We start from the raw sequence: 107,625 nt of genomic DNA on the forward strand, positions 1-107,625 counted from the left end.
AGTGTTTGTTTTTCATTGTCGGTTACCAACTTGTCCCATAGTAAGTTCTACCTTATTTCTTTGTCTCATTCTAGTTTCCAGTTTTTAAGACAGACTAGAACTTACTTTGGGAATTTACTCCTTTTTCATTTTCTATGAAAATTTGAAAAAAATGGAGCAAAACTCTTGATTTTCAGCCTCCTTTAAGCTACAATAGTATCACGATTTCATTGATTTAACTCAAACCTGTTGTGAGTTAAGTGAATGAATCATCATTCACCATGCTGTTTGCTGAGCTTGACTCCGGGCAGTGTGGCTATTTTTTTGTCTTTCTTGCCATAGGAGACAATCGAGTCTTTTTACTCAATGAAAATCAAAAAAAGAAACTAGAAAACAAGCATGGTATACGGCAAAATGAAGCTGACATGGTTTGGATTTGATTTTCGAAGGGTATTCGTATTTAGTGAAATGTCACCAGAGAGGTCCTTATGAATATTGAAACATTAGAGTATATAGAAGAAACAGCCAAAAACCACATTGTCTTATTTGAACCACAGATTCCACAGAATACAGGCAATATTGCTCGAACTTGTGCTGCAACCAATAGTCCTCTCCATATCATTAAGCCTATGGGATTTCCAATTGATGACCGTAAGATGAAACGTGCAGGACTAGATTATTGGGATAAGTTAGATGTTCGCTTTTATGACAATTTAGCAGAATTTATGGATTATGCCAGCAAACAAGGACGTGTTCACTTAGTATCTAAATTTGCTGATAAAACCTATTCGGATGAAGACTATAGTGATGGGAACATTCATTATTTCTTATTTGGCCGTGAAGATAAGGGCTTGCCAGAAGATTTTATGCGTGAACATCCAGAGAAAGCTATCCGTATTCCAATGAATGATGAGCATGTGCGTAGTCTTAATGTCTCTAATACAGCATGTATGATTGTATATGAGGCTCTTCGGCAGCAACAGTTTGCTGGTCTAGATTTGGTTCACACCTATGATGGGGACAAGTTAAAATAGTGAAAACTTACCAAGCTCTTGCAAATGCAAGGCTTTTTTGGTATGATGAAATAGTCTTCAGGGCAGGGTGAAATTCCCGACCGGCAGTGTAAAACGTGGCTATTTTGTTTTAAGACTAGGCAGCGAATCGAAGGCTATACTGAATGTATGTCGAGATGAGCTAACGCAGTATTAGAACAAAATAGTCCGTTGGTAGTCTGCGAGCGAAAGCTGATGTGGTGCAATTCCACAACCGACAGTAAAGTCTGGATGGGAGAAGACGAAGTGGAGGCTTTTTGCCTACTCTTCCACGCTTCTTCAATTTTCAAAAATTGGAGGAACCTTATGACAAACACACGCAAAATGACGATTATCGCCATTCTCTCAGCAGTATCCTTTCTGCTCATGTATTTGAAATTTCCGCTGATTCCAACAGCCAGTTTCCTGGAAGTGGATTTTTCTCTCGTACCGATTTTATTTGGTCTGCTTATTCTAGATCTGAAGTCTAGTTTTGCTATCCTTTTGGTACGAACTTTTCTCAAACTGATTTTAAATAATCAGGGACCATCGACAATTATTGGCTTACCGATGAATATTGCAGCTATGTCAGTTTTCATTTTAGCAGTAGCTTATTTCTGGAAAAATGACCAAGCGATAAAAAATTATTTAAAAGCAGCCTCTGTTGCAACAATTGGTTCGACAGCAGTGATGCTGGTATTAAATTACGTTTATGCGGTGCCTGTCTATGCAGCCTTTGCAAACTTTGATATTAAAGAAATCTTGGGTCTGACTAACTATCTTTTGATGATGGTACTTCCTTTTAATCTTTTACAAGGGATTGTGCTTTCAGCAATATTTTATATCTGTTACAAAGCAGCCCAACCTATTTTAAAGAAAGTTTAACCTTTATAAGGTAAACTATATTGTATGAAGAATAAACAAATCCATTTACGAAACGCATCTTTTTTTGCTCTGGCCTTTGTGATATTGGGCTATGTAGTAAAATTTTATCCTACTACCCTAGCAGGTTTTGACTCGACTGTCCAGTCTGCCATTCGTGGAAATTTACCAAGTGGAGCCAGTCAATTTTGGACCTCTATTACTGTTTTAGGAAATACGGTTATTATTTTAGCTATTACCTTGATTCTAGCTGCTATCTTTTACTACTATAAAAAATGGAAGATAGAAGCTTATTTCCTACTTGCTAGTTTTGCGGCGATGGGTGTGGCATCCACAGCCCTGAAATATGTCTACCAACGTCCGCGTCCAAGTATTGAATGGTTGATTGATACCATCGGTTATTCATTTCCTAGCTGGCATACTGCATCAACTATGATGATTGCAGGAGCAGTTGTTATTATTGTTCACCAGAGGATGAAGAAAAGCATAGCTAGACTTGTGCTACAAGCCGTGTTGATTCTACTTGCTGTCCTGGTAGCTGTATCCCGTATCTATATTGGGGTTCACTATCCGACAGATATTATCGGCGGTTGGCTACTTGCCGTCACTCTTTTACAAATGATGTATCCATTTTACGATCAGAAACGCTTTGAATGGCGTTTCCAAAGTAAGCAAAAATAGTCAATTTGACACCAACTCCTACTATAAAGGTAGGAGTTTTAATTTGTCATCTTTACTATTATCGTTACTTCGCTCTGCCGTCCTTTGTAGAAGTGGCTTATTTCGCAAGATTTATTGAGATTGAGCTTAGGCACAGCGCTATCGCTTAGAGTTCTCGCTGGACTTATCGGAAAATAGTGCAAAAATCCTCCGAGAGATTCTCAGAGGATAATGATGTATAAATCTAGTTTTTGATTGGACCATCAGCAACGGCTTCAACAGCATTTTTTATCGTTTGGGCGAAGACTTCGCCTCCATTACTTTCAAGATTGAAATGAACAAGGTCGGTATTGTACCAAATTGGTGGATTATCCTTTGCAACTTGATACCAGTCTGCAATGGAAATGTAATCATATTTTTCAGCCAATTCTTTTTCGTATTGACCTGTTTGATAGGAAATGGATTCGCTTGGAGTGAAGTTTCCATCGTAAGGAGTGACAAAAATAAGGCGACGTCCTTTAGGAAAATCTTTGACTAGTTGGTCTAGTAGTTCCTGATAATTATCCGTAGTATTTGTACCTAGGGCTACAACTACAGTCTCTTTCAAACTATTATTTTGCTTATAAAGATTTATCAATTTAGCAATTTCAGAGAGATTTCGACTGACAGTTCCATCAATCTGTGCATCTGGTAGCGCGGTCTGTATGGCAGAACTTGCGCGAACAGTAACAGAATCGCCAAAGATGATAACTCCTTTTTGAATTTCAAAACTAGTAGCTTTAGCGTTTTCAGCAGCAGATCGTGTTGTATTTAGTTGGGTCTGAGCTTGATAAAGATTGCTAACCATGCTCTCTTGTTCAAAACTTCCTAATTTTGGTGCAAACAGACAGATACCTAAGCTAATTGCAGTCAAGCAAGCAAAGCTGCTAAGAAGCCATTTTTTATAGGGCTTTAAGTCCATTGGTAATCCAAACAAACTTCCTACTTTACCAGCAATATATGGTTCTAGAATATAGAAGGAAATAGTTGATAGGATAGTAGAAAAAACAAAGGATAATCCCGCAGCGATAGAGGCATTTGTCAATTGTGTAAAGATAATGAGCAAGGGCCAATGGAAGAGGTAGATGCCATAAGAAATACTTGCAAAGAAGAGGATAATTGCAGGTTCTTTGACATCTTCGGTTTTCTCGTGAAGTACCCGAGCAGCAAAAATCATAGTTACTGTAGCTAAACTGGATAGAAGAAAACCAATTAGATAGGTCCAGATGGAACTGAATTGAAGAGTAAAGAGAAGAAGAAGTTCTACTCCTAGTCCTCCAAGAAACAGACCTATAGCTTGTTTGATACTCAATGTACTCACTTGTTGCTGGAAGGCAGTTGTTGTATTTCCGATACCAGCGATGGTTGCGAGAATGCTTCCGAGGAAGAATGGGAAGGTATGTGTGAAGCTCGAGTAGTAAATGGTTGAGAAATTATCCACAAAGAAACTTGAGATAGACATTGCTAAAAAACTTAGCGAGAAGAGGCTTATAGATGTTAGAAAAATTGATCCACGTAGTTGGCCCACACTTTTTGAGATGCGAGTCAGATACCAAACTAAACCAGCCCAGACAAGGTAATACTGAACTTCTATAGCCAGGGTCCAAGTATGCACAAATAGATGGGGTGAAAATTGATTCTCGTAACTACCACCAGATAGAATTTCAAAGAAGTTTGTCATGAATCCGAGCGCAGCGGCTATCTGATTGCCGATATTGGCAATGAAATCATTGCGGACAAGCAGAGCAAGTGGAAGAACCAAAAGAATCGTTAAAACCAGAGGGGGGAGAATCCGATAGAACCTTCTTCTGAAAAAGCTGACAATATCTATTTTTTTATGTTTTGCAAACTCATCAATTAAAAGGGCGGTTGTCAAATATCCAGACAGGGTAAAGAAGAGGTCAACCCCCACAAAGCCACCTGGGAAATATTTGATAAAGAAATGATAGAGTAGGACAAAGACTAGTCCAATCACACGTATAACGGATAACCATTTAATTTTCATATTGATAAATCCCCTGTTTAAAAGTTCCTTCGTAGGTAGCTTGTCCTTCGGTGGTCAATTTTCCTTTTCCATCGGCATAGCCGTTTTTAAATTGCCCGGTATAAACCCACCCACTTGCAGATGTGTAGGTTCCTTGACCGTGGAAAATTCCATTTGTAAATTGTCCTTCGTAGACATCTCCATTATCAAAGGTCAATTTTCCTTGACCATTCATTTTATTTGCAACCACATAACCGTTGTACTGCAGGGCGCCATTATTGAAAGTCATGGCTTGCTTGCTGGCAATTCGCCCTGTAAATACAGAGAAGGCACAGATGAGGATGATAATAAGGGAGAGGATTTCAAGTTTTGGACGGGTGAAATGACTTGTTATATCATGCCATTTTATACTAGGTAATTTGAACTCTTTCATCGTTTTACTCTTTCATAGGATTTGACCGACGCTAATCAGTTCTTTCTAGGATACAGTAAGAAATTATCAGTTCAGTCAGAAATAGTTTACCATTTTTTTACAAATATTACAAAAATATTACATAAAAAATCTTATTCTTGGTCAAATGCCTGTAACCTGTCCAACCAGTCTTGGCAACCTTTCTTTGCCATGTCGTAGGTTTCGTCAAAATCTCCAGTATACCAAGGGTCTGGTACGGATTTTTCTGCGAATTGAAAAATCTTATTTTGAGCATGTGCTGGTGCCATTTTCTGTAAATCTCGGATATTATTGCTGTCCATACCAATGATGACATCAAATTCCTCAAAGTCTGCTTGAGAGATTTGTTGAGAGGTTTTGGTCTGGTCATAGGGAATATTGTGCTTTTGGAAAATTTTCTGAGTTCCAGGGTAGATAGGATTACCATGTTCCCAGTTTGAAGTAGCACGGCTTTCAATATGAAATTGATTTGTCAAATCTTTCATGACAAATTCAGCCATAGGGCTACGACAAATATTTCCAAGACAGACAAAAACGATTTTTTTCATAGATTCTCCTTTCGTGGCATACGAAAAGAGAGGGCAGACTCGACAGGTAAATGCCTGAGTTCCCCTCTCTTGCATATTTTTGTTCGGGCTACAGGTAAAAGACCAAATTGAGTGTAATGTTATTATCAAACAGTGCACGAGAATCCTACCTATATTGAACTCTTTGCTTATTTCTCTTCTTTGTCAAAAGCATTTTTGATGCCGTTAATGGCACCTTCAAGCCCATCTTTTGCATCTTCGACTAGCTCTTTTGCTTTGCCAATTCCTTTCTCAACAAGTCCTTCAACTTCGATTTCCTTGTTGCCGGTCAGCTTACCAATTACCTCTTTTGCAGAGCCAGATAGCTGTTCTAGTTTTGCGTCAAATTTTTCTTCTGACATAAAATCCCTCCTTATATATACAGATGGGGCGATGACTTTCTAAAAAGAAAATCACATACTATTCTTACTTACTAGTCTAACGTATATAAGTTAATATAGCAAGGAATTTGTCTGTCAATAGGTCAGAGGAGGATGAGGGATAATTCTTGCAATTTTTTCTTCTTTTATTTATAATTATTATAAATAAAAGAAAGGGTGATATATGATGAAACAAAAATATTATCAATCTCCAGCAGAAATTGCGTCTTTCAGCCCGCGTCCATCACTGGCTGATTCTAAGGCTGTTTTGAATCAAGCGGTGGCCGATTTATCAGTAGCCCATTCTATCCTCCATCAAGTTCATTGGTATATGCGTGGTCGTGGCTTTATGATTTGGCATCCAAAGATGGATGAATATATGGAAGAAATTGATGGCTATTTGGATGAGATGAGTGAGCGTTTAATTACCTTAGGTGGGGCACCATTTTCTACCCTTAAAGAGTTTAGTGAAAATAGTCAGCTCAAGGAAGTTCCTGGTGATTACACTGTAACGATTGAAGAGCAATTGGCGCGTGTGGTAGAGGTGTTCCGCTATCTGGCTGCTCTTTTCCAAAAGGGATTTGATGTCAGTGATGAAGAAGGTGACAGCGTAACCAACGACATTTTCAATGTGGCTAAGGCTAGTATTGAAAAACATATTTGGATGCTGCAGGCAGAACTTGGTCAAGCGCCTAAGTTGTAAATAGATGAAGGGTCCACAGTAGGACTCTTTTTTGCTGCATTATTTAATACTCTTCGAAAATCAACATTATCCGTTGTCAAGAGCCTTGATGAGTGAAAAGCTCCGGTGGAGCTTTTCAGCCTGTTACCTTGAAACAAGATAGTAACAGAGTTCTATCTTCGACTTCGTTTCCTAGGTACTTTTGATTTTCTTTGAGTATAATATGACATTTGTCACATGAGTCCATGACAAAGGCTTCTAGCGGGGGCTCCTTTTTCGAGATATACTGTCTATGTAGCGTCATTTAGTTTTTCTTTTATTACTTCGTTAACTCGCCTTGCCTAACTCCAGTTATGCCTGCGGCTCGTTGCCTAGTACTAAAAGTAAACTAAAAGACTATAAGATGCTCAAGAAATAGGAGGTAGAAAGATGCTAGAAGTACGGGCACTAGACAAGGTTATCAAAGGACGGTCCATTTTGTCTGATATTTCCTTTGAGATTAAGTCAGGGGAATGTGTGGCCTTGATTGGTCCCAACGGGGCTGGGAAGACAACACTCATGTCCTGTTTGTTAGGCGATAGAAAGGCGACGAAAGGGCAGGTCTTGTTGGACGGTCTGGCTCCACAGGCTCGGTCGAATAAAGAAACAGTAGCAGTCTTACCTCAAGAAAATGCTATTCCAACGGACTTGAAGGTAAAGGAATTGCTCCGCTTTTTCCAAGCTATCTACAAGGACAGTCTGACAGATGTGGAAATTGACAGCCTGCTCCGCTTTTCCCCAGAGCAAAAAAATCAGCTGGCGGGCAAGCTATCAGGTGGTCAGAAGCGGCTCTTGGCCTTTGTCATTTGCCTGATTGGTAAGCCCAAGTTGCTCTTTTTGGACGAGCCGACGGCGGGCATGGATACGTCGACCCGTCAGCGTTTTTGGGAGATTGTCCATGATTTGAAGGAAAAGGGTGTGACAATTTTTTATACCAGCCATTATATCGAGGAAGTGGAGCATACGGCGGAGCGGATTTTGGTCTTGCACCAGGGTAGGCTCTTGCGGGATACGACGCCGTTTGCCATGCGGAGTGAGGAGCAGGAAAAAGAAGTAGCACTGCCAATCGGCTTTGCGACAGTGGTGGAGGGCTTGGACGCAATTGATAACATCAGCTATAAACAGGACACGGTCAGCTTCAAGACCCGAGCTATTGAGCAGGTTTGGGCGAATTTACAGGAAGCAGGCTGTCGGATTTCAGACTTAGAGGTGCAGAACAAAACCCTGCTCAACAGCCTATTTGACAAGACAAGGGAGGGAGAATCATGAAAGCATTGGTGCAAGTAGAAGCGGTCAAATTATCTAGAAGTTTGGGAGTTTTTCTCCTGTCAATCGGGATGCCTGTTATCTTTTTCCTGATTTTCTCATCAACGGTCCAGTTTGATGATACAGCCATGCAAAAGGCCTTTATCCAGTCCTATATGCTGACCATGACAGGCTTTTCCATGTCGGGCTTTGCCCTTTTTACCTTTCCCATGATGCTGGCAGAGGACCGGAAAAACAGCTGGTTGACCTTTATCCAGCATTCGCCTCTGCCAATCTGGCAATACTATCTTTCCAAACTCGTGCGGGTCTTGCTCTGCTTTGTGTCTTCCATTGCCATTGTCTTTGCGGTGGGTAGCTTAGTCAAGGGAGTTGAGATGACAGCTCAAGAATGGGGAATTTCGGCTCTCTTACTTTTAGTGACCTCTATCGTATTTCTAGCCATTGGCTTGCTTTTGGTGCAAATCCAGTCGGAACAGACCATGTCGGTGGTGGCCAACTTGCTCTACTTTGTTCTGGCTATCATGGGTGGCTCTTGGATGCCTGTCTCCCTCTTTCCTGACTGGGTACAGCGAATTTGCAAACTTATGCCCAGCTACCATGTCAATCAGCTGGTGACCACCTATGCCCAAGAGGGAGTTTTTCTCTGGAAATCCTTGCTAATTGTCCTAGGATATGCCATAATTTTCTTAGGAATTGCTCTGGCTATTCATAGAAAATCTGAGCAACAGTGAGGTGACCCATGATTTTTGAAAAAAGAAAGATACCACTCATGTTCTTCGTGGGCATGGTCTTTCTCTATTTTCCACTTTATTACGCCCAGTATAGTCCAAATCCGACGGCGGTTATTCTAGCAACCATTCTCTTTGCCCTAGTCTATTGTTCTCTCTTTTACACCGACCACAAGCTCTATTCCATGCTGGGCTGGTTTTACCTGATTGGCTATATAGCCGTCATGAGTTTTTGGGGCAATCTGCAATTTTCACTCTTCATCTTCAACCTGTCCAATATGCTGAGCTGGTATTATAAAGAAACTCGGCCGACCTATCGGACGGTGTCCTATGGGATCTTGTTGCTGGCTATTACCCTCTGGGCTCTTTTTGGACCTGTTCCCTTTGAGATGCGTGCCTTCACACTCATCATTCACTTTTTCGGCTTGGCCTTGCTAATTTTTAGCTGGATTGAAACCAAGCGGGAAGCTCTTCAGCAACGGATTCAGGAGCAAAATGCTTCCATTAACCTCCTGCTTGCTGAGAACGAACGCAACCGCATCGGTCAGGACTTGCACGATACCCTTGGGCATGTCTTTGCTATGCTGTCCATCAAGGCAGAGCTGGTCAAGACCCTTTTGGACCACGACCAGATAGACCAGGCCAAGAAGGAAGTGCAGGAGCTCCAGACCCTAGCCAAGGACTCCATGCAGGATGTCCGCCAGATTGTCCAGTCCCTCAAGCAGCACACCGTGGCAGAGGAACTCCAGATTTTGCAGCAGATGTTGGACCTGGCAGGAGTGGATTTGGTTGTTTTGGGTGGGGAAATAGCAGAGCAGCTCAGCTTGCCTGTCCAGAACAAACTGGCTATGGTGCTGAGAGAGTTGGCTAATAACTTGCTCAAACATAGCCAGGCTAACAAGTGCCGTTTGATATTTGAAGAAGACCAGCAAGAATTAGTCTTGCACTACGAAGACAATGGTGTGGGCTTTGCCCAGTTAACCGGTCAAGAATTGCATACCATAAAGGATAGACTGGTGACAGTGCAGGGGAGTTTGGAATTTCTTTCTCTGGCACAACCTACCCGCCTGTTCATACGAATTCCGCTTGAGGAGGTGGTAGAATGAGAATCTTAGTCGCAGAAGACCAGGCTATGCTGCGGGACGCCCTCTGTCAGCTCTTGGCCTTTCAAGATGCGGTTGAGGCTGTTTTACAGGCAGAAAACGGCAGTCAGGCCATTGTTCTTTTGGAAAAAGAGCAAGTAGATGTGTTACTCTTAGATATTGAAATGCCTGAGAAGACGGGGCTGGATGTCCTGGAATGGGTGCGTGAGAAATCCCTGCCCGTCAAGGTTGTCATCATGACTACCTTCAAGCGACCAGGCTATTTTGAGCGGGCGGTCAAGGCAGATGTGGATGCCTATGTGCTCAAGGAACGCTCCATCTCAGACCTCATGCGGACCATTGAAACGGTCTTGGCAGGGCGAAAGGAGTACTCGCCAGAGCTAATGGATATTCTCCTGACCCAACGCAGTCCCTTGACGGACCAGGAAAGCCAGCTGCTCAAGCTGGTTGCTGACGGCTTGTCCAATAAGGAAATCGCCAGCCAGCTCTATCTGTCTGACGGGACGGTCCGCAACTACATGACCTCTATCTTGGCCAAGCTGGGAGCTGAAAACCGCACGGCTGCTGTTAAGGTGGCACAGGAAAAGGGTTGGTTATGATATAGACACTCAGTTTATCTTTTATTACTTCGGCGAATGGGGAAACTTCGTTTCCTTATTTCCAACTTCAAATAATTTTATCATTATTTGAACTCACTTTGCCTAACTTCAGTTATGCCTGCAGCTTTTGACGTGAACATCGTTCACTTTATCCCCAGTCTCCAACTATCTCCCAGATAGTTGGAGCGAGTACTAAAAGTAAACTGAATGCCTATATTAGAATTGGATTATATTGGTGATTTATCCAATCCTTTTTAAGCATTTCATAAATTTCAACTGATTTTTTATATTGAAAAACACCTAAAATTCTGCTACAATTTTTTTATGAAAAGACTTTATGATGTGCAACAATTACTCAAACGGTTTGGTATAATTGTCTATATGGGTAACCGTCTCTACGATATTGAAATGATGCAGATAGAATTAAATAGAATCTATCAGGCAGGTGTCTTAGATCGGTTGGAATATATGGAAGCAGAGCTTGTTTTGAGGCGTGAACATCGTTTGGAATTAGAGTATCAGAAATCAAGGGAGAATGAGTGATGGAAACATTTTGGGTATTTTTAGTATTTTTGGCAGTATTGGGAGCCTGGATGGGTTTTAATTACTGGAGATTGCGCCGTGCGGCGACGGTGATTGATAATGCAGAATTTGCAGAAAAGATACACGGAGGTCAGTTGATTGACCTGCGAGACCCGAGTGAGTTTAATCGTAAGCATATCTTAGGTGCGAGAAATATTCCTTACCAGCAATTACGCCAGTCTACAGCTGCTTTGCGTAAGGACAGACCTGTCTTAATCTATGAGAATGATCGTGGTCAGTTGGTAACGCCTGCAGCCCTTCATCTGAAGAAACAGGGCTTTAACGAAATCTATATTTTAAGCTATGGTCTAAATGGATGGAATGGTAAGGTAAAAACGACTAAGTAACATTGTCAGTAGGCTAGAGTATTTTCTTATGCAATAAGACGGATAAGGGCAAAAATATGGAAAAGAAATTTGAAAAGTTGTCATTGGCAGAAATTGGCATTATTTCTTTTATGGGACTTATTTTATTGATTAGCTTAGGCGCTAGTTGGTATAAAAATGCTCAAAGCGAAACAAGTGATACAAAGACAGTACAGCAAGTGCCCAATCAGAAAAAAACGGTTGATACAGTATTTCAGGATGCTGAGAATGCTGTCATTGTATTAGAAGGAACACATACTGAAGAGAAACTTGCAGAGGCACAATCTGCAGTAAACAAGGTTACGGATGCGACTAAAAAAGCAGCATTACAGAAACGGATTGACCAAGTAAAAGAGCTAGTGGGACAGCAGATAGATGCTCAAACACAGGCTAAGCTAAAAGCGGAGTTGGTCAGGGCGGAAGCAGCTCAAAAAGTAGCTGATGAGAAAAAAATATCTGAAACAGGGACCAGTCAGTCAACGGACCTTGCTGAAGCTAGTGAGACCTTACAAGAATCTTATGTAGTACCTAATCAAAATATATATGGAAAACAAAGTGTGAGTTCAACAAGCCAGTATACAAGCAGCGTGGCGTCAACTAGTACAAGTACTTCAGTCCCTCCGACTAGTGAAGGAGCACCTGTGGTAGAAACTCCAACAGTTTCTGAAACACCGGCGGAAACGACAGATTCAACAACTAGCCTGGTTGAGTCAGTGGAAACAGTTCCAACAGCTGACGAGAGTTCACCAGATAATCCGTAGACTTTTTTGCTACTGGTTCTTTATGGCGTATTAGCATACTGGAAAAAATAGCTATTTGTATTTCAAGACTAATTTTTTCTTGTAACGATCTAGTTTAAATACATACGATAAGAGTGAGGAATTTCGCGTAAAACAGAATTTCCTTGCTTTTTATTTTTATCATTTTGTTGAATAGCGCGAGAATGATTTCCTGCTATAGCGGTTGAGAGTGTATTTGGCAGAAGGATGAAAAGTTGGTGCAAAAAGGAAAGCAGGAAGTGCACTTGGTTTCAGCAACGAGCTTCATTTTTTGCTATAATATACCTTATGAGAATTGTATCGGGAAGCTATGGTGGAAGACCACTGAAAACGTTAGATGGAAAAACAACCAGACCGACATCGGATAAGGTCCGTGGAGCCATGTTCAATATGATTGGTCCCTATTTTGAGGGTGGTAGAGTTCTTGACTTGTACGCCGGCAGTGGTGGTTTATCTATCGAGGCTATATCTCGTGGCATGGAGTCAGCAGTTCTGGTTGAGCGAGATCGACGAGCACAAGCCATTATCCGTGAAAATATTGCAATGACTAAGGAAGCAGATAAATTTCAGCTTCTAGCAATGGAAGCTAGACAGGCTTTGAACAGTGTGGAAGGTCCTTTCGACCTGGTATTCTTGGACCCTCCTTATGCAGAGCAGGAAATTGAAGAAGTGATAACAGAACTTTGTCGCCGTGACTTACTAGCAGATGATGTTATGGTAGTCTGCGAAACGGATAAGGCGGTCTCTCTTCCTGAGGAAATAGCAGAGCTGGGGATATGGAAAGAGAAACTCTACGGAATTAGTAAGGTAACAGTATATGTCAGATAAGATTGGATTATTTACGGGCTCATTTGACCCCATTACCAATGGACACTTGGACTTAATTGAACGAGCGAGTGGACTATTTGATAAATTATATGTGGGAGTTTTTACCAATCCTAAAAAGGCAGGACTCTTGACGGGTTTGGAGAGAAAAGCCATTTTGGAGAAGCTTTTTGTAGGAATGGAGAATATCGAGGTCGTTCTGTCTGAAAATGAATTGGTAGTCGATGTAGCTAAGCGCTATGGAGTAACACATTTGGTCCGAGGATTGCGTAATGCGACCGATTTGGAATACGAGTCAAGTTTTGATTTTTACAATCGTCAGTTGGCGCCAGATTTGGAAACTATTTATTTAATCGCCAAGCCAGAGCTTAAGTTCGTATCATCCAGCCAGGTTCGAGAATTGCTGTATTTCAAACAGGACATAGGCCCTTATGTTCCAGAAATTGTTAGTGAGGAGATTAGAAAGAATGAAGAAAAATAGGAAGTTAACCTTAATTGCATCTATTGTTTTAGGAACTCTTTTGATTTGGTTTGCCGTTTTTGTTCGTCTGCCTTATTATCTGGAAAGTCCAGGTGGAGCTGCCGATATTCGTCAGGTACTAACGGTGAACAATCAAATAGACCAAGAGGATGGCTCTTACAACTTCACCTATGTATCAGTCCAACAAGCTACAGCTTTACAACTATTCGCTGCTCAGTTTGATCCCTATACGACAGTTCGTTCCTCTGAAGAGATGACAGGAGGGGCCGACAATGAAGAGTATTTCCGTATAGCACAGTTTTACATGGAGACATCGCAAAATATGGCGAAGTACCAAGGTTTGACCTTGGCAGGAAAAGAAGTCAATCTTGATTTCTTTGGTGTCTATGTACTTGCCTTGGCGGATGATTCGACCTTTAAAAAAGTTCTTAATATTGCCGACACTGTTGTGAGTATCAATGGAAAAACATTTGAGTCTTCTCCTGATTTGATTAAATATGTGAGTGGCTTGGAACTTGGAAGTGATGTAACAGTTGGTTATATTAGCGCTGGTCAGGAGAAATCTGCGGACGGTAAGATTATCAAATTGTCTAATGGCAAAAACGGAATCGGCATCACTCTCGTAGATCATACAGAGGTTCAAAGTTCGATTCCGATTGATTTCCAAACGGGAGATATTGGTGGTCCAAGTGCTGGTCTGATGTTTACACTTGCCATCTATACTCAACTCGCAGAGCCTGACTTACGTGATGGTCGGATTATTGCTGGTACGGGGACAATCGAGCAGGATGGAAAAGTAGGTGACATTGGTGGGGCTGATAAGAAGGTTATTTCGGCAGCTAAGTCAGGTGCAAGTATCTTTTTCGTACCAAACAATCCAGTTGATGTGGAAGTTTTGAAGGAAGATCCAAAGGCTAAAACCAACTATGAAGAAGCTAAGGAAGCTGCGGAGAAAGCAGGATTGGATATTGAGGTAGTTCCTGTGAAAACGGTTCAAGAGGCTATTGATTATTTGAAGAAAACAAAGGGCGAGTAAATCGTCCTTTTTTGTTAGAGAATAATATTATAATTGTCAGAAATTTCTCCTAAATGGTAAAGTAGAAGAATTTCCAGATAAATCGTGTTATAATGATAAGGTTAAGTGTGAGAATTTAGATTCTGACTAGATAGATTATTAATCAAATGATTTTTACGTATGAAGATTTTATAAGATAGGAGGACAAATGAAAAAAGAAATTTCACCTGAAATGTATAACTATAATAAATACCCTGGTCCGAGTTTTGCTCGTGTCGGAGATAAGGTTGTATCTGAAAATATTGAATTGGACCTTTTGGAAGATTACAAGAATGCTTTTGACCAGACGATTTTTGGTCAACGTTTTTCACAACTCATGCTCAAGTTTGATTATATCGTGGGAGATTGGGGCAATGAGCAGCTGAGATTAAGGGGATTCTATACAGACGATAAAAATGTTAAATCAGACTTAAAAATCAGCCGCTTGGACGATTATTTGACGGAGTATTGTAATTTTGGTTGTGCTTATTTCGTCTTAGCCAATCCGAATCCACAAGACTTGCCTGCTGAGGAGGAGGATAGACCTCGTCGCAAGCGGAGTCGTTCTCGCAATCGCAACAGAAATCAGCAGCGGACGGAGCCTATTGCGCCAAAAGAAAACAAAAATAATCGCAATGACCGTCAGAAAAAAGGGAAGCAGCAGAACAAACAGTCGGAACAACGTCATTTTACTATGAAGAATGCTGGTGTTAAGGCGAGTCAAACGGAGCGTTCTCAAAAACGTGAGCGTAAGCAGAGCAAGCGTGAGATGAACGAAGTGAAGCGTAACTTTGTTATCCGCCAGAAATAGGGAGAAATATGAAACCATCAATTTATGCATTTAGTCAAGCCAATCTGGTTGATTGGATTTTAGAAAACGGAGAGAAGAAGTTCCGTGCTACTCAAATTTGGGAATGGCTTTACCGTTCTCGTGTCCAATCCTTTGCGGAAATGACCAACTTGCCAAAATCTTTGATTGAAAAGTTGGAAGAGAATTTTGTAGTTAACCCGCTCAAACAACGGATTGTACAGGAGTCTAAGGACGGCACTATCAAATACCTCTTTGAACTGCCAGATGGCATGTTGATTGAGACAGTTCTTATGCACCAGCACTATGGTCTTTCTGTCTGTGTAACGACACAAGTTGGCTGTAATATCGGCTGTACATTCTGTGCATCTGGATTGATTCCTAAGCAACGTGACTTGACTAGCGGTGAGATTGTGGCTCAGATTATGTTGGTACAAAAGTACTTGGATGAGCGCAATCAGAATGAGCGTGTTAGCCATATCGTTGTGATGGGGATTGGTGAGCCGCTTGATAACTACGATAATGTTATGACCTTCTTGCGAGTGGTTAATGACGACAAGGGCTTGGCAATTGGTGCCCGTCACATCACTGTTTCGACGTCAGGTTTAGCACCAAAAATTCGTGAGTTTGCACGTGAAGGAGTCCAAGTTAACTTGGCAGTATCTCTACATGCGCCAAATAATGACCTTCGTTCGAGCATTATGCGGATTAACCGCAAATTCCCTATAGAAGTTCTTTTTGAAGCAATCGAAGATTATATCAAAGTGACCAACCGCCGTGTGACTTTTGAGTATATTATGCTCAATGAGGTCAACGATGGAGTGGAACAGGCACAGGAATTGGCTGACTTGACTAAGAACATCCGTAAATTGTCTTATATCAACTTGATTCCTTATAATCCAGTTAGTGAACATGACCAGTACAGTCGTTCAACCAAGGAACGTACTCTTGCTTTCTTTGATGTTTTGAAGAAAAATGGTGTTAACTGTGTCGTTCGTCAGGAACATGGTACAGATATTGATGCTGCCTGTGGTCAATTGCGCTCCAATACGCTCAAGAAAGACCGTGAAAAAGCACGTGCTCGTATTGCAGCCGCAAAAGCAAAGGCAGGTATTCGAGCATGAGAAAATTCTTCCAAGCAGATGGAAACTTGACCAAGCTAGGAAGACAGATTTGTAAGATCTTAGCTGGAGCCTATGCTCTGGCTATTGTTTTACTTTGTTTTCTGCCTCAGACTTGGTACCCTCAGTATAAGGATTTCTCGACCCCAGGAATTATTCAAATCGGCCGTCTCTATCTTTTACCAACGCCTTTCAACAGTATCGTAAACGGGGACAAGGTAGATAGTTTGGCGGACCTAGGATGGATTTTCTTGCAAAACATCACTAATATTTTTCTACTTTTCCTTCTGATTTTTCTTCTTTTGTTTCTTAGGGAAGAATGGCGGAGCCTTCGAGCGGTGATTCGTTATAGTTTTTGTATCAGTCTTTTTATTGAATGCACACAATTACTACTGGATTTGCTGATTGATGCCCAACGCGTCTTTGAAATCGATGATTTATGGACCAATACAATGGGGGGAATACTAGCCTATTTTACCTATTCATTGATAAAGAGAGGGATAATCCTTTCCAAACAGGAGTCTTAGAACCTACCGTCACAGGTTCAGAATGTCCATCTAAGGCTATTGTTTAAGCTACATATCGTTATTTTTTTGAAATACAGTCAGTATTCCCTTAAAAATAACCTTGACTAGTTAAAACTATCTTTGATATAAGCGCTTCGCTCGTGAGTACAGTTTTTTAGAAGGTCACTTAAGCAGAGTGGCTTTTTGTTAGTTTTTAATGGATTCAGGCAATGGAAACTGAATTTTCAAATTGTTTAGAAAATTTCTAAAAATTACTTGACCATTTTGATTTTGTAACGTATAATTACAAGTAATCAGAAAAAGTAATAAACACTTTGTCTTTAGAGAGTCTATGGTTGGTGTGAATAGATGATAGAGGTTTATGAAATGGGCTGATGCCAAACAAGCATTCGTATCCGTTTTATGGATTGTCTGGTTTAGTAAAGCGAGTTTGGTTCGATGAATTCGAAACAATGAGAATTCGGTCCGCACCCCTTATCGTGCGCCTCCTTGTTAGAGGAGAAAAAGTTATGGACTTTTCTAGTCGAGTCCATAAGTGAGGTGGCACCGTGTCCATTGACGCCCTCGCAGGATGTTTTTTCCTGCGTGGGCTTTTTCATTGTCTGTGTAAATTGCTTTTATATTTTGTCACGATTGGCTTGCCTACTTCAAACAGTCCAGTGGACTGTTTGAGGTCAATGCTTGAAAATGAGGAAGCATTGAGTTGTATTTGTGTCTCTGTTCCTTATCTAAAAGCAATCTACTTTGACAATGATAGAAATTACGAGGTAATCAAGATGAAACGATGGCGTAGCAATTAAGGATAAGTAAAGAAGTATTAAACTCTTGACCTTATTGGTCTCTTGTAGCGAATGTTGAAAGAGGGAATTATATGACAGAAAAAGGTTATTTCGGACAGTTTGGTGGTAGTTTTGTACCAGAGCAAATTCAGGTTTTGTTGGATCAGTTGGAGGAAACGTTTGAACAGTACCGCAATGATCCAGAATTTTTGGCGGAATACCAAGCTTATCTGAAAGATTATGCAGGTCGTGAAACGCCATTGTATTTTGCGGAATCATTGACCAAGGAGCTTGGTGGAGCGAAAATCTATCTCAAACGGGAAGATTTGAATCACTTAGGTTCTCATAAGTTAAACAATGTGCTGGGGCAAATTTTGTTGGCAAAAAGAATGGGGAAAACTCGAGTGATTGCAGAAACTGGTGCTGGTCAACATGGGGTTGCGACGGCTGCTGTAGCTGCCCGCTTTGGTTTGGGTTGTGATGTCTATATGGGAGCTGAAGATGTCAAACGCCAACGCCTCAATGTTTTTCGAATGGAGATGATGGGGGCGCGTGTTCATGCTGTCACAGATGGAACGCAAACCTTGAAAGAGGCAGTTGATGCGGCATTCGGTGCTTGGATGGCAGATTTAGATGCCTTCTATGTTTTGGGATCAGCAGTCGGTCCTCATCCTTATCCGACGATTGTCCATGAGTTTCAAAAGATTATTAGTCTAGAATCTCGCCGTCAGATTTTAGAAAAAGAAGGTCGTTTGCCAGACTACGTTATTGCCTGTGTGGGTGGCGGTTCCAATGCCATCGGTGCATTTTCTCAATATTTACCAGATGAGTCAGTCAAGCTTATCGGTGTAGAAGCTGCTGGTAAAGGTGTTGATACAGAACTACATGCGGCGACTATGACTAAGGGAACAGTTGGTGTGGTTGATGGTATGAAGACGATCTCCCTCTTTGATGAAAATGGTGGAGTTGCACCTGTTTATTCCATTTCAGCAGGCTTGGACTATCCAGGCGTTGGACCAGAACATGCCCACTATAAGGAAACTGGTCGTGTTAATTATGTCGCAGCAACAGATGATGAGGCTGTTAATGCCCTTCTGACCTTAAGTCGTACAGAAGGAATTCTTCCAGCCATTGAATCGTCTCATGCGATTGCAGAAGCTATTCGATTAGCACCACAACTAGATAAAGATAAAATCATTATTATCAATGTTTCTGGTCGAGGAGACAAGGATGTCGCAGCGATTGCGGATTATTTGGAGAGTAGATAAAAGAAATCCCCTGACGGTTGTGCCTATCGTCAGGGGATAATTTTTATACTCAATGAAAATCAAAATCAGACTTGCTCCAAAGGTTTGGGGAACCTTTGGAGGTTGGCGATAGAGCGAACCTGTTCGCTACAAAAAGGTTTGGGGAACCTTTGGAGGTTGGAGATAGAGCGAACCTGTTCGCTACAAAAAGGTTTGGGGAACCTTTGGAGGTTGGAGATAGAGCGAACCTAGTTCGTATCGATATGATGTAGATAGAACACTGTTCCTTTTATATTTCAAGGGAACAGGCTGAAAACCTCCACAGGAGCTTTTCAGTCATCAAATCAAGTCAACAACGTCTGATTTTGATTTTCGAAGAGTATTATTTCCAAAAGTCATCAAAAATCGTGATTGGCAGGTGGCGTTTGTGGGCTGTTTTGTTCCACCATCCTTCGATAATGGTTTGGGCTTGAGGGTCGATGGTTTTGCCTTCGAGATAGTCGTCGATTTGGTTATAGGTAACACCGAGAGCGACTTCGTCAGCAAGGCCAGGTTTGTCTTCTTCCAAGTCTGCAGTAGGGACTTTGAGGTAGAGTTTTTCATCTGCCCCCAGTTCAGCTAGAAGCTGTTTTCCTTGGCGTTTATTGAGGCGGAAGAGGGGGAGAATGTCTGCACCGCCGTCACCGTGCTTGGTAAAGAAGCCAGTGATATTTTCAGCGGCATGGTCGGTTCCAATGACAGCTCCTTTGCGTTCTCCAGCGATAGCGTATTGGGCAATCATGCGCATGCGGGCTTTAGCATTTCCCTTATTAAAATCAGACATAGTAAGCCCATTTGCATTGACTGCAGCCACCATGGCATCTGTTGATTCCTTGATGTTGATGGTTAAGCTGACATCTGGTTGAATAAAGGCTAGGGCTGCTTGGGCGTCAGACTCGTCAGCTTGCACACCGTAAGGGAGGCGGATAGCGATAAATTGATAAGAATCGTCACCTGTTTCCGTCCGCATTTCTTCCATAGTCAGCTGAGCCAAGCGACCAGCCAAGGTCGAATCTTGTCCACCAGAAATCCCCAAGACATAGGTTTTCAAAAATGGGTGTTTTTTTAGGTAGTCTTTGAGAAAGTCGATGGAGCGACGGATTTCTTCTTTGGGGTCAATATGTGACTTGACACCTAATTCTTTGATGATTGTTTCCTGTAGGGTCATAACATACCTTTCTTAGATGGATTTGGTCTGAGTTTGTTTGCGAATACGATTGATGAGGTTCATCTTATTATCCCAAACATCTTGTGCCAAGTCGACTGGATAGAGCTGTGGGTTGAGCACACGTTTGTATTCATCCCAGAGCTTATCAAATTCTTGATTGGCATAGGTTTGAATTTCCGCTAGGCTTGGAAGTTCGTAGACCTGTTTTCCTTTTTCGAAAATAGGAACTAGGAGTGGACGTGCATCAAAGTTCTCGATGGTTTTATTGATGTAGGTGTAAGTTGGATGGAACATATAGATATTATCCATTTGTGTGACGTCAGTGTCCGCAAAGGTGATGTAGTCCCCTTCTGATTTTCCTTTTTCTTTGGAGGTGATGCGCCAAACCTGTTTCTTACCAGGAGTGGAGACTTTTTCCGCATTAGAAGACAGCTTGATTGTGTCACGCATATTTCCATCTTCATCTTCGATGGATACAATCTTGTAGACAGCGCCCAAGGCAGGTTGGTCGTAGGCGGTGATGAGTTTGGTACCAACTCCCCAGACATCAATTTTTGCCTTTTGCATTTTGAGGTTGAGGATGGTATTTTCATCCAGGTCATTAGATGCGTAAATCTTCGCATCTGTAAAACCTGCATCATCTAATTGCTGACGAACTTTCTTGGAAATATAGGCCATGTCGCCAGAGTCAATCCGAACCCCTTTGAAGTTAATCTTATCTCCCATTTCCTTGGCAACCTTGATGGCTGCAGGGACACCGATTCGTAGGGTGTCATAGGTATCCACTAGGAAGACACAATCATGATGGGTTTCAGCGTAGGCCTTGAAAGCCTTGTAATCATCGCCGTAGGTTTGGACTAGGGCATGAGCATGGGTACCAGCAACAGGAATGCCGAAGATTTTTCCTGCTCGAACATTGGAAGTGGCAGAAGCGCCGCCGATAAAGGCTGCGCGGGTGCCCCAAATGGCAGCATCCATTTCTTGGGCACGACGGGTACCGAATTCCATTAGAGGTTCGTCTTCAATGACTGCCTTGATACGACGGGCCTTGGTAGCAATCAGGGTTTGGTAGTTGACGATATTGAGTATGGCTGTTTCAATCAACTGGCACTGGGCAAGTGGGCCTTCAATCTGCATAATGGGCTCGTTGGCATAGACTAGGTCGCCTTCCTTGGCAGAACGCACTGTCAGGTTCATTTCTAGATTTGCCAAATAATCTAGGAAATCCTGAGGATAGCCCAATTCAGTCAAATAGTCAATATCTGTCTGGCTGAAACTGAGATTGTTGAGGTAGTCCACTACACGCTCCAAACCAGCAAAGACGGCATAGCCATTTTTAAAGGGCTGAGAACGGAAATAGACTTCAAACACGGCATGTTTGTTGTGGATGTTTTGATTAAAATAGACCTGCATCATATTGATCTGGTAAAGGTCGGTATGCAGGGTTAAACTGTCATCTGTAAAAACTGTCATAGCTTTCTCCTTTATTCTTCCTATTATACCAAAAAAATCGAGCTAGGCTCGATTTAGAGAGTGATATTGATAATGAGACTGGCCAAAAATAGAAAAGGTACATAAGGAAGGGATTTTGGTTTGAAGATGAAAAAGATAGCCAGACCCAAGATGGAACTAATTTGGATAATCCAGAGAATTTCGGTAAAACCAAATAAAAGAGAGAGACTTGCCAGATAGAGAAAATCGCCAGAACCAATATTGAGTTGCCATTTTTCAGTCAGATAGGCCAGGACCAAAAGGCCGCAGAAGAGCCAGTTGAGCTGGGAGAGTAGCAGAGCTATAAAAGTAAAAACGAGCCAGACAGCAAAAGGATATTCCTGATGCTTGATGTCATAAATGGTCAAAACAAGCCCTGCCAAGATAAGAATGGTTTCGGTTAGGTTTAGGACTTGAAAATGGCAGAGCAGGACCAATAGACCAGCTAAAAATTCTAGTCCCAGATACCAATAAGGGATCTTCGCCTTGCAGTAACGGCATTTGGATTTTGTTGAAAGCTGGGAAAGGATTGGAACTAGGTCCCAGGCTTTGAGCCGTCGCTTGCAGGCATTGCAGTGACTAGAGGGTGCGATAATGGACTGTTCAGGGAAACGGTCGATGACCAATCCCAAGAAGGAGCCGATAGAAGCTCCAAGGAAAAATAGGATAATTGTCTTCATACCTATTTATTCGCAAATGGGTGAGGAAAATGTGATATTTTTTTATTTTTTTTTACAAAATTTCGATGGTACTCTGGACAATACCAAAGGTGATAAGAGAATTTCGTATTTTTGCTTTGGTCTTGTCTGCTACAGCAGGATTTGTTAGTGTCACCGTCACCGTCGCGCAATGTTCATATCCATCCATGGTCCAGACATTTAGCTGAGTGATTTCGTGAACATTTTCAAGAGTCAGGAGGACTCCTTTCACTTCTTCAAGATTTACTCCTTGCGGACTGGTTTCAAGTAGAATCTTGACATTGTTCCAGGCTTTTGGCAGGGCTTTGGCGAGGATGAAGATAGCAATACCCAGTGAGAGTAATGGGTCTAGAAAGTACCAATCAGTGAATTGAAGAATGATGGAAACAAGGATGACCGCCAGCCATCCCAAAATATCCTCTAAAAAGTGCAAACTGAGAATGGATTCATTATGGCTATGGCCATTTTTTACAATACGGGAAGCAAAGAAATTGATGATGATAGCGATAATGCCGAGGACCAACATCCCATCTTGATTGACAGGGTTGGGATGGAAAAGATTGGGAATGTTTTCTACAAGGATCAAGCTGGAGCCGATAATCAGAATACTAGAAGTCAATAGAGCGGCCAAAATATTCCATCTCTTGTAGCCAAAAGGATAGTTCTTGTCAGCAGGTTTATTGGCATAGGTTTGCATGATGGCAGAGCTTCCGATGGCGAGGGCGTCACCCAAATCATGAACAGCATCTGCTAAGATAGCGCTGGAACCAAAGAGCCAGCCAAAGATAAACTCGATGATAGAAAAGCTGAGATTGAGGAGAAAAGCGATAAATGTATTTTTAGAAGATGACATGAGATTCCCTTTCTGTGTTATACTGTTTATAGGTTTATTATATACTGTAATGGGCCGAAAAACTAGAAACAAGAGAAACGGTTTGTCTTTTTCTGAACAAATTGTTTGAAATGTACGAAAAATGGATAGACGAATTGCAAAAACAAAAAGAGCTATTTTTCAGGCTTTTTTGACCTTATTAAATGATAAAGGTTATGATGACATGCGCGTGCAGGATGTTATTGACCTGGCAGATGTGGGGCGTTCCACTTTCTATGCCCACTATGCCAGTAAAGAGGCTCTTTTGGAAGAACTTTGTCATGACCTCTTTCACCACTTATTTACAGGTCGTGAAGATGCGGATGTGAAGACTTTGTTGGCTCATATTTTCAAACACTTTCGGACCAATCAAGATCGTGTTGCCAGCCTTTTGTTGTCCCGCAATGCCTATTTTCTAAGAGAACTGGAAGCGGAGTTGAAACACGACATTTTTCCAAAAGTGGCTGAAGATTACATGCAGGATAAGAGAAATCTTCCAGAGGATTTGCTGGTGCATTTTGTCGTGACGACTTTTGTGGAGACGGTCAGCTGGTGGTTGCAGCAACGTAAAAAGGTGGACGAAGCCACCTTGACCGATTATTATATAAGATTATTAGCATAAGGAGAGAAAATGCTTAGACCTTTACACATGGCTCATGCCTTTTTAGATGAGATATTAACAGATCAGGACCTAGCGGTCGATGCGACTATGGGAAATGGCCATGACACGCTATTTTTAGCCCAGAGAGCAGGAAAAGTTGTGGCCTTTGATATTCAGGAACAAGCCCTGACCACAACGGCTGAAAAACTAGAAAAAGCTGGCTTGACCAATGCCCAATTGGTTTTGACAGGACACGAAAACCTAGACCAGTATGTGGATGAATGCAAGGCAGCGATTTTCAATCTGGGTTATCTACCTTCGGCGGACAAGTCAGTCATTACCCTGCCTGCAACCACCCTTCAAGCCATTGAGAAAGTCCTGAATAGATTGGTGGTTGGAGGTCGCTTGGCTATCATGATTTACTATGGTCACGAGGGTGGAGCTCTTGAGAAGGATGCAGTTTTAGACTTTATCAGCCAGCTAGACCAAACCGTCTTTACAGCCATGCTTTACAAACCGCTCAACCAAGTCAATACCCCACCGTTTTTGGTGATGGTGGAACGATTAAAATCCAGCTCAAACTAGGGCTGGATTTGTTTTTTATAATATCGGCTTAATGAACAATCTTCCCTCACCCAAGTCAATCAATTCTACCTGATTACCATAAAAATCGCTGAGGAGCTCAGGTGTCAGGATGTCTTCTTTGGGTCCCTGTGCCAATACCATGCCATCTTTGAGCAGGAGGACATGGGTGAAATTATCAGTGATTTCCTCGGCATGATGGGTGACGTAGATAATGGCAGGAGCCGTTGGGAGTTGGCAGATATGGTCGATGTGGTGGAGCAGGCGTTCGCGAGCCAAAAGGTCTAAGCCCACAGTAGCCTCGTCCAAAATCAAAATAGCCGGCTCTTCCATCAAACTTCGGGCGATGAGCAGGAGTTGGCGTTCACCTTGTGACAAACTAGCATAGGCTCGACCAATCAAGTGCTCAGCCTTAATGGTTTTGAGCATGTCTATGGCTTCATCCAATTCAGCTTGACCGTATTCACGGTAGAGGATGGAGGATTTGTACTTTCCAGTCAGAACAATCTGCTCAGCTGTCAAATCAATAGGAAAGCGTTCTGCAAGGAAAGAACCAACGACCCCAATCTTAGTGCGAAGGCTAGGAATATCTCCCTTGCCAAACTCCACTCCAAGAACCGTCAAGTCACCAGAGGTCTTCCAAAACTCAGCCATTAGAATACGAAGGAGGGTTGACTTTCCAGCCCCATTTAGCCCTAAAATAGCCCAACGCTCGCCTTTTCTAAATTCCCAGTTGATGTCTTCTAAAATAGTTTTACCTTGTCGTTTATAGTGGACATTCTTCATCGAAATAATCATAGTTGTTCTCCTATTCCTTTTGATTATTGTAACATAAACAGACATGAGGGACTATTTATAACAAGAAATATGTTAATTTTTAGAATTTGTGGTATAATGGAAATGTTATAAATTTTATTATAGGAGAACATCATGGAAGACCCTGGTAGTCAGACCATCTATTTACAACTGTTAATTTTATTCTTATTGACCCTGTTCAATGCCTTCTTTTCAGCCTCTGAAATGGCGCTTGTTTCTCTAAATCGTTCAAGAGTAGAACAAAAGGCCGCAGACGGTGAGAAGAAATATATTCGCTTGCTTCAAGTTTTAGAGAATCCTAACAATTTTCTATCAACCATTCAGGTCGGTATTACCTTCATCTCTATCCTTTCAGGTGCCAGCTTGGCTAATGATTTGGGAGCTGTATTTGCCAAATGGATGGGGAATTCAACAACAGCGCAAACCGCAGGATACTGGCTTGCACTGGCTATGTTGACTTTCGTTTCAATCGTTCTTGGTGAATTGTACCCTAAGCGGATTGCCATGAATATGAAGGAAAATCTGGCAGTAGTCACTGCACCTGTGATTATTTTCCTTGGAAAAATTGTGAGTCCGTTCGTGTGGTTATTATCAGCTGCAACGAATCTTATCAGCCGTATTACTCCTATGAATTTTGATGATGCGGATGAGCAGATGACACGGGATGAAATTGAATATATTTTGACAAAGAGTGAGAAAACCTTAGATGCCGAAGAAATTGAAATGCTTCAAGGTGTGTTCTCTTTAGATGAGCTGATGGCACGTGAAGTAATGGTTCCCCGTACGGATGCTTTCATGGTGGATATTGAGGATGATACAGCAACCATCATGGCAGCCATCCTCAAGCAGAATTTTTCACGTATCCCTGTTTATGATGGCGATAAGGACAATATCATTGGTTTGATTCATACCAAGAAAATCTTGTCAGAAGCTTTCAGTAATGGCTTTGACAATCTCAACATCCGCCGCATTATGCAGGAGCCTCTCTTCGTTCCAGAAACGATTTTCGTGGATGATTTGTTGACATCATTGAGAAATACCCAAAATCAAATGGCCATCTTGTTAGATGAGTATGGTGGAGTTGCGGGTCTCGTTACCTTGGAAGATTTGCTGGAAGAAATTGTCGGGGAAATCGATGATGAGACCGATAAGACAGAAATTTTTGTCCGAGAAATTGCTGACAACACCTATATCGTCCAAGGAAATATGACCTTAAATGACTTCAATGAGCATTTTGAGATGGAGTTGGAAAGTGATAACGTTGATACGATTGCTGGTTATTATCTGACAGGGGTCGGTACCATTCCGAGTCAAGACGAGAAGGTTTCCTTTGAAGTAGATAGTAAAGATCACCATCTAGTTCTTATTAACGATAAGGTAAAAAATGGTCGTGTAACAAAATTAAAACTCTTGATTACACCACTGGAGAAAGAAGAAACCGATAAGGACTAGGGCAACCTAGTCTTTTAGCTTTCTTCTTAAGGAAGGTGATAGTTATGAAAGAAAGAAAGTAAATGATAGAAGCGTTTTCATTTTTGTGATATACTAGTCTTATAAAATGATGAGGATGAGATGATGACAGAAATTGATTATCGTAAAGTGACAGGTTTGGTTCATTCAACAGAGAGTTTTGGTTCGGTTGATGGTCCAGGGGTACGTTTTGTAGTCTTTATGCAGGGCTGTCACATGCGTTGCCAGTATTGCCATAACCCAGATACTTGGGATCTGGTCAATCCAGCAGCGACTGAGAGAACGGCAGAAGATGTCTTGAATGAAGCCCTGCGTTTTCGTATGTTTTGGGGAAAAGAAGGGGGGATTACAGTTTCAGGTGGTGAAGCAACCATCCAGATTGATTTTTTAATTGCTCTGTTTACCCTTGCAAAAGAAAAAGGGATTCACACTACTTTGGATACCTGTGCGTTGACTTTCCGTAAGACAGAGCGCTACTTGGAAAAATATAGTCAGCTTATGGAAGTAACAGACTTGGTGCTCCTTGATATTAAGGAAATGAATCCTGAGCAACATCGCATTGTGACAGGTCATAGTAACAAGACTATTTTAGAATGTGCTCAATATCTATCAGACATTGGTAAGCCTGTTTGGATCCGTCATGTCCTGGTACCAAATTTGACTGACCGAGATGAGGATTTGATTGAACTTGGTAAGTTTGTTAAAACATTAAAAAATGTCGAACGTTTTGAGGTGTTACCTTATCACAATCTTGGTGAATTTAAGTGGCGTGAGTTGGGCAGACCCTATCCACTAGAGGGGACTAAGCCCCCAACGAAGGCTCGAGTGGAAAATGCAAAGGCATTGATGGAGACAGAAACCTATCAGGAGTACTTGAATAGAATTAAGGGATAAGAGTGAAGAGGTCGGAGATTGATGCGGAAAAGATTTAATGTGTTAGGGACAAGTATCACTTGTCTCTTGTTTATTGGGCTTATGTTAGGTTTGTTCTTTTTGGGAAATCGAACACAAAAGGAGCAAACCAAAATTGCAACGACATCATCTAGCCAAGAAATATCTGCTAGGGACAAAGTGATTGCAAATTATCTAGATCAGATGACCTTAGAAGAAAAGGTCGGACAGATGATTTTTGCTCGGATGCCATCTGCAGGACAAACTGAGGCATTGGAAACCTATCATTTTGGAGGCTATATCTTATTTGCAAGTGATTTTGAAGGTAAGACACTGGAGCAGGTTAAAGAAGAGATTGCTTCTTATCAATCACTTTCAAAAGTACCGCTATTAATGGCTTCAGATGAGGAAGGTGGGATGGTAACGCGGATTAGTCAACTTCTGGAAACACCTTTTCCATCACCTTTGGCATTGTACCAAGCTGGCGGCATTGAGGCGATTTTGTCGGATGCCAAGCAGAAGACCAGTCTTTTAAAGGAAGAGGGAATCTATACAGGCTTCTTCCCAGTTGCGGATTTATCCACCGATCCATCATCTTTTATCTATGATAGGACTATTGGACAGGATGCGAAAACCACTGCAGACTATATTGGTCAATTGGTTACATTGTTGAAAGAGGAACAATTTGCTTCGACCCTGAAGCATTTCCCAGGTTATGGGGACAATGCTGATTCGCATACGGATTTGGTCTATGACAACCGAAGTTTAGAAGATTTGCGTGCCAATGATTTTCTCCCCTTTAAAGCTGGGATTGAAGCAGGTGCAGACTCTATCATGGTTAGCCACAATATCGTACCTGCCATTGATAATGTCCCATCATCAATTTCACCTGAAATCAATAAAATCCTTCGGAATGAGCTTGGTTTTGAGGGGGTCATTATGACGGATGATTTTGATATGCAGGGCTTGGTCCAATTTGTAGATCAAGATACAGGTGCCTTGCAGACCATTCAAGCTGGGACAGATATGATTTTGTCTTCAAGTTATGCCAGTCAAATTCCTTATATTATCGAACAAGTAAAGGCTGGAACTATTACAGAGGAGCGAATTGACCAATCCGTCAAACGGATTTTGGGAATGAAATATGATCTTGGCTTAATCAAATAAACAAAGAAAAGGAAGTGCTAGATACTTCCTTTTTCGTATTATTCTAAAACAAGCTTAGTTTTTATGCCATCCACATCAACAAAGGCTGCGCTATTGTCTAGTCTTTGAAGGTTTAGGTTTGCAGCAATGGCACGATTCAAGGTTGCTTCAAATACTTCTGGATTGGAATAGATGACTGTATAGTAGGCAAGACCTGGCATGCCTTCTTGTCTGGTTTTCAGATTTTTTCCTCCCCATTCATTGACAGCTAGGTGGTGATGGTAGTCGCCAGAAGCTAACCAGGATGCAGATGGGACGGAGAATTTATCCTCGATAGCTAGGACCTCTTGGTAAAATCGGCTAGAAGCTGCGCTTTCTCGGACAGATAGATGGATATGGCCCATGCGACTGCCAGCTGGCATCTGATAGGCAGCGTCAGCTTTTTTTCCTAAAGCATAGATAGCCTCTGCATCCATAGGCTCAGTAATGCCGACGATGTGGCCGTCTGGGCGGACATCCCAAGCGTCTTGAGGCAGGTCGCGATAAATCTCGATGCCGTTACCTTCGGTGTCGGCTAGGTAAATGGCTTCGCTGTAACCGTGGTCGCTGGCACCTTGGAGGGGAATCTTATTGTTGATAAAGTGGCGGAAAATGCTACCAAGGTCTTCACGGCTTGGTAGGACAATGGCCAAGTGGTAGAGTCCGTAGCTGTGGCTGACTTCGCCGTTCTGCTCTGTTTGAATCAGGCGGACAAGGGTGGTTTTTCCAACACCAAGGTCAATCTGGTTAGGGTGTTGGGAGAGGACTTGGAGCCCCAAGACTTGTTGGTAAAACAGGCTTTGGAGTTCTAAATCGCGGACGTTGAGGGCAACATGGCCCAGTTCAAATTGGGAATTGTACATAGGCATTAAGCTTCCAACAATGCTTGAGCTTGGGTCTGCAAACCGGCAATGGCTTCCTCTGACAAGACCAATTCTCCAGTTCCCCATGCTTCTGGGTTGACAGTTGTACCTGTAAATTCACCTACGACTTGCATACGAACAAATGGTAATAGAGCTTGGTAGCTAGCAAACATTTGGTCATGACCAGCGTTGGCAACAGATGATACTGTAACGACTTTGTCTTGAAGGGCAGATGGACCACGAGTATCTGACAAGTCAAGGGCACGGCTGAGCCAGTCAATCAAGTTTTTCACAGTACCTGGGATAGCAAAGTTGTAAACGGGTGAGAAAATCCAGATGGCATCTGCTGCCATAATGGCATCGCGTGCAGCTTGGACTGTTGGCAAGACAGGTGTCTCAAGGTCTTGGTTCATCAATGGGACATCTTTGTAATCAAGGTAGCTTACAGTAGCTTGACCTTCTAAAATGCTTTCTGCTTGTTTAGCCATTTGGTGGTTAAATGAACCTTCACGCAATGAACCGACGATAAATAAGATGTTCTTCATTTGTTTTTCTTCCTTCTTTGTAAAGATTTTTTTGAATAGTCACTATCTTTTTCTAAAGTAATGTGGCGATTCAAGGAAAAAAGGAGGAGTTTGATGCCTGATTATCATACAAAAAATGTTTATGCCTGTCCTTACTTGGCAACGCAGACAGTCTTGTCAGGGAAATGGAATATTTTGCTATTGCATCATATTGAGGACGGACCGATTCGATTTAATGAATTGCATCGGCGGTTAGAAGGGATTTCCCAAGCAACCTTGACTAAGCAGTTGCGTCAATTAGAAGAAGACGGCTTGATTATGCGTAAGGTTTACGCCCAAGTTCCACCAAAAGTGGAGTATGAATTAAGCGAGATTGGTCAAGAATTTAAATTGGTTCTGGAGCAAATCGAAACCTTTGGGGAAAAATACATCAACTTTGTCAAATCAAAAAAATCTGAATGAGTTGTTCATTCAGATTTTTGTGTTTTATAGTTCGTCATCCTTAACTGCATTTAACCATTCGGCCGCAGCTTTGGCGGTGCTTTCGAGGGCACCTTCTTTGAACGGTGATTGGAGGTTTGCGGCTTCAACCACTTGCAAGAAGGACTTGGTACCACCCAAATCACAGATGCGGATGTAGTCTTCCCAAGCCTTTTCATCGTGATCTACCTGCGTACGTTTCCAGAATTGAAGGGCACAAACTTGGGCCAAGGTGTAGTCAATGTAGTAGAATGGGCTAGCAAAGATATGACCTTGACGGTACCAGAAGATACCGCGGTTGAGGGCTTCTGACTCGGAATAGTCACGGTCTGGCAAGTAGAGATCTTGGAGTTTTTTCCAAGTTGCCTTGCGTTCTGCTGGTGTCATTTCTGGATGTTCATAGACTTCGTGCTGGAAGTGGTCCACCAAGACACCGTAAGGCAAGAAGAGTAGGGCGCTTGCCAAGTGGGTGAATTTATACTTATCTACTTGTTCCTTGAAGAAACGGTCCATCCACGGCCAAGTCATAAATTCCATAGACATGGAGTGGATTTCACAGGTTTCATAGGTTGGCCAGACAACTTCCGGACTTTGAATCCAACGGGAACGATAGACTTGGAAGGCGTGACCTGCTTCGTGGGTCAAAACATCAATATCACCGCTGGTTCCGTTGAAGTTAGAGAAGATAAATGGGCTCTTGAAGTCAGGGATATAGGTACAGTAGCCACCGCTGTTTTTTCCTGGTTTTGCGACCAAATCCAAGAGTTCATGCTCAATCATGAAATCAAAGAACTCGCCCGTTTCAGCGGATAATTCGCGGTACATGTCTTGGGCTTGGCTGACGATAAAGTCAGGGTCACCTTGAGGAATAGCATTTCCATCCAAGTACTCAAGGTTGAGGTCGTAGTGCTTGAGGCTTGGAACTTGCAAGCGTTTGGCTTGGCGTTGACGCAAATCTTGCACAATCGGTACGATGTGCTTGAGGATTTCTTCACGGTAGACCTTGACCATGTCACGATTGTAGTCGAAACGGTTCATCTTGAGGTAGCCGTATTCCACATAGTCCTTGAAGCCAAGTTTGTGGGCGATTTCTGTGCGGACTTTTACTAATTCATCATAAACACGGTCAAAATCAGCTTCCTTGCTTTCAAAGAAGGCAGTTGTGGCAGCAGATGCAGCCTTGCGGACCTCGCGGTCAGTTGATTGACCGAATGGCCCCATTTGTGCCAGGTTGTAAGTCTGACCTTGGAAATCAATCTCTGCACCAGCAATCAGTTTACTGTACTCATCGGTCAATTCATTTTCCTTTTGGAACAAGGGAATCACATCAGATGAGAAGGTCTTGAGCTTGTTTTCTGCCTGCATGAAGAAGGTTTGAGGCAAGATGTCTGACAGTTCTTCCTTGTACGGCGTCTGGACAATGACACGGTAGTAGTTGGTGGTCAATTCTTCAAAAAGTGGCGAGTATTCATTCCAAAACTTGGTTTCTTCATTGTAGAACTCATCGTTCATGTCGATAGTATGACGGATCATCCAGAGGTTGTACTGGGTATCGACCAGGTTGAGTAATTTGGTAACGGCTGCCACAAGTGTACGAGTTGTTTCCAAGTCACTTGCCTGAGCCAACTGGTCTGTCAGGTCAGAAAATTGAGCCTTGATAGCTTCATAATCTGGACGAACATAGGTATAGTCTGAAAATTTCATATGTTTCTCCTTTTGTATTGCTACCTTCTATCTTACTCTTTTTGAAAACGTTTGGCAAATCCCGACCCGTCCATGTTCACAAGTCTTTCTATTTATGGTAAAATGTAGGAGATTATTAGAAAAATGAGGTTGTAGACATGTCTAAATTTTTAGTTTTTGGTCACCAAAATCCTGATACAGATGCCATTGCATCATCATACGGTTGGGCTCACTTGGAGCGTGAAGTGTTTGGTCGTGATGCGGAAGCAGTTGCACTTGGAACACCAAATGAAGAAACAGCTTTTGCGCTTGACTATTTTGGTGTTACTGCACCGCGCGTGGTTGAGTCTGCTAAGGCAGAAGGCGTTAGCCAAGTCATCTTGACAGACCACAATGAATTCCAACAATCGATCGCAGACATCAAGGATGTAGAAGTGGCAGCTGTTATTGACCACCACCGTGTCGCAAACTTTGAAACTGCAAATCCATTATACATGCGTTTGGAGCCAGTAGGTTCAGCATCTTCAATCGTTTATCGTGCCTTCAAAGAAAATGGAGTAACACCTCCAAAAGAAGTGGCTGGTCTCCTCTTGTCTGGTTTGATTTCAGATACACTCTTACTCAAATCGCCAACTACTCATGCAACAGATCCACAAGTAGCAGCTGAATTGGTTGAAATTGCTGGTGTGAACTTGGAAGAATACGGCTTGGCACTCTTGAAAGCAGGAACCAACCTTGCCAGCAAGTCAGCAGAAGAATTGATTGACATCGATGCAAAAACCTTTGGTTTGAATGGAAATGACGTGCGTGTAGCCCAAGTCAACACTGTGGATATTGCAGAGGTCTTGGAACGCCAAGCAGAAATCGAAGCAGCTATGACAGCAGCATCAGCAGCAAATGGCTACTCTGACTTTGTCCTCATGATTACAGACATCGTTAACTCAAACTCTGAAATCCTTGCGCTCGGTAGCAACATGGACAAGGTAGAAGCAGCCTTCAACTTCAAGTTGGAAAACAACCACGCTTTCCTTGCAGGTGCCGTTTCACGTAAGAAACAAGTGGTGCCACAATTGACTGACGCTTTCAACGCCTAATGAATTTTTCTACCTACTCCAACGTGAAGTCGGTAGGGAGGCATTACCTAGCACCTTCGGGTGCTTTTTTTCATTATCGTCATTTAGTTTATCTTTTATTACGTCGTTAACTCACCTTGCCTAACTCCAGTTATGCCTGCGGTTCGTTGCCTAGTACTAAAAGCAAACTAAAAGACTATAAAAGGAAAATCATGTCTTATACAGTAAATTTCAAAGAAGTCGAAACGACAGGCTTGGAAACTAGTCCAGTCGCAGAAGTCTTGGCCGGTCTGCGTGCTAATGAAGCCCGCTATTTCTGGAACAAATACAAGCAGGAGTTTGTGGTCTATACCCCAGAGGAGAAGCCTGAAATCCTACCCTTCATCGAGAAGGTCTTGGCAGACTCCTTTTGCTTTGATAGTCACTCCCCTGACTATCAAACTCCCCTACACTCCGCTCAATGTCGCTCAGCTTGAGGTAGATGGCATTCTCTGGTCTTTTGTTTTTTATGACAATGGCCTGGCTGTCAATGTCCTCTATACGCTAGAAGAAGGAGGAAAACGAGCGGTCGGTTTCAAATTATCAGACGGCATTGAGATTCCCAAAGAATTTGAAGGTAAATTCAAGTTTGCCCGCCAACGCTCCAAACTAGCAGGGGAAATTCGTGGCACCTTCTTCGTTGTCAAGGGAGAATATTTGTAAGCAAGAATCTGGGATTTCCCAGATTTTTTAAAAATAGCTTGACTTGGAGTGGACTTCAAGGTGTATAATAAGCGAAATATCGTCATTTAGTTTATCTTTTATTACGTCGTTAACTCACCTTGCCTAACTCCAGTTATGCCTGTGGCTCGTTGCCTAGTACTAAAAGTAAACTAAAAGACTATAAAGAAAGGAGCCTGGAATGAATATCAAAGAAGTTAGTCAAGTAACAGGTCTATCGGCAGATACCATTCGTTACTATGAGCGGATTGGGCTTGTTCCCAAAATTGCAAGAAAATCTTCTGGAGTAAGAGACTTTTCGGAAAATGATGTAGCCATTTTGGAATTTATTCGCTGTTTTAGGAGTGCGGGTATGTCTATTGAGCGCTTGATTGAGTATATGGGCTTGGTGCAGGCTGGAGATAGTACTGTGGAAGCCCGGATTGATTTACTAAAAGAGGAACAGGAAGAACTGCGGTCCCGTTTGTCGGAAATTCAGCAAGCTCTAGATCGTTTAGATTATAAAATAGAAAACTACCAGACTATATTAAGAGGTGCAGAGAATCAATTGTTTGCAGACGGCAGTAGTTCATTCAAAAAAGGCAGAGGATAACTTCTCTGCCTTTATAATTCATTATTCATTTTTTCCTATAACTTGTTTGGGTTTAAATTTCTTCTTTAGCCCAATTTGAACCAAACGTAGTCCAAGAAAACCCGTCGCACTTGCCAATATGATGGCAATAAAAACAGGAATGCCTACGGATAGATAGACATAACTAGCGATGACTGTTATCAAACTAAAAAATGCGATATTAACAAAAAACAACAATTCCTTTAGACGTTCTTTATTGGTATTTTTTGCCTGATAGGTTTGAAAATTAGCCTTTTTCTCTTTCGGGATATACTCTTCGTACTGGTACTCATGGGACTGATAGTGTCTTAATGCCATATCGTCTCCTTTTCTGCTCCTTAAAGAATACCATAACATTGCTGAATTTTTATGTCATTTATATTACAATAATGTTACAAGAGAAAGATTAGAAAAGTCTGAACATTAAAATACAAGTAGTCACTTATCAGATATTTCTCTTTTTGATATAATTGTCTTTATGGAAAAAATTATCATTACAGCAACAGCTGAAAGTATTGAGCAGGTCAAAGAACTGCTTGCAGCAGGAGTTGACCGTATTTATGTTGGGGAAGAGGACCATGCCCTTCGCATCCCAACAAATTTTACCTATGATGAACTCAGGGAAATAGCAGAGCTAGTTCATAGCGCTGGGAAGGAATTGACGGTCGCTGCTAATGCCCTCATGCACCAAGATATGATGGACAATATCAAACCGTTTATGGAGCTAATGAGGGAAATCAAGGTTGATTATCTGGTTGTCGGAGACACTGGAATTTTCTATATCAATAAACGTGATGGCTACAATTTCAAGCTAATCTATGATACATCTGTCTTTGTGACTTCCAGCCGTCAGATTAACTTTTGGAAAGATCATGGAGCAGTAGAGGCTGTTTTGGCAAGAGAGATTCCATCAGAAGAACTCTTTGATATTGCTAAGAACTTGGAAATGCCAGCGGAAATATTGGTCTACGGCGCCTCTGTTATTCACCATTCTAAACGAACCTTGTTACAGAATTACTACAATTTTACAAAGGCTGATGAGACAGATTTGTCACGTGGACGCGGACTTTTCTTAGCTGAGCCGAGTGACCCAGATAGCCACTATTCTATCTTTGAGGACAAGCATGGTACCCATATCTTTATCAACAATGACATTGATATGATGACCAAGCTGTCAGAATTAGGTGAACATGGTTATCATAATTGGAAACTTGATGGTATCTATTGCCCTGGTCAGAACTTTGTTGAAATTGTTAAGCTTTTTGTTCAAGCAAGAGATTTGATTGAAAAAGGCGAATTCACTTATGATCAGGCCTTCCTTTTGGATGAACAAGTGCGCAAGCTCCATCCAGCTGAACGTGGCTTGGATACAGGCTTCTACGAATTTGATCGTAATAAGGTTAAATAACAATATTTATAGCACAATTTATTTACTTTAACCTGGCAGAGTTAGCTCTGCCCTAAGTTTCCGAATGAAACAACATCGTTATTCTATCCTGCAAATAGAAAGAAGTTTATTATGTCAAAAACATTAAAGCGTCCCGAGGTCTTGTCACCTGCTGGGACTTTGGAGAAATTGAAGGTAGCCATTGATTATGGTGCTGATGCTGTCTTTGTCGGTGGCCAGGCCTACGGTCTGCGTAGCCGTGCAGGGAACTTTACCATGGATGAGATGCGGGAAGGGATCGAATATGCCCATGCCCGTGGTGCCAAGGTCTATGTAGCTGCCAACATGGTCACCCACGAAGGCAATGAAGAAGGAGCGGGAGCCTGGTTCCGTGAACTACGAGACATGGGCTTGGATGCGGTTATCGTTTCCGACCCAGCCCTTATCGTTATCTGTGCAACCGAAGCACCAGGTCTTGAAATCCACCTGTCAACCCAGGCATCATCTACCAACTACGAAACCTTTGAGTTTTGGAAGGAATTGGGCTTGACCCGTGTCGTTTTAGCCCGTGAAGTGACCATGGAAGAGGTGGCTGAAATCCGCAAACGCACAGACGTGGAGATTGAAGCCTTTGTTCACGGAGCCATGTGTATCTCCTACTCAGGCCGCTGCGTCCTCTCCAACCACATGAGCAAACGCGATGCCAACCGCGGCGGCTGCTCTCAGTCTTGTCGTTGGAAGTACAACCTCTACGACCTACCTTTTGGCGAAGAACGCCGTTCGATTAAGGGGGAAATACCAGAGGAGTTCTCCATGTCTGCGGTGGATATGTGTATGATCGACCATATTCCAGACATGATTGAAAATGGGGTCGATAGCCTGAAAATTGAAGGCCGTATGAAATCCGTCCACTACGTATCAACCGTAACAAACTGCTACAAGGCTGCGGTAGATGCTTATCTTGAAAGCCCAGAAAAGTTTGAAGCGATCAAACAAGACCTGATTGATGAGATGTGGAAGGTTGCCCAACGCGAATTGGCAACAGGTTTCTACTACAGCCCACCGAGCGAAAACGAACAGCTCTTCGGTGCCCGCCGTAAAATTCCAGAATACAAATTCATCGCCGAAGTAGTGGCCTTTGACAAGGAAACCATGACTGCAACCATTCGTCAGCGTAATGTTATCAACGAAGGCGACCAAGTAGAGTTTTACGGACCAGGTTTCCGTCATTTTGAAACGACTATTCAGGACTTGCATGATTCAAATGGAGAAAAGATTGACCGTGCCAACAAGCCGATGGAACTCTTAACTATTAAGCTGGACCGTGAAATCTATCCTGGCGACATGATCCGTGCCTGCAAATCAGGCCTCATCAACCTCTACCAAGAAGATGGGCAATCCCTAACTATTCGTGCATAAACAAACAAAAGGCTGAAATTTCAGCCTTTTGTTTGTTGTTGAGAAGTCTTGATGCTATCTGGAACCAAGGTAACTTTTTTGATGTCCTCGATTTTTATAATGCTGGTAACCTGACGTTTGAAATTTTTCATGATAATCCGTTGGCGATTGGTATCATATTTCACAATGTCACCTGTGAAACTACGATCACCATAGATGACATGGACTGCAGCTTTTTTATATAAAGCCAGCTCCAAGTTATTCTTGATTTCTTCCTTGCTATCTGGCTCAATAGACTTAGGAGCTTTGCCATGTTCTAAAAAGACGGTGATCTGCTCGAAAATAACTTCTAAAAACCTCTTCATGGCATAATCCTTTCAAACTTGATATAATTATATTATCTAATTTTTATAAAAATGACAAGCTTTTTCGAATAGATAAGCGAGGAGGTAACAAATGGCAGAATTTACATTTGAAATTGAAGAAAAATTATTGGTCTTATCTGAAAATGATAAAGGATGGACCAAGGAGCTTAATCGAGTATCTTTTAATGGCGCACCAGCCAAGTATGACATCCGTACCTGGAGTCCTGACCATACCAAGATGGGGAAAGGGATCACTCTTAGCAATGAGGAATTTCAAGTTTTACTCGATGCGTTTGCTAATAAATAAATGAAAGAAGCCTAAGCAAAATAGGCTTCTTTTTTGATAACAGGTTGCAATAAGCGATGACAAATCATGACTAGTGTAATTTTAGCTAAATCAGGAAGAATGAAAGGTAGAACAGTCCATCCGATAGTGTCAGTCCAACTGGCACCTGAAACTAGCTTAAATACAAAACAGCCGAGAAGGAAACAGATACTTGTTCCAAGTAGGCAGGCTAGAAAAATTGTAACTGGTGAGGAGTCTGATTTAGTGAGGGCAGAAGTGATGATAGTGTAGAGTAGAAACCCCCATAGAAAGCCAGATGTCGGTCCTGTGAGTGCAGCAAAACCACCAGAAAAACCAGCAAAAACAGGTAAACCGATAGCGCCAAGAACTAGATATAAGCTGACACTTGTAATTGCCTCCTTGGGTTTGTATAGACAAGCTACTAAGCCGATAGCCAGGGTTTGTAATGTAAATGGTACAGGTCCAATAGACAGACTGATTTGTGAAAGGGTGGAAATTAAGGCTGTTCCAATAGCGATATAAACAAGTGATTTGATAGAAGTTGTTTTCATTTGTTATCCTTTTAAAATTTTATGGTTAACAAAAATTATAGTGAGATTGGATAAGAAAGTCAATGCTCTTTCATCGGCTGTAACAACTCTATAGGTGATTTTTATAACAGCTAATAAGAAACTTATATAGTAAAAAACAACAAATTATATGTAAAACAACCTATACCTATGCTAGAATAATAAAAAAAGAAAGTGAGGATTTCTATGACAGAATTACTTGATATTTACCGTACTCTTAAATCTAAAACTTGGGTAGACTTGACTCACCAAATCAATGAAAAGAGCCCGCATTTCCCTGCGCTACCAGCTCTCGAAAAGAAAGCCCTATTTACTCATAAGGATGGCTTCTTTGTCGAACAATTTACGGTTGTGGGGCAGTATGGAACCCATATTGATCCTCCGATTCATTTTGTAGAAGGAGCTCGTTATCTTGATGAGATTGATTTGAAAGATTTACTCCTGCCACTCTACGTTATTGATAAATCTGCTGCTGTTATAGAAAATAATGACTATGAGATAACTAAGCAGGATATTTTAGACTTTGAGGCTGAATATGGCCCGATTGCGCCAGAATCTTTTGTTGCTTTTCGTTCGGATTGGTCAAAGCGCTGGCCTAGTCAAGATGCCATTCGTAATCTAGACGAAGATGGAGTTCAACGTACACCAGGATGGAGTCATGAAGCTCTAGAATATTTGATTGAAGAACGTCAGGTGAAAGCAGTTGGTCATGAAACATTGGATACCGACTCAGGAGTATCTGCAGCCAAACACGGAGGAAGTCTACCAGAAGAATACTATCTCCTATCAAAAGATATTTATCAGTTGGAAGTATTGGCAAACTTGGATCAGGTACCACCAACAGGCGCATTGATTTCAATCGCTTTTCCTCATTGGGAGAAGGCTTCGGGTTCACCAGTGCGAGCAATTGCTATATTACCATAAGAAAAAGTCCAGACAGTGCTGACCTTCATGTCTGGACTTTTTCAATTGAGTTAACGCATAGTAACAAATTCTTCAGAACCTGTCGGATGGATGGCGACAACGGCATCAAATTCTTCTTTTGTAGCTCCCATTTTGATAGCAACTGAGAATCCTTGAATCATTTCATCGACACCATAGCCAATGCCGTGCAGACCAACGACTTTTTCATTTTCTCCTACGGTTACTAATTTAAACTTGGCCATTTGGCGGTTGTTTTCTAGGGCAGTGTACATAGAAGTAAAGGCTGAAGTATAGACTTTTACATTGTCCTGGCCGTATTGGGCAATCGCTTCGTCCTCAGTTAGACCAACTGTTCCGATAGCGGGGTGAGAAAAGACGACAGTTGGGATGGTTGTGTAATCCATTTTTGCGGTTGGTTTATTGTTAAATAAACGTTCTGCCAAAAGGCGACCTGCCTTGATTGCAACGGGTGTTAATTCTTTTTCACCAGTTACATCACCGAGGGCATAGATGCCTGGTACAGCTGTTTCTTGGTATTCATTGACAGAAATATGTCCTGAAGAAGTAAGTTGAACACTAGTTGCTTCCAGGTTGAGTTTGTCAATATTTGGTTTACGTCCAATTGCCCAAAGGACCTTCTGAGCAATATGGCTACTACCGTCAGCAAAGTTAATCTGGATTTGTCCATCATCAGTTTTTTCAAGACTGACAGGAGTTTTCCCGGTATGGAGTGGAAGGTTGGTACGTTGCATTTCTTCCATCAAGGCATCAACAATGTAAGTATCAAAGCTACGAAGAGGGCGATTTCCACGAACAAATAGGTCAGTTTGGACACCGAGTCCATGTAGGAGACCGGCCATTTCCACAGCGATATAACCAGCACCAATCACAGCCACAGAAGAAGGTAATTCTTCCCATGCAAAGACATCGTCAGATACAATCCCTAGCTCACTACCAGGAATAGCAGGGACTGCCGGTTTGGCGCCAGTTGTGATGACAATGTGTTTTGCACGAATCAGCTCACCATTGACTTCAACCGTTTGATTGTCCACAAAACGTGCGAAACCCTGGATAACTTCTACTCCGTTATTGTTAAAAGTATTACCGTAGGATGCGCGTGAACGCTCAATATAGGCTTCGCGATTTTTACGCAAGGTGGCAAAATCAAAGGTCACTTCTTGGCTAGTAAATCCATATTCAGGTCCATAATGCTGGATGGCTTCTGCTACCTGAGAACCGTACCACATAATTTTTTTTGGTACACAGCCAAGGTTAACACAGGTCCCTCCTAGATAGCTTCCCTCAATAACTGCTGCCTTGGCACCGTACATAGCGGCTCGGTTCATGGTAGCAATGCCTCCGCTTCCGCCTCCGATAGCGATAATATCAAACACTTTCATAAATTTCCTCCAATAAAATCAGTAACTATATTCATTGTAACGTTTTTTTGTGTGTCAATCAAAAATCCGCTACGTTACCTTACAAAAATGTAAGTGGGAAAATTGCCGAACTTTTTATAAAATAGTTAGGAAAAAACTTGCATTTGTTCCTGTATTTGTGTATTATATAGACAACACAAAATAAGTATGTTTTATAAAGAAAAGGAGTTTGTTATGTTAAAGACAAAGAAAGCGAAAATTGCTTTGTTTGGCGGCCTTGGAGTAATCGCAGTTGCCCTAGTAGGTGGGGCCTTGATTTTTAGCAATATGCTAACGTCGTCACCGTCTTCAGAAGAAGTAGCCATGAGTATGACATATACTGTTGCTAAAGAGGGCTCGATTGCTTCCTCAACGCTACTTACAGGAACGATTACAGCAGCAGATGAGCAGTATGTTTACTATGATCCTTCTAAGGGAGATTTGAGTGAGGTTCTAGTTGCTCCAGGTACTCAGGTCGAAGTAGGCACCCCTTTGATTCGCTATGATGCTACAGAGTTGCAGTCTGCTTTGGATACTGCTGTTCGTGGTCGTGATAAGATTGGTCGCCAAATTGAAGACTTAAGAACCAATGGTCAAACTGTTCAAACAACTGGTGATGCAGAAACAGATGCTGCAGCAACTGCTACTGCACAACGTTCAGTAGATATGCAGTTGGCAGACTTGAATGATTCGTACGCAGATGCTCAAGCTGCAGTCGATAAAGCCTATACAGCCTTAACTGAAGCGACAGTAACTAGTACCGTTGCTGGTACAGTTGTTGAAGTGAATAAGGCTGTTTCTAAGAACTCTACATCTAGCCAGACAGTTGTACATATTGTAAACCAAGGTAGTTTGCAAGTAACAGGTAGTTTGACAGAATACGATTTGGCTAATATTGCAGTGGATCAAGAGGTTAAGCTGACTAGCAAGGTGTATCCTGATAAGACTTGGACAGGGAAAATTACCTATATTTCAAACTACCCATCTAGTGATCAAGCTGGTGCCGCAGCTACAACAGGAACTGGTGGTTCAGGTGCTAAATATCCATTTAAGGCAGCTCTAACCAGTGAATTAGGTGAGTTGAAGCAAGGATTTTCTGTAAATATTGAGGTTGTCAATACAAGTAAAAACATTTTAATTCCGGTGTCCGCAGTTGTGCCAGAAGAAGATAAAAACTATGTGTGGACCCTGGTTGATGGAAAAGCTAAGAAAGTGGAAGTCACTCTCGGAAACGCAGATGCTTTGAACCAGGAAGTGACTGCTGGCATAGCAGTAGGTGATAAGGTTATTACCATTCCGACTCCGGATCTCGAAGATGGCAAAGAGGTTGAAGCCAATGAAGAACCAGCTTATTAGATTAACGAATATCAATAAATCCTACAAAAATGGTGATCAAGAGCTCCGAGTTCTAAAGGATATTGATTTAGAGGTCGAAGAGGGAGAATTTCTTGCCATTATGGGACCTTCTGGTTCAGGTAAATCAACCCTTATGAACATCATCGGGCTTTTAGATCGTTCCAGTTCAGGAAACTATTGGTTAGAAGGTGAGGAAGTCAGTCAACTTTCTGAGAAAAAATTAGCTCAGGTTCGGAATGACCAAATCGGTTTCGTTTTCCAACAATTTTTCCTCTTATCGAAACTCAACGCCCTTCAAAATGTAGAATTACCCTTGATTTATGCTGGAGTTCCATCAAGCAAACGTAAGGAACTAGCTCAACAATATCTTGAAAAAGTTGAGTTGGCAGAGCGGATGATGCATTTACCATCGGAATTGTCTGGTGGTCAAAAACAACGGGTGGCTATTGCGCGTGCACTAGTCAATACTCCGGCTATTATTTTAGCGGATGAACCTACAGGTGCCCTAGATACTAAGACAGGCGAGCAGATTATGCAGCTTCTGACGGAGTTGAATAATGAAGGAAAGACCATTATCATGGTTACACATGAGCCTGAGATTGCTGCTTACGCAAAACGAAAAATCGTCCTACGTGATGGAGTGATTACCGAAGATAGTCGAAGGGAGGGAGTTTAGATGGAAAATTGGAAATTCGCCCTCAAATCTATTATGGCTCATAAAATGAGGTCTCTTCTTACGATGTTAGGTATCATCATCGGTGTGGCTGCAGTTGTCATTATTGTCGCCATGGGTACAGGGATGTCCAAGAGCATAGAAAAGTCTCTAGCTGGCGATCAAAATAATGTTCAAGTTTACTTTACTGCCTTCTCCAGCTCAAGCACAGCCTTCGGTCCATTTGGAACAGTATCGACGGAAGAACCAATCTTAGAAGAAGAGCCAGATTTGACGGATTCTACTTTAAAAGGATTGCTAGAGATTGATGGTGTATCGAGCTATTATTCCAGTATCAGTAACATGGCTGAAGTCAGCTCAGGCAATAAAAAAGCAGAGAATGTCACCATTACTGGTGTCAGTCAGAATTACTTTGCTGTGAAAGAATATGAAATTTTAGCTGGTCGTCAATTTACAGCTAACGATTATAGTCGTTTTTCACGTATGATTATGCTAGATACGGCACTAGCTGAGAAGTTGTTTGGTTCTATAGAGGACTCTCTCAATCAGACGATTAGTGTCAATAGCAATGCTTATCTCGTAATAGGGGTTTACAAAGATCCAAAAGCAGGGACAGCTATTTATGGAATGAATTCAGGTGGAAATGCCGTCATGACTAATACGCAGCTGGCTGCTGAAACAGGCATGAAAGAGAATTCTCAAATCTATGTCCATGTTGAAGATGTTACTCGGGCAACAGAAGTTGGTCAGGCCGCTGCAGATTACTTGACTAAAGCGACTGGATTGAAAGAAGCGAGATATGAGATTTATGATATGTCAGCTATGTTGGAGGAGTTTAAATCTCAAATGTCTGGTGTTACCTTGTTTATCGGTGCTGTTGCAGGTATCTCCTTGCTAGTTGGTGGTATCGGTGTCATGAATATCATGCTGGTATCAGTAACTGAGCGGACTCGTGAAATTGGTCTTCGAAAAGCGCTTGGAGCAACCCGAGGCAATATCTTGATGCAATTCTTGATAGAAGCCATGGTCTTGACCACTCTTGGTGGAGCAATCGGTCTCGCAATCGCCCAAACAATAGTCTTCTTGCTCAATGTGAGCAAGGCGATGGGAGAAAGAATAACTGCTGAAGTTTCAATTCCAGTGGTTCTGGGAAGTCTGGCTTTCTCAGCGGTAGTTGGTATTGTATTTGGTGTACTACCTGCTAACAAAGCATCTAAGCTTGATCCAATTGAAGCTTTGCGCTATGAATAATCTATTGAAACGATTAGGTTTTCCTAGTCGTTTTATTTTTTGAGCAAATCAATTGACTATATCACTAATTAGAGATAAAATAAACGCATCAATTAAGAAATAGTGATTTCAAAGGAGAACACATCATGGTAGAATTAGGTATTTCAACATTTGGCGAAACAACTCCACTAGAAAAAACGGGGGAAACTTATAGCCACGACGAGCGGATTCGCCAGCTAGTCAAAGAAATCGAACTAGCTGATGCGGTGGGGCTTGATGTTTATGGGATTGGGGAGCATCACCGAGAAGATTTTGCGGTTTCTGCACCTGAGATTGTGCTGGCAGCTGGTGCCGTCAATACCAAGCATATCAAGCTAACATCAGCAGTTTCAATCCTTTCCTCCATGGACCCTGTAAGGCTCTATCAGCAGTACACCACCATTGATGCTTTGTCAAATGGCAGAGCGGAAATCATGGCGGGTCGTGGTTCCTTTACGGAATCATTCCCTTTGTTTGGCTATGATCTCCATGACTATGAAGAACTCTTTGATGAGAAGCTAGATATGCTTCTGGAAATCGACAAGGAAACCAATCTTAAGTGGGATGGGCATTTCACTCAGTCTGTCGATAATAAACCCGTATATCCGCGTCCTGTTCAGGAAGATTTTCCCATTTGGGTGGCAACTGGGGGCAATGTAGAATCCACTATCAAGATTGCTAAGAAAGGCTTGCCTATCGTGTATGCAGTCATTGGTGCGGGTGCCCATCGCTTTAAACCTTTAGTCGATGCTTATCGCAAGGTTGCTCGCAACTCAGGTCATGATCCAGAGAAAACGAAAGTTGCAGCCCATTCTTGGGGTTGGATTGCAGACGACCATGATAAGGCTGTGGAAGAATACTATCATCCAACCAAAGTAATTACGGACAATATTGCCAAAGACCGCCCACATTGGAGCGAGATGACCAAGGCGCAATATCTCTACTCTCTGACAGACGAAGGGGCAACTATCGTCGGAGATCCAAAACGAGTCGCTGAAAAAATTATCAAGACTATTGAAACACTTGACTTGGACCGTTTCTTCCTCCATCTCCCAATCGGCTCTATGCCACATGAAGATGTCCTCCGTGCTATCGAACTCTACGGAACAGAAGTCGCACCAATTGTCCGAGATTATTTTGCTAAGAAAGAAGAGAATCAGTCCCAAGACTGATGAGATAAAAAGGAGGGACGTTATAATAGCCTCACTTCTCTAAAGTGGAGTCAACATCTCAGCGCAGTGGTTGATTGGCTTTAACAGTCCAGTGGACTGTTAAAGGTTGGAGATAAGATTTGCGAAGCAAATTTCAACAATTCGTGTTTTACACTCCACATCTTCCTCTACGGCTGAAGCGAACGGTGTTCGCTTTATTTTCAACCTCCAACAGTCACTACTCTGACTTAACGACTGATGCGAACTTTGTTCGCTATATCTCCAACCTCTAAAGGTTCCCCGAACCTTTAGAGCTATGTGGGGGTGGGCCTAAAATAGTCCAGTGGAGTGAAACAGTTCGGGGAACTGTTTCAGCTGGTCACCTGAAAATAAGAAAGTGACCATAGAGGCTCGAACTACTGTTAGGAAGTGAGGGGAACTCTCTATGATTATTTGAGTTCTGTCCCACTCCCAATCCTAAATATTTTTCATAATCTCCTGAAAATCCTGACCATGTGGTTGGGATTTTTTGCATGCAAAAACACTCTTGGAATTTCCAAGAGTGTTTTAAGTAACGGTGTTAAACAGTTTGTAGTTTTTATTTCATTATCGGGAGTGACAAGGTCTAGCAGACCTTGTCAGCCAATCGCCAAGAAACTGGAGAGCGATTGGAATATCCTAGTGAAGACAATACTAAAAGGTTACTGTTTCTTACTTCATTGTAGGGAACAACAACACATCCCGAATAGTAGTGGTGTCTGTCAAGAGCATGCAGAGGCGGTCGATACCGATTCCAAGGCCGCCTGTTGGTGGCATACCGTATTCAAGGGCTTCGATATAGTCGTAGTCAACGCCTGTCGCTTCGTCGTCACCGAGTTCTTTAGCTTTGGCTTGGGCTTCAAAGCGTTCCAATTGGTCGATTGGATCGTTTAACTCAGAGTATGCATTACCGTATTCCTTGGTCATGATGAAGAGCTCGAAACGGTCTGTAAAGCGTGGGTCTTCATCGTTTTTCTTAGCTAGTGGAGATACGGCTACTGGGTGACCATAGACAAAGGTTGGTTGGATAAGAGTTGCTTCAACGTATTCTTCAAAGAAGCTGTTGATGATTTGACCAACTTCTGTATGGTGTTTTTCCACAGGGACCTTATGCTCAGCTGCAAGGGCTTTGGCTTGCTCGAAGCTCATCTCTTGCCAGAAGTCCACGCCAGTTTGTTCCTTAACGGCATCAACCATGTGGATACGCTTGAATGGCTTGTGGATAGCAATTTCTGTACCTTGGTAAGTTATAGGGCCGTCGCCGACAACTGCCTTAGCAGTATGTTGGATAATGCCTTCTGTCAAGTCCATGATGTCTCGATAGTCCGCGTAGGCTTGGTAAACTTCAATCATAGTAAATTCTGGATTATGAGTAGCATCCATACCTTCGTTACGGAAGATACGGCCGATTTCATAAACGCGTTCCATACCGCCGACAATCAGGCGCTTGAGGTGGAGTTCTAAAGCGATACGAAGGACCATGTCAATGTTTTGGGCATTGTGGTGGGTAATGAATGGACGAGCCGCAGCACCACCAGCTTCGTTGTGAAGAACTGGTGTTTCCACTTCCAAGAAACCAAGTCCATCAAGGTAACGGCGGATTTCTGAGATAATTTTTGAGCGGGTCACAAAGCGATCAAAGCTCTCACGGTTGGTAATCAAGTCCAAATAACGCTTGCGGTAGCGGGTCTCGATGTCTGTCAATCCGTGGAATTTTTCTGGCAATGGGCGGAGCGCTTTAGAAAGGTGAGTCAACTTGCGAGCATGGATAGACAACTCACCAACGTTTGTCTTGAAGACATCTCCCTCGACACCGATAAAGTCACCAAGGTCTGCTTTTTTGAAGATTTCATAATTTTCTTCGCCAACATCATCCTTACGAACGTAGATCTGAATCTGGCCTTCGCGGTCTTGAATGTGAGCAAAACCTGCCTTACCCTTACCACGCTTGGTCATAATACGGCCTGCAATGATAGCTGTTTGCCCTAATTCTTCCAAGTCTTCTTTTGATTTGTCTTCGTACTGGGCCTTCAATTCAGCTGAATTTGCAGAACGCTCAAAACGTTTTCCAAATGGGTCAATGCCCTGTTCAGCAAGAGCTGTCATTTTCTCACGACGGACAATCTGTTGGTCATTTAATTCTTCAAAATGTTCAGTTGACATAAAAATTTTATTCCTCCAAAGTCTGTTATTTCTATTTTATCATAGAAGAGAGAAAAAATCAGTATAAATTGCTAATAGGATAGGAAAAAACAGCAGAAAATTCTACTGTTTTGCTTTATAGCTGGTATCATTCCAAGCTAATTCTGTAAAGTTTTCGAAATCGCTTGTTTCTAAAATAGTAACCGATGCATTATCCAAACCACCTCGGTGACGCAGTTGGGCTGGTGGAAAACCAAGCAGGCGATGGATAGAAGCGGTTAGAAAGGCACCATGACTGACGATGAGGACTGTTTCCAGTTTTTCTTCTTGAAGAGACTGGATAAAATCGACCATTCTCTGTGTGACCTGATGGACAGATTCGGCATCAAAGACATCGTGTTTAAATCGTGCTAGATTATGTTTGAGTGCCCAGGCTTGTTTGGGGTAGATGGCACGAAAAATTGCCATCTTGCTTCCTTCTAGCGTTCCAAAATTCCATTCACGTAGTTGTGGCGTGGTTAGAACGGTTTGGCAATGGTGGTTGACTTTGGCAATTTCTACGGCAGTGCTATGTGCGCGCTGCAAATCACTAGAATAAATAGCATCAAAGGGGATTTCAGCAAGGTATTTGCCTAGTTTTTCTAAATCCTGATAAGATTCGGGCAAGAGAGCCGAATCTCCAGAATAGCCTTGAAAGCGCCCCTCCAAATTCCATTCGGTCTTACCGTGACGGACAAAGTAGATTTTCAAGTCTAGTCCCTCCTTTCGATCAAATCGGCAAAGTCAGCTTTTACAAAATCAGCTAAAACCTGGCTATCAATTTTTATCGACCGACCAATTTCACCAGCAGAGACAATCAAGTGACCGAGTTCAAGGGCAGATTGATCAATGTAGATTGGGAAATTATGCTTCTGACGAATGCCCACGGGATTGTTGGCACCGTGGACGTAGCCAGTTGTCTTTTCCAAGTCCTTTTGCGGAATCATGCTCACTTTTTTATTGCCAGAGATCTTGGCTAATTTTTTCTCAGACAGGTGTTCTGTGATGGGAACAATGCCGATAATTGGTCCAGTTTTATCTCCAGTTAATGCTAGTGTTTTGTAAATTTCGTGTTCTTCAATTCCTGGTGGAAGTTGACCTTCGAAGGCATTTAAAACAAGGCTATCATGATCGATCTTAGCCTTGTCTAGTATTTGGTCCACCAAGGTTTTCTTTATTTTAACCTTTTTTGCCATTATTTATATTTTTCCTCAAGCTTACTCATCCAAAGCCCTAACCATGCGCCTAGTATAAATAGGACAATAGCAGCAATCCATGTAACAAAGTTCGCTCCAGCATAGGAAATTGATTCTTTATTACTTGCTTGTGGAATCAAAATTAGCAGAGTAGAAGATGAGACGATACCAATAATAAAGTGATAAACACGTGAATGGTATACTTTCAGAGCGTGGTCCATTGCTTTTGAAAATGCAACCATTGCAAGAACGCCACCGATTGCGATTGGTAGGAAGGTGCCGAATAGATCAAGTGATTTGAAACCATTTAGCATTGGCGTGTAGATACCCAAAATTAATAGCAAGTTTGAAGGGCTGAGTCCAGGAACAAGTACCCCTAAAGCAATCAAGGCACCTGCCAAGACAAAACTTGCAAAGTTTGCTGGAAGTGTCCCGACAAGATCGCTTAAATTGTAAAGTAGGAGACCAGAAACGACGAATGTCCCAATCAACCAAGCTAAATCAATGCTATCTCGCTTGCTCTTTTGAGTTGATTCTTTAAGCAGGCTAGGAATAGTTCCCACGATTGCTCCCGCAAAGGCCCACAAAACTGGGACTTGGAAATGTTGCAATAAATATTCAACAGGGAAAGAGAAGAGTGCAATTCCCAAAATTCCACCGATTCCTACAGGAACAAAATAAAGAAAGTTTTCCTTGAAATCTTTTCGAATATTTGCTAAAAATCCAATTAGTCGCTCATAAATTCCGAGGATAGCAGCGAGTACTCCCCCAGAGACACCAGGTAAGATAAAGCCGAGTGCGATAATCATACCTTTAATAATTCTTGAAATCCAAGAAGCCATAATTTCCTCCAAAATGTATTATAACGCTCCTATTATAGCATAAAGCAAGTAAAAATAATTAAAAAGACTGCCTGTTAGATAAAATCCAGCAGGCAGTTTTGGTTAAAGATTGTAAAAACTTGGTCTTGCTCTATAGAGTAAAATGAGCAGAATAGAGGCAATTGCAGTGGAAGGAAGAATATAGCTGATATTGTAGGTAAAGGAATAGAACCAGACAGGCATACCATCTGGAGCGTAGTCTGCGTAGAAAATAATTCCTGATAAGAAGGTGGCTATCAATCGGATGCTTCCTCCTAGAAAACTAGCCAGAGTAATGATGAGAGTAGCATTTTTTAGATCTTTTTGTTTGGATAGGGTGGGGGCCACTAAACCTGCTAAACCAATTCCGGCGTAAGAAAGTGCGTAGTCAAGAAAAACTTGAAAAACGTTTAGGAAGTAGCCACCGTAGAAAAGTTGAATGGTTCCGACAATACCACCGGTAAGAACCCCCACCCCTAGTCCGTGGCGTAGAGCAAGCAGTAGGATTGGAAGCATGACTAAAGACACGGATCCACCTTGGGGCATTGTAAAGAGCGGGATTTTGTCAAAGACGAGGGCAATTGCAGAAAAAATAGCGACTTCGGCTAGGATGGACAATTTTGATGTGGACATAAAAATACTCCTCTGTAGATGGTCAACAAAGGAGTCTTTATAGCAGAGTATAGTATCATTCTATAAAGCACACAATTCCTACGCTAGTTTTAACTAGATCAGGTTCGAGGATTTCGCAGTTGCGATCTCAGCCGAAGCACTCCTTTGTGTATATGTAATTAGTGAAATTGTATCATTTTATTCGGGTGTTGTAAATAGTTTCTGATAAACTTCGTTAGGATCTTTGAGTGTAGTAATGAGGTTTAAATCCAAATGGTGTTCAAATCCGTTGACATACCCACGTGATGTGTATTGGTGGAGATCGTAATCCAAATCAGTATTTGGAGCGGCATTGTAGTAGCCAGAATCATCACCATATGTAGGAATCCAGACTGCATCGAATTTATCCACATTGATGCTGTGGTCTTCCATGAAATAGGTTCCAACGTAAATTCCAATGTTTTTAGCACCGAGAGTTTCTAACTCTTTTCGAAAAGCCTCCACTCCAGCATTCATATCATCCATGGTATATTCTTCAACGTCTAACCAATAGAAGGTCGGCTTGTATTTATTTGCGGCCTTATAAAAGCTTCGAGCTTCCTCCTGCATGCTCTCAATACTATTTCCCGTGACATAGGCATAGACAGCAACAGGGATATTTCTTGCTTGGAATTCTTTAATATGGGTATCAAAGGATTTATCTAACCCGTTTTTATCAGTCGCTGTATTTTCGTTTTTAGTGTGTGATCCACTTTGAATACGAACGATTGCGCCAGAAATGTTTTTGCTAAGGGTATCGTAGTCGATTTCAGACGGTCTCTGCCAAGCAGAAACGTCGACGATAGGTTTCATTTCGAGCGCATTTGCAATGTAATAACTTGAGCTAGAATTTGTTGTTTTAGAACTTGTACTGGTATTTGATTGTGTGACTGCGGGTTCGTTAGCTACCTCCGTCTTATTTACAGTATTTCCAGTCACCCCAGTGATGAAAATAAGAGCAAAGAAGGATAGGAAAAAACCAACAACAATCATCGGATTTAGTTTCTTTCTCATCTCCTCAATTCTACCGTAAAATCATGAAAAAATCAAAAAAATACGATTCAAGAAATAGTAAAAGATTATCTAAACTTGACATAATAAAGGGAATAAGGTAGGCTAAATTGGTATGCATGACAAAAGTGAAAAAGTAAGACGTGTTAGTCAGCTAGTTGTTCTGTCCTCTTTGACGATTGTTTTAAGGGTGGTTTTTGGGCCATTTCCCAATATAAAGCCTCTTACGGCTATTTTCCTCATTGTTCTGTCCTATTTCAGTTTGCTGGAGAGCTGGACATTGATGATACTAGCGATGGTAGGGAGTGGCTTGCTTTTTGGATTTGGAACAGTTGTTTTGTGGCAAGTTCTTAGTTTTGCTTTCATCCAATTTATATGGTGGTTGGCAATTGGTCCTTCTATCAAAAAAGAGAGCATTCCCTTGTGGCTACAGAGTCTTCTGGCGGGGATTCTTGTCTTTTTGTATGGGCTAACGATAAGTTTTTTATCTGCTACACAGTTTGGGATTTCCCCTATCGTCTTCTGGCTTAATGGTCTAGTCTTTGATAGTTTACACGCTGCTTCAACAGTTTTGTTTTATCCAATTATTGATTATATTTTTAGGAGATTTTATAAATGAAAAAAATTAGTATTATGTTGATGGTTGTCTTCTCGCTCTTCTTGGCTGCTTGTACAAACACTACTGAGAAACAGAGCAAATCGGCTATCGAAGTCACTTTGCAGATTACAACCAAGGACAAAGAGAATCGTCAGGAAGTTACTGCGGAAGAAGGTGATAGTGTCATGGATGTGCTTAAAGAACATCATGACATTGTAGAAGACAATGGTTTGATAACAGAAATTGATGGTGTTAGCCAAGATGCGAGTACCAATACATACTGGATGTATAAAGTTAATGGCCAAATGGCTGATAAAGGGGCGAAAGACCTTACAGTTGCGAATGGGGATGAAATTGAATTTTATCTTGAAACATTTGAATAGATATGAAAGGCTTCGGCCTTTTTCTTGTTGACAAAAGTTAGTTCCGAATGTTTGCAGAGCAACTTAGAAAGTGATAAGTATTTTTATATAAAGTATGCTATAATAAGAGCTATACTCGAAGAAGGTTGGATAAGCAATGAAGATTGACAAACGCCAGTTGTTGAATTACTCCATACTGATTCCCTATCTCATCTTATCGGTGATTGGGTTGGTCATGGTCTATTCGACAACCAGTGCTACGCAAATTATTAATGGTGGAAATCCATTTAGAACAGTGATTAACCAGGCAGGATTCTGGATTGTCAGCTTGGTAGCAATCTATACGATTTATCGTATGAAATTAAGTTTTTTACGCAAGAAAGCCGTTATCTATTCGGTTATTTTGGTAGAAGTATTTCTGTTAGCTATTTCTCGGTTGTTTCCTCCGATTAACGGGGCTCATGGCTGGATTCCTCTGCCGATCGCAGGAACCTTGCAACCGGCGGAATATTTGAAATTAATAATCATTTGGTATCTGGCACATGAGTTTGCAAAACAACAGGCGGATATTCGGACTTATGACTATGTATCGTTGATTAAAGGAAGTTGGATTCCGAAAGAGTTTACAGATTGGCGGGTGGTCAGTCTGCTCCTCCTTGGTTTAGTTGCGACACTGCCAGACTTGGGAAATGCGACGATTATTGTGCTGATTATGGTCGTGATGATTAGTGTGAGTGGGATTGCCTATCGCTGGTTTTCAACAGCGGTTTTGGGAATTGTAGCCGCCTCAACAGTTATTCTAGGAACGATTCGTATTTTGGGTGTAGAAACGGTGGAAAAAATTCCGCTCTTTGGTTATATTGCTCGTCGTTTTGCTGCCTATTTTGATCCATTTGGTAATGCCACCAACTCAGGTCTTCAATTGACTCATTCTTACTATGCGATGAGTAACGGTGGATGGCTTGGACGTGGCTTGGGAAATTCGATTGAGAAAAAGGGGTATCTACCAGAGGCCCACACCGACTTTGCGTTTTCGATCGTCATTGAAGAACTCGGTTTTGTCGGAGCTAGTTTAATTCTAGCCTTATTGTTCTTTTTGATTATTCGAATTATTATTGTAGGCGTCCGTGCTCGTAGTCCATTTAATGCGATGATGGCACTTGGAATGGCAGGTATGCTTCTGATTCAAACATTTGTCAATATCGGAGGAATTTCAGGAATTATTCCTGCAACGGGGGTAACTTTCCCCTTCTTGTCACAGGGGGGATCGAGTCTTTTGATTATTTCCATCGGGATAGGGTTTGTTCTGAATATTGATGCTAGTGAAAAACGTCGATTAATTGAAGAAGAAATAGAGCGTACGCTAATTTAGAGATAGGAAAGAGGTAGGAGATGGCTATTCAAAAATTAGAAAACTATAACAACAAGGAAGCAATCCGTGAAGAAGTAACGATTCTAACATCTATTTTGGAAGAAGTAGCAGCTCAAATGATGCCTGCAGAGACTTTTGCTAAAATTGTAGAATTATCTCAATTGTCTCGTCAGGATGATTATCAGGCATTGATTGCTATTATCAGTCAGTTGAATAATGATGAACTAGCAGTTATTTCTAGATACTTTGCTGTTTTGCCACTTTTGATTAATATATCAGAAGATGTTGACTTGGCTTATGAAATCAACCATCAAAACAATATTGATCAAGACTATCTTGGCAAGATTTCAACAACAATTGATATGGTTTCCAAACAAGAAAATGCAGCTGAAATCCTTGAAAAGTTGAATGTTGTTCCAGTCTTGACAGCCCATCCTACTCAGGTTCAACGCCAGTCTATGCTTGATTTAACCAAGCATATTCATGAGTTGCTTCGTCGTTATCGCGATGTAAAATTGGGCTTGCTCAATAAAAACAAATGGGAAGATGAGCTCCGTTGTTACATTGAAATTATCATGCAGACGGATATGATTCGTGAGAAGAAGTTGAAGGTAACCAACGAAATCACAAACGTTATGGAGTATTACAATTCTTCCTTTATTAAGGCTGTCACTAAGTTGCAGCGGGAATACAAACGTTTGGCTGCTGAGAAAGGAATCGCCTTAAATAACCCTCGTCCAATTACAATGGGGATGTGGATCGGGGGAGACCGTGATGGAAATCCATTTGTTACTGCGGAGACCTTGAAGCTGTCAGCCTTGACTCAGTGTGAAGTCATTATGAATTATTACGATGAGCAACTCTATAAACTCTATCGGAATTTTTCGCTCTCAACTTCCATTGTAAATGTATCTACAGCGGTTAAGATGCTGGCGGATTTATCTGAAGATAGTTCTGTATACCGTGAAAACGAGCCTTATCGTCGTGCTTTTCACTATATTCAGATGAAACTTGCAAATACAAGAGATTATCTAGTTCACAATAAGCCGTCAGATGTTCGCTATAGTAATGTAGCCGAGTTTAAAGCTGATTTATTAGCCATCAAACAATCTTTGATTGAAAATAAATCTATGGCGCTATTGAAAGGTGATTTTACAGAATTACTTGAAGCGGTTGAAGCGTTTGGTTTCTACCTAGCTAGTATCGATATGCGCCAAGACTCTTCTATTCATGAAGCAAGTGTTGCGGAACTATTGGCTTCTGCCCGTATCGTAGAAGACTACTCCAGTTTATCTGAGGAAGCTAAATGCCATGTTCTTTTGAAACAGTTGGAAACTGATCCACGCATTCTTTCTGCAACGCACATGCCAAAGTCAGAACAATTAGAAAAAGAATTGGCTATCTTTGCTGCTGCGCGTGAATTGAAAGATAAGCTAGGTGAGGAAATCATCAAGCAACACATTATTTCACACTCGGAGAGTGTTTCTGATTTGCTGGAATTAGCTGTCCTATTAAAAGAAGTTGGTCTAGTAGATGTCGATAAGGCCCGTGTTCAGATTGTTCCACTTTTTGAGACAATCGAGGACTTAGATAATGCACCTGATACCATGCGTCAATATCTGCAATTAGATTTAGCAAAACGTTGGATTGCAGGCAATAAATACTACCAAGAAATCATGCTTGGCTACTCAGATTCCAACAAGGATGGTGGCTACCTGTCCTCCGGCTGGACACTCTACAAAGCACAGAATGAATTGACGCAAATTGGTCAAGACTACGGAGTAAACATCACCTTCTTCCACGGTCGTGGTGGTACTGTTGGTCGTGGTGGTGGTCCTTCCTACGATGCGATTACATCTCAGCCATTTGGTTCCATCAAGGACCGACTTCGTTTGACAGAACAAGGCGAAGTGATAGGCAATAAATACGGTAACAAAGACGCAGCCTACTATAATTTAGAAATGCTGGTATCTGCAACGCTTGACCGTATGGTCACACAAATGATTACCGATCCAAATGAAATCGATGGCTATCGCGAAACCATGGATGAAATTGTATCAGATAGCTATCGTATTTATAGAGATCTTGTGTTCAATAATCCACATTTTTATGATTATTTCTTTGCCGCTAGTCCAATTCGTGAAGTATCAAGTCTGAACATTGGCTCACGTCCAGCGGCTCGAAAAACCATCACAGAAATCGGTGGTTTGCGTGCGATTCCATGGGTATTCTCTTGGTCACAAAACCGTGTCATGTTGCCGGGTTGGTATGGAGTTGGTTCAAGTTTCAAACGCTTTATTGATAAGCACCCTGATAATTTGTCTAAGTTACAAAAAATGTACGAATCTTGGCCATTCTTCCGTTCACTTCTATCAAACGTGGATATGGTATTGTCTAAATCCAATATGAATATCGCATTTGAATATGCTAAAATGTGTGAAAGCGAAGAGGTACGAAATATCTTCCATGTCATTTTAGATGAATGGCAGTTGACCAAAGAAATCATTTTATCAATCGAGCAAAATGATGAGCTTTTAGCAGAACTACCTTTCCTAAAAGCCAGTCTTGATTATCGCATGCCTTATTTCAATGTGCTCAACTATATTCAGATTGAATTAATTCATCGTCTTCGTCGTGGAGAATTGAGCAAAGAACAAGAGAATCTCATTCATATTACCATCAATGGTGTGGCGACAGGTTTGCGCAACTCAGGTTAATACCACTACAAAACAACTTCTTCGGAGGTTGTTTTTTTATGTATAATAATATCAGAAAGGTGTAACCAATCGTCAATTCCTTCGTTTTATTAGTGAAAGGAGGAGATAAGTATCAAACTAGATCAATATGAAAAAGAAATTATTGGTATTGCAGAGGAGATTTCCTACTATCTGCAAAAATCAGGAGCCAGCCCAGCTGACAGTCAGGATATTGCCCAAGATGTTCTAGTCAAATTGCTTGAATCTGATATTGTCCTTCCTTTCGAAAAACTAAGAGCTTGGCTTTACCGTTCTGCAGTTCGGGCCTACATTGACAAATACAGGAGAGACAAGCGCTACTATGAAATTTTACAAAAGGAGTTTTTTAGACCTGAAAATTTTTTGATCTATGACCAAGAGGGGCATGATGAGCTCTATCAAGCGGTGGAAGGTTTGCCCAGTAAGTACCAGCAGGTGATTGACCTCTATTATTTCCAAGATATGAGTATCAAGGAGATTGCGCATATTTTAGGTGCTGGTAAAAGTTGGGTAAAAATCAGCCTTTACCGAGGACGCAAACAGTTGAGGAAAATGCTAGAAGAGAGAGGATATGACTATGAAGACTTTTGAAGAAGTGACAAAAAAGAGTAAGCGGAAGAATTTATGGAAGACAATAGGGCTATCATCGCTCATCGGTTTTATCTTATTATTGATTGGCGTTCAAACCGTAAAAATAATTGTCGGTGCACGAGAAGGTCGTGAGGTGTGGGAACAAACGATGCTAATGGAAATCGCCTATCCAAATATAAATCATGATGGCATTAAAATCCAAAGCACAAGTTATGTATCTGGAAAACTCTACTTCAATTTGTACAAGGATTTAGACGGTGTTCCTATGGCTTTTGGTCAGCATGAAATTTACTATGACCTGTTTGATAGTCATTATGACTTTGCCCAGCATATACCTGGGAATACCTTCAAATACCTATATGACCATACAACCAATACCAAGGTACCCATTTTTTACAATAAGAATCAGATTGTGTGGAGTGAGTCAGAGATTGCTAAAGAATTGCCATATCTAAGAGAAATGAGCGGTCAACTAGTAGAAGTGGCTATTTCCTTTGATAAGAAGTACAGCTTGGCAAAAATCAAGGAGATGATTCCTAGCAACCTCAAGCAAAATTGGTATTGGATAGGGACAGAAGGGAAACAAAATACCTATCACTATCGTCCAGAGCAACTTTTGGGATTAGAGCCAGAGGATATTCAACTGGTCTTTTCGGCCATGCCAGAAGACTATATGACAGGTATGGACTTTATGAAAGAGTTCTTAGAAACAGGAGATCAGAAACGAGCGCAGTATTTGGACATACCAGTGGATGACTTGCAAGCCTTTGTTGATAAGTTTGGTAACACCGACTTTACCAAACAAGAAGAGATTGATCAGTTGGAGTTCGCAGGCATTATCTTAACAGGGAAAGCAGAAGACTTTGCACAGTTGGAAGGCAAGGACTGGATTTATTCTTCTAGTATTGGCGCGTCCATTCCTATTCAGCCTTATTATCAACTGCATCATTAAGTGAAAATAGTCAATATATTTTCAATACTTATAGCAAGAGGCTTGCCAGGGAGTCGTAGGATGACTGAACGGAGAAATGTCTGTTGCAGTAGTCTCGTATTTGTGGCACCTTGTAGCTATGGTAACATCAATATTCCTACGGAAGTGAGGTGTTTTTAGTTGAGTAATAGGTTAAAATGGGATGATAAAAAAGGTTATGAGCGAAGCTAATAGCCCTTGCAGAACATGGATAAAATAAAAAACGATAGAAAATGCTTGCAATTCTGCTACAATTTGATAGAATAGTAAGGTAAAGTTAGACTGTATTGCCTACTGTCTATCTATAAAATATATTTTATTGGAGGCTTTTACCAAAATGGCAAAAGAAAAATACGATCGTAGTAAACCACACGTTAACATTGGTACAATTGGACACGTTGACCACGGTAAAACTACTTTGACAGCAGCTATCACAACTGTATTGGCACGTCGCTTGCCTTCATCAGTTAACCAACCTAAAGACTATGCGTCTATCGATGCTGCTCCAGAAGAGCGCGAGCGCGGTATCACTATCAACACTGCACACGTTGAGTACGAAACTGAAAAACGTCACTATGCTCACATCGACGCTCCAGGACACGCGGACTACGTTAAAAACATGATCACTGGTGCTGCTCAGATGGACGGTGCGATCCTTGTAGTAGCTTCAACTGACGGTCCAATGCCACAAACTCGTGAGCACATCCTTCTTTCACGTCAGGTTGGTGTTAAACACCTTATCGTCTTCATGAACAAAGTTGACTTGGTTGACGATGAAGAATTGCTTGAGTTGGTTGAAATGGAAATCCGTGACCTTCTTTCAGAATACGATTTCCCAGGTGATGATCTTCCAGTTATCCAAGGTTCAGCTCTTAAAGCTCTTGAAGGTGACTCTAAGTACGAAGACATCGTTATGGAATTGATGAACACAGTTGATGAGTACATTCCAGAACCAGAACGCGACACTGACAAACCATTGTTGCTTCCAGTCGAGGACGTATTCTCAATCACTGGTCGTGGTACTGTAGCTTCAGGACGTATCGACCGTGGTACTGTTCGTGTCAACGACGAAATCGAAATCGTTGGTCTTCAAGAAGAAAAATCTAAAGCAGTTGTTACTGGTGTTGAAATGTTCCGTAAACAACTTGACGAAGGTCTTGCCGGCGATAACGTTGGTGTGCTTCTTCGTGGTGTACAACGTGATGAAATCGAACGTGGTCAAGTTATCTCTAAACCAGGTTCTATCAACCCACACACTAAATTCAAAGGTGAAGTTTACATCCTTACTAAAGAAGAAGGTGGACGTCACACTCCATTCTTCGACAACTACCGTCCACAGTTCTACTTCCGTACAACTGACGTAACTGGTTCAATCAAATTGCCAGAAGGTACTGAAATGGTAATGCCTGGTGATAACGTTACTATCGACGTTGAATTGATCCACCCAATCGCCGTTGAACAAGGTACTACTTTCTCTATCCGTGAAGGTGGACGTACTGTTGGTTCAGGTATGGTTACAGAAATCGAAGCTTAATTCGATTGAGTTCCCAGAAATAACAATTATAGTCAGACAACTTAATTGTAACTCTCTACTTTCGGGTAGAGAGTTTTTCTGTAAGTATTCATAAAATGCACAGAAATTCTTTAATCTTAGCTAAGTTTATGCTATAATGTACCTTGTACAATAAATATAGAAGAGGTAAGTGAAATGTCACGTAAACCAATCATTGCCGGTAACTGGAAAATGAACAAAAATCCTCAAGAAGCACAAGCTTTCGTTGAGGCAATTGCAGGAAAATTGCCTGCAGGCGACAAAATTGAAGCAGCTATCGCAGCTCCAGCTGTAGATTTGAACGCTCTCTTGTGGTTCGCTAAAGATTCTGAATTGAAAGTTGCTGCTCAAAACTGCTACTTTGAAGATGCAGGTGCCTTCACTGGTGAAACATCTCCAAAAGTATTGGCTGAAATGGGTGTTAACTATGTTGTTATCGGTCACTCAGAGCGTCGTGATTACTTCCACGAAACTGATGAAGATATTAATAAAAAAGCTCATGCAATCTTCCGTAACGGTTTGACTCCAATCATCTGTTGTGGTGAGTCACTTGAAACTTACGAAGCTGGTAAAGCAGTAGAATTTGTAGGTGCACAAGTTTCTGCAGCTTTGAAAGACTTGACTGCTGAACAAGTAGCATCACTTGTTATTGCTTATGAGCCAATCTGGGCAATCGGTACTGGTAAATCAGCTACTAAAGATGATGCACAAAACATGTGTAAAGCTGTTCGTGACGTTGTTGCTGCTGATTTCGGTCAAGAAGTTGCAGACAAGGTTCGCGTTCAATACGGTGGTTCTGTAAACCCATCAAACGTTGCTGAATACATGGCATGTCCAGACGTTGACGGTGCGCTTGTTGGTGGCGCATCACTTGAAGCAGAAAGTTTCTTGGCTTTGTTGAACTTCTAATATAGTCATTTAGTTTTTCTTTTATTACTTCGACGTAAGAGGAAACTCCGTTTCCTTATTTCCAACTTCAGACACTCCACTGGATTGTGTGAACTCGCTTTGCCGTACTCTTCAGGGGTGACTTGCTCCGCAAGTGCTATCTCCAACCTTGCACAGTCACTCGACTGTACAAGCTGTCTGCAGCTCGTTGCCTAGTACTAAAAGTAAACTAAAAGACTATAACAAAAAGCATCGGCTTTTGAATCCGATGCTTTTTTTGCTATTTTAAGAGGCTATTTCAGTACCCATTCTCTCAGAGCGTGGGCTACACCGCTCTCATCATTTGACTTCGTAATGTATTTGGCGATTTTCTTCAGTTCAGGATTTCCGTTTTCCATGACAACAGGATTACCAACAACTTCCAACATTGGACGGTCATTTTCTTGGTCACCGATGGCCATAGTTTGATCCATTGTTAGTCCAAGCTTCTCAGCTAGATGAATGATAGCTTGTCCCTTGTTAACAGTTTTAGGGGTGATTTCCAAATAAAATGGTGCTGATTTTGCTACGTTGTACTTTTCAGTCAAGCTGGTCGGTAGAAGTGGAATAGCAGCATCAAGAATTTCTGGCTCATCAACCATCATTGTTTTGATGATTTCCTTGTCAGCCATTTCTTCCGGAGTGCGATAGAAAATGGGGGTACTTACTAGTGTTGATTCGTAAATGGTGTATTTACCGATGTTACGGTTGGCAGTATAGATACCTTCCTTGGTGCTGGCATGCATTGGGAGCTTGAGTTTACGGGCAGCAGATTCGATGTCGAGATAATCCTCATAAGTCAAGGTATCTTTGACAATATCCTCACCAGTTGCTGCATCTTGGACTAAGCCACCGTTAAAAGTGATGACGTAGTCACCTGCTTCTGTAAGATTGAGTTCTTCTAAAATTGCTTGAACACCGGAAATGGGGCGACCAGTAGCAATAACAATTTTAACGCCTGCTTTTTTTGCTTCTTGGATTGCTGAATGTACTTCAGCTGTAATTTGGTGTTGACTATTTAGTAGTGTACCATCAATATCGATGGCGACAAGTTTAATGCTCATTTGATTCTCCAATTATAAAATGATCGTTATGTATATGGCTGTTAAAATCAGCTATTTGAGGTGCGAAAATCCCTGTTTCTTCTAACATTTCTTTTGGGAAATAGAAACGGCTATCGCCGTGGATTGTGCCTGATAGGGAGTGAACAATTGGTGATAGAGAGGATAGTTCTACCAAGGTTTCATCTTTGCGATAAATCTCAATTTGAGTCCGTTTCTTTTCTGCATTCGGACGGTAAATGTCATACGGCAAATCGAAGTTGTGGTGAATAGCAGTATAGTATTCTGGGTCAAAACCGACATCTGCGACCAGGCTACGCAGGCGGTCCAAAGCTTCCTCTTCTTCGGCCTTGAAAGTGATGGATTTGAGCACTTTCCTATTGATATAGCGCTGGGCTAAGTCAGATAAAATACGATCTGGTCCATCTATCCATGATTGAAAGTAAGTATTCATAACTCCATCATCCAGACTGAGGTAGTCGGTTAGACGGATACGATGCTCAAAAAAAGGTAATAGCCGAGGTGAAGTTCGTGCAAAAAACTCCTGTTCACTAGTATATAGTAGTTTGGCACGATTGAGTAAATTCTGCAATAGTACTTCCATAGAGCGGCTTGCTGGATGAAAATAGACTTGCATGTACATCTGGTAGCGGCTGAGAACGTAGTCTTCTACTGCATGCATACCAGATTCTTTAAAGGCAATTCCATTTTCTGTCGGTCGAATGACACGTAATATCCTAGTTAGGTCAAATTCACCATAGTTCGCTCCTGTGAAGTAGGAATCTCGTAATAGATAATCCATTCGGTCAACATCAATCTGGCTCGAAATGAGTTGAACGACCTGTTTATTTGGATAGGTGTGTTTGATAACACTAGCAACCTTGTCTGGAAACTCAGGCGAAACTTGTTTCAACAGAGCATTGATCTCCGTTTCTGGACTAGTGATAATAGCACAGGTCATTTCCTCATGGTCTGTATCAAATAGACGCTCGAAGGTATGAGAATAGGCTCCGTGTCCGACATCATGGAGTAGCGCAGCAACCATGGTCAGTAGGGACTCATTTGTATCCCATATTTGTGGATACTTGTCTTCAAATTTTTGAGTAATCCGTCTGGCGATTTCGTAGGCGCCAAGGCAGTGCGAAAAGCGGCTATGCTCGCCACCATGGAAGGTATAGGAAGTAGTCCCTAGTTGCTTGATGCGGCGTAGTCGCTGAAATTCTTTTGTATTGATAAGTTTATAAATCAGCTCATGATCAACATGTACATAGTTATGAACTGGATCGCGAAATACTTTTTCTATCATAGTTTTATTATAACAAAAAAGGGAGATAAATTCCTGATTTTTCTAAAACACAAGGATATTGCTATGTACCCAATGGAATCTTTTGGTATAATGGAGAAATGAATAATCAAATTATCTTATTAACTATTCAGGTCTTTATTGTAGCCCTGATTCTTTGGATGCTTTACACAATTCTATCCTATGCTAAAAAGCACGATATTTCTCTAAAAGAGAAATTTTGGACAGGGTTTGGTATCGGTTATGTTACTGATTTGCTAGACACCTTGGGGATTGGAACCTTTGCAACGACAACCACTATGTTTAAACTGACAAAGTTGGTGGAAGACGATCGTAAAATTCCTGCGACCATGACAACGGCGCACATCATACCAGTCTTAGTAGAGGCGCTATTGTTTATTACGATAGTTGAGGTTGATATGGTCACTCTGATTGCTATGGCAGCAGCGGCATTTACGGGTGCCTTTGTTGGTGCCAAGGTAACTCAAAAATGGGATACAAAGAAAGTTCAACGAATTCTTGGGATTTTACTAATTATTGCAGCCTGTTTCATGGTCTATCGCATGATTACTAATCCTGGCGCAGATCTTACCAATGAAGTAAAGGGCTTAACTGGTTGGAAACTGGCTGTTGGTATTGCCTTTGATTTTATGGTGGGAATGCTGATGAGTATGGGGCTGGGTAACTATGCTCCTGAGTTAATCTTCTTCTCATTGATGGGAATTAGTCCAGCGGTTGCTCTTCCAGTTATGATGTTGAATGCTGCTATGATTATGACAGCGGGTGCCAAGCAGTTTATCCAATCAGGACGAGTAAACTGGCCAGGAGTTCCAGGAATCATTGTCGGTGGGGTGCTGGGTGTTTTGACAGCCGCTTTCTTCTTATCAAATTTGGATATTAATAATTTAAAAATTTTGGTAGTCTTCATTGCAGCGTATACAGGCTTTACTCTGCTTCGTTCTTCCTTTGTTACTAGGATTAAAAAATAGTAGGAGGACCTATGGATATTTATTTACGAAATGAAATTGATCTGGACGGGCAGATTGAGGTAGTGGATCAGCAATTTCAAGTGGAAGTTAAGGAAAAAGATGGCACTCTCTATCTCATTTATAGTAACGATGAAGCTGAAAAAGTTGTCATAAAATGTGACGAAGAAGAGTTAGTGATGACACGCTTTTCCACTCCGAAGTCTATTATGCGATTCATTTCTGGTAAAGAAGCTATTGTGACCATTCCTACACCGTTAGGAATCCAGCACTTTGTGACCGATACAAAACGTTACCAATTAAACAGTTCGGATCAAAGTGTCCAGTTGCAATATGAATTAAAGGGATTGGAGAACCAGCAAGTTTTTGCTTCCTATGATTTGGAAATCTCGTGGAAATAATCTCTTATTTCCAGAAAAATATTCTTGAATTTCTCGGGAATTTTGATATAATAGTTAACAAATCGAGGGAGTAGCTAGCGGAAATTTCCGTGATATTGTCGTCAATCCGACTTGTTTCCGGCAATATATTAAATAGCGAGACTTGTTTTAATAAGACAGGTCTCTTTTTTATTTGTTAAGTAAAAAAGAGACCGAGAAGGAGAAGGAAATTGTCAAAAGAACAAAAACGCGATTTGTTTTATACACAGAGCGAAGAGCAAGTATTGTCAAGCATGGGGTCTTCTTTGGACGGTTTGTCTAGTGATGAGGCAAGCAAACGTCTAGCAGACTACGGTCGTAACGAATTGGATGAGGGTGAAAAACGCACACTCTTAGCTAAATTCTTGGATCAGTTTAAAGACTTGATGATCATTATCTTGATTGCAGCAGCAATCTTGACGGTGATTACAGAAGGTTCACACGGTTTGACAGATGCCATTATCATCTTGGCCGTGGTTATCTTGAACGCTGCCTTTGGTGTTTATCAAGAAGGGCAAGCTGAGGCAGCCATTGAGGCGCTAAAAAACATGTCAAGCCCAGTTGCGCGTGCGCTTCGTGACAATCATGTAGTCGAGGTTGATTCTAAAGACTTGGTACCAGGTGACATCGTCTTGCTTGAAGCAGGTGATGTTGTTCCTGCCGATATGCGTTTGTTGGAAGCTAACTCCCTCAAAATCGAAGAGGCAGCTCTTACAGGTGAGTCTGTACCAGTTGATAAAGATTTGTCAGCAGTTTTGGCTGAAGATGCACCGATCGGTGACCGTGTCAACATGGCTTACCAAAACTCAAACGTTACTTACGGTCGTGGTCTTGGTGTGGTTACAAATACAGGTATGTACACTGAAGTTGGTCATATTGCTGGTATGCTTGCCAATGCTGATGAGACTGATACACCATTGAAACAAAACTTGCACCAGTTATCAAAAGTCTTGACATATGCAGTTCTTGTAATTGCTGCGGTAACGATGGCTGTTTCGGTATTTGTACGTGGAGAAGGTATCTTACCTGCTCTTATGACTTCTGTAGCTCTTGCAGTTGCGGCCATTCCTGAAGGTTTGCCAGCTATTGTTACAGTGGTTCTTTCGCTTGGTACACAGGTCTTGGCTAAGCGTAACTCGATCATCCGTAAGTTGCCTGCTGTTGAAACACTTGGTTCAACTGAAATCATCGCATCAGATAAGACTGGTACTTTGACTATGAACCAGATGACTGTTGAAAAAGTTTATACAAACGGTCAATTGGTGGATGCTAAAGAAGCTTTGGATGCAAGCAATACAACGCTTCGTGTTATGAACTTTGCCAACGATACTAAGGTTGACCCAACTGGTAAATTGATTGGTGACCCAACTGAAACGGCTCTTGTTCAATTTGGTTTGGATCAAAACTTTGATGTTCGTGAAGTCTTGGTATCTGAGCCTCGTGTAGCTGAATTGCCATTTGATTCAACACGTAAATTGATGTCAACCGTTCACCAACAAGCTGCTGGAAACTTCTTCGTAGCTGTTAAAGGTGCTCCAGACCAATTGCTCAAACGTGTAACGCAAATTGAAGAAAACGGTACAATCCGTCCGATTACCGATGCGGATAAGCAAGCTATCCTTGCAACAAACAAAGAGTTGGCTAAACAAGCCCTTCGTGTCTTGATGATGGCATACAAGTATGTGGATGCTATTCCTGAATTGGAATCTGACATTGTTGAAAACGACCTTATCTTCTCAGGTTTGGTTGGTATGATTGACCCTGAGCGTCCTGAAGCAGCAGAAGCTGTTCGTGTCGCTAAGGAAGCGGGTATCCGTCCAATCATGATTACAGGTGACCACCAAGATACAGCTGAGGCAATTGCAAAACGTCTTGGTATCATCGATCCAAACGATACAGAAGACCATGTATTTACAGGTGCAGAGCTCAACGAATTGACGGATGAAGAGTTCCAGAAAGTCTTCAAGCAATATTCTGTATATGCTCGTGTATCTCCAGAACACAAGGTTCGTATCGTTAAGGCTTGGCAAAATGATGGTAAGGTTGTTGCCATGACTGGTGACGGTGTTAACGATGCGCCATCACTTAAGACTGCCGACATTGGTATCGGTATGGGTATCACTGGTACAGAAGTTTCGAAAGGTGCCTCTGATATGGTCCTTGCAGATGACAACTTTGCGACCATTATCGTTGCGGTGGAAGAAGGACGTAAGGTCTTCTCAAACATCCAAAAAACCATCCAATATCTCTTGTCAGCTAACACAGCTGAAGTATTGTGTATCTTCCTTGCAACCCTCTTTGGCTGGGACGTATTGGAGCCAGTTCATCTTCTTTGGATTAACTTGGTAACAGATACACTTCCAGCGATTGCCCTTGGTGTTGAACCTGCTGAGCCAGGTGTTATGCAGCACAAACCTCGTGGCCGTAACTCAAGCTTCTTCTCAGGTGGTGTATTGAGCTCTATTGTCTATCAGGGTATTCTACAAACAGCATTAGTACTTGGTGTCTATGGTTTTGCACTGCTTTACCCAGAACACAGTACTTATGAAGAAATCCATGCAGATGCCTTGACAATGGCATATGTTACTCTTGGATTGATTCAGTTGGTGCATGCTTTCAACGTTAAGTCTGTCTACCAATCTATCTTTACCGTTGGTCCATTCAAGAACAAGCTCTTTAACTGGTCTATCGTAGCAGCCTTCTTGCTCTTGATGGCGACTGTTGTGATTCCAGGATTCAATACCTTCTTCAAGGTTTCAATCTTGACACCAACTCAATGGATGGTAACAGTAATTGGTTCAGGTCTCATGGTTGTTGTTGTAGAAATTGTTAAATTTGTTCAACGTAAGTTGGGCTTGGATGAAAAAGCTATCTAATATAGTTATTCAGCTTATCTTTTATTACTTCGTTAACTTGCCTTGCCGTACTTCAGTACAGTCTGCGACTCGTTGCCTTGTACTAAAAGCAAACTGAAGACTATATCATTTGAAAAAGCTCAGATTTAGTGGTCTGAGCTTTTTTCTGTACTGATAATGTATTTTGGGAAGATTACTTGTCCCAAAAATGTAAAAATTAGAGATGTAGCAAGTAGGATTATCTTTATCATCGTAGAAAATTGGAAAAAGATGACAATTGGAAGGATAGCCAAGCTGAAATAGTAGAGGGTGAGGTACCTACTACTTTCCACTATTTGGACCCTATCGCCGTCTTTAACTTGAATGCTTGATTTTTTATCCCCTCGAACGCTTAGTGTAACAGATGATTGTGTAATTGGTAAGCTTAGAATTTTTCCTTGAGTAACTGTCCCAGCAATTTTTCCATCTACCAGGAGTGGAAGTTTTTGGGAGGATAGTTGTTTGATAGGTTTTGGATAATGAATAGTAACTCTCATATGAACCTCCTTGTAATCTAGTTTCATTATAGCAAAAAAAGAAAATATGTAAACGATTTCTGACACTGTTTTCCACTGTAGGCTTGCTTGAAGAATAAGAAACTGCTATAATTTTGAAGAGGTAGGAGTTTATATGAATTATCTTCAGAATTATATTTTAAGTAAAAGCAGTTATTTGCCATCTGATAAGTTATTCATTCTGCAAAAAGAACTAGAAGATTTAGATGATGAGGCTTTAAACGTTCTTATGATGGTTGAGATGCGTCACCCTCTTGTCGCTCTTATTTTGGCTATTTTCTTCGGTGAGTTTGGTGTCGACCGTTTTTATGTCGGGAATAAAGAATTGGGATTTGCTAAGCTGATTGCTTTTGCAGTATCTTTTGTTACGCTATTTATCTTGATTGGGTTCTTGTTATTTTTGGGACTTTATTTGTGGAAGTTTATTGATTGCTTCTTAATCATGCGAGCATGTAAGGAGGCGAACTTTGAGCGTTTGATGCTACAAATCCATCAATATAAGGCTTTTCAGCATAGCAATCAGACATTTTAAGTAAGATATTTTTTTGAATAAGGGGAGGCTTGGTATTGTCTTCCTTTTCTGTTTTTTAGCAGGATGTAAAGTACTTGTAATATGGAACGAGCTTTGTCACAGAAGTGACATTTTATGGAACAGCATTTATGATATAATGATAAAATATGCTAGTTGAGAGGAGAATTTCTATGCAGACAAAGAAAATGAGTATGTTTTTATTTTTTGCCTATCTCCTTTTACTTACTTGGATGATTGTCTTTAAGATGGACTTGAGCATCTTATATGGACGCTATGGTTATGCTAGTATAAACTTAATTCCGTTTGCAGGAACAGCAGTCTATGATGGAGTGCTGGATTTTCCAGAAATTCTATTTAATATTGTCAGTTTTATTCCCTTTGGTATTTATATGGAAATGCTATTTCGCAAGGCATCGTGGGTGGCTAATCTATGTTTGATTATGTTAGTGAGTCTCTGTTTTGAGGTTCTGCAATATCTTCTTTTACTTGGAGTTGCAGATATAACTGATTTACTGGCTAACGGTTTAGGGGGAGCAATCGGTATTAATGTCATGTATGTCTTGACCAGTATTTGGCGGGAGAAGGCCTATGTTCGTATGAATATTTTTTGTTTTGCGCTAACGTTTTTTGTTATATTAATAACTTATTTAGCTATGTAGGTCTTGCTAAATATATCCAAAGTTTGCTAAAATGAATATAATGAATATTAAGGAAGAGATTATTAAATTATCTCAGGAAATCGGAATTTCGAAGATTGGTTTTACAACGGCTGATGATTTTGCTTATTTGGAGAAATCACTTCGTGCTAGTCAGGAAGAGGGGCGTTCGTCAGGATTTGAACATAAGAACATTGAAGAACGTATCCGTCCCAAATTGTCGTTAGAATCAGCCAAAACCATCATTTCTATCGCGGTAGCTTATCCTCGACATTTGCCTGTCAAACCGCAGAAGACCCAATACAAACGTGGAAAGATTACCCCTAGTTCATGGGGGCTTGATTACCACTATATCTTGCAAGATAAGATGGAGCGTTTGGCACGGGGAATTGAGAAACTGACGGATGGTTTGGAATACAAGGCTATGGTAGATACAGGAGCTTTGGTGGATACAGCGGTCGCTCGTCGTGCAGGAATTGGCTTTATCGGTAAGAATGGGCTAGTCATTTCTAAGGAATTTGGTTCCTACATGTTCTTAGGAGAATTAGTGACCAACCTGGACATCGAACCAGATCAACCAGTAGATTACGATTGTGGTGATTGCAATCGCTGTGTTGCAGCCTGCCCAACGTCTTGTCTATTAGGTGATACGACCATGAATGCCCGTCGCTGTCTGTCCTTTCAGACACAGGATAAGGGTATGATGGACTTGGAGTTTCGTAAGAAAATCAAGACGGTCATCTATGGTTGTGATATTTGCCAGATTTGTTGTCCTTACAACAAGGGAATTTCCAGTCCACCTGTAGTGGAGATCGACCCTGATTTGGCTGAGCCTGAGCTGATTCCATTCTTGGACTTGTCAAATGGGCAATTCAAGGAAAAATTTGGCATGATTGCTGGTTCTTGGCGGGGGAAAAATATTCTCCAGCGCAATGCCATCATAGCCTTGGCTAATAGTAATGATCGCTCTGCTATTCCCAAACTCCTAGAAATCATCGATAAAAAACAAAATCCGGTCCACATGGCAACGGCTATCTGGGCCTTGGGACAATTGGTCAAACAGCCCAATGATGAAATGGTAGACTTTATCGCAGGTATTTCATCAGACAATGATGATGTTATAGCGGAGCAAGCAGCCTTTCTCAACATGGTCAAGGACTTGCAAATGTGATATAATAAAGATTATGAATAAAAATGAGGTGTATATGGATACAGCAGAAATTCGCCAAAAGATTGAAGAACTTGGCAAAAAATTAACTTCTTTTAGGGGGTCTCTTTGACTTAGAAGGTCTAGAAGAAGAGATTGCCATTCTTGAGAACAAGATGACGGAGCCAGATTTCTGGAATGATAATTTGGCAGCCCAGAAGACGTCTCAGGAGTTGAATGAATTAAAAAATACTTATGGAAATTTCCATCAGATGTTGGATTTATATGATGAATCTGAAATTTTGCTAGATTTTCTAGCAGAAGATGAGTCTGTTCGGGATGAACTGATTGAGAAGTTGGCAGAATTGGACAAAGCCATGACTGCCTACGAGATGACCTTGCTCTTGTCGGAACCCTATGATCACAATAACGCTATTTTGGAAATCCATCCAGGTTCGGGTGGTACCGAGGCACAAGACTGGGGAGAAATGCTCCTTCGGATGTATCAGCGTTATGGAAATGCCAAAGGTTTTACAGTAGAAACATTGGATTATCAAGCTGGTGATGAGGCAGGTATTAAGTCCGTAACTCTCAGCTTTACTGGGCCAAACGCCTATGGCTTGCTTAAGTCAGAAATGGGTGTTCATCGGTTGGTGCGCATCTCACCTTTTGACTCAGCTAAGCGTCGTCATACTTCCTTTACATCTGTAGAGGTAATGCCTGAATTGGACGATACCATTGAAATTGAAATCAGAGATGATGAAGTGAAGATGGATACCTTTCGGTCAGGAGGTGCTGGTGGACAGAACGTCAACAAGGTCTCAACGGGTGTTCGCTTGACGCACATTCCGACAGGGATTGTGACTCAGTCCACAGTTGACCGTACTCAGTATGGAAACCGAGATCGTGCAATGAAACTCTTGCAGGCTAAATTGTATCAATTGGAGCAGGAGAAGAAGGCAGCAGAAGTCGACTCGCTCAAGGGTGACAAGAAAGAGATCACTTGGGGAAGTCAGATTCGTTCTTATGTCTTTACACCTTATACAATGGTAAAAGACCACCGTACTGGTTATGAGGTGGCTCAAGTCGATAAGGTTATGGACGGAGACTTGGACGGCTTTATAGATGCTTATTTAAAATGGCGAATTAGCTAAGAATCTGTATTTACAAGTGAGGTGCTTGTATATAAGAGATAGTTTTTCGCTCATCAAGGAAGTTTTTTGAGAGAATACGGACTGTATTTTGAAAAAAACGTTCTCAAATCTAAAGAAAGGACTGTCTAAGACAGGAAATCCTATGGGAATAATAGAAATGAAAGACGTTTCCAAGAAATATGGAAACGGAACGACTGCCCTTCGCGGAGTATCAGTCAATGTTGAAGCGGGAGAATTTGCCTACATTGTAGGTCCTTCTGGTGCAGGTAAGTCAACCTTTATCAAACTCTTGTATCGGGAGGAAAAGCTCGATAAGGGGAGTCTAAAGGTTGGTAAGTTTGACCTTGCAAAAATTAAAAAGAGAGATGTTCCTCTTCTACGTCGTAGTGTAGGAGTGGTTTTCCAAGACTACAAACTCTTACCTAAAAAGACTGTCTTTGAAAATATTGCTTATGCGATGGAAGTTATCGGTGAGAAACCACGGAATATCAAGAAACGTGTAATGGAAGTTTTAGATTTGGTTGGTTTGAAGCACAAAATTCGTTCTTTCCCAAATGAACTTTCAGGTGGTGAGCAACAGCGGATTGCTATTGCCCGTGCCATTGTAAATAATCCTAAAGTATTGATTGCTGATGAACCAACTGGTAACTTGGACCCTGAAAACTCTTGGGAAATCATGAATCTATTGGAGCGAATTAACTTACAGGGGACAACGATTTTGATGGCGACACACAATAGTCAGATTGTGAATACACTTCGTCATCGTGTTATTGCGATTGAAGATGGTCGTGTAGTACGTGATGAAGCGGAAGGAGAATATGGATACGATGAGTAATCGATTTTTTAGACACTTTATTGAGTCATTGAAGAGTTTGAAGCGAAATGGTTGGATGACGATTGCAGCCATTTCATCTGTAGCCATTACCCTTACCTTGGTTGGTCTATTTGCTTCAGTTATTTTAAACACAGCAAAGCTTGCTTCGGATTTGGAACAGAATGTACGTATCAATGTATACTTGAGAGCGAACTCAACTGATCAAGCTGAGACGATTGTGAACGAAGCAGGAGAGACGGTAGCTAATCCAGATTATCAAAAGGTGTATAATCAGATTACAGCTATAGAAAATGTACAATCTGTTACTTATTCAAGTAAGGATGAACAGTTGCAGAAATTAACAGCTACCTTGGGAGACACTTGGAACTTATTCCAAGGAGATGCCAATCCACTTTACGATGCTTATATCATTGATACGACAGATCCAAATTATGTTAAATCTGTGGCCACAGAAATTGCAAAAATTGATGGTGTTACAGAGGTTCGAGATGGTGAAGTAGAAACAGAGCGCATTTTCAAGTTGGCTGATTTAGTTCGGACTTGGGGATTGGCAGCGACTGGTTTGTTGCTCTTTACGGCGGTTTTCTTGATTTCCAATACTATTCGAATTACCATTATTTCTCGTAGCCGTGAAATTCAGATTATGCGTCTGGTTGGTGCTAAAAACAGTTATATTCGTGGACCATTCCTCTGGGAAGGTGCCTGGGTAGGGTTCCTCGGAGCTATTTTACCTTCTGTTTTAGTCTATTCTCTTTATAAGATGATCTATACTTCAGTAAATGCTAGTCTTGCTAGTCAAGATTTGTCTCTGATTAGTATGAATGTCTTTGTTCCAGGAATGATTGGCGCACTTTTTGTAATTGGTATTATTATTGGTTCCTTGGGATCAGTCATTTCCATGAACCGCTACTTAAAAATTTAATAGACAAGCTACATGTAAAAAGGTCTGCACAATAATGAGGCAGACCTTTTTGTTATGGATGTCTATGGTGAGAAGATTCGTTCATCTCTTGCTTAATAGTACAGTCGCAGGAACAATCTCCGCAGGATCCTTTTCCTTTGATGAGACTGCGAATAGCAAGAGAAAATAATATGACGATGATGAGAAAGAGGATAAGTGTGGGCATTAATATTCTCCTTTTTCTAATGTTTTTAGCGTGACGATCGGAAGAGTATTGGCTGGTTTTTTCACTAGGCTGTAGATGGCTGTGATAATTAGAAAGATAGCGATAAATGTCCAGACGGTTGGTAATTGTCCGTAGATAAGTACAAGACCAAGCTGATAGATAACCAAACTACTTGCATAGGCTAAACCTGTTTGAAAACCGATAGCAATCCATGTCCACTTGGCTTCTCCCATTTCACGGTGAATGGCACCAATAGCCGCAAAACAAGGGGCACAGAGGAGATTGAAGACTAGGAAGGAATAGGCTGATAATGCGGTATAGTCTTGTTGTAAAAGCCCCCAGAGTTCGGGATTTTCTTCGGTTGTTTCTCCTAATTTATAGAGGATACCAAAGGTGGCAATGACGGTTTCCTTGGCTAAGAGACCTGTAATGGCTGCAACAGTTGCTCGCCAATTTCCAAAACCAAGTGGGGCAAAGAGGAGAGAAAAACTGCGTCCAATGGAGGCTAAGATACTCTCATCTGTTTCTACCATTTGTAAAGACCAATTATAGGAACTACTGAACCAAATAATGATGTTGGTCACAAATATAATGGTACCAGCTCGTTTGATAAAACTAAGTGCTTTATCGAATGCATACCGGAGAACCGTACTGAGTTTCGGTAAGTGATAAGATGGTAATTCCATGATAAAGGGGCTTGCGACTCCACCGAGCTGCTTGGTCTTTTTTAGTGCCATTCCGGATAGGACGATGGCGGCCATACCGACAAAATAGGCGCTTGGAGCAATCCAAGGATTGTCAGGAAAGAAAGCACCGGCTACCAGCGAAATGATAGGAAGTTTGGCAGAACAGGGCATGAAGGTTGCTGTCATAATGGTGATTTTTCGGTCCTGTTCATTTTCAATAGTCCGACTTGCCATGACTCCAGGAACGCCACAGCCTGTGGAAATCAACATGGGAATAAAGGATTTACCTGATAGACCAAAACGTCTAAAAATCCTATCCATGACAAAGGCGACTCGGCTCATATAGCCGATGTCTTCCAAGATTCCCAAGCAGACGAAGAGGACGAAAATTTGTGGTACAAAACCGAGAATGGCTCCGCATCCTGCAATAATGCCCTCAAGGACCAGAGATTGTAGCCAGCCAGCGATTTCAAATCGATCTAGATTTTCCTGAATAAGGCCTGGAACAAGCTCTCCGAAGAGGACATCATTCACCCAGTCCGTCCCCATTGTGCCAACCGTTTGAATAGACAGGAAGTAGGTCAGCCACATGACTGCCGCAAAGATAGGGAGGGCAAGAAAACGATTGGTAACAAGTCGGTCTATGTTATCAGACAGGTTAAATGCCTTATCGCTGTCTTTTGTGACCAGTTCTGTGATTTTCTCGATAAATTGGTAGCGTTGATTGACGATAATGGCTTCCATATCGTCTGCGTAAATTTTTTCCAAAATGGCAATGATTTCGGTCAAATCAAGCATGTCTTGTGCATTGAGTTGCAATTGATCTAGAATGACTTGATCTTGTTCGAGTAGCTTAATGGCGTAGAAGCGTTTTTGATGATTTGGGATGGAATCCGATAATAGGTCAATAACTTGGGCGAGACCGGCTTCAAATTGCTTATCATACTGAGGATAGATTGGCTCGGCTTGCTGATTGGTAATTTTTTCTACTTCATGGAGGAGCTGGGATATACCTAGCTTTTTTAGTGCACTGATAGGCTGTACAGGAACTCCCAGTTGATAGGAGAGTTGGTCGCTGTTTATTGAGCGACCTTGACTTTTCAGGGCGTCTGTCATATTGAGGGCGATAACAGTAGGAAGGCCCATTTCTAATAACTGCAAGGTCAGATAGAGATTTCGCTCCAAGTTTGTTGCATCAAGGACGTTGAGGATAGCAGCTGGTTGGTCCGCTATCAAATAATCTCTGGCAACCCGTTCTTCTGGTGTGTAGGGAGACAGCGAGTAGATACCTGGTAAATCTTGAATTAGTAAATGCTTTCGCTTTTTGATTGTTCCAGATTTTCTTTCAACGGTGACTCCAGGCCAGTTACCAACACGTTGGTTGGTCCCTGTTAGGAGGTTGAAAAGAGTTGTTTTTCCGCTATTTGGATTTCCTGCAAGGGCGATGTGTTTTGTCATTTCTTCACCTCGCTTGTGATTTGAACACCAATCATTTGCGCTTCGGATTTGCGTAGTGTCAGCTCGTATCCTCTCAAGGTAATTTCGATTGGATCGCCCAAGGGAGCGACTTTTTTGAGAAATAGCTGCGTGTTCTTTGTAAGTCCCATATCCATGAGGCGACGACGGAGTGCACCTGTTGCATAGATGTCCATGACCTTAGCTGAGCTACCAATAGGTGCCTCAGATAGATTGATTATTTCCGTAGCTGACTTTTCTATTAAAACCAGAGATTCAATAATTTCTCTATCTAGGGCTAGACGGCTTGCCTTGACTTGGAAAATAGCATTGGTCTTGGTTTTTGAAATGATGCGAATCTCTTCTCCGACTTTTAAACCCAAGTGCGCTAAGTGTTTACGAATATCATCTTGCGTTAGACAATCTTTGACTAAATAAGATTGTCCAACTTGAAGGTTTTGCAGTTTCATATCGTTTCCTTTGTGATTTTTATAACAATAGTATAGCATAATTCCTTAAAAGTGTCAGATAATTTTTAGGAATGACTTATTTTCGGACTTGTTTTCTCTTTATTTTTGGTAAATTCTCAAAGTAAGTTCTAGTTCCCGTCCTTCCAGAAGTTACTTTGAGAAAACTGCATAACATCAACAGAATTTCGTCTCAGACTAAGTTCTGTTTTTGACTACAAATGTTGATAATAGTGAGTTTTAGGGTTGAAAAAGTTGAAAAAAAGAGTACACTAAAGTTACTGGCTCTGAGACGTCTCAAAGTAAGTTCTAGTTATCTGGAATTTTGGATGGGACAAGTTCCTTTCTATTTTTAAATTATTATTTGATAAAAGCTAGCGATTATTTATCTAATAATCGAGGTGATTGGATGACGTTCTCAGGGTCAATTTTAGAGATACCCAGAAGTGTTGCCACTTCCTCACCGTAGGTAAATGTAAAGAGTTCATAAGCGGATTTTCCGTTGAAAGAAGCTCGTTTGACGCTGTTGACATGCGAACAAACTAGGTTGATGTCCTCCTGTGTCAAGTTGTCAAAACTAGTTCCCTTAGGAAGAATGTCTCTGATAAGAGTATGATTCTTCTCAATTCTCCCTTTCTGATCAGAACGATTTGGGTCACAGAAGAAGAGTTTAGATTCTCCCCGAACATCCATTTCGATGTCGTCTACTCTGGCGAACTCACCGCCATTGTCTGTCAGAATGACAGGGAATAGTTCGCAGAAGCTCATCTCTTTCTGGTGCAGGTCATTCTTGATAGCGTAGAGGTGTTTAGCGACCTCATTAGCTGTTTTATTATCAAGCAATCGAGCGAAGATAAAGTTGCAGTAGGAGAGGTTGAAGGTGAGAAGTAGCTTTCCGCCGATCCGTCCAGTAACGGTGTCCATTTCCAGCCAATAGCTGATATCATTCTTAGTAAGAAAGCCTTGGAAGTCCTCGTAAGACCGTCCTTCTTTGGAAGTTTTAGGAATGGGTTGGAGGTTTCTGGTTCTCCGTTTTCTGAATTTCACGACACGAGGGAAATCGATCGGTTTTGTGGACAGATAGCCTTTTTCAAGGTAACGATAGATAGAAGCTCTGGATGCCGACAGTTCGTTGGAGGCTATGATGTGGTTGAGGTGTTGTCCTTTTTGGATGGCAGAAGAGACAATCTCGTCCATACGATAGAATTCTTCTTTATTTAGGGCAACACCTGTTCTTGAATCTGAGAGCTTAGCTTCATAATCAAGCTGAGCTCTTTTTGCGTAGTAGAACTGTTTCTGGTATCCACAATTGATTCTCTTTTTCGGACAGGCATTACAAACGTAGGGAGCCTTTTTGAGCAGAGGGCAGGCCTCACAATTGGTACTAGAGTTCTCTTTTATCACCCTATTTCTCCGAACTTCTTTTGAGATTGTGGACGGGTCTTTACCTAGCTTAGCAGCGATAGCTGAGAAGGTTTTTAGTTGTTCAATTCCTATTTGAATATCATTGCGATCAGAGAGAGTTAAGTGTTTGTTTTTCATTGTCAGTTACCAACTTGTCCCATAGTAAGTTCTACCTTATTTCTTTGTCTCATTCTAGTTTCCAGTTTTTAAGACAGACTAGAACTTACTTTGGGAATTTACTTCTCTTTATTTTTTTCCATATTTCCAAAAAATCCATTGACTTTTTTTAGAGATATGATATACTAGTCAAGTACTGCTGGTTTAGCTCAGTCGGTAGAGCGCATCCATGGTAAGGATGAGGTCGCCGGTTCAATCCCGGCAACTAGCATCGAATACTATCGAAAGACCTTGTTTGACAAGGTTTTTTCTTATTTTTGTCCTAAATTCGCCCCAATTGTCAAAAAATCCCTTGACATGAATGTTTATTGTGGTAGAATAGGGCTTAGAAATATGAAAGGAGTAAAACAAATGAACAAGCAACTTGTCATGCAGCAAGCTATTTTTTATCATACACTCCTTTCTAAGCAGGAAAACAGGGCTCATTGATAAACTTATGAAGTTTTTCGTGGGCTATATTTTGAAACATTGAGACAATCAAGCACTGTGGCCATGGTGTGATAAAAATTGTCGACTATGTTCAAGAGCTGGTCTATTTTTGTGGACTTACGCAAGCCTAGGTGGAGTGAAATGCTTCCCTAGGCTTTTTTGTGCGCTTAGAAAGGTAAGGTCTATCAACTGTTACTCATTGAATAAAGTGGCAAATGATAGGTTATAGATTTGTAAAGGAGATATATGTTTCGATTAATTTTTGACTACATCAAGCGTCATAAGTGGCTCTATCTATTGGTTGCTGTGACCTTGATTATTTATGACGCCACACTTTTGCTACCAACGCAAATCATACAGCGGATGGTCGATATACTGACCAAGAATGAATTGACTCAGGCCATATTGGTTCAGGAGATGACCTTATTGTTATTGGTAACAGTACTGAACTATGCAACAGCCTTCATTTGGCATCTGAAATTATTTCAGGCCTCTGTCAACTTCAAGTTTGACATGCAGCAACGTGCCTTTAAAAAATTAGTAACCATGCGGACTCCATTTTATGAAAAATTCCGCTCAGGAGATGTCATGACTCGTTTTTCAACGGATGTGGATGGCCTGATGGAGATGGTGGGTTACGGTCTTATGATTGTCGTCTATGCAGGCGGTATGTTGGCTTTTATCATTCCCACGATGTTCTTTATTGATTGGAAAATTTCGCTAGTAGCTTTACTACCGATGCTGTTCATGACACTATGTATATTTTTTATCGGGAGAAAACAAGATAAGGCGATTGATGCCAATAGGGAAGCTGTAGCCCAGCTCAATAATGAAGTTTTGGAGGTCATCGAAGGTATTCGAGTGACTAGGGCTTATAGTAAAAAAGCAACTCAAAAGGCTCAATTTCAAGCTCGTACCAAGCAATTGGCTCAGGGTGGGGATCGCATCACTTCCTTGCAATCATTGTATAATCCATTAGCCACAGTCTGTTTGGGATTATCTACTATTTTCGTGCTTCTCATGGGGGCACAAGCTGTGAAAGCAGGGCAACTGACCTTGGGACAAGTAATTGCCCTTCAATTGTATGTTGGTTCGCTTTTAGAGCCGTTTTGGACACTAGCAGATTTCATCCTTGTTTATCAGACTGGTAAGACATCTTTTGAAAAACTGCAAGAGCTGATTGAGACGGGTGATGATTTGGAGGCTGATGGTTCTAAGGAAATTGCAGAGCTGTCTAGTATTTCCTTCAAAAATTATAGCTTTAGTTATCCACAGGCGGAAAGAGCCAGCCTACAGGACATCAATTGGACACTGAAAGCAGGGCAAACTGTAGGTATCGTTGGGAAAACTGGTTCGGGAAAAACGACCTTGGTTCGCCAATTCTTACGCCAGTATCCGATTGGTCAGGGAAATTTTTTCATCAATCATCAATCTGTTTTAGACTTTAAACGTTCTAGTATAGAGGAAAAAATTGGCTATGTTCCACAAGAACACATTTTGTTTTCAAGGTCTGTTGGAGAAAATATTGCCCTTGGGAAAGTAGCTAGTAGCTCTGAGGAGATTGAACAAGCCATTGCCACAGCAGCTTTTAGTCAAGATTTAAAACGGATGAGTGATGGTCTTGATACCATGATTGGTGAGCGTGGTGTATCTATTTCTGGCGGTCAGAAACAACGGATTTCCATTGCCCGTGCTTTCCTGCGAGAGCCAGATTTGCTAATTCTAGATGATTCTTTGTCGGCAGTGGATGCTCGGACAGAACGCCAGATTATCCAAAATATTCAAAAAGAACGTGCAGGCAAAACCAATGTCATCGTGACCCATCGTCTATCTGCTGTCAACCATGCAGACTGGGTACTAGTCTTGGATGAGGGGCGTATCGTTGAGGAAGGGCGTCCAGCTGATTTGTTTGCCCAAAGAGGTTGGTACTATGAACAATACCAACGACAACAAAGCCAGGAAGGAGGAGAGTAATGACTATTTTAGGTTTTTTATTAAAACAAATCCGTCGAGTCAAGTGGCTATTTATAGTAGCTGTCGGCTTCTATCTACTGGCTTCGACCATGGTTCGATTGGCTCCTCTACTGATTCAGCAGGCGATTGATGGACCGATTACGGATTTAAGCAAGGGTTTGCCCTTTGATGAAGCTGTTTTCTTAAACCAGTCAGTTCAATATATGGGAATGATTATTCTGGGAGCTATTGGCTTCTACCTATCTATGCGTTTACTCATGCATTGTGCCAATCGTATTGCTGAAAATCTGCGTAATCAAGCCTACGATGTTATGCAACGGTTGCCTATTTCTTATTTTGATGATAAGCCCGCTGGAAAAATTGCAACTAGAATTGTCAATGATACAGAAACTCTGCGGACACAATTTTATGGGACCTTAGTTAATGCCTTTAACAATATTGTTCGTTTGCTCTTTACATACGGTGTCCTATTTTACATGAATAGGAGTCTCGGTTGGCTGATGTTACTCTTGATACCACTCTATATCGGTATTCAATTTGCTTACAAGAAAATGACAGACAAGCCAATGAAGGATTTTTATGATGCAAGGAGTGACGTCAATACGCAGGTGAATGAGACCATGAATGGTGCAAGTTTGATTCAACTTTTTGGACAAGAAGAGCGCATCATGAGAGAATTTGAAGTGACTGCTGACAAGATGCGTCGGGCAGATAATAAGATTATCTGGGCCCAGTCTCTTGCCACGTGGAATCTGAGTGGTTTTCTGCAAAATTTAGTCATTGCTGCGATTTTAACAGTAGTCGGCTATCAGTTTCTTGCGGGACAGGATGGAGTTACAGCTGGGAAACTCTTTGTTTACGTCAACTATATCGAAGGAGTCTTCATTGCTTTGGGAGCGCTGGTTCAACAGTTCCCAAATATGCTTCGCTCTTTTGAAACAGGTAAGCGTCTAATGGCCCTTCTAGAAGAAGAGGTGGAGGACGACTGTGATCGTATTTTGGAAGTTGAACAAGGGCAAGTCGTGTTTGAACACGTGAACTTTAGCTATGAAGAAAACAGACCAGTTTTGAAAGATATTACCATTCGGGCAGAAAAAGGAGAAACAGTTGCTCTGGTTGGGCATACTGGGTCTGGTAAGTCTTCTATTATGAACCTCCTCTATCGTTTCTATGATCCACAGGAGGGACGTGTACTGATTGATGGGAAAAACATCCGTGATTATTCTCGTGAAAGCCTGCGCAGTCACATGGGGATTGTTTTGCAAGATCCCTATCTCTTTACAGGGACGATTGCCAGCAATGTTTCCATGAATGAAGAGGAAGCAGATAGAACAAGAATCATGCAGGCGCTAGAAAAAGTTGGTGCAGGGCCTATGCTATCTCGCTTAGAGAAAGGGATTGATGAACCGGTTGTTGAGAAGGGGGCGGCCTTTTCAAGTGGGGAACGTCAGTTGATTGCCTTTGCGCGGACACTCTACTCTGATCCTAAAATTCTGATATTGGATGAAGCAACTTCTCATATTGATACGGAGACGGAAGAAAGTATCCAACATGCCATGGAAGTGGTGAAAGAAGGTCGGACAACCTTTATTATTGCTCACCGACTTTCTACCATTCAAAATGCAGACCAGATTCTTGTCTTAGATCAAGGTCGAATTATTGAACATGGGAAACATGAAGAATTGGTTGCACGTGGTGGAGTATATGCTCAAATGCATGAGATTCAAGCAAAGGTGTAATAAGCAGTTAAAAATTCCAAGCTTTGGCTGGAATTTTTTGCTATAATTGACTCATGAAAGCTTTAATTTTTGATGTAGATGATACGCTTTATGATCAGATTCAACCGTTTGAACGTGCTTTGGAAAGACATATTGAAGTAGCAAGGGTGCAAATTGAACCACTCTACCTTTCCTTTCGCAGATATGCGGATGAAGTATTTGAAGAGACAGCAACTGGAAAGATGAGTCTGAAAGACAGTCATATTTATCGGATGAAACATGCTTTGGCAGATTTTGGGTATCAAGTGTCTGATGCAACAGCCTTAGCTATTCAAATAGATTATGATTATTTTCAAGGGCAGATAGAGCTCAGTCCAGTGTTTCCAGAAATATTTTCGTGGTGCCAGGCGCAAGGAATTGCAATGGGGATTATTACGAATGGACCTTATAGACATCAGTTGAGAAAGATACGCACGATGGGGTTAGTTAATTGGTTTGAGCTAGAACATGTCCTTATTTCTGGACAAGTTGGTATCACAAAGCCAAATCCTGCTATTTTTCAACTAATGGAAGAACGTTTGGGGATGTCAGGCGAAGATATTTGTTATCTAGGGGATTCGTTTGAAAATGATGTGGTAGGAGCGAAAGCTGCGAATTGGAAGGCAATTTGGTTTAATCATAGAAAGAGAGTAGAGCCAATAGCTCCCTATCAGGCAGATAAAGTGGTGACAGATTGGGATGAACTGGTCAAAGTTATCCAGTCTTTCTAGTGGTTTCTGTAAGGGATTATCAATTTTTTATAGGTGTGATAGGTAAAATATATTAGCAGGATACCTGTCTTTATGATAGCATAAAATGTAAGCATAGAAGTATAGGTGTGAATCCAAGCAGATTTTTATTCCTACTCTATGAAATTTTTTGAAATGGAGTTACCTATGACACAAGCTTTCTTTCCTATCCATACTCTAGAGACTGTTAGTCCAGAATTACGAGAAAACCTTGCGACTGTCAAGAAAAATAATGGCGGCTATATTCCTAATCTCATCGGTCTTTTAGCTAATTCTCCTACAGCCCTAGAAACCTACCAAACTGTTAGTGGTATCAATCGCCGTAGTAGTCTGAATCCGACCGAGCGTGAAGTGGTACAAATTACAGCTGCCCTTGCCAATGGCTGTGGATTTTGCGTGGCAGGTCATACGGCTATTTCTATCAAGCTGGTTAAGATGCCAGATGTTATTCTACAAGCTCTACGCCAGGGAACTCCCATCGAAACGGATGCAAAATTAGATGTTCTCGCTCGATTTACTCTGGCTGTTATTCATGAAAAAGGTAAGGTTGGACAGCCCTTGCTGGAGGAATTTTTCCAAGAGGGCTACACGGCTGAAAATGCCTTGGATGTGGTGTTAGGGGTCAGTCTTGCAACTCTTTGTAATTATGCCAACAATCTCATCAATACTCCTATCAATCCAGAATTACAGGCCTATGCTCTGTAGGAGTTCCAGCAGAATATGTATCAAAAACTAGTTAGGACGTTTACGTTATCCTAACTAGTTTTTTTGAATTACCCAAGTATGATTTTCCTAATATACATTTGAGATGGCCTTTGTTTTCTAAAACTAGTTTTAGAAGAGGTATAAAATGTTGAAACTAGTTTCAAAAGAAGACTATTTTCTTTCAAAATAGAAATTAGATTTTAAATGAGGAACTGGGATTGAAAAAAAGTTAATGTGCTATATAATAATATTGTAAGCGCTATCCAGAACCCAAGAATAGAAAGGAGAAATTAATGGGCAAGATCAGTAAAGAAGCTCTAAAAGAACAGATAAAAGATGGAATTATCATTTCCTGTCAGGCTTTACCAGGCGAACCCCTGTATAGGGAAGAAGGCGGTATTATGCCTTTACTAGTCAAGGCTGCCCAAGAAGCAGGGGCTGTCGGTATTCGGGCCAATAGTGTACGAGATATTAAGGAGATAAAAGAAGTAACTACTTTGCCAATTATCGGAATTATCAAGCGAGACTATCCTCCACAAGAGCCCTTTATTACGGCTACGATGCGAGAAGTAGACGAGTTAGCAGCTCTAGATATTGAGGTCATTGCTCTTGATTGTACCAAGCGTGAGCGTTATGACGGACTCGATGTTGTTGATTTCATTAAGCAAATCAAAGAAAAATACCCCGAACAGCTTTTTATGGCAGATATTTCAACCTTTGAGGAAGGATTAACTGCTTATGAAGCAGGTATCGATTTTGTTGGGACAACACTTTCGGGGTATACATCCTATAGTAGGCAGGAGGAGGGACCGGATATTGAATTGGTTGACCGCTTGTGCCGAGCAGGTATCGATGTGATAGCGGAAGGAAAAATACACTATCCTGACCAAGTAAAAATTATTCATGATTTAGGTGTGGCAGGAATTGTTGTAGGCGGTGCAATCACACGTCCAAAGGAAATCGCAGAGCGGTTTATTAGTGCTTTACATAAATAATTAATAGGTTATAGAAAGGAATGGAGTATGAATTTTAAGAAGTTTTCTCAGCTAGGGCAGGCCTTTATGCTGCCAATCTCAATTTTGCCTGTTGCTGGTCTCTTACTGGGAATTGGAGGCGCCTTATCAAATAGTAACGCTGTAGCACAATTTCCTGTATTGGATCAAGCGTGGTTGCAAGCTGTATTCACTATCATGAGTACGGCAGGTAGTGCGGTATTTGCGAATTTAGCGTTGATTTTTGCAATTGGTGTTGCTGTAGGTTTGGCAGATGCTGATAAGGGGACTGCTGGCCTATCTGCTGGGGTTGCATACTTGGTTTATACGGCTACTATTAGTGGATTTTTAACTCTTTTTGCAGATAAGGGAGCAAGCATTGATACTGGAGTTTTGGGCGCTTTAGCGATTGGTATCACTGTTGCAACTTTACACAATAAATACCGAAAAATTGAATTACCAGCCTTTCTTGGTTTCTTCGGAGGCTCTCGCTTTATTCCAATTATTTCATCATTTGCAGCAATTGCGATTGGCTCCATTTTTTATATAATTTGGCCACCGATTCAGAATTTGTTAGTTGATTTTGGTAAGGCAATAGCAGAGATGGGAAGTTTTGGAACCTTCTTATATGGTTTTGGGTTGCGTTTGACAGGTGCATTTGGCTTGCACCATACCATCTATCCAATGTTTTGGTATACTTCATTAGGTGGAAGTGAAGTGGTAGCAGGTGAGACGATCCAAGGTGCGCAAAATATTTTCTTTGCTCAATTAGCAGATGCGAACCATACAGGCTTATTTACTTATGGAACTCGATTTTTTGCTGGTCGATTTGCAACGATGATTTTTGGTCTACCAGCATCTTGTTTGGCTATGTATCACGCAATTCCTAAGGAAAATCGTAAGAAGGTTGGCAGTTTTTATTCAAGTAGTGCATTAACTTCCTTATTGACAGGAATTACTGAGCCAATCGAGTTTTCTTTCTTGTTTGTTGCTCCATGGCTATATGTTGTTCACGCATTTTTAGATGGACTATCATTCTTAGTTGCGGATCTCCTGCAAATTCGTATTGGGAACTCATTTTCTGGTGGGCTTATTGATTACTTGATTTTTGGTGTTTTCCAAGGAAATGACAAAACCAATTGGATTTACGTTATTCCTGTAGGCTTGCTTTGGGCAGCAGTTTATTATCTAGTTTTCAAATTTTTAGTAACCAAATTTCACGTGCTAGTTCCTGGTATGGAAAGCAGTGATCAAGCATCGCATTCTGAAAAAGTTTTATCAAACGGTTCTAGTCTTCGTGATAATGCAATTGCTATCATCGATGCTCTTGGTGGAGCAGATAATATTGAGAATGTGACTGCCTGTGCGACTCGATTAAGAGTATCGCTCAGAAATAGTGGTCTTGTGGATAAGGGAGTTATTCAGTCGATAGGTGCAACGGCTGTTTTGGATGTAAAAGGAGGAATACAGGCTATTTTCGGAGGTAAGGCTATTCTGTATAGCCAAGAAATCAATCAAATTCTTGGTCTTGAAGAATAGAGTTAGATTTAAGCGAATTAAAAGCATTCAAACTGTACCTATCGGGTATTTTGAATGCTTTTTGTCTTATTAAGAGTGTTGTGAAATAGAAAGGTGGATGAATTATTCTCTAATAGTCTGCTTGAAAATATTCTCTTTTTTCTCCTTGTCAATAGCCAAAAAATAGGCGTAGATAATATCTAGCATGATGAGCAGGGGAATTTGGGGTGAGATACGATTGCCGTAATTGAGGTGGCGGACAGAGGCGACTGGAATGATTTGGTCAAAAGTCGGATGGGGAAAACTCTTGGTTGTTAACAGGGCGGTAGGAATCCCCTTTTGAGCAGCCAGGTGGAGATGCTCCATGACCTCTTCTGTCTGACCAGACAGAGAAAGACCGATGACCAGGCAACTAGGGTCTAAAATAGTAGTTGTCCAAATAAGATTGTTTTTATCAGTAATTGCATCGCAGACTACACCCAGTCGCATAAAGCGGGATTTGATTTCCATTGCAACCAAACCAGAACTACCGATTCCGTAAAAATAGACACGCTTGCTACTGTCAATCAGTTTGGCAATTTCTTCCAATTTTTCTTCATCAACGAGTTTATTGGTAGCAGTTAGGATTTCCTCATAGTCTACCAAGACTTTTTTTGTTAGGCTCCGCTGTAATTTTTCAAAATGTTTATCCAAGTATTGTTGGTTATTCTGAAAGGCAAAGACAAATTCTCGATAACCGGAAAATCCACATTTTTTGGCAAAACGGGTAAGAGCAGATGGAGAAATGTGGAGTTGCTGTATAGTGTTTTCTTGGCTAAGATCGGCGCTAGATGGATCTAACTGAGTAAAATAACTGGCAATCTGCTTTTCAAGTCTAGTCATCTGATCCAGATGAGACTCAATGATAGCAGTGATGTGTTTCGGTGTTTGTAACATTTTCCATTCCTCTGATAGCTTCTGAGGACATTATACCACTAAAACCCCCTCATTGATAGGTTTTATGATATAATGGAAACGTAAAAGGAATGTAAGATTATGTATATTGAAATGATTGATGAAACAGGGCAGGTTTCTGCTCAAATGCAGGAGCAGATTACGGAATTGCTCCAGTTTGCTGCCGAAAAAATTGGCAAGCAGAATAAGGAAATGGCTGTGACCTTTGTGGACAATAAGCGTGTCCATGAGGTTAACTTGGAGTACCGAGGAATTGACCGTCCCACAGACGTTGTCAGCCTAGAATATAAGCCAGAGTCGGAGATTGTTTTTGATGAGGAAGACTTACTGGACAATCCTGAATTGGCTGAAATGATGGAAGATTTCGATGCCTATATTGGTGAATTGTATATTTCTATCGATAAGGCGCGTGAGCAAGCTGAAGATTACGGACATAGCTACGAGCGCGAAATGGGCTTTTTAGCTGTACACGGTTTTCTGCATATCAATGGCTATGATCATTATACGCCAGAAGAAGAAGCAGAAATGTTTGGTTTACAGGAAGAAATTTTGACGGCCTATGGACTTACAAGAGAATAATTCAAAAAATCGTTGGAAAAACCGAGAGCTGATTGCCAGTCTAGAATTTGCAGTAACAGGTTTGTTGACGGCTTTCAAGGAAGAACGCAATATGAAGAAGCACCTCGCTTCAGCTGTCCTTGTTGTGCTTGCGGGACTTATTTTCCAAGTATCTGTGACAGAATGGCTCTTCCTCTTGCTTAGTATTAGTCTGGTTATCGCTTTTGAAATTGTGAATTCGGCTATTGAGAATGTGGTGGATTTGGCGTCAGACTATCATTTTTCAATGTTGGCAAAAAATGCAAAAGATATGGCAGCAGGGGCAGTCTTGTTTGTGTCAGGATTTGCCTTGTTGACAGGACTGATTATCTTTGTACCGAAAATTTGGGACTTTATTTTTTAGAATTTAGTCTTTTAGTTTACTTTTAGTACTAGGCAACGAGCCGCAGGCATAACTCAATGCTTTCTTGTTTCTAGGTGACCAGCTGATGTACTTCGCTTTTTTGTTTTCAGGCTCAGGTACGAATAGTCCACCGGACTATTCGTATCCCCCAGACTGTTTCAATCAGGCAAGGCGAGTTCAAATACTCCAGTGGAGTGTTTGAAGTTGGAAATAAGGAAACAAAGTTTCCTCATTCGTCGAAGTAATAAAAGAAAAACTAAATGACGATATAAGGAGAATACATGACATTTAACTCAGGTTTTGTGGCGATTTTAGGTCGTCCAAACGTTGGGAAATCAACCTTTCTCAACTATGTAATGGGGCAAAAAATTGCCATCATGAGCGACAAGGCTCAAACAACCCGTAACAAGATTATGGGGATTTATACGACTGAAGAAGAGCAGATTGTCTTCATTGACACACCAGGAATCCACAAGCCTAAGACGGCCTTGGGTGACTTTATGGTGGAATCTGCTTACAGCACCCTTCGTGAAGTTGACACGGTCCTTTTTATGGTGCCAGCCGATGAAAAACGAGGCAAGGGTGACGACATGATTATGGAACGTCTTAAACAGGCCAAGGTTCCAGTCATTTTAGTGGTTAACAAGATTGACAAGGTCCATCCAGACCAGCTTTTAGAACAGATTGATGATTTCCGTCAACAGATGGACTTCAAGGAAATTGTGCCAATTTCTGCTACCCAAGGGAACAATGTTAATCGTCTCATGGAAATTCTCAAGGAAAATCTGGATGAAGGTTTCCAGTATTTCCCAGCGGACCAAATCACTGACCACCCAGAACGTTTCTTGGTATCTGAGATGATTCGGGAGAAGGTTCTACACCTGACTCGTGAGGAAATTCCGCACTCTGTTGCCGTTGTCATCGAGTCCATGAAACGTGATGAATTTACCGACAAGGTCCATATCCGAGCGACGATTATGGTTGAGCGTGATAGTCAGAAAGGCATCATCATCGGCAAGCAAGGAGCCATGCTCAAGAAAATCGGCTCCATGGCCCGTCGTGATATTGAATTGATGTTGGGCGACAAAGTCTTCCTCGAAACCTGGGTCAAAGTCAAGAAAAACTGGCGTGACAAAAAACTCGACCTCGCCGATTTTGGCTATAATGAGAAAGAGTATTAAAAACGTCCGGGGGACGTTTTTAACCCGAGCCAAGAAATTGGAGAGCGAGGTAGCCTGGGGATAGGCTGTCTAAGTCAATCACTTAGAAATAGTTAGCAGAAAAGCCGAAAGGCTTTTACTGCGTTATGGAGAAATCTTTTTAGTAAACAAGAAAGGAAAGCCGGTTAGGTGTTGTAATTGAACTCGCCTACGACTCTTTGAAAAAAGATAACCGTGACCTAGGTGCCTAAGCACCGTCGGTCAGGTTTCTATTTTTCTTTGAGTCGCTTAACGGCTTAGTATCTTAGTATGCCTGAATTGCCTGAGGTTGAGACGGTTCGTCGTGGTTTGAATCGGTTGGTCAAAGGAAAGGTCATCGAAAAGGTCGAGGTAACCTATGCTCCTATGATTAAGACTGGTGTGGATGCCTTCTGTCAGGACTTGATTGGTCAGGAGATTTTAGATGTGGACCGTCGTGGTAAGTATCTCTTGATTTACCTGACAGACCATGTCTTCATTTCCCACTTGCGGATGGAAGGTAAGTACAATTTCTTTCATGATCAGATGCCTGCCAACAAGCATTTTCATGCCTTTTTTACTTTTTCAGATGGCTCGACCTTGGTTTATCAGGATGTCCGCAAGTTTGGGACCATGGAACTGCTGGGCAAGGCGGATATAGAAGCCTATTTTATCAGTCGAAAAATTGGTCCTGAGCCGACGGAGGAAGATTTTGACTTAGAAGAATTTGCCAAAAAGTTAGCTAAGTCGAGAAAGCCCATTAAGGCACATCTTTTGGACCAGTCTTTGGTGGCTGGTTTGGGCAATATCTATGTCGACGAGGTCTTGTTCAGGGCTCATGTCCATCCTGCTCAAACGAGTAATCAGCTGTCGGCAGAGCAGGTGGCAGACCTCCGTCAAGCTACCATAGAAGTTCTGCAACTGGGTATTGAAAAAGGTGGTTCAACCATTCGGACTTACAAAAATGCCTTGGGCATGGATGGGACTATGCAGGATTGTTTACAAGTTTATGGAAAGACAGGACAGGCTTGTCCCCGTTGCCAGACAGAGATTGTAAAAATCCAGCTGGGCGGTCGTGGGACACATTTCTGTCCCACGTGTCAGGTGAAACATGGCTAAAATTATCGGTTTAACAGGCGGTATCGCCTCTGGAAAATCAACGGTCACAGCTTTTTTACGAGAACAGGGCTATCCAGTCATCGATGCGGATGCGGTCGTGCATGAGTTGCAGGCTAAAGGTGGTAAACTCTACCAAGTTTTGCTTGCTGAGTTTGGGGAAGCAATCCTGTCAGCTGATGGTAGTCTAGATAGGGTCAAGCTGGGTCAGGCTGTTTTTGCGGATAGCAAATTGCGGGCTCGCCTGTCTGACCTGCAGGACCAAATTATCAGACAGGAGCTGTTAGACAGACGGGACGCCCTCAAGCAGACTGAAGATGTAATTTTCATGGATATTCCTCTGCTCTACGAGGCAGATTATAGCGGGGAAGTAGATGAAGTCTGGCTAGTTTATGTCGATAGAGCGCAGCAGTTGGAACGGCTTATGAAACGTAATGGCTTAGCTGTTCAAGATGCAGAAAATCGTCTGGCTGCTCAGCTTTCTTTAGAGGAAAAACGGTCGCAAGCCCAGGTGGTGATTGACAATAGCGGAGCGGTTGAGGCGACCTTAGCACAGGTTGCGCAACTTTTGGAGGAATTAAAGGATGGACGACGGTAGTAGTTATTGGAAGCAGAATTTGAAGGTGGCTTGGTTGGGAAATTTCCTAACAGGGACGAGTTTTACCTTGGTTATGCCTTTTATCTCGGTTTTTGTGGAAGAGTTGGGGGTAGGTCCTGGACAGGTAGAATATTATGCGGGACTTGCGGTATCTGTTAATGCCCTTGCGGCAGCCTTGATGGCACCTATTTGGGGGAGTTTGGCGGACCGTTACGGTCGCAAGCCCATGATGGTGCGGGCTGCTTTTGCTATGATTTTTACTATGGGTGGTATGGCCTTTGTACCAAATGTTTTTTGGTTGCTTGCCTTACGTGTCCTAAACGGGGTATTTACAGGGTACATTCCCAATGCTACTGCCTTGATTGCCAGTCAGGTTCCAAAGGATAAGACGGGGTATGCTCTGGGTACCTTATCAACAGGTGCGGTAGCGGGTAATTTGATTGGTCCGACCCTAGGTGGTATCTTAGCAGAGATGTTTGGCGTACATATGGTATTTTTGCTGGTGGGACTTCTTTATGCTATCGTTGTGTTACTGACCGTTTTCTATATTCGAGAGGATTTTGTTCCAGTCAAAAAAGGCGAAGAGATGTCGGTTAAAGAGGTATTTGAGCAGGTGAAAGATCGGCAGATGCTGGTTGGGCTTTTTGTGACTTCTATGATTATTATTGCAGCTGCTCAGGCTGTCGTTCCTATATTGACCCTCTATGTGCGGCATTTGGGACAGACAGATAATCTGTTATTTGTTGCTGGTTTTATCATTTCCTTGCCTGGTATGGCATCGTTAGTGACATCAGGTTATTTAGGGAAAATTGGTGACCGTATTGGCAACCATCGACTTCTATTAATTGCTTTGACTTACAGTCTGTTGATTAATGTTTTCTGTGTTTTTGCAGAAAATCCTTTCCAGCTTGGTTTGTTGCGATTCATGTATGGTTTTGGGACAGGAGCATTGTTGCCTTCGGTCAATTCTCTTTTGACCAAGTTGACCCCCAAAGAAGGGATTTCAAGGATATTTTCCTACAACCAACTCTTTAATAATCTAGGTTCTGTTGTTGGTCCCATGATGGGGTCTGCGGTAGCTGCTCACATGGGTTATGACTGGGTTTTCTATCTGTCGAGCGGACTTGTCCTCTTTAACCTTATCTGGTCTTTGACCAATTTTAGAAACTATTTGAAAGTAAGGGATGTTTAGTGAGAGTTAAAATCAATTTACAATGTTCAGAATGTGGTAGTAAGAACTACTTGACTAGCAAAAACGCCAAGACTCATCCAGATAAGATTGAAGTCCTTAAATACTGCCCAAAAGAGAGAAAAGTAACCCTCCACCTTGAAACTAAGTAGGTTTTATGGTACAATGTCATAAGTTATTGTAGAAAGTGAAAAAAATATGTATCAAGCATTATTAGCAATTCTGTTGATTTTATCTGTTATTTTGATTGTAGTGATTTTTATTCAACCGGCTAAAAACCAGTCTAGCAACGTCTTTGACGCTTCTAGTGGAGCCTTATTTGAACGTACAAAGGCCCGTGGTTTTGAAGCGGTGATGCAACGCATTACAGCTATTCTTGTTTTTCTTTGGATGCTGGATGCGCTGGCACTTGTTATCATTTCAAGTAAGTAGATAAATCAGACTGGGACTAGTTCTTGGTCTATTTTTTTAGTAAAGGTAAGATGAAAAACGAAATTATTAACTATATTAAAGAAGTTGGTCCTGTGACCATGGACCAGCTGGCAGATCAGTTTGGAGCCAGTTCTGCAAAAGGTTTTACAGACTTGGTCAAGCTGGTTTCTAGTATGGAAGGGAGCCGTCAACTTTTCTTTGACAATGCTGGTCGGATTACTCTTCCTGCTCCAAAAATCTCCAAGAACAAGGTGACCTTGCAGGGCATTTTCCGTGCCCACAAGTCAGGTTTTGGTTTTGTGACCATTGATGAGGAGGAAGATGATCTCTTTGTCAGTCGTGACGATGTTAATTTTGCCATCGAGGGCGACCGAGTGGAAGTGGCGATCAAGAAAGTGGCGGACAGGCTCAAGGGAACGGCTGCGGAAGCGGAAGTTATTGATATTTTGGAACATAGCCTGAAAACTGCGGTAGGCTTGATTGTTTTTGACGAAGATAAGCCAGAATATGCAGGCTACATCAAGTCTAAAAACCAGAAAATCGCTCAGAAGATTTACATCAAGAAGTCACCTCTGGTATTGACCGGAACGGAAATCCTCAAAGTCGACATTGAAGCCTATCCCAACAAGAAACGGGACCACTTTGTTGCGACCATTCGGGACGTGGTGGGCCACAAGGATGATGTGGGGATTGATGTCTTGGAAGTTTTGGAGTCTATGGACATCGTGTCGGAGTTTCCTGATGAAGTCTTGGCAGAGGCCAATCGAGTACCAGAAAGTCCGTCAGAACAGGACTTTGAAGGCCGCTTGGATCTGCGAGATGAAATCATCTTCACTATCGACGGTGCGGATGCCAAAGACTTGGACGATGCGGTCCATATCAAGCAACTCAAGAACGGCAATCTGGAGCTGGGTGTCCATATTGCTGATGTCAGCTACTATGTGACGGAAGGCTCAGCCTTGGATCAAGAGGCCATCAAGCGTGGGACTTCTGTCTATGTGACCGACCGTGTGGTGCCAATGCTGCCAGAACGTTTGTCAAATGGTATTTGTTCCCTTAATCCAAATGTGGATCGCCTGACCCAGTCGGCTATTATGGAAATTGACCGTAAGGGCAAGGTGGTCAAGCACTGGATTGGTCAGACGGTCATCAAAACGACCTTCCGCATGACCTATTCCGATGTCAATGATATGATTGCGGGCAATCAGGAAAAGTTGGACAAATACAAGGCAATCGTGCCAAGTGTGGACCTCATGGTCAAACTCCATGAGACGCTGGAAACCATGCGCTACAAGCGTGGGGCTCTCAACTTTGATACAGCTGAAGCTAAAATCATCGTCAACAAGGACGGGCTGCCAGTCGATATTCAACTGCGTCAGCGGGGCATTGCCGAGCGGATGATTGAGTCCTTCATGCTGGCTGCCAATGAGTGCGTTGCCGAGCATTTTGCCAAGTTGGACCTGCCTTTCATCTATCGGATCCACGAGGAGCCTAAGTCGGACAAGTTGCAGAAGTTCATCGATTATGCGACCAGCTTTGGTCTGACGGTCTATGGTACGGCCAGCTCTATCAGCCAGGACGCCCTTCAGGATCTCATGGAGCGGGTCAAGGATGAACCCTATGCGGATGTCCTCAACATGATGTTGCTCCGCTCCATGCAACAGGCACGCTACTCGGAGCACAACCACGGTCACTACGGACTGGGTGCGGAGTTTTACACCCACTTCACCAGTCCTATCCGCCGCTATCCTGACCTGCTGGTTCACCGTATGGTGCGGGAATATGGTCACAATCCTGCGGAAAAAGCAGAGCATTTTGAGCAGGTCATTCCTGAGCTTGCCAAGTCTTCGTCCAGTTTAGAACGCCGTGCTATTGAGGCAGAGCGGGAAGTCGAAGCCATGAAGAAGGCAGAGTTCATGCAAGAATTTGTTGGGCAAGAGTTTGACGGTGTCGTGTCTAGCGTGGTCAAGTTTGGGCTTTTTGTCGAGTTGCCAAACACGGTTGAAGGTCTGATCCATGTCACCAACCTCAACGAGTTCTACCAGTTCCACGAGCGGACTCTGACCTTGCAGGGTGAGAAATCTGGTCGGGTCTTCCGTGTCGGTCAGCCAATTCGTATCAAGCTAACGCGGGCGGACAAGATGACAGGGGAAATCGATTTTGCCCACGTGCCGTCCGAGCTGGATATTGTCGAAAAAGCTTTGAAAGCCAAGCGGAGAACGGCTAGTCACTCCAACCGTGACCGTGATGATCGGTCAGGGAGAGGACGGGGCAAGCACCACAAACAAGAAGCTGCTGGTCGCGACAGCGGACGTCACAAGTCTGGGAAAGACCACAAGTCAAAAAGTGGCAAAAAAGACAAGAAAAAGAAACCATTTTACAAAGAAGTGGCTAAAAAGAACAAGAAGAAAAGGAGATAGGCATGGCCAAGGGTGAGGGCAATGTGATTGCACAGAATAAAAAAGCCCGCCACGACTATACCATTGTCGATACAGTGGAGGCGGGGATGGTCCTGACGGGGACGGAGATTAAGTCTATTCGTGCGGGGCGGATTAACCTTAAGGATGGCTTTGCCCAGATCAAGCAGGGCGAGGCTTGGTTGGTCAACGTCCATATCGCTCCCTACGATGAGGGCAATATCTGGAACCAAGAGCCAACGCGGACCCGCAAACTTCTCTTGCGGAAGAAGCAAATCGAGTCCTTGGGCAATGAGGTCAAGGGAACAGGGATGACCCTGGTGCCCCTCAAGGTCTATATCAAGGACGGTTTTGCCAAGGTCCTGATTGGGCTTGCCAAAGGGAAGCACGACTACGATAAGCGGGAGTCAATTAAACGCCGTGAGCAAGACCGCGATATTAAGCGGACTATGAAGGCTATCAATGCTAGATAAGTTTGGTGTAAGAATGGACATTTATTGTCTAATCTACTGAATGAATAAGATTTATAAAAACGAATACAATAGTTCATGTGTTAGAAAAGAACTACTGTGTTCGTTTTTATTATAGTATCATAGGTGTAAAAATGAATTATTGTTTTATAAAACGATACATATTGTTCGTAATTAATTGTTTGGTGTTAGTATTTGTAGAAATAGGTGTGAATAAAATTCGTTTTTTTGGTAAAATGGACTATGTTCTATGAAAGGAGAATAAATTTGACCTCACTATTTTTATTTTACATGAAGCGAGACTTAAAATCCTTTAAAACAGCGATTGTCTCAGCAGTCTATTTTTTCATCACTTATCTTTTCATTAGATACGGAGATAGTGTTGGAAGAATTTTTGATAATTCGGATGGTTTCGCAATTTTGAAAGTTATGTATGCCGTTTTTGCTTTTGTCGGCTTTCTATTTGGAGCATCACTGTTTTCTAATATTATTTCTCAAGGGATTTCATCGAGGGATTTTAGATTTATTTTACCTTATAAATCTCGACGGGTACTTTATTTTTCAAAGTTTTTAATGTCGTTTGTCTTTTTCCTCTTACAAATTTTGATTGCAACGATAGTTGTGCTTGTGTTCCGAGAAGATGCCGTTTTTTCTTCCCAACAGTTTTGTAATATTAGTATTTTTTATTTTTATATGCTTTCGATTATCACATTTATTTCCACGATTAGTAAAAATGATCGAACAGCTATGCTATTAAATATCATTATTAGTATTATTTACCCTGCTATTTTTCTTTTTTCTAACTTTGTCAATCATGATTTTTTGGAACTGTTGTTGTGGATCACTCCCTATCATTATATTGAAAAAACATGGGAAGTTCTATTTTTAATGCTCTTGTCAGTTGTTTTTTAGGTATAGGGGTTTCAGTTTTTGAGAAGAAGGAGATATAAGATGATTGAAGTGAAAGACATTTCCAAATCATTTAAGGAAAACATGGTTTTGGACAGCATAACTATGACTGCATCAGATGGAGAAATCACATCTATCATTGGTAGTAATGGAGCAGGGAAGTCCACTTTAATAGCAATTATAATGGGTTATTATTTTTCAGATAGAGGAACAGTTCAGTCTGGAAATGTCTCAGTGATGCCAGATGCAAACGCTATGTTTGAGGATGTTACAGGTCTTGAATTTTTAAACTTTATATCAGACTTGAAAAACGTTCCTAGGGAAGAAGCTGTAAAATATGCTGAAATACTAGGAATCAAAGATGATTTACAAAAGAAGATCCAAGGCTATTCATTTGGAATGAGAAAGAAGATTAGCTTCATACAAGCTGCTATCGGAAATTTCCAAAACTATATTTTTGATGAGCCAACATCAGGAGTAGATGGTCCATCTGCTCAAAAGATGTTAGAGATTATTCTGACATTGAAAAAGAATGGTGCGGCAATCTTATTAACATCGCACAATTTAGAAGAATTAGAGAGAGTTTCTTATTATATTTATGTATTGGAAGATGGCAAGATTACAAGAGAAGGAACTGTTATAGACATTACTTCTAGAACGTATTTGACAGAGAAAGATTCTTGGATAGAGTATATCCTTAGGGTTAGAAACATTGATCTTTTACAATCGAAGTTGACAGAGTATTTTCCAGAGCAAATTGATTCAGAAACTCTTTTGATTAAACTTTCAAAAGGCGACACGATTTATTCTATTTTTCAAACATTACAAGAAGTATCAGAGTATATTGACGAGTTTTACCTCTATAGAAGATCATTGAGAGATATTATATATGGGCAATGAGCCTAAACGTACGAAGGCTATCAATAGTCGCTAAGACTGGGAGCAATCCTGGTCTTTTCTGTTGGTTTTTATATATAAATTTATTGATAAATATGTTAACTAGGATAATTCAAAATTTCAATTTGAAATTTTGAAACGATTTTTAGAAATAAACCGATAATAATTTTGTTTTTCAATCCATAAAAGTTATAATAATATTGCGAATATATAAATAATATAGGATCAAGCTAGGAGGTAAAATAACATAGGAAACTATAATGCTGATGACTAGACTGTTTATTTTTATATGAAAAATAAGGATGGTGGTTTATATGAATAATAAAAGAAGTTCGGATACATTATTTTTATGTGGCATAATTTTAATGTGTTTTGGATACTTAAATTTTATGATAAAACCAACTTGGATTGATACTAGTGGTGATTTTTGGAATACACTCATACTTTATGTATATCAATTATTCTGGAGGCCTGTAGAAACCTTAAGTTTTTTAATAGGAGCTATATTATTTTGCAAAAGTTTTAAAAAATAATATGGAATTTCTGTTAATTTAGAGGTTTCTCATAATGTACCTCCATATACTTATGGACATATTATTGTAAAAGCTAATTATAATTTGAATGAGTACGATCTTAAGGTGAGATATCTAGGTACGAATAAGTATGTCAACGCTGGAAAGACTTATACTATTAGTAATGCGATCGGATGGACAGAATTAAGAACTTGGAAATAATGTGATACAAATGATAAACCCCAGACAGTTTCGAGACTATCTGGGGTTTTCTTTTGTATTATACTCAATGAAAATCAATATCAGGTTAGCTCCAAAGGTTCGGGGAACCTTTGGAGGTTGGAGATAGAGCGAACGAAGTTCGTTTCTCCAAGAGCAGATAGAACTCTACTACTTTCGTGTTTTCAAGTAGTAGGCTGTAAAGCTCCACAGGAGCTTTACACTCATCAAATCAAGTCAACAACGGCTGAGTTTGATTTTCGAAGAGTATTAATCCACCGTCACCATGGCTTTAATCGTTTTGCGGTTGGCCATGTCTTTGTAGGCTTGGTCGATATTGTCCAGACTGTAAGTTTGGGTGAAAACTCGACCTGGGTTGATGTCGCCTTTGAGAACGGCATCGAGCAAAATTTCCTTATCATAGGTTGTGACAGAAGCAGAGCCACCACCGATAATGATATTTTGAGCAAAGGTTGAGCCAAGGGCGTGGTTATTGTAATGAGGTACACCGACAAAACCGATACGACCACCATTGTGAAGAACACCGAGGGCTTGGTCAATGGAGGCTTCTGTTCCGACACATTCGAGGGCTGCATCCGCTCCACCACCTAGGATTTCACGGACTTTGGCAATGCCTTCCTCGCCACGTTCTGCTACGATGGCAGTAGCCCCTGATTCCAAAGCCATTTGCTGGCGATCTGCGTGGCGACTCATCATGATAATCTGAGAAGCTCCGCGCATTTTTGCAGCAATGACGGCACATTGACCCACTGCACCATCACCGATGACAACGACCTTGTCACCAGGTTTGACATCTGCAACACGCGCAGCATGATAGCCAGTTGGCATAACATCTGCCAAGGTTAGAAGAGATTTAATCATGCCTTCTGAGTAGTCGCTTGGCTGACCAGGAATTTTGACCAAGGCCCAGTTGCCGTAGTGGAAACGAATGTATTGAGACTGGTAGTTGTTGCCCCAGTTGGTGTAGCCTGGATGGTTGTCACAAGTACCGTCAAAGCCAGCACGACAGGCATCACAGTGTCCGCAACCATGTGTAAATGGAACGATAACAAAGTCACCAGGAACAAGTGTTGTAATGTCTTCGCCTACCTCTTCAACGATACCGATAGCTTCATGACCAGAGTTGGTGTCACCATGGTCATGGTGAATATCTTCACCGTAGCCCCAAAGGTCTGACCCACAGACACAGGCCCGCACGACCTTGATAATGACGTCATCCTTGGCTTGAAGGCTTGGTTTTTCGATTTCTGCAACGGTCATCTTACCGGCTTTTTCATAAATAGCTGCTTTCATATTCATCACACATTTACTTGTCAGTAAATATCCTTTCTGATTGATATGGAATATTATACACCTTGGAGTTCACTCCAAGTCAAGGAAAAAATGAGTTTGAATTCATATTTCCTTTGTGATAGACTAAGTGTATTGGAAAGAAAAGGAGAGATAATGACGGTTTTAGTTCCTTACAAACGCATGCCCATTTGGAATCAGGATACGGTTCCTCAGCATTTTTTGACCAAGCACAATACCAAGGTGGGTACTTGGGCCAAAATCAAGGTCTTGAGAGGTCAACTCAAATTTGAGCCGATTTCAGATGATAATGAGATTTTGGGAGAATATGTCTATGGTCCGACAGACGATATTCCTTTTGTGGAGCCACAGGCTTGGCATCGAGTGACCTTATTGACAGAGGATACGGAGTTTTTCTTGGAATTTTTCTGTCAGCCAGAAGATTATTTTGCCAAAAAGTATGATTATACTCGGACGCATTCGGAAGTCTTGGAGGCCTTGAAAATCATTGAGCCCTGCAAGGTTTTGGACCTGGGCTGTGGTCATGGTCGCAATAGTCTCTATCTAGCCCAGCAGGGTTTTGAGGTGACGGCGGTTGATAAGGATGTGCCAAGTATTCGGACACTCTTGCAGGTCAAGGAAGTGGAGGACTTGGACCTGCAGGCTGGGACCTATGACATCAATTCAGCCAGTCTGGAGCAGGACTATGACTGGATTATCTCAACAGTGGTCTTTATGTTCTTGGAGCGGGATCGGGTGCCAGCCATTATCCGCAATATGCAGGAGCAGACACGACCTGGTGGCTATAACTTGATTGTGGCGGCCATGGATACGGAAGATGCGCCCTGTCCTATGAATTTCTCCTTTACTTTTGGAGCAGGTGAGTTGAAGGAATACTACCGTGACTGGGAACTGGTTAAATACAATGAAGATTTTGGTCAACTCCATAAACGGGATGAAAATGGCAATTTCCTTAAGATGCGGTTTGCGACCATGTTAGCTAGAAAAAATGTGTAAAATAACCCTGAAAGCACTTGCAAGGCAAGTGTTTTTGCGTTACAATGTAGGTGCAAATGGGTAAATCATATTATACTCCACGAAAATCACCTTCTGTTTGGGTCGGAGACTTGTGTAAAATAGTCTCTGGATTCCTATCTTTGGAAGAGCCTACTTCTGATTTTCACAGAGTATCAGGAAAGGAGAAGTCTATGAAAAAGACTTTTGTTCGTATAGCCACATTTCTAATGTTGGTTTGCCTATTCCCTGCTCAACTTGTTCAAGCCTGTTCAGGCTTTATCATTGGGAAAGGGTTGACAACGGATGGTTCTATCCTTTATGGTAGAACGGAAGATTATCCCTATCCACCAGATAATGGAGCGCACAATAAAAATTATATTGTGGTTCCAGCAGCAACCTATGCTGAGGGAGATATGTTGGTGGATGAAACATTTGGTTTTACAGCACCACACTTGGCAAATGAGTTCAAGTACACCTCTACGCCTGATGCGGCGCGTGGGGATGGTTCAAATGGTAATTATGGGGCGCACGGTTTTAACGAAAAAGGCGTATCCATGACTGCTACTGTAACAGCTATTCCAAATGCTAAAGTCTTGGCTGTTGATCCTCTAGTTGAAGCTGGAGGGCTGGGAGAACCAATTTTGATTGATTATGTTCTTCCTAGGGTCACTAGTGCGCGTGAAGGTGTTGAGCTGATTGCAAAGACAATCGATGAAAAAGGCTCAGCAGAAGGAAATATTGTTATTATTGCTGACAAAAATGAAGTTTGGTACATGGAAATTTTGTCAGGACACCAATACGTAGCCATCAAGTTCCCTGAAGACAAGTATGCAATTTTTGCCAATACCTACTATCTAGGTCATGTTGATTTTACCGATACAGAAAATGTGATTGCTTCTGCAAAGGTTGAAGAAGTAGCCAAACAAGCGGATAATTATGTGACAGTTGACGGGCAGTTCCATATCGCTAAATCATACGGTCCTGCAACTTATGCTGAAGCAGACCGTTCCCGTGTGTATGCAGGTATTAAATTGATGGATCCAGCATCGCCTGTAACCTATGAAGATGCTGTGTATGATTTGCTACGTCAGCCAACAGATCCAAGTCGTCGCTTTAGTTTACAAGATACCTTTGCCTTACAACGTAACCGTTTTGAACATCTTCCAGAATTTCGTCCAGACGATGAAGCAGGTAAGGTAAAACAAGGGGATAATGGTGCGAATGACCAAGCGGCAGATGCGACTTATAAATACGCTCTTGGTAATGAAAACGTCATCGATGCCCATGTTTATCAGATCAATAGTAGCTTACCATCAGCCTTCGGTGGCACAGTATGGTTGGGCTTGGCTCAGACAAGGAATACACCGTATGTTCCATTTTATGGTATTGTGACTGATACTTATGAAGCCTTTAAAAATCGCTCAGCTTCTTATGACACGAATTCATGGTACTGGACGGTACAAAATATTGATAAGATGGCCATCTCACACCCAGAGTTATTTGGTACATCGATTCAAGAAAAATGGATTGCCCTTGAAAATGAATGGATTGCTGCACAGGCAGCTCTTGATGCTCAATATGCTGGACTTTCAGAAGATGCAGCTGTAGCCCTGGCTCCAACTGTAACAGAGGCAACCTTGGCTCGTTCAGCAGAGATTTTTGCCCAACTAAAAGCTGTTGAAGCTGAAATGATGGCAAAAATTGAAGCGGCAACAAGTCCGTCATCCAGCAGCACCGACTCATCAAGTAGTACTGAACCATCGACCAGCACTGAGCCATCATCAAGTGGTACCGAAACTTCAACCAGTACTTCAAGCAGTACAAGTCAGTCTACAAGTGCTTCTGACACAGGAGGAGCTACGGATACTTCCTCATCAAGCGGAACAGTAGTGTCTTCTGATAAGAAAGTAACACCTACCAATAAAAAAGGTAAATCAAGTCTTCCTAGTACAGGAGAGCAAGTCAGCCTCCTGTTGGTGGCGCTAGGTGTTGCAGGAATTTTAACAGCAATTTTTCTTCATCGGAAAAAATCCAGTAAAGAATAAATGAGATTATTGGTCATCAGTGGATGACTAGAAATGAAAAAAGCCTTATTTTTAAGGCTTTTTTCATTTTCGGAAATAACTCTGCATTACGAAAAGATTAACTTCATTAAAAATGTAGTTTGTTTATAACTTAGTATGATAAAATATTAATTTTACGATTATAATAACATACTAAGGAGAAAGTAATGAAATACGGTTATGCACGCATATCATCCTACAGTCAAAAACTCGATAGACAAATCAAGGCTTTAACAGATGTTGGGTGTGATATGGTGATAACAGATAAAGAGTCGGGGAAGAACTTTGATCGAAAAGGTTATAAGAGATTAATGAGGAGGTTGAACAAGGGAGATGAACTCTACATTAAGTCTATTGACCGATTAGGTCGAAACTATGAGGAAATCATTGAACAGTGGCGGATGATTACGGTCATAAAAGAAGTTGATGTCATTGTCTTAGACTTTCCCCTGCTCAACACGAAGGAACAAGTTAACGGCTTAACGGGGCGTTTTTTATCCGAACTAATTCTCCAGATCCTCAGTTATGTAGCTCAAATAGAGCGAGAAAATATCAAGCAACGTCAAAAAGAGGGGATTCAGATTGCCAAGGAAAAAGGTGTCCAGTTTGGTCGCCAAAGTTTTGAAATTTCAGCAGAGGCAAAAGCAATAATAGAGCGGTATATTGCAGGTGAGATTAGTTCCTTAAGAAAATGTTCACAGATGATCGGAGTGAGTCATGTAACTGTTGCAAAATGGGTAAAACAGCTAACCCAAGATGAAATGTAAGAAATTAATAAAAAATTGCAATAAAAAGTAAGAAAAATGAAAAAAACAGTAAATAATAGTATACATAAATTTACACTTTAATCCATTCAAAATACCCCTATATTATGTAGTATACAACTATTGTTAAAAAAAGTATACTTTAATTTACAATTTCTCCCCATGAAAAAAAGGAGTAGCAGAGATGAAGAAAAAGTCATCAATGAATTGGTATCACCAAAAGCAACGTTTCTCATTACGTAAGTACCACTTTGGCGCAGCTAGTGTGCTTTTAGGGACTGCTTTGGTATTTGGTGGAGCGCAAGTTTCAGCAGAAGAGGTAACTACTACAGGGACGGCTGAAAACACAACGCTTATTGCCAGTGAGACCGAAAATGGAGAAGAAGGTGCACCAGCGAGTGAACCAAGTGCGTCAAGTACAACAAGTACGGAGGAAAATACTTCAGTAGCTCCAGCAGAGTCAGGAACTACTGCTGTGGCGGAACAGCCAGCAGCAGAAAACTCTTCTGCAACAGGCGAAGTAATCTATTTGCTTTCAAAGGATGGTCTAGAGAGTGCCATTGCATCGGCAAAATCACAAGACCTGAGCACCAAGACTAGCGACTCAGTGGCGGTTCTTTTGGCAGCGATTGAACATGCGGAAACAGTCTTGGCAACTGCGACAAGCCAAGAAGAGTTGGATCAGGCACAAGCTGACCTTGTGGCAGCTGAAGCGCAATTGGCTGAACAAGTGGTAGAAACTAAGCCAGAAAGTACACCGACACAGCCGGAAACTCAACCGATGACAACGACTAGAGCGGCGGTGGTTTCTGAAACAGTGCAACCTCTAGCTGCCTTGTCATCTCCGACAGCGACAGCTGTTCACGTTGCGACGAATACTGTAACAGCAACATCAACAGGGACAATCGAGTCAGATGTAACTCTTAAGACAAAAATTAATGGCCGTGTTAATGTTGGCGATACGATTACCTATACCTTTACAAATATTAATTCACCATTTACTAATGGTCAAAAAATTTTTGATGCTTCTGGTCGGGAAATTGGAACAGTGGCAACAAAAATACTCGTTAATAATATTAATAAGCAATTAGCGTCGACTGTAGATGAATCAGTAACCACGATAGCAGGTATAGGCGAGGCAATCGTGACGTTTACTCAAGCACTTGATAATGTCGAGTATAGCTTTAATTACCATACCATTTCGGGTTCATTAAGTTATAATCAAGCTAAGGAAGTTCCGCAGATTATTACAGCTGATGGTGAAGTCATTCTCAATACAACTGCAACTGTGAAGAAGACAACATTCCCAGAAAGTATCACGCCATTCGGTCTTTTAGTTACCCGAGGTAATGTGGTTGCAGGACAATTTGAAAATACTAAGATTCAGACTTCACTTGGATTTGAATCAGGATCTGGTGCAAATCATGTCAAGAATAATTCGACTGTTACTTATACCTTGACAGATGATGCAGTAAGTTTCAATACAGATAGACTTAAAGTAGGGGATGTTTTGGAACTTAGCACTAATCGGAATACTACAGCGTCCGAAGTACAAGTCAATAGCAGTGGAGTAATTTTTTATCCCCAACCAGCTACTAAGGCGAAAATAACAATTACAGAGATTACTCCAACAACACTTTCTTATAAAGTATCTGATTTAGATGAATCAGTAACATCGCGTTATGCAGTCATTGTCCCAGCTTTGATGACGGTTAATGACACCTCAAAAGTTTCTAATAATCGTATTCCTTATACCTACACCTCGACAATAACAAATGGAACAGCAACGACTCTTCTTTCTGACCGTAAAAACTTAACGGGTATTATTGAAGTTGTTGGAGGAACGGTATCGTCTGATGCCATCGTAGCTAAACGAGGATCTGTTTACGCAACCTACAAAACAGAAGATGGTGTAGAACTGAAGCCTCAGGTAACAGTTGTTGATAACGGACTAGTTGCCTCAGTCTACACTGCTCCGACAGAAACCTTCATCGGCTATAAGCTCGTGGCAATCCCTACAAATGTGACTGGACGTGTCACAGAAACACCAATTACTGTAAACTTTGTCTACGCAGTGCACAACAGCACCGTGACAGTGACTTATGTTGATGCAGAGACGGGTGTGGAACTCCTACCAGCTAAGACAACCACCATCCAAGTTGGTCAGCCTTACAGCACACAAGCTGAAACGATTACTTACTACGATTTGGTAGAAACACCAGCTAATGCCACAGGTACAGTCAGTGAGGACGGCATTACCATCACCTATCGCTACAAGCAGCAACAAGCATCTAACCCAGTTATTAATCCTGTAGACACAGATGATACTACTGTGACAGGTACAGGAACTCCAGGAGCCACTGTAACCGTAACCTTCCCAGGTGGCTCAACCACTACTGTACCAGTCAAGACGGATGGAACATGGAAAGTTTCAGCACCAGATGATCTTGCTAAAGATGACAAGATTACAGCTGTCCAAACAGAAACAGGTAAAAAGCCAAGTGAACCAGCAACTGTGATTGTAACGGAAGCGCCTGTCAAAGATACAAGTAGTACACCGACAATCAATCCAGTAGACACGGATGATACTACCGTGACAGGTACAGGTACCCCAGGAGCTACTGTAACCGTAACCTTCCCAGATGGAAGTCAGACCACAACTCCAGTCAAACCAGATGGTACTTGGTCTGTTCCAGTAGCACCAGGTAGCTTGAAAGAGGGTGACCAGGTCACAGCCACACAAACGGAGTCAGGTAAGAACCCAAGTACCCCAACAAACACTAACGTCACTGCTGCACCGACACCACAAGCAGACGACTTCACACCGAAAGGTCAAGACGTGCCAGCTAAAGTAGGCGACACACCAAAAGCCGAAGACGGTATCTCTAACAAAGGCGACCTTCCATCAGGTACAACCTACGAGTGGAAAGATAAGCCAGACACGACAACGCCAGGTGACAAACCAGCAACTGTAGTTGTGACTTACCCAGACGGCTCTAAGGATGAAGTTCCAGTAACGGTTAAAGTGACTGAGCCAGCTAAGGAAGACAGTGTGCCACCAACAATTAACCCAGTTAATCCAGGTGATACGACAATCGGAGGCGAAGGTACCCCAGGTGGTACAGTAACCGTAACCTTGCCAGATGGCAATACAGTAACTGTTCCAGTCAAACCAGATGGTACATGGACAGCCCCAATCACCCCAGCCAAACCAGGTGACACTTATACAGGCATTCAAACCGAACCAGGTAAGAATCCAAGTGATCCAACATCAGTAACTGTACCGAAGACTCAGGCAGACGACTTCACACCGAAAGGTCAAGACGTCCCAGCTAAAGTCGGCGACACACCGAAAGCTGAAGACGGTATCTCCAACAAAGGCGACCTCCCATCAGGTACAACCTACGAGTGGAAAGATAAGCCAGACACGACAACGCCAGGCGACAAACCAGCAACCATAGTCGTGACTTACCCAGACGGTTCTAAGGATGAAGTCCCAGTAACGGTTAAAGTGACTGAGCCAGCTAAGGAAGATAGCGTTCCACCGACAATCAATCCAGTCAACCCAGGTGATACGACAATCGGAGGCGAAGGCACCCCAGGTGGCACAGTAACCGTAACCTTGCCAGATGGTAATACCGTAACTGTTCCAGTCAATCCAGATGGTACATGGACAGCCCCAATCACCCCAGCTAAACCAGGTGATACTTATACAGGTACGCAAACAGAGCCAGGTAAGAATCCAAGTGACCCAACATCAGTAACTGTACCGAAGACCCAAGCAGACGACTTCACGCCGAAAGGTCAAGACGTGCCAGCTAAAGTCGGCGACACACCAAAAGCTGAAGACGGTATCTCTAACAAAGGCGACCTTCCATCAGGTACAACCTACGAGTGGAAAGATAAGCCAGACACAACAACGCCAGGTGACAAGCCAGCAACCGTAGTTGTGACTTATCCAGACGGCTCTAAGGATGAAGTTCCAGTAACGGTTAAAGTAACTCCGCAATCAGATGACTACACCCCAACTGGTCAAGACGTCTCAGCCAAAGTCGGCGACACACCGAAAGCTGAAGACGGCATCTCCAATAAAGGCGACCTTCCAGCTGGCACAACCTACGAGTGGAAAGATAAGCCAGACACGACAACGCCAGGTGACAAGCCAGCGACTGTAGTCGTGACTTACCCAGACGGCTCTAAGGATGAAGTCCCAGTAACGGTTAAAGTGACTGAGCCAGCTAAGGAAGACAGTGTGCCACCAACAATTAACCCAGTTAATCCAGGTGATACGACAATCGGAGGCGAAGGTACCCCAGGTGGTACAGTAACCGTAACCTTGCCAGACGGCAATACAGTAACTGTTCCAGTCAACCCAGATGGTACATGGACAGCCCCAATCACGCCAGCTAAACCAGGTGATACTTATACTGGTACGCAAACCGAACCAGGTAAGAACCCAAGTGACCCAACATCAGTAACTGTACCGAAGACTCAAGCAGATGACTTTACGCCGAAAGGTCAAGACGTGCCAGCTAAAGTAGGCGACACACCGAAAGCTGAAGACGGCATCTCCAATAAAGGTGACCTTCCATCAGGTACAACCTACGAGTGGAAAGATAAGCCAGACACAACGACGCCAGGCGACAAGCCAGCAACCGTAGTCGTGACTTACCCAGACGGCTCTAAGGATGAAGTCCCAGTAACAGTTAAAGTGACGGATCCTAACAAGGATACTGATGGCGACGGTGTTACTGATGAGGATGAGAAGAAAGATGGTACAGATCCATTAAATCCAGATACCGACGGCGACGGCGTCAACGATGGTGACGAGAAGAAAGATAGTACAGATCCATTAAATCCAGACACTGACGGCGATGGCGTTAAGGATGGAGATGAGAAGATCGACGGCACCGATCCTAAGAACCCAGATACCGATGGCGACGGCGTCAACGACGGTGACGAGAAGAAAGATGGTACAGATCCATTAAATCCAGACACTGACGGCGATGGCGTTAAGGATGGAGATGAGAAGATCGACGGCACTGATCCTAAGAACCCAGATACCGATGGCGACGGCGTTAAAGACGGTGAT

General features: G+C 41.8%; 103 protein-coding genes, 1 tRNA gene, 1 pseudogene and 2 riboswitches. Of the genes and pseudogenes, 75 read left to right on the forward strand and 30 right to left on the reverse strand.

Annotated elements, in window-relative coordinates:
• Positions 1-467 precede the first annotated feature (467 nt).
• The 3 genes from ODU46_RS06145 (at position 468) to ODU46_RS06155 (ending at position 2,573) form a co-directional block, all read left to right on the forward strand.
• Complete coding sequence (locus tag ODU46_RS06145) at positions 468-1,013, forward strand: tRNA (cytidine(34)-2'-O)-methyltransferase (protein ID WP_024384581.1); 546 nt, start codon at positions 468-470, stop codon at positions 1,011-1,013.
• 49 nt (positions 1,014-1,062) lie between these two features.
• Positions 1,063-1,278: riboswitch (FMN riboswitch) on the forward strand.
• 59 nt (positions 1,279-1,337) lie between these two features.
• The gene (locus tag ODU46_RS06150; protein ID WP_063077036.1) at positions 1,338-1,895 is read left to right on the forward strand and encodes an ECF transporter S component; all 558 of its coding nucleotides are present in this window, start codon (positions 1,338-1,340) and stop codon (positions 1,893-1,895) included.
• Between the two features lie 24 nt (positions 1,896-1,919).
• Entirely contained in the window at positions 1,920-2,573 is a 654-nt protein-coding gene (locus tag ODU46_RS06155) for a phosphatase PAP2 family protein (protein ID WP_398579385.1), read from the forward strand.
• A 223-nt stretch (positions 2,574-2,796) separates the two neighbouring features.
• On the opposite strand, the gene ODU46_RS06160 is transcribed toward ODU46_RS06155, so the two are convergent.
• From ODU46_RS06160 to ODU46_RS06175, 4 genes are all read right to left on the reverse strand, one after another.
• The gene (locus ODU46_RS06160) at positions 2,797-4,596 is read right to left on the reverse strand and encodes an acyltransferase family protein (RefSeq protein ID WP_221864842.1); all 1,800 of its coding nucleotides are present in this window, start codon (positions 4,594-4,596) and stop codon (positions 2,797-2,799) included.
• The gene (locus ODU46_RS06165; RefSeq protein WP_105179921.1) at positions 4,586-5,008 is read right to left on the reverse strand and encodes a hypothetical protein; all 423 of its coding nucleotides are present in this window, start codon (positions 5,006-5,008) and stop codon (positions 4,586-4,588) included. Before ODU46_RS06165 ends, ODU46_RS06160 begins: the two co-directional genes overlap by 11 nt.
• Before the next feature lie 131 nt (positions 5,009-5,139).
• Positions 5,140-5,574 (reverse strand): low molecular weight protein-tyrosine-phosphatase, encoded by a 435-nt coding sequence (locus ODU46_RS06170; RefSeq protein ID WP_398579386.1) that lies wholly within the window; start codon positions 5,572-5,574, stop codon positions 5,140-5,142.
• A 167-nt stretch (positions 5,575-5,741) separates the two neighbouring features.
• Positions 5,742-5,954 carry a CsbD family protein gene (locus tag ODU46_RS06175; RefSeq protein ID WP_398579387.1) on the reverse strand — a complete coding sequence of 71 codons (213 nt, stop codon included), beginning with the start codon at positions 5,952-5,954 and terminating at the stop codon, positions 5,742-5,744.
• A 202-nt stretch (positions 5,955-6,156) separates the two neighbouring features.
• On the opposite strand from ODU46_RS06175, the gene ODU46_RS06180 reads away from it, so the two are divergent.
• The 15 genes from ODU46_RS06180 to trpB all read left to right on the forward strand — a co-directional run bounded on the left by ODU46_RS06180 (position 6,157) and on the right by trpB (position 18,978).
• Entirely contained in the window at positions 6,157-6,675 is a 519-nt protein-coding gene (locus tag ODU46_RS06180) for a DNA starvation/stationary phase protection protein (protein ID WP_024384587.1), read from the forward strand.
• Between the two features lie 408 nt (positions 6,676-7,083).
• Positions 7,084-7,962: an ABC transporter ATP-binding protein gene (locus tag ODU46_RS06185; protein ID WP_114866743.1), complete on the forward strand. Its 879-nt coding sequence runs from the start codon at positions 7,084-7,086 to the stop codon at positions 7,960-7,962.
• Positions 7,959-8,690 (forward strand): ABC transporter permease, encoded by a 732-nt coding sequence (locus ODU46_RS06190; RefSeq protein ID WP_114866742.1) that lies wholly within the window; start codon positions 7,959-7,961, stop codon positions 8,688-8,690. The genes ODU46_RS06185 and ODU46_RS06190 overlap by 4 nt, the downstream gene beginning before the upstream one ends.
• Positions 8,691-8,698: 8 nt before the next feature.
• Positions 8,699-9,793 (forward strand): sensor histidine kinase, encoded by a 1,095-nt coding sequence (locus tag ODU46_RS06195; protein ID WP_398579388.1) that lies wholly within the window; start codon positions 8,699-8,701, stop codon positions 9,791-9,793.
• Positions 9,790-10,389 carry a response regulator gene (locus tag ODU46_RS06200; protein WP_395381976.1) on the forward strand — a complete coding sequence of 200 codons (600 nt, stop codon included), beginning with the start codon at positions 9,790-9,792 and terminating at the stop codon, positions 10,387-10,389. The genes ODU46_RS06195 and ODU46_RS06200 overlap by 4 nt, the downstream gene beginning before the upstream one ends.
• Positions 10,390-10,713: 324 nt before the next feature.
• Positions 10,714-10,932, forward strand: a complete 219-nt coding sequence (locus ODU46_RS06205) for a YqgQ family protein (RefSeq protein WP_004194736.1) — start codon at positions 10,714-10,716, stop codon at positions 10,930-10,932.
• A complete protein-coding gene (locus ODU46_RS06210; protein WP_004194735.1) occupies positions 10,932-11,318 on the forward strand; it encodes a rhodanese-like domain-containing protein in 387 nt (128 codons plus the stop codon). Before ODU46_RS06205 ends, ODU46_RS06210 begins: the two co-directional genes overlap by 1 nt.
• A gap of 56 nt (positions 11,319-11,374) precedes the next feature.
• Positions 11,375-12,097, forward strand: a complete 723-nt coding sequence (locus ODU46_RS06215) for a serine protease (protein WP_398579389.1) — start codon at positions 11,375-11,377, stop codon at positions 12,095-12,097.
• Between the two features lie 306 nt (positions 12,098-12,403).
• Positions 12,404-12,943, forward strand: a complete 540-nt coding sequence (rsmD, locus tag ODU46_RS06220) for a 16S rRNA (guanine(966)-N(2))-methyltransferase RsmD (protein WP_029186344.1) — start codon at positions 12,404-12,406, stop codon at positions 12,941-12,943.
• Complete coding sequence (coaD, locus tag ODU46_RS06225) at positions 12,933-13,421, forward strand: pantetheine-phosphate adenylyltransferase (protein ID WP_002939048.1); 489 nt, start codon at positions 12,933-12,935, stop codon at positions 13,419-13,421. The genes rsmD and coaD overlap by 11 nt, the downstream gene beginning before the upstream one ends.
• Positions 13,408-14,457 (forward strand): SepM family pheromone-processing serine protease, encoded by a 1,050-nt coding sequence (locus ODU46_RS06230; RefSeq protein WP_014638484.1) that lies wholly within the window; start codon positions 13,408-13,410, stop codon positions 14,455-14,457. Before coaD ends, ODU46_RS06230 begins: the two co-directional genes overlap by 14 nt.
• A 187-nt stretch (positions 14,458-14,644) precedes the next feature.
• Positions 14,645-15,286, forward strand: coding sequence for a YutD-like domain-containing protein (locus tag ODU46_RS06235; protein ID WP_024399656.1), 642 nt, complete (start codon positions 14,645-14,647; stop codon positions 15,284-15,286).
• 8 nt (positions 15,287-15,294) lie between these two features.
• Positions 15,295-16,407 (forward strand): 23S rRNA (adenine(2503)-C(2))-methyltransferase RlmN, encoded by a 1,113-nt coding sequence (gene rlmN, locus ODU46_RS06240; protein WP_024406668.1) that lies wholly within the window; start codon positions 15,295-15,297, stop codon positions 16,405-16,407.
• Positions 16,404-16,931 (forward strand): VanZ family protein, encoded by a 528-nt coding sequence (locus tag ODU46_RS06245; RefSeq protein WP_398579390.1) that lies wholly within the window; start codon positions 16,404-16,406, stop codon positions 16,929-16,931. The genes rlmN and ODU46_RS06245 overlap by 4 nt, the downstream gene beginning before the upstream one ends.
• Positions 16,932-17,802: 871 nt before the next feature.
• The gene (trpB, locus tag ODU46_RS06250) at positions 17,803-18,978 is read left to right on the forward strand and encodes a tryptophan synthase subunit beta (RefSeq protein ID WP_029179798.1); all 1,176 of its coding nucleotides are present in this window, start codon (positions 17,803-17,805) and stop codon (positions 18,976-18,978) included.
• A 361-nt stretch (positions 18,979-19,339) separates the two neighbouring features.
• Here the strand turns inward: trpB and nadE are convergent, their stop codons facing one another.
• Genes nadE through ODU46_RS06270 form a run of 4 tightly spaced genes read right to left on the reverse strand, consistent with a single transcriptional unit; the run spans position 19,340 to position 23,206 of the window.
• Complete coding sequence (nadE, locus tag ODU46_RS06255) at positions 19,340-20,164, reverse strand: ammonia-dependent NAD(+) synthetase (protein WP_105119197.1); 825 nt, start codon at positions 20,162-20,164, stop codon at positions 19,340-19,342.
• A 12-nt stretch (positions 20,165-20,176) separates the two neighbouring features.
• Positions 20,177-21,637, reverse strand: a complete 1,461-nt coding sequence (locus tag ODU46_RS06260) for a nicotinate phosphoribosyltransferase (RefSeq protein WP_105242319.1) — start codon at positions 21,635-21,637, stop codon at positions 20,177-20,179.
• A 53-nt stretch (positions 21,638-21,690) separates the two neighbouring features.
• Positions 21,691-22,335: an A24 family peptidase gene (locus tag ODU46_RS06265; protein WP_105124653.1), complete on the reverse strand. Its 645-nt coding sequence runs from the start codon at positions 22,333-22,335 to the stop codon at positions 21,691-21,693.
• 52 nt (positions 22,336-22,387) lie between these two features.
• A complete protein-coding gene (locus tag ODU46_RS06270) occupies positions 22,388-23,206 on the reverse strand; it encodes a cation diffusion facilitator family transporter (protein ID WP_105124654.1) in 819 nt (272 codons plus the stop codon).
• A 121-nt stretch (positions 23,207-23,327) separates the two neighbouring features.
• Here ODU46_RS06270 and ODU46_RS06275 point away from each other — a divergent pair, with 121 nt between their 5' ends.
• Both ODU46_RS06275 and ODU46_RS06280 read left to right on the forward strand, forming a co-directional pair.
• A complete protein-coding gene (locus tag ODU46_RS06275; RefSeq protein WP_105242318.1) occupies positions 23,328-23,846 on the forward strand; it encodes a TetR/AcrR family transcriptional regulator in 519 nt (172 codons plus the stop codon).
• A gap of 9 nt (positions 23,847-23,855) precedes the next feature.
• Entirely contained in the window at positions 23,856-24,410 is a 555-nt protein-coding gene (locus ODU46_RS06280) for a class I SAM-dependent methyltransferase (protein ID WP_004194627.1), read from the forward strand.
• A gap of 15 nt (positions 24,411-24,425) precedes the next feature.
• Here ODU46_RS06280 and ODU46_RS06285 read toward each other — a convergent pair whose 3' ends face one another.
• Positions 24,426-25,205 (reverse strand): ABC transporter ATP-binding protein, encoded by a 780-nt coding sequence (locus ODU46_RS06285; RefSeq protein ID WP_105119200.1) that lies wholly within the window; start codon positions 25,203-25,205, stop codon positions 24,426-24,428.
• Positions 25,206-25,337: 132 nt separating this feature from the next.
• Between ODU46_RS06285 and ODU46_RS06290 the strand changes: the two genes are divergently transcribed.
• The 3 genes from ODU46_RS06290 (at position 25,338) to ODU46_RS06300 (ending at position 28,751) form a co-directional block, all read left to right on the forward strand.
• A complete protein-coding gene (locus ODU46_RS06290; RefSeq protein WP_002942867.1) occupies positions 25,338-26,675 on the forward strand; it encodes a hemolysin family protein in 1,338 nt (445 codons plus the stop codon).
• A gap of 120 nt (positions 26,676-26,795) precedes the next feature.
• Positions 26,796-27,587 carry a pyruvate formate-lyase-activating protein gene (gene pflA, locus ODU46_RS06295; protein WP_024401711.1) on the forward strand — a complete coding sequence of 264 codons (792 nt, stop codon included), beginning with the start codon at positions 26,796-26,798 and terminating at the stop codon, positions 27,585-27,587.
• A 21-nt stretch (positions 27,588-27,608) separates the two neighbouring features.
• On the forward strand, positions 27,609-28,751 hold the full coding sequence (locus ODU46_RS06300; protein ID WP_398579391.1) for a glycoside hydrolase family 3 protein: 1,143 nt from the start codon (positions 27,609-27,611) through the stop codon (positions 28,749-28,751).
• A gap of 38 nt (positions 28,752-28,789) precedes the next feature.
• Here ODU46_RS06300 and ODU46_RS06305 read toward each other — a convergent pair whose 3' ends face one another.
• The gene (locus ODU46_RS06305) at positions 28,790-29,632 is read right to left on the reverse strand and encodes a VOC family protein (RefSeq protein WP_398579392.1); all 843 of its coding nucleotides are present in this window, start codon (positions 29,630-29,632) and stop codon (positions 28,790-28,792) included.
• 5 nt (positions 29,633-29,637) lie between these two features.
• A complete protein-coding gene (locus tag ODU46_RS06310; RefSeq protein WP_024406679.1) occupies positions 29,638-30,177 on the reverse strand; it encodes an NADPH-dependent FMN reductase in 540 nt (179 codons plus the stop codon).
• Positions 30,178-30,270: 93 nt separating this feature from the next.
• On the opposite strand from ODU46_RS06310, the gene ODU46_RS06315 reads away from it, so the two are divergent.
• Entirely contained in the window at positions 30,271-30,618 is a 348-nt protein-coding gene (locus ODU46_RS06315; RefSeq protein ID WP_029171501.1) for a helix-turn-helix domain-containing protein, read from the forward strand.
• A gap of 24 nt (positions 30,619-30,642) precedes the next feature.
• On the opposite strand, the gene ODU46_RS06320 is transcribed toward ODU46_RS06315, so the two are convergent.
• The gene (locus ODU46_RS06320; protein WP_395325936.1) at positions 30,643-32,340 is read right to left on the reverse strand and encodes a M3 family oligoendopeptidase; all 1,698 of its coding nucleotides are present in this window, start codon (positions 32,338-32,340) and stop codon (positions 30,643-30,645) included.
• Positions 32,341-32,477: 137 nt separating this feature from the next.
• Here ODU46_RS06320 and ODU46_RS06325 point away from each other — a divergent pair, with 137 nt between their 5' ends.
• The 3 genes and pseudogenes from ODU46_RS06325 to nmlR all read left to right on the forward strand — a co-directional run bounded on the left by ODU46_RS06325 (position 32,478) and on the right by nmlR (position 34,704).
• A complete protein-coding gene (locus ODU46_RS06325) occupies positions 32,478-33,413 on the forward strand; it encodes a manganese-dependent inorganic pyrophosphatase (protein ID WP_398579393.1) in 936 nt (311 codons plus the stop codon).
• A 191-nt stretch (positions 33,414-33,604) separates the two neighbouring features.
• Positions 33,605-34,094, forward strand: a pseudogene (locus ODU46_RS06330) (phage tail protein).
• Between the two features lie 199 nt (positions 34,095-34,293).
• Entirely contained in the window at positions 34,294-34,704 is a 411-nt protein-coding gene (gene nmlR / locus ODU46_RS06335; protein WP_114866729.1) for a stress response transcriptional regulator NmlR, read from the forward strand.
• A gap of 21 nt (positions 34,705-34,725) precedes the next feature.
• Here nmlR and ODU46_RS06340 read toward each other — a convergent pair whose 3' ends face one another.
• Positions 34,726-35,040, reverse strand: a complete 315-nt coding sequence (locus ODU46_RS06340; RefSeq protein WP_332420679.1) for a DUF3270 domain-containing protein — start codon at positions 35,038-35,040, stop codon at positions 34,726-34,728.
• A 160-nt stretch (positions 35,041-35,200) separates the two neighbouring features.
• Here ODU46_RS06340 and ODU46_RS06345 point away from each other — a divergent pair, with 160 nt between their 5' ends.
• Complete coding sequence (locus ODU46_RS06345) at positions 35,201-36,130, forward strand: peptidase U32 family protein (protein WP_222812457.1); 930 nt, start codon at positions 35,201-35,203, stop codon at positions 36,128-36,130.
• A 111-nt stretch (positions 36,131-36,241) separates the two neighbouring features.
• Positions 36,242-37,528, forward strand: a complete 1,287-nt coding sequence (locus ODU46_RS06350; protein WP_014637579.1) for a U32 family peptidase — start codon at positions 36,242-36,244, stop codon at positions 37,526-37,528.
• A gap of 20 nt (positions 37,529-37,548) precedes the next feature.
• On the opposite strand, the gene ODU46_RS06355 is transcribed toward ODU46_RS06350, so the two are convergent.
• The gene (locus tag ODU46_RS06355; protein ID WP_024384625.1) at positions 37,549-37,872 is read right to left on the reverse strand and encodes a hypothetical protein; all 324 of its coding nucleotides are present in this window, start codon (positions 37,870-37,872) and stop codon (positions 37,549-37,551) included.
• A gap of 91 nt (positions 37,873-37,963) precedes the next feature.
• Here ODU46_RS06355 and ODU46_RS06360 point away from each other — a divergent pair, with 91 nt between their 5' ends.
• A complete protein-coding gene (locus tag ODU46_RS06360; protein ID WP_004194749.1) occupies positions 37,964-38,179 on the forward strand; it encodes a YdbC family protein in 216 nt (71 codons plus the stop codon).
• A gap of 11 nt (positions 38,180-38,190) precedes the next feature.
• Here ODU46_RS06360 and ODU46_RS06365 read toward each other — a convergent pair whose 3' ends face one another.
• The gene (locus ODU46_RS06365) at positions 38,191-38,730 is read right to left on the reverse strand and encodes a biotin transporter BioY (protein WP_023369594.1); all 540 of its coding nucleotides are present in this window, start codon (positions 38,728-38,730) and stop codon (positions 38,191-38,193) included.
• A 204-nt stretch (positions 38,731-38,934) separates the two neighbouring features.
• On the opposite strand from ODU46_RS06365, the gene ODU46_RS06370 reads away from it, so the two are divergent.
• Positions 38,935-39,672 (forward strand): cyclase family protein, encoded by a 738-nt coding sequence (locus tag ODU46_RS06370; protein ID WP_013730222.1) that lies wholly within the window; start codon positions 38,935-38,937, stop codon positions 39,670-39,672.
• Between the two features lie 50 nt (positions 39,673-39,722).
• Here ODU46_RS06370 and gorA read toward each other — a convergent pair whose 3' ends face one another.
• Positions 39,723-41,072: a glutathione-disulfide reductase gene (gorA, locus tag ODU46_RS06375; protein ID WP_105212511.1), complete on the reverse strand. Its 1,350-nt coding sequence runs from the start codon at positions 41,070-41,072 to the stop codon at positions 39,723-39,725.
• Between the two features lie 213 nt (positions 41,073-41,285).
• On the opposite strand from gorA, the gene ODU46_RS06380 reads away from it, so the two are divergent.
• The 4 genes from ODU46_RS06380 (at position 41,286) to ODU46_RS06395 (ending at position 45,560) form a co-directional block, all read left to right on the forward strand.
• Positions 41,286-42,446 carry an efflux RND transporter periplasmic adaptor subunit gene (locus tag ODU46_RS06380; protein WP_205026969.1) on the forward strand — a complete coding sequence of 387 codons (1,161 nt, stop codon included), beginning with the start codon at positions 41,286-41,288 and terminating at the stop codon, positions 42,444-42,446.
• The gene (locus ODU46_RS06385) at positions 42,427-43,122 is read left to right on the forward strand and encodes an ABC transporter ATP-binding protein (RefSeq protein ID WP_044681091.1); all 696 of its coding nucleotides are present in this window, start codon (positions 42,427-42,429) and stop codon (positions 43,120-43,122) included. The genes ODU46_RS06380 and ODU46_RS06385 overlap by 20 nt, the downstream gene beginning before the upstream one ends.
• Positions 43,123-44,370 (forward strand): ABC transporter permease, encoded by a 1,248-nt coding sequence (locus ODU46_RS06390; protein ID WP_044681089.1) that lies wholly within the window; start codon positions 43,123-43,125, stop codon positions 44,368-44,370. It begins immediately after the preceding gene.
• 125 nt (positions 44,371-44,495) lie between these two features.
• Entirely contained in the window at positions 44,496-45,560 is a 1,065-nt protein-coding gene (locus ODU46_RS06395; RefSeq protein WP_398579394.1) for an LLM class flavin-dependent oxidoreductase, read from the forward strand.
• A 690-nt stretch (positions 45,561-46,250) separates the two neighbouring features.
• On the opposite strand, the gene lysS is transcribed toward ODU46_RS06395, so the two are convergent.
• From lysS to ODU46_RS06425, 6 genes are all read right to left on the reverse strand, one after another.
• Positions 46,251-47,741: a lysine--tRNA ligase gene (gene lysS / locus ODU46_RS06400; RefSeq protein ID WP_029180349.1), complete on the reverse strand. Its 1,491-nt coding sequence runs from the start codon at positions 47,739-47,741 to the stop codon at positions 46,251-46,253.
• 102 nt (positions 47,742-47,843) lie between these two features.
• Positions 47,844-48,470 (reverse strand): histidine phosphatase family protein, encoded by a 627-nt coding sequence (locus tag ODU46_RS06405; protein WP_398579395.1) that lies wholly within the window; start codon positions 48,468-48,470, stop codon positions 47,844-47,846.
• Positions 48,471-48,472: 2 nt separating this feature from the next.
• Positions 48,473-48,955, reverse strand: coding sequence for an aminoacyl-tRNA deacylase (locus ODU46_RS06410; protein WP_205028264.1), 483 nt, complete (start codon positions 48,953-48,955; stop codon positions 48,473-48,475).
• Positions 48,955-49,797 carry a DUF368 domain-containing protein gene (locus tag ODU46_RS06415; protein WP_024406696.1) on the reverse strand — a complete coding sequence of 281 codons (843 nt, stop codon included), beginning with the start codon at positions 49,795-49,797 and terminating at the stop codon, positions 48,955-48,957. The genes ODU46_RS06410 and ODU46_RS06415 overlap by 1 nt, the downstream gene beginning before the upstream one ends.
• A 102-nt stretch (positions 49,798-49,899) precedes the next feature.
• Positions 49,900-50,448 (reverse strand): energy-coupled thiamine transporter ThiT, encoded by a 549-nt coding sequence (thiT, locus tag ODU46_RS06420; protein WP_024406697.1) that lies wholly within the window; start codon positions 50,446-50,448, stop codon positions 49,900-49,902.
• Between the two features lie 58 nt (positions 50,449-50,506).
• Positions 50,507-50,602, reverse strand: a riboswitch (TPP riboswitch).
• Positions 50,603-50,625: 23 nt separating this feature from the next.
• Entirely contained in the window at positions 50,626-51,480 is an 855-nt protein-coding gene (locus tag ODU46_RS06425) for a glycoside hydrolase family 25 protein (protein WP_024384638.1), read from the reverse strand.
• Positions 51,481-51,592: 112 nt separating this feature from the next.
• Between ODU46_RS06425 and ODU46_RS06430 the strand changes: the two genes are divergently transcribed.
• The 8 genes from ODU46_RS06430 to tpiA all read left to right on the forward strand — a co-directional run bounded on the left by ODU46_RS06430 (position 51,593) and on the right by tpiA (position 60,566).
• Entirely contained in the window at positions 51,593-52,096 is a 504-nt protein-coding gene (locus ODU46_RS06430; protein WP_024406699.1) for a hypothetical protein, read from the forward strand.
• Positions 52,093-52,458 carry a DUF4430 domain-containing protein gene (locus ODU46_RS06435; protein ID WP_024384640.1) on the forward strand — a complete coding sequence of 122 codons (366 nt, stop codon included), beginning with the start codon at positions 52,093-52,095 and terminating at the stop codon, positions 52,456-52,458. Before ODU46_RS06430 ends, ODU46_RS06435 begins: the two co-directional genes overlap by 4 nt.
• A 136-nt stretch (positions 52,459-52,594) precedes the next feature.
• A complete protein-coding gene (gene ftsW, locus ODU46_RS06440) occupies positions 52,595-53,809 on the forward strand; it encodes a cell division peptidoglycan polymerase FtsW (protein WP_011922075.1) in 1,215 nt (404 codons plus the stop codon).
• Between the two features lie 20 nt (positions 53,810-53,829).
• Entirely contained in the window at positions 53,830-56,526 is a 2,697-nt protein-coding gene (gene ppc, locus ODU46_RS06445) for a phosphoenolpyruvate carboxylase (RefSeq protein WP_029752202.1), read from the forward strand.
• A 105-nt stretch (positions 56,527-56,631) separates the two neighbouring features.
• Entirely contained in the window at positions 56,632-57,135 is a 504-nt protein-coding gene (locus ODU46_RS06450; RefSeq protein WP_202848560.1) for an RNA polymerase sigma factor, read from the forward strand.
• Positions 57,116-58,087, forward strand: a complete 972-nt coding sequence (locus ODU46_RS06455; protein ID WP_202848554.1) for an anti-sigma factor — start codon at positions 57,116-57,118, stop codon at positions 58,085-58,087. The genes ODU46_RS06450 and ODU46_RS06455 overlap by 20 nt, the downstream gene beginning before the upstream one ends.
• A gap of 355 nt (positions 58,088-58,442) precedes the next feature.
• Positions 58,443-59,639: an elongation factor Tu gene (gene tuf, locus ODU46_RS06460; RefSeq protein ID WP_012775011.1), complete on the forward strand. Its 1,197-nt coding sequence runs from the start codon at positions 58,443-58,445 to the stop codon at positions 59,637-59,639.
• Between the two features lie 174 nt (positions 59,640-59,813).
• Positions 59,814-60,566 (forward strand): triose-phosphate isomerase, encoded by a 753-nt coding sequence (gene tpiA, locus ODU46_RS06465; RefSeq protein WP_004298713.1) that lies wholly within the window; start codon positions 59,814-59,816, stop codon positions 60,564-60,566.
• 272 nt (positions 60,567-60,838) lie between these two features.
• On the opposite strand, the gene yidA is transcribed toward tpiA, so the two are convergent.
• Together yidA and ODU46_RS06475 are read right to left on the reverse strand one after the other, a co-directional pair.
• Positions 60,839-61,648, reverse strand: coding sequence for a sugar-phosphatase (gene yidA / locus ODU46_RS06470; protein WP_024411791.1), 810 nt, complete (start codon positions 61,646-61,648; stop codon positions 60,839-60,841).
• Entirely contained in the window at positions 61,638-62,951 is a 1,314-nt protein-coding gene (locus tag ODU46_RS06475) for an HD domain-containing protein (RefSeq protein WP_002936179.1), read from the reverse strand. The genes yidA and ODU46_RS06475 overlap by 11 nt, the downstream gene beginning before the upstream one ends.
• 98 nt (positions 62,952-63,049) lie before the next feature.
• On the opposite strand from ODU46_RS06475, the gene ODU46_RS06480 reads away from it, so the two are divergent.
• From ODU46_RS06480 to ODU46_RS06490, 3 genes are all read left to right on the forward strand, one after another.
• Positions 63,050-63,937, forward strand: coding sequence for a sulfite exporter TauE/SafE family protein (locus tag ODU46_RS06480; RefSeq protein ID WP_014637620.1), 888 nt, complete (start codon positions 63,050-63,052; stop codon positions 63,935-63,937).
• Between the two features lie 11 nt (positions 63,938-63,948).
• On the forward strand, positions 63,949-64,335 hold the full coding sequence (locus tag ODU46_RS06485; protein ID WP_024411789.1) for a DUF1934 domain-containing protein: 387 nt from the start codon (positions 63,949-63,951) through the stop codon (positions 64,333-64,335).
• 209 nt (positions 64,336-64,544) lie between these two features.
• Complete coding sequence (locus tag ODU46_RS06490) at positions 64,545-67,229, forward strand: cation-translocating P-type ATPase (RefSeq protein WP_074391760.1); 2,685 nt, start codon at positions 64,545-64,547, stop codon at positions 67,227-67,229.
• A gap of 125 nt (positions 67,230-67,354) precedes the next feature.
• On the opposite strand, the gene ODU46_RS06495 is transcribed toward ODU46_RS06490, so the two are convergent.
• Positions 67,355-67,744, reverse strand: coding sequence for a hypothetical protein (locus tag ODU46_RS06495; protein ID WP_105179989.1), 390 nt, complete (start codon positions 67,742-67,744; stop codon positions 67,355-67,357).
• A 133-nt stretch (positions 67,745-67,877) separates the two neighbouring features.
• On the opposite strand from ODU46_RS06495, the gene ODU46_RS06500 reads away from it, so the two are divergent.
• The 6 genes from ODU46_RS06500 (at position 67,878) to ftsX (ending at position 73,008) form a co-directional block, all read left to right on the forward strand.
• Positions 67,878-68,294, forward strand: a complete 417-nt coding sequence (locus ODU46_RS06500; RefSeq protein ID WP_024411787.1) for a TM2 domain-containing protein — start codon at positions 67,878-67,880, stop codon at positions 68,292-68,294.
• A gap of 170 nt (positions 68,295-68,464) precedes the next feature.
• Entirely contained in the window at positions 68,465-68,953 is a 489-nt protein-coding gene (locus ODU46_RS06505) for a VanZ family protein (RefSeq protein WP_024406710.1), read from the forward strand.
• A 40-nt stretch (positions 68,954-68,993) separates the two neighbouring features.
• Positions 68,994-70,121, forward strand: coding sequence for a tRNA epoxyqueuosine(34) reductase QueG (gene queG, locus ODU46_RS06510; protein WP_105115569.1), 1,128 nt, complete (start codon positions 68,994-68,996; stop codon positions 70,119-70,121).
• A gap of 34 nt (positions 70,122-70,155) precedes the next feature.
• Positions 70,156-71,251 (forward strand): peptide chain release factor 2 gene (prfB, locus tag ODU46_RS06515; RefSeq protein WP_398579396.1). Its coding sequence is split into 2 segments (ribosomal slippage): positions 70,156-70,227 and positions 70,229-71,251, totalling 1,095 coding nucleotides; the frame shifts between segments, so codons are not numbered across the junction.
• A gap of 142 nt (positions 71,252-71,393) precedes the next feature.
• The gene (ftsE, locus tag ODU46_RS06520; RefSeq protein WP_002936190.1) at positions 71,394-72,086 is read left to right on the forward strand and encodes a cell division ATP-binding protein FtsE; all 693 of its coding nucleotides are present in this window, start codon (positions 71,394-71,396) and stop codon (positions 72,084-72,086) included.
• The gene (gene ftsX / locus ODU46_RS06525; RefSeq protein ID WP_202848553.1) at positions 72,079-73,008 is read left to right on the forward strand and encodes a permease-like cell division protein FtsX; all 930 of its coding nucleotides are present in this window, start codon (positions 72,079-72,081) and stop codon (positions 73,006-73,008) included. Before ftsE ends, ftsX begins: the two co-directional genes overlap by 8 nt.
• Positions 73,009-73,212: 204 nt before the next feature.
• Here ftsX and feoB read toward each other — a convergent pair whose 3' ends face one another.
• The 3 genes from feoB to ODU46_RS06540 form a co-directional block, all read right to left on the reverse strand.
• On the reverse strand, positions 73,213-75,357 hold the full coding sequence (feoB, locus tag ODU46_RS06530; RefSeq protein ID WP_398579397.1) for a ferrous iron transport protein B: 2,145 nt from the start codon (positions 75,355-75,357) through the stop codon (positions 73,213-73,215).
• On the reverse strand, positions 75,354-75,824 hold the full coding sequence (locus tag ODU46_RS06535; RefSeq protein WP_014637631.1) for a ferrous iron transport protein A: 471 nt from the start codon (positions 75,822-75,824) through the stop codon (positions 75,354-75,356). Before ODU46_RS06535 ends, feoB begins: the two co-directional genes overlap by 4 nt.
• A 378-nt stretch (positions 75,825-76,202) precedes the next feature.
• Positions 76,203-77,363, reverse strand: coding sequence for an IS30 family transposase (locus ODU46_RS06540; RefSeq protein ID WP_398579398.1), 1,161 nt, complete (start codon positions 77,361-77,363; stop codon positions 76,203-76,205).
• Between the two features lie 177 nt (positions 77,364-77,540).
• On the opposite strand from ODU46_RS06540, the gene ODU46_RS06545 reads away from it, so the two are divergent.
• The 7 genes from ODU46_RS06545 (at position 77,541) to ODU46_RS06575 (ending at position 85,547) form a co-directional block, all read left to right on the forward strand.
• A tRNA-Thr gene (locus ODU46_RS06545) sits at positions 77,541-77,613 on the forward strand.
• Between the two features lie 464 nt (positions 77,614-78,077).
• Positions 78,078-79,805 (forward strand): ABC transporter ATP-binding protein, encoded by a 1,728-nt coding sequence (locus ODU46_RS06550; protein ID WP_398579399.1) that lies wholly within the window; start codon positions 78,078-78,080, stop codon positions 79,803-79,805.
• The gene (locus ODU46_RS06555; protein WP_398579400.1) at positions 79,805-81,544 is read left to right on the forward strand and encodes an ABC transporter ATP-binding protein; all 1,740 of its coding nucleotides are present in this window, start codon (positions 79,805-79,807) and stop codon (positions 81,542-81,544) included. The genes ODU46_RS06550 and ODU46_RS06555 overlap by 1 nt, the downstream gene beginning before the upstream one ends.
• A 53-nt stretch (positions 81,545-81,597) precedes the next feature.
• Positions 81,598-82,293: an HAD family hydrolase gene (locus ODU46_RS06560; protein ID WP_398579401.1), complete on the forward strand. Its 696-nt coding sequence runs from the start codon at positions 81,598-81,600 to the stop codon at positions 82,291-82,293.
• Positions 82,294-82,458: 165 nt separating this feature from the next.
• The gene (locus tag ODU46_RS06565; RefSeq protein WP_398579402.1) at positions 82,459-83,016 is read left to right on the forward strand and encodes a carboxymuconolactone decarboxylase family protein; all 558 of its coding nucleotides are present in this window, start codon (positions 82,459-82,461) and stop codon (positions 83,014-83,016) included.
• Between the two features lie 293 nt (positions 83,017-83,309).
• Entirely contained in the window at positions 83,310-84,011 is a 702-nt protein-coding gene (locus tag ODU46_RS06570) for an N-acetylmannosamine-6-phosphate 2-epimerase (RefSeq protein WP_024406720.1), read from the forward strand.
• 27 nt (positions 84,012-84,038) lie between these two features.
• Complete coding sequence (locus ODU46_RS06575; RefSeq protein ID WP_012027342.1) at positions 84,039-85,547, forward strand: PTS transporter subunit EIIC; 1,509 nt, start codon at positions 84,039-84,041, stop codon at positions 85,545-85,547.
• A gap of 102 nt (positions 85,548-85,649) precedes the next feature.
• Here the strand turns inward: ODU46_RS06575 and ODU46_RS06580 are convergent, their stop codons facing one another.
• Entirely contained in the window at positions 85,650-86,462 is an 813-nt protein-coding gene (locus ODU46_RS06580) for a MurR/RpiR family transcriptional regulator (protein ID WP_044763505.1), read from the reverse strand.
• 99 nt (positions 86,463-86,561) lie between these two features.
• Between ODU46_RS06580 and ybeY the strand changes: the two genes are divergently transcribed.
• The 12 genes from ybeY to ODU46_RS06640 all read left to right on the forward strand — a co-directional run bounded on the left by ybeY (position 86,562) and on the right by ODU46_RS06640 (position 96,650).
• Positions 86,562-87,059 (forward strand): rRNA maturation RNase YbeY, encoded by a 498-nt coding sequence (ybeY, locus tag ODU46_RS06585; protein WP_002935749.1) that lies wholly within the window; start codon positions 86,562-86,564, stop codon positions 87,057-87,059.
• On the forward strand, positions 87,040-87,441 hold the full coding sequence (locus ODU46_RS06590) for a diacylglycerol kinase family protein (RefSeq protein ID WP_012027339.1): 402 nt from the start codon (positions 87,040-87,042) through the stop codon (positions 87,439-87,441). Before ybeY ends, ODU46_RS06590 begins: the two co-directional genes overlap by 20 nt.
• A gap of 281 nt (positions 87,442-87,722) precedes the next feature.
• Positions 87,723-88,622: a GTPase Era gene (gene era / locus ODU46_RS06595; RefSeq protein WP_024389976.1), complete on the forward strand. Its 900-nt coding sequence runs from the start codon at positions 87,723-87,725 to the stop codon at positions 88,620-88,622.
• A 288-nt stretch (positions 88,623-88,910) separates the two neighbouring features.
• Positions 88,911-89,738, forward strand: a complete 828-nt coding sequence (mutM, locus tag ODU46_RS06600; RefSeq protein WP_398579403.1) for a DNA-formamidopyrimidine glycosylase — start codon at positions 88,911-88,913, stop codon at positions 89,736-89,738.
• Positions 89,731-90,333: a dephospho-CoA kinase gene (coaE, locus tag ODU46_RS06605; protein ID WP_044686035.1), complete on the forward strand. Its 603-nt coding sequence runs from the start codon at positions 89,731-89,733 to the stop codon at positions 90,331-90,333. Before mutM ends, coaE begins: the two co-directional genes overlap by 8 nt.
• Positions 90,320-91,525 carry a multidrug efflux MFS transporter gene (locus ODU46_RS06610; RefSeq protein WP_014637644.1) on the forward strand — a complete coding sequence of 402 codons (1,206 nt, stop codon included), beginning with the start codon at positions 90,320-90,322 and terminating at the stop codon, positions 91,523-91,525. The genes coaE and ODU46_RS06610 overlap by 14 nt, the downstream gene beginning before the upstream one ends.
• Positions 91,525-91,674, forward strand: coding sequence for a 50S ribosomal protein L33 (gene rpmG / locus ODU46_RS06615; protein WP_012775228.1), 150 nt, complete (start codon positions 91,525-91,527; stop codon positions 91,672-91,674). The genes ODU46_RS06610 and rpmG overlap by 1 nt, the downstream gene beginning before the upstream one ends.
• Positions 91,675-91,720: 46 nt before the next feature.
• Positions 91,721-91,954, forward strand: coding sequence for a preprotein translocase subunit SecG (gene secG / locus ODU46_RS06620; RefSeq protein ID WP_044686034.1), 234 nt, complete (start codon positions 91,721-91,723; stop codon positions 91,952-91,954).
• Between the two features lie 50 nt (positions 91,955-92,004).
• Positions 92,005-94,374, forward strand: a complete 2,370-nt coding sequence (gene rnr, locus ODU46_RS06625; RefSeq protein WP_398579404.1) for a ribonuclease R — start codon at positions 92,005-92,007, stop codon at positions 94,372-94,374.
• Between the two features lie 2 nt (positions 94,375-94,376).
• The gene (gene smpB, locus ODU46_RS06630; protein WP_014637647.1) at positions 94,377-94,844 is read left to right on the forward strand and encodes an SsrA-binding protein SmpB; all 468 of its coding nucleotides are present in this window, start codon (positions 94,377-94,379) and stop codon (positions 94,842-94,844) included.
• Between the two features lie 264 nt (positions 94,845-95,108).
• Positions 95,109-95,753 (forward strand): hypothetical protein, encoded by a 645-nt coding sequence (locus ODU46_RS06635; RefSeq protein ID WP_398579405.1) that lies wholly within the window; start codon positions 95,109-95,111, stop codon positions 95,751-95,753.
• A gap of 39 nt (positions 95,754-95,792) precedes the next feature.
• Positions 95,793-96,650: an ABC transporter ATP-binding protein gene (locus ODU46_RS06640; RefSeq protein WP_398579406.1), complete on the forward strand. Its 858-nt coding sequence runs from the start codon at positions 95,793-95,795 to the stop codon at positions 96,648-96,650.
• Between the two features lie 998 nt (positions 96,651-97,648).
• On the opposite strand, the gene ODU46_RS06645 is transcribed toward ODU46_RS06640, so the two are convergent.
• Positions 97,649-98,692 (reverse strand): zinc-binding dehydrogenase, encoded by a 1,044-nt coding sequence (locus ODU46_RS06645; protein WP_029186286.1) that lies wholly within the window; start codon positions 98,690-98,692, stop codon positions 97,649-97,651.
• A 153-nt stretch (positions 98,693-98,845) separates the two neighbouring features.
• On the opposite strand from ODU46_RS06645, the gene tehB reads away from it, so the two are divergent.
• The 4 genes from tehB to ODU46_RS06665 form a co-directional block, all read left to right on the forward strand.
• A complete protein-coding gene (gene tehB, locus ODU46_RS06650) occupies positions 98,846-99,706 on the forward strand; it encodes an SAM-dependent methyltransferase TehB (RefSeq protein ID WP_024406729.1) in 861 nt (286 codons plus the stop codon).
• A 191-nt stretch (positions 99,707-99,897) separates the two neighbouring features.
• Complete coding sequence (locus tag ODU46_RS06655) at positions 99,898-101,751, forward strand: C69 family dipeptidase (RefSeq protein WP_398579407.1); 1,854 nt, start codon at positions 99,898-99,900, stop codon at positions 101,749-101,751.
• Between the two features lie 185 nt (positions 101,752-101,936).
• Positions 101,937-102,536 (forward strand): recombinase family protein, encoded by a 600-nt coding sequence (locus ODU46_RS06660; protein ID WP_044679838.1) that lies wholly within the window; start codon positions 101,937-101,939, stop codon positions 102,534-102,536.
• Between the two features lie 181 nt (positions 102,537-102,717).
• On the forward strand, positions 102,718-107,625 hold a 4,908-nt coding region (locus ODU46_RS06665; protein WP_398579408.1), incomplete at its 3' end, for a Rib/alpha-like domain-containing protein.

Origin of the sequence: Streptococcus sp. 2020WUSS089, assembly GCF_044427405.1 — a bacterium.
Lineage (GTDB): Bacteria > Bacillota > Bacilli > Lactobacillales > Streptococcaceae > Streptococcus > Streptococcus hashimotonensis.

What these genes read in the sequence shown, in the direction of transcription:
- ODU46_RS06145 (WP_024384581.1), top strand. Translation starts at nt 468, where the DNA reads ATGAATATTGAAACATTAGAGTATATAGAAGAAACAGCCAAAAACCAC.
- ODU46_RS06150 (WP_063077036.1), top strand. Translation starts at nt 1,338, where the DNA reads ATGACAAACACACGCAAAATGACGATTATCGCCATTCTCTCAGCAGTA.
- ODU46_RS06155 (WP_398579385.1), top strand. Translation starts at nt 1,920, where the DNA reads ATGAAGAATAAACAAATCCATTTACGAAACGCATCTTTTTTTGCTCTG.
- ODU46_RS06160 (WP_221864842.1), bottom strand. Translation starts at nt 4,596, where the DNA reads ATGAAAATTAAATGGTTATCCGTTATACGTGTGATTGGACTAGTCTTT.
- ODU46_RS06165 (WP_105179921.1), bottom strand. Translation starts at nt 5,008, where the DNA reads ATGAAAGAGTTCAAATTACCTAGTATAAAATGGCATGATATAACAAGT.
- ODU46_RS06170 (WP_398579386.1), bottom strand. Translation starts at nt 5,574, where the DNA reads ATGAAAAAAATCGTTTTTGTCTGTCTTGGAAATATTTGTCGTAGCCCT.
- ODU46_RS06175 (WP_398579387.1), bottom strand. Translation starts at nt 5,954, where the DNA reads ATGTCAGAAGAAAAATTTGACGCAAAACTAGAACAGCTATCTGGCTCT.
- ODU46_RS06180 (WP_024384587.1), top strand. Translation starts at nt 6,157, where the DNA reads ATGATGAAACAAAAATATTATCAATCTCCAGCAGAAATTGCGTCTTTC.
- ODU46_RS06185 (WP_114866743.1), top strand. Translation starts at nt 7,084, where the DNA reads ATGCTAGAAGTACGGGCACTAGACAAGGTTATCAAAGGACGGTCCATT.
- ODU46_RS06190 (WP_114866742.1), top strand. Translation starts at nt 7,959, where the DNA reads ATGAAAGCATTGGTGCAAGTAGAAGCGGTCAAATTATCTAGAAGTTTG.
- ODU46_RS06195 (WP_398579388.1), top strand. Translation starts at nt 8,699, where the DNA reads ATGATTTTTGAAAAAAGAAAGATACCACTCATGTTCTTCGTGGGCATG.
- ODU46_RS06200 (WP_395381976.1), top strand. Translation starts at nt 9,790, where the DNA reads ATGAGAATCTTAGTCGCAGAAGACCAGGCTATGCTGCGGGACGCCCTC.
- ODU46_RS06205 (WP_004194736.1), top strand. Translation starts at nt 10,714, where the DNA reads ATGAAAAGACTTTATGATGTGCAACAATTACTCAAACGGTTTGGTATA.
- ODU46_RS06210 (WP_004194735.1), top strand. Translation starts at nt 10,932, where the DNA reads ATGGAAACATTTTGGGTATTTTTAGTATTTTTGGCAGTATTGGGAGCC.
- ODU46_RS06215 (WP_398579389.1), top strand. Translation starts at nt 11,375, where the DNA reads ATGGAAAAGAAATTTGAAAAGTTGTCATTGGCAGAAATTGGCATTATT.
- rsmD (WP_029186344.1), top strand. Translation starts at nt 12,404, where the DNA reads ATGAGAATTGTATCGGGAAGCTATGGTGGAAGACCACTGAAAACGTTA.
- coaD (WP_002939048.1), top strand. Translation starts at nt 12,933, where the DNA reads ATGTCAGATAAGATTGGATTATTTACGGGCTCATTTGACCCCATTACC.
- ODU46_RS06230 (WP_014638484.1), top strand. Translation starts at nt 13,408, where the DNA reads ATGAAGAAAAATAGGAAGTTAACCTTAATTGCATCTATTGTTTTAGGA.
- ODU46_RS06235 (WP_024399656.1), top strand. Translation starts at nt 14,645, where the DNA reads ATGAAAAAAGAAATTTCACCTGAAATGTATAACTATAATAAATACCCT.
- rlmN (WP_024406668.1), top strand. Translation starts at nt 15,295, where the DNA reads ATGAAACCATCAATTTATGCATTTAGTCAAGCCAATCTGGTTGATTGG.
- ODU46_RS06245 (WP_398579390.1), top strand. Translation starts at nt 16,404, where the DNA reads ATGAGAAAATTCTTCCAAGCAGATGGAAACTTGACCAAGCTAGGAAGA.
- trpB (WP_029179798.1), top strand. Translation starts at nt 17,803, where the DNA reads ATGACAGAAAAAGGTTATTTCGGACAGTTTGGTGGTAGTTTTGTACCA.
- nadE (WP_105119197.1), bottom strand. Translation starts at nt 20,164, where the DNA reads ATGACCCTACAGGAAACAATCATCAAAGAATTAGGTGTCAAGTCACAT.
- ODU46_RS06260 (WP_105242319.1), bottom strand. Translation starts at nt 21,637, where the DNA reads ATGACAGTTTTTACAGATGACAGTTTAACCCTGCATACCGACCTTTAC.
- ODU46_RS06265 (WP_105124653.1), bottom strand. Translation starts at nt 22,335, where the DNA reads ATGAAGACAATTATCCTATTTTTCCTTGGAGCTTCTATCGGCTCCTTC.
- ODU46_RS06270 (WP_105124654.1), bottom strand. Translation starts at nt 23,206, where the DNA reads ATGTCATCTTCTAAAAATACATTTATCGCTTTTCTCCTCAATCTCAGC.
- ODU46_RS06275 (WP_105242318.1), top strand. Translation starts at nt 23,328, where the DNA reads ATGGATAGACGAATTGCAAAAACAAAAAGAGCTATTTTTCAGGCTTTT.
- ODU46_RS06280 (WP_004194627.1), top strand. Translation starts at nt 23,856, where the DNA reads ATGCTTAGACCTTTACACATGGCTCATGCCTTTTTAGATGAGATATTA.
- ODU46_RS06285 (WP_105119200.1), bottom strand. Translation starts at nt 25,205, where the DNA reads ATGATTATTTCGATGAAGAATGTCCACTATAAACGACAAGGTAAAACT.
- ODU46_RS06290 (WP_002942867.1), top strand. Translation starts at nt 25,338, where the DNA reads ATGGAAGACCCTGGTAGTCAGACCATCTATTTACAACTGTTAATTTTA.
- pflA (WP_024401711.1), top strand. Translation starts at nt 26,796, where the DNA reads ATGATGACAGAAATTGATTATCGTAAAGTGACAGGTTTGGTTCATTCA.
- ODU46_RS06300 (WP_398579391.1), top strand. Translation starts at nt 27,609, where the DNA reads ATGCGGAAAAGATTTAATGTGTTAGGGACAAGTATCACTTGTCTCTTG.
- ODU46_RS06305 (WP_398579392.1), bottom strand. Translation starts at nt 29,632, where the DNA reads ATGTACAATTCCCAATTTGAACTGGGCCATGTTGCCCTCAACGTCCGC.
- ODU46_RS06310 (WP_024406679.1), bottom strand. Translation starts at nt 30,177, where the DNA reads ATGAAGAACATCTTATTTATCGTCGGTTCATTGCGTGAAGGTTCATTT.
- ODU46_RS06315 (WP_029171501.1), top strand. Translation starts at nt 30,271, where the DNA reads ATGCCTGATTATCATACAAAAAATGTTTATGCCTGTCCTTACTTGGCA.
- ODU46_RS06320 (WP_395325936.1), bottom strand. Translation starts at nt 32,340, where the DNA reads ATGAAATTTTCAGACTATACCTATGTTCGTCCAGATTATGAAGCTATC.
- ODU46_RS06325 (WP_398579393.1), top strand. Translation starts at nt 32,478, where the DNA reads ATGTCTAAATTTTTAGTTTTTGGTCACCAAAATCCTGATACAGATGCC.
- nmlR (WP_114866729.1), top strand. Translation starts at nt 34,294, where the DNA reads ATGAATATCAAAGAAGTTAGTCAAGTAACAGGTCTATCGGCAGATACC.
- ODU46_RS06340 (WP_332420679.1), bottom strand. Translation starts at nt 35,040, where the DNA reads ATGGCATTAAGACACTATCAGTCCCATGAGTACCAGTACGAAGAGTAT.
- ODU46_RS06345 (WP_222812457.1), top strand. Translation starts at nt 35,201, where the DNA reads ATGGAAAAAATTATCATTACAGCAACAGCTGAAAGTATTGAGCAGGTC.
- ODU46_RS06350 (WP_014637579.1), top strand. Translation starts at nt 36,242, where the DNA reads ATGTCAAAAACATTAAAGCGTCCCGAGGTCTTGTCACCTGCTGGGACT.
- ODU46_RS06355 (WP_024384625.1), bottom strand. Translation starts at nt 37,872, where the DNA reads ATGAAGAGGTTTTTAGAAGTTATTTTCGAGCAGATCACCGTCTTTTTA.
- ODU46_RS06360 (WP_004194749.1), top strand. Translation starts at nt 37,964, where the DNA reads ATGGCAGAATTTACATTTGAAATTGAAGAAAAATTATTGGTCTTATCT.
- ODU46_RS06365 (WP_023369594.1), bottom strand. Translation starts at nt 38,730, where the DNA reads ATGAAAACAACTTCTATCAAATCACTTGTTTATATCGCTATTGGAACA.
- ODU46_RS06370 (WP_013730222.1), top strand. Translation starts at nt 38,935, where the DNA reads ATGACAGAATTACTTGATATTTACCGTACTCTTAAATCTAAAACTTGG.
- gorA (WP_105212511.1), bottom strand. Translation starts at nt 41,072, where the DNA reads ATGAAAGTGTTTGATATTATCGCTATCGGAGGCGGAAGCGGAGGCATT.
- ODU46_RS06380 (WP_205026969.1), top strand. Translation starts at nt 41,286, where the DNA reads ATGTTAAAGACAAAGAAAGCGAAAATTGCTTTGTTTGGCGGCCTTGGA.
- ODU46_RS06385 (WP_044681091.1), top strand. Translation starts at nt 42,427, where the DNA reads ATGAAGAACCAGCTTATTAGATTAACGAATATCAATAAATCCTACAAA.
- ODU46_RS06390 (WP_044681089.1), top strand. Translation starts at nt 43,123, where the DNA reads ATGGAAAATTGGAAATTCGCCCTCAAATCTATTATGGCTCATAAAATG.
- ODU46_RS06395 (WP_398579394.1), top strand. Translation starts at nt 44,496, where the DNA reads ATGGTAGAATTAGGTATTTCAACATTTGGCGAAACAACTCCACTAGAA.
- lysS (WP_029180349.1), bottom strand. Translation starts at nt 47,741, where the DNA reads ATGTCAACTGAACATTTTGAAGAATTAAATGACCAACAGATTGTCCGT.
- ODU46_RS06410 (WP_205028264.1), bottom strand. Translation starts at nt 48,955, where the DNA reads ATGGCAAAAAAGGTTAAAATAAAGAAAACCTTGGTGGACCAAATACTA.
- ODU46_RS06415 (WP_024406696.1), bottom strand. Translation starts at nt 49,797, where the DNA reads ATGGCTTCTTGGATTTCAAGAATTATTAAAGGTATGATTATCGCACTC.
- thiT (WP_024406697.1), bottom strand. Translation starts at nt 50,448, where the DNA reads ATGTCCACATCAAAATTGTCCATCCTAGCCGAAGTCGCTATTTTTTCT.
- ODU46_RS06425 (WP_024384638.1), bottom strand. Translation starts at nt 51,480, where the DNA reads ATGAGAAAGAAACTAAATCCGATGATTGTTGTTGGTTTTTTCCTATCC.
- ODU46_RS06430 (WP_024406699.1), top strand. Translation starts at nt 51,593, where the DNA reads ATGCATGACAAAAGTGAAAAAGTAAGACGTGTTAGTCAGCTAGTTGTT.
- ODU46_RS06435 (WP_024384640.1), top strand. Translation starts at nt 52,093, where the DNA reads ATGAAAAAAATTAGTATTATGTTGATGGTTGTCTTCTCGCTCTTCTTG.
- ftsW (WP_011922075.1), top strand. Translation starts at nt 52,595, where the DNA reads ATGAAGATTGACAAACGCCAGTTGTTGAATTACTCCATACTGATTCCC.
- ppc (WP_029752202.1), top strand. Translation starts at nt 53,830, where the DNA reads ATGGCTATTCAAAAATTAGAAAACTATAACAACAAGGAAGCAATCCGT.
- ODU46_RS06455 (WP_202848554.1), top strand. Translation starts at nt 57,116, where the DNA reads ATGACTATGAAGACTTTTGAAGAAGTGACAAAAAAGAGTAAGCGGAAG.
- tuf (WP_012775011.1), top strand. Translation starts at nt 58,443, where the DNA reads ATGGCAAAAGAAAAATACGATCGTAGTAAACCACACGTTAACATTGGT.
- tpiA (WP_004298713.1), top strand. Translation starts at nt 59,814, where the DNA reads ATGTCACGTAAACCAATCATTGCCGGTAACTGGAAAATGAACAAAAAT.
- yidA (WP_024411791.1), bottom strand. Translation starts at nt 61,648, where the DNA reads ATGAGCATTAAACTTGTCGCCATCGATATTGATGGTACACTACTAAAT.
- ODU46_RS06475 (WP_002936179.1), bottom strand. Translation starts at nt 62,951, where the DNA reads ATGATAGAAAAAGTATTTCGCGATCCAGTTCATAACTATGTACATGTT.
- ODU46_RS06480 (WP_014637620.1), top strand. Translation starts at nt 63,050, where the DNA reads ATGAATAATCAAATTATCTTATTAACTATTCAGGTCTTTATTGTAGCC.
- ODU46_RS06485 (WP_024411789.1), top strand. Translation starts at nt 63,949, where the DNA reads ATGGATATTTATTTACGAAATGAAATTGATCTGGACGGGCAGATTGAG.
- ODU46_RS06495 (WP_105179989.1), bottom strand. Translation starts at nt 67,744, where the DNA reads ATGAGAGTTACTATTCATTATCCAAAACCTATCAAACAACTATCCTCC.
- ODU46_RS06500 (WP_024411787.1), top strand. Translation starts at nt 67,878, where the DNA reads ATGAATTATCTTCAGAATTATATTTTAAGTAAAAGCAGTTATTTGCCA.
- ODU46_RS06505 (WP_024406710.1), top strand. Translation starts at nt 68,465, where the DNA reads ATGCAGACAAAGAAAATGAGTATGTTTTTATTTTTTGCCTATCTCCTT.
- queG (WP_105115569.1), top strand. Translation starts at nt 68,994, where the DNA reads ATGAATATTAAGGAAGAGATTATTAAATTATCTCAGGAAATCGGAATT.
- ftsE (WP_002936190.1), top strand. Translation starts at nt 71,394, where the DNA reads ATGGGAATAATAGAAATGAAAGACGTTTCCAAGAAATATGGAAACGGA.
- ftsX (WP_202848553.1), top strand. Translation starts at nt 72,079, where the DNA reads ATGAGTAATCGATTTTTTAGACACTTTATTGAGTCATTGAAGAGTTTG.
- feoB (WP_398579397.1), bottom strand. Translation starts at nt 75,357, where the DNA reads ATGACAAAACACATCGCCCTTGCAGGAAATCCAAATAGCGGAAAAACA.
- ODU46_RS06535 (WP_014637631.1), bottom strand. Translation starts at nt 75,824, where the DNA reads ATGAAACTGCAAAACCTTCAAGTTGGACAATCTTATTTAGTCAAAGAT.
- ODU46_RS06540 (WP_398579398.1), bottom strand. Translation starts at nt 77,363, where the DNA reads ATGAAAAACAAACACTTAACTCTCTCTGATCGCAATGATATTCAAATA.
- ODU46_RS06550 (WP_398579399.1), top strand. Translation starts at nt 78,078, where the DNA reads ATGTTTCGATTAATTTTTGACTACATCAAGCGTCATAAGTGGCTCTAT.
- ODU46_RS06555 (WP_398579400.1), top strand. Translation starts at nt 79,805, where the DNA reads ATGACTATTTTAGGTTTTTTATTAAAACAAATCCGTCGAGTCAAGTGG.
- ODU46_RS06560 (WP_398579401.1), top strand. Translation starts at nt 81,598, where the DNA reads ATGAAAGCTTTAATTTTTGATGTAGATGATACGCTTTATGATCAGATT.
- ODU46_RS06565 (WP_398579402.1), top strand. Translation starts at nt 82,459, where the DNA reads ATGACACAAGCTTTCTTTCCTATCCATACTCTAGAGACTGTTAGTCCA.
- ODU46_RS06570 (WP_024406720.1), top strand. Translation starts at nt 83,310, where the DNA reads ATGGGCAAGATCAGTAAAGAAGCTCTAAAAGAACAGATAAAAGATGGA.
- ODU46_RS06575 (WP_012027342.1), top strand. Translation starts at nt 84,039, where the DNA reads ATGAATTTTAAGAAGTTTTCTCAGCTAGGGCAGGCCTTTATGCTGCCA.
- ODU46_RS06580 (WP_044763505.1), bottom strand. Translation starts at nt 86,462, where the DNA reads ATGTTACAAACACCGAAACACATCACTGCTATCATTGAGTCTCATCTG.
- ybeY (WP_002935749.1), top strand. Translation starts at nt 86,562, where the DNA reads ATGTATATTGAAATGATTGATGAAACAGGGCAGGTTTCTGCTCAAATG.
- ODU46_RS06590 (WP_012027339.1), top strand. Translation starts at nt 87,040, where the DNA reads ATGGACTTACAAGAGAATAATTCAAAAAATCGTTGGAAAAACCGAGAG.
- era (WP_024389976.1), top strand. Translation starts at nt 87,723, where the DNA reads ATGACATTTAACTCAGGTTTTGTGGCGATTTTAGGTCGTCCAAACGTT.
- mutM (WP_398579403.1), top strand. Translation starts at nt 88,911, where the DNA reads ATGCCTGAATTGCCTGAGGTTGAGACGGTTCGTCGTGGTTTGAATCGG.
- coaE (WP_044686035.1), top strand. Translation starts at nt 89,731, where the DNA reads ATGGCTAAAATTATCGGTTTAACAGGCGGTATCGCCTCTGGAAAATCA.
- ODU46_RS06610 (WP_014637644.1), top strand. Translation starts at nt 90,320, where the DNA reads ATGGACGACGGTAGTAGTTATTGGAAGCAGAATTTGAAGGTGGCTTGG.
- secG (WP_044686034.1), top strand. Translation starts at nt 91,721, where the DNA reads ATGTATCAAGCATTATTAGCAATTCTGTTGATTTTATCTGTTATTTTG.
- rnr (WP_398579404.1), top strand. Translation starts at nt 92,005, where the DNA reads ATGAAAAACGAAATTATTAACTATATTAAAGAAGTTGGTCCTGTGACC.
- smpB (WP_014637647.1), top strand. Translation starts at nt 94,377, where the DNA reads ATGGCCAAGGGTGAGGGCAATGTGATTGCACAGAATAAAAAAGCCCGC.
- ODU46_RS06640 (WP_398579406.1), top strand. Translation starts at nt 95,793, where the DNA reads ATGATTGAAGTGAAAGACATTTCCAAATCATTTAAGGAAAACATGGTT.
- ODU46_RS06645 (WP_029186286.1), bottom strand. Translation starts at nt 98,692, where the DNA reads ATGAAAGCAGCTATTTATGAAAAAGCCGGTAAGATGACCGTTGCAGAA.
- tehB (WP_024406729.1), top strand. Translation starts at nt 98,846, where the DNA reads ATGACGGTTTTAGTTCCTTACAAACGCATGCCCATTTGGAATCAGGAT.
- ODU46_RS06655 (WP_398579407.1), top strand. Translation starts at nt 99,898, where the DNA reads ATGAAAAAGACTTTTGTTCGTATAGCCACATTTCTAATGTTGGTTTGC.
- ODU46_RS06660 (WP_044679838.1), top strand. Translation starts at nt 101,937, where the DNA reads ATGAAATACGGTTATGCACGCATATCATCCTACAGTCAAAAACTCGAT.